We start from the raw sequence: 112,052 nt of genomic DNA, 5'->3' as shown, positions 1-112,052 counted from the left end.
TATGAATAAAGGAAGACTATGCGCAAAGAAATATCCCCTGAATTATTTAATTACAATAAATATCCTGGACCGGAATTTCGTCTGGTTGGCAATCAAGTGCTAGCAGAACAATTGACATTTGAGCTAGTTGAGAACCAAAATGATGCCTTTGATGCGACGGTCTTTGGTCAGCGTTTTTCAGAGATTTTAACCAAATTTGATTATATTGTCGGTGATTGGAGCAATGAACAGTTGCGTCTACGTGGCTTCTATAAAGAGGAACGTCCGGTCACAGATGCAGAGAAAATCAGCCGTCTGGAAGATTATTTACTAGAATACTGTAGCTATGGCTGTGCTTATTTTGTCCTAGAAAATACAGAACCCCGTCGAGCATCCTTTGACAAAAAATCTTCTCCAAAACAACAGGAAGAGGGCAACCGTTCTGCTAAGCGTGGCGGTCGTCAAAATCGCCGAAATCGTTCTAAAAATCAGCCACGAGAACGTGAACAAGAGCAAAAACAAAAGACTTCTCAACCAAAGAAAAAGAACCGTCAGCGGTCTAGAAAAAAAGATGCACAGGGTGAGCAAGAACGCCACTTTGTCATCCGTCAAAAGTAAAGAGAGAAAAGAGATAAGATGAAACCTTCAATTTATGGCTTGACTCGACAAGAACTGATCGAGTGGGCAGAAGAAAATGGTGAAAAGAAATTTCGAGCGACCCAAATCTGGGAATGGCTCTATCGGAAACGCGTCCAGTCATTTGAAGAAATGACCAACCTATCGAAGGACTTGATTGAAACCTTGAACGACCAGTTCGTGATTAATCCTTTGAAACAACGAATCGTTCAAGAGTCAGCAGATGGGACTGTCAAATACCTCTTTGAATTGCCAGATGGCATGTTGATCGAGACAGTTTTGATGCGTCAACACTATGGCTTGTCAGTTTGTGTCACCACTCAGGTAGGGTGCAACATCGGCTGTACCTTCTGTGCATCTGGTTTGATCAAGAAGCAACGTGACTTGAACAGCGGGGAAATTGTTGCCCAAATTATGTTGGTTCAAAAATACTTTGACGAACGTGGACAAGATGAACGTGTCAGCCACATCGTTGTGATGGGAATTGGTGAGCCGTTTGACAACTACAAGAACGTCTTGAGTTTTGTCCGTACGGTCAATGATGACAAGGGACTGGCTATCGGTGCCCGCCACATTACCGTTTCAACGTCTGGCTTGGCTCATAAGATTCGTGATTTTGCCAATGAAGGGGTTCAGGTCAACTTGGCAGTATCGCTACATGCTCCAAACAATGACTTACGTTCTAGCATCATGAAAATTAACCGCGCCTTCCCAATCGAGAAATTGTTTGCGGCCATTGAGTACTATATCGAAACGACCAACCGTCGGGTGACCTTCGAGTACATCATGCTCAACGAAGTCAATGATGGTGTCGAGCAAGCTTTGGAATTGGCAGAACTCCTCAAAAAGATCAAGAAGCTATCTTATGTCAACTTGATCCCATACAACCCAGTTAGTGAGCATGACCAATATAGTCGGAGTCCAAGAGAGCGCGTGATGGCCTTCTATGACACCTTGAAGAAAAACGGAGTCAACTGCGTGGTTCGTCAAGAGCATGGAACAGATATCGATGCTGCTTGTGGACAATTGCGTTCTAATACGATGAAGAGAGACCGGGAGAAAGCCATTGTTGAAGAAGCTCAACCGTAACAACAGGCTGATAGAAGAAGGGCAATTAACAAAAAAAGGAAGACAACTGCTACTAGGTGGCAGTTTCTTCTATTTTGTCCTGCTCTGTCTCCTGTGTTTTCTTCCCCAGCGGCCTGAACCAGGGATGGAAACACCTGGGATTCAGCATTTTGGTCGTGTAGTCGTATTACTGATTCCCTTTAATTCTCTCATCAACCTAGGTCAAGTGACCAGTCTGCTCCAGCTGATTAAGGTGTTTGTACAAAATATAGCCAATATCTTTCTCTTGTTCCCTTTGGTTTTTCAACTGCTGTGGCTTTGGCCTTGGCTAGGTACTAGGAAACGCGTCCTTTGCTTTAGTCTAGGGATGAGTGTGTGGATCGAGCTTAGTCAGATTGTGTTAGACCTCTTGTTTGATTTCAATCGGGTGTTTGAGATAGATGATCTGTGGACCAATACTCTGGGAGGCTACCTAGCCTATCTGTGTTTTAAATGGGTGCAAGCTTCTATGGGTAAGGATAATCTATCTTAGTTTGGACTAAAATCCGAACGATTGAATACGATTTCAAATTTTAGGTTGACAAAGTCAGAAGCGGGAGCTATAATAGCTTCAAGACATCAGAAAAGTAGAGGTTTTTCTCACTTCCAGGGAGCTTGTGGTGATTGCGAACAAGCAGTGGTGAATCTTGAAATGGGCTGATGCGTTTATGATGATGAATTTGAAACAATAAAAATTCGGTGAGCACACCTTATCGTGCACCCTGTTGTTAGACAGGTCAGAGATGTAGGAGAAGAATAGCTTCCTACAATTGAGGTGGCACCGCGGTATCGAATCGTCCTCACACAGATTTTTCTGTGTGAGGTTTTTTGTATCTCAAAGGGATCCAGTGAGACTGCAGCTCAAAGGACCATCGAGAGAAAAAATCATAAACAGGATTGAAAATATAGAAAAGAGGACACAATCATGACAGGAACTAAAGGCTATTTCGGACAATTTGGTGGATCTTTCGTACCAGAACCCATTCAAAACTTGCTGGATCAATTAGAGGCAACTTTTGAACAATACAAAAATGACCCAGAATTTATCGCAGAATACAAACATTATTTGAAAGATTATTCTGGTCGGGAAACACCACTCTACTTTGCGGAAAGTTTGACAGAACATTTAGGTGGGGCAAAAATTTATTTGAAGCGCGAAGATCTGAATCACCTAGGTTCGCACAAGTTAAATAATGTCTTGGGGCAAATCCTCTTGGCCAAACGCATGGGTAAAACGCGCGTGATTGCCGAAACAGGAGCTGGTCAACACGGTGTAGCTACAGCAGCTGCAGCAGCTAAGTTTGGCATGGCCTGTGATGTCTACATGGGAGCAGAAGATGTGGAACGCCAACGTCTCAATGTCTTCCGCATGGAAATGATGGGGGCAACCGTCCATGCGGTTGAAACAGGTACAAAGACCTTGAAAGACGCTGTTGATGCTGCTTTTGGAGCATGGATGGCGGATCTGGATGCTTTTTATGTCTTGGGTTCTGCCGTTGGACCTCACCCTTACCCAACCATTGTCCATGAATTCCAAAAGGTGATCAGTGAAGAATCTAAACGCCAAATCTTGGAAAAAGAAGGGCGTTTGCCGGATTATGTGATTGCCTGTGTCGGTGGGGGATCCAATGCCATTGGTGCCTTCTCCCAATATGTAGGTGATGAAGAGGTCAAATTGGTCGGAGTTGAAGCGGCAGGCCATGGATTGGATACAGACCAGCACGCAGCGACCATGACCAAGGGGACTGTTGGAGTTGTCGATGGCATGAAGACCTATGCTGTCTTTGGAGAAGATGGAAAAGTAGCACCAGTGTACTCAATCTCTGCTGGTTTGGACTATCCAGGGGTTGGTCCAGAGCATGCCTTCTTTAAAGACTCTGGTCGTGTCGAATATGTAGCTGCGACAGATGATGAAGCAGTTCAAGCGCTTCTTCTTCTCAGTAAGACAGAAGGGATCCTCCCAGCTATTGAAAGCTCACACGCGATTGCAGAAGCGGTTAAACGCGCTCCACAATTGGATAAAGACAAGATCATCATCATCAATGTTTCAGGACGTGGGGATAAGGACGTAGCTGCTATTGCCGATTATCTAGAAGCAAAAGCTACAAACTAAACAATCTTATCTGCTAAAAATTGTAAAAAAGAGTAAAGCATGATAACTCAGAAAAAGACAGGGAACGAAAGGAATCCGGTCTTTTTCTTTTTTAAAGAGAAAGACCAGGAGACCAATGAGGGAAGCCCCTTGCATGACTAGGAGGACTTGGACGGCTGAGAGGGTCAAAGAAAAAGTAGCCAGTAAGAGAAAGTCCCCTGCTCCAATGCCAATGGAGTAAAGACAAGATAGAATTCCTAAGAAGAGAAAGACTCCCATTAAGAGGGTAGGGCCGGTGAAAAGTAGGCAAAGAGCGTGGAGTATTAGCCAGAGAAGGAGAGGGTACTCCATGGAGCGCAAATCATAGATGGCCAAAACGCAACTGCCAAGCAGAAGCAGGAGATGAGGAATGGGAAGAAAGCCCTGATAGCATAGCAAAAAAAGGAGGCCACTCCAGCCTTCAAAAAGGGCATACCAATAAGGAAGAGGACTCTGGCAGTAGCGACAACGGAATCGAAAAAGGACTTGTGAGAGAATGGGAATCAGGTCCAGAGGTCTTAAGGTCTGTTGGCAACGATCGCAGTGGCTTCTCGGACAGATGATGGATCTTTCTGGAAAGCGGTCAATGACGAGCCCTAAAAAGGAGGCGATGCAGGCACCGACTGTAAAAAAATAAAAGTTAATCATACTTATATAATTCGTAAAAAAGATGACGAATAACGATTAGAACTGAAACAATTTTCTAACTTTTCTTATTTAAGCATTTTCTCTTGCATTTCTTAATTAGAAGGATTATAATATAACTAAATTAGAATAATTCTAAAAAAGGAGAATTTAGTTATGACAACAATCAAAAAAGAAGCAGCAAAAGACGTAGCAACATTTGCAACCATCAGCGAAGTAAGCAAGAGTTTAACCGATACAAAAGCGGTTTTGAATCAAGTGGTGGCAGACCTTTATGTCGCTCATATTGCCTTGCACCAAGTACATTGGTATATGCGTGGTCGTGGCTTCCTCGTATGGCATCCAAAAATGGATGAGTACATGGAAAGCTTGGATGCGACTCTTGATGAAGTGAGTGAACGCTTGATTACCTTGGGTGGTGCCCCATATGCTAGCATGGTTGAGTTCTTGGAACACAGCAATATCCAAGAAGAAAAAGGTTCATTTGAACGCTCTATGGAAGAAAATTTGGGACGTGTCCTTTCTATCTTCCGCTATTTGGTAAGTCTTTATCAAAAAGCCTTGGATATCACAGACGCTGAAGGAGATGATGTGACCAACGATATCTTTGTTGGTGCAAAAGCTGAATTGGAAAAACATATCTGGATGATTGCCGCTGAATTAGGCCAAGCACCAGGTTTGTAATCTGAAAAGAAACAAACGAGCCTTCCTTGATGGGGAGGCTCGTTTTTACTCGGAAGTGATTTTTCCTGTAAATAAAACAGGGACCATCTTGAAAATACTTGGAAGATTTGATAGAATAAGCACATGAAAACCCTGTACGATGTTCAACAATTTCTGAAAAAATTTGGAATCATCATTTATGTCGGAAAACGGCTTTACGACATCGAATTGATGAAGATTGAATTGAAAAGGATCTATGACGCTGGGCTGATGGAAAAATTGGATTATCTAGAAGCAGAAGCTGTCTTACGCAGAGAACATGCACAGGAATTACGTTATTTAGAAGAGGATAAAGAAAAGTGAGTTTAGTAAATATTTTAGTATGGTTGATTGTTTTAGCAATGTTCGGCTGGATGGGTTACAATTACTTCCGTATCCGTCGTGCTGCAAAAATTGTGGACAATGTAGAGTTTGAAGAATTGATCCGCAAAGGCCAATTAGTAGACTTGCGTGATCCGAATGAGTTCCACGCTAAGCATATTTTAGGGGCTCGGAACATTCCATCCAACCAATTGAAAGTGAGCTTGGCGGCTCTTCGAAAAGATAAACCAGTCTTGCTTTATGAGAACAGTCGTGGTTCCCGTGTGACCAATGCGGCCCTCTTCTTGAAAAAACAAGGCTATAAAGATATCTATATCTTGTCCTACGGTTTGGATTCATGGGATGGAAAGGTAAAGACTAGTTAAGATCAAGGAAAATGTTGCTAAAGATGCTTGATGTATCATAATAAAATGATATTAATTTTAAGGAGTTTCTAGAAATTGCAAGAAAAGAACAATGCCTCATTTGTTTTGGGTATCATATCTATCATAGTTGCCTTTATATTTCCATTGATCAGTATTATTTTTGGTGTTTTTGGTTTGGGCTCGGCTATTTTAAATCAAAAAGAGTCTGGACTAGACTATACGACAGAAATAATGCTCTCTATTGTAGGGATTGTGCTTTCTGTAATTTTCTGTCTCGTGTTTATCTCACAACTTTCGGGGATTAATTAAAAAAAAAAAGAGAGTGGGACAGAAATCGGTCATTCGTTAGAATTCGATTTCGTCGTCCCACCTCCGCACAGTTGAGTAGGACTGTAAAAGCTGATGAAATCAGCGTAGTAGAGCCCACTCAACCATTGCGTCTTGCTCGACAATCCAAAGACAATTGAGAGGCTAGGACTTTTGTCCCAGCCTCTTTTTTGTTTTAGCAACTGTTTTCTAAGTAGTTTTTAATAATCTGTAATTCATCTTGGTTCAAAGGGCGATATTGACCCTCTTCTAGCTCTGAATCTAATGTAAAATCCCCAAACTGAACTCGTTTTAGAGCAGTGACCTTGACACCGACTGAGAGGAACATTTTTTTTACCTGATGGAATTTCCCTTCAGACAGGGTGACTAGTGCTCGGCTTTCTTTGGGACTGGAGGTAAGGATTTTTAGTTTGGCAGGCTTACACCTGGTCCCATCTAAAAAAGTGATCCCTTCTTGAAAACGATCGATATGAGCGGGTTCGAGAGGGCCGTTAACTGTTACTGCGTATTCTTTTTCAATATGGTATCGAGGGTGAAGGAGTTGGAAACCTAGCGGTCCATTGTCTGTGAGTAAGAGCAGACCGGTGGTATCCCGATCTAGCCGGCCGATAGGATAGGTATTGGGTGTTCGATCTTCTGCTCGAAGGAGGTCCAGCACTGTAGGATGCTGGGCATCCTTGGTAGCCGTCACCAGCCCTTGGGGCTTGTGGAGAAGAAAATAATGATGGGAACAGTCGGTAAGGACCCGATTTTTCCAGCGAACCTCTTGGAGACCTGTATCGACATTTTGGGATAATTTTGTTGCAGCAAGCCCGTCGACTAGAATCTGCCTTTTAGCCAGGCTCTGTTTGATTTCCTTACGAGGAATTTGGTAGTGGGCCAGTAATTGATCTAATCTCATAAAAAACAGGATAGCATGAAATGAAGAGAATCACAAGTATTCGGAAAAAGGGTGAAGAAAAGAGATTGAAGACTTGAAAGATTTTCATGAATAGAGTGGTTAGGAGTGGGAATGAGAAAGAAGATTTTCAAAAGAAAGCATGAAAACATTTACACTTGTCTGAGTTATGCCATTTGCTTAAAATTGTGGTATAATTGCTCAGTTAGAAAATAAATTTTTGAATACTGTAGAGGAAATCATGACAAAATTAAGAGAAGATATCCGTAATATCGCGATTATCGCCCACGTCGACCACGGAAAAACAACCCTCGTTGACGAATTATTGAAACAATCTGAAACTCTTGACGCGCGTACAGAGTTGGCAGAGCGTGCTATGGACTCAAACGATATCGAAAAAGAGCGTGGAATCACCATCCTTGCGAAGAATACAGCAGTTGCCTACAACGGAACTCGTATTAATATCATGGACACGCCAGGACACGCGGACTTCGGTGGAGAAGTTGAGCGGATCATGAAAATGGTTGACGGTGTTGTTTTGGTCGTAGATGCTTACGAAGGGACTATGCCACAGACTCGTTTCGTATTGAAAAAAGCCTTGGAACAAGACCTTGTGCCGATCGTTGTCGTTAATAAAATCGACAAACCATCAGCTCGTCCAGCAGAAGTTGTAGATGAAGTCTTGGAACTCTTCATCGAGCTTGGTGCGGATGATGACCAGCTTGACTTCCCAGTCGTTTATGCGTCAGCTATCAACGGAACATCTTCATTATCTGATGATCCAGCAGATCAAGAAAAGACTATGGCGCCAATCTTTGACACCATTATTGACCACATCCCTGCTCCGGTTGATAACTCAGATGAGCCTCTTCAATTCCAAGTGTCACTCTTGGACTATAATGACTTCGTTGGTCGTATTGGTATTGGTCGCGTCTTCCGTGGGACAGTAAAAGTTGGTGACCAAGTTACCCTTTCTAAATTGGACGGTACAACCAAGAACTTCCGTGTGACCAAACTCTTCGGTTTCTTTGGTTTGGAACGTCGTGAAATCCAAGAAGCCAAAGCGGGTGACTTGATTGCCGTTTCAGGTATGGAAGATATCTTCGTTGGGGAAACGATTACTCCTACAGACGCAGTTGAGGCATTGCCAGTTCTTCACATCGACGAACCGACTCTTCAAATGACCTTCTTGGTTAACAATTCACCATTTGCCGGTCGTGAAGGGAAATGGGTCACTTCTCGTAAGGTTGAAGAGCGCCTTCAAGCTGAGTTGCAAACAGACGTTTCACTTCGTGTAGACCCAACGGATTCACCAGATAAATGGACAGTTTCAGGACGTGGTGAATTGCACTTGTCTATCTTGATTGAAACCATGCGCCGTGAAGGTTATGAACTTCAAGTATCTCGTCCAGAAGTGATCATCAAAGAAATTGATGGTGTCAAGTGTGAGCCGTTTGAACGCGTACAAATCGATACACCTGAAGAATACCAAGGATCTGTTATCCAAAGCCTTTCTGAGCGTAAGGGTGAAATGTTGGATATGGTGGCTACTGGAAACGGGCAAACTCGTTTGGTCTTCCTTGTTCCTGCGCGTGGTTTGATTGGATACTCAACTGAGTTCTTGTCAATGACACGTGGATATGGAATCATGAACCATACCTTTGACCAATACTTGCCAATGATTCCAGGTGAAATTGGTGGCCGTCACCGTGGGGCCCTCGTTTCTATCGATGCTGGTAAGGCAACAACCTACGCAATCATGTCTATCGAAGAACGTGGTACGATCTTTGTCAACCCAGGTACTGAGGTTTACGAAGGAATGATTATCGGTGAAAACTCTCGTGAAAATGACTTGACCGTTAACATCACCAAGGCTAAACAAATGACCAATGTCCGTTCAGCTACTAAGGACCAAACAGCGGTTATCAAGACTCCTCGTATCTTGACTCTTGAAGAATCACTTGAGTTCTTGAATGACGATGAGTACATGGAAGTAACGCCAGAATCTATTCGTTTGCGTAAGCAAATCCTCAACAAAGCAGAGCGCGAAAAAGCAAACAAAAAGAAAAAATCAGCTGCAGCTGAATAAGAAATAAGAAAGGAGTGACAAAATGGTTTATTTAATTATAGGTATTTTGATCCTCCTTTTTTATCTTTTTGCAGCTCCAAAGAGTATTAGAGGAACTCTGAATGTAGTAACCCTGGTCGTATTATTGGTCTCTTTGGTGATTCTGCTTTGCTTAGCAATTTTCCAAATCTTCCAATTACCTTCAGAATTTTTTGTTGGTGCCTTCCTTGCTTTTGTAGGCTACCTGGCCCTTGTTGATATCTCGCGGTTGCCAACCAAGTCTTCTAAACGCTTGGATAAATCAGAATAAACTGGAGATTTTTACTCCAGAAATAGAGTCGTTGTGATGTAAAATCATGGCGACTTTTTTATGAAAGAAGGGGAAGAGGTCATTTTTGTAAGGTGTTGCTTCTTTTGCTGTCTTAAGGCTTTTTAAATTGTCTAAAAAAGGGTAAAATAGAAGGTGAACAAATTGGAGTAAAAAAGCTATGAACATCATTGAAACATTTAAAAATAAAAAAGTCCTTGTTTTAGGATTGGCGAAATCCGGAGAATCTGCAGCACGTTTACTAGATCGCTTAGGAGCCATCGTAACGGTGAATGATGGAAAAGCCTTTGAAGAAAATCCTGCAGCCCAGAGTTTGCTGGAAGAAGGAATCAAAGTCGTGACAGGAGGACATCCTCTGGAACTCTTGGATGAAGACTTTGCGGTGATGGTGAAGAATCCTGGAATTCCATACACGAATCCCATGGTCCAACGGGCCCTTGAAAAAGGCATCCCTGTTTTGACTGAGGTTGAATTGGCTTACCTCATTTCAGAAGCGCCGATCATCGGCATCACTGGTTCAAATGGAAAGACAACCACCACTACCATGATTGGGGAAGTGTTAACTGCCGCTGGACAAAATGGTCTTTTGTCTGGGAATATTGGTTTTCCAGCTAGTCAAGTCGCTCAAACAGCGACAGCTAAAGACACATTGGTGATGGAATTATCTTCTTTCCAATTGATGGGAATTGAAGCCTTCCATCCAGAAATCGCAGTGATTACTAATCTCATGCCAACCCACTTGGATTATCATGGATCCTTCGAAGGTTATGTAGCTGCAAAATGGGCTATTCAAAAGAATATGACTGCCAAGGATTTTGTGGTACTGAACTTTAACCAAGATCTCGCTAAAGATTTGGCTAAGCAAACGCAGGCTACTGTGGTGCCATTTTCAACTCAAAAAAAGGTGGACGGAGCTTATTTAGAGGATGGTGTCCTTTACTTCCGAGGTGAAGCCGTTATGCGAGCAGATCAAATCGGAGTACCAGGTAGTCACAATGTAGAAAATGCTTTAGCTACCATTGCAGTGGCCAAACTTCGTGGCATTGACAATCAAACGATCCAAGAAACCTTATCAGCCTTTGGCGGGGTGAAGCACCGCTTGCAGTATGTGGCTGAAATTGAAGGGGTGAAATTCTACAATGATAGTAAGTCTACCAATATCTTAGCAACCCAAAAAGCCTTGTCTGGATTTGATAACGCTCATGTCATCTTAATCGCTGGTGGCTTGGACCGAGGCAATGAATTTGATGAATTGGTGCCAGATATTACCGGTCTTAAAAAAATGGTCATCCTTGGAGAGTCTGCTGAACGGGTGAAACGGGCAGCGGATCAAGCAGGTGTGGCCTATCTAGATGCGACGGATGTGGCAGACGCAACGCGCAAAGCCTTTGAATTCGCTGATGCAGGCGATATTGTCTTGCTTAGTCCAGCCAATGCCAGCTGGGACATGTATGCGAATTTTGAAGTGCGGGGCGATGAATTCCTTAAAACAGTAGAAGAGTTGAAAAAATAATATGAAAAAAATAGTATTCACAGGGGGAGGTACAGTTGGCCACGTCACCTTGAACCTTCTCCTTATCCCTCGCTTTATCGAGGACGGTTGGGAAGTTCATTATATTGGAGACAAGAAAGGGATTGAACACCAAGAGATTTTGAAATCTGGCTTGGACATTCAATTCCACTCGATTGCGACGGGTAAGCTGCGCCGTTATTTCTCTTGGCAAAACATGTTGGATATCTTCAAGGTCTTCTGGGGGATTCTCCAATCGATTTGGATCATGCTGTGTGTACGGCCACAGGTCTTGTTTTCTAAAGGAGGCTTCGTTTCGGTTCCTCCGGTAGTGGCTGCACGACTTTGTTTCGTTCCTGTATTGGTACACGAATCAGACCGTTCCATGGGCTTGGCCAATAAAATTGCTTATAAGTTTGCGACGAAAATGTTCACGACCTTTGAGCAACCGAAAAGCCTAGTCAAAGCCCAACATGTAGGAGCTGTGACCAAGGTTCATCAGGGGCAAGTTCCAACCCCAGTAGAATTAGAAGCAGTATTTGCTCAATTTGATCCACAGTTGCCAACCCTTCTCTTTGTGGGGGGCTCTGCTGGTGCACGAGTGTTCAATGAGTTTGTTACAAATAATCGAGAAGCCTTGTTGGCAAGCTACAATGTCATTAATTTGACAGGGGACTCCTCTTTAAATGAGCAAGCTCCTCATCTTTATCGCGTGGATTACGTGACGGATCACTATCTTCCATTGCTCCAAAAGGCAGACCTAGTGGTGACTCGTGGCGGTGCCAATACGATTTTTGAACTCTTAGCCATGAATAAGCTACATATCATCGTTCCTCTAGGAAAAGAAGCTAGTCGGGGAGATCAGATCGAAAACGCTCAATATTTCGTTGAGAAAGGTTATGCAGAAACCATCGCTGAACCAGAATTGAGCATGGATCGTTTGCAAAATACGATGGATAAAATGTTCCAAGGGGCAGAAAGCTATCATCAAGCGATGAAGTCTTCGAATGAGCTGCTTTCCTTGGATGAATTTTACAGTCTGGTCCATCAAGAAATTAATAAAAGGAAAAAATGACGGATAAGAAGAACCAAAAAACTCCTAAGGAAGTCACTAAGCTCTCTGAGTGGCAGAGACGAAACCAGGAGTATCAAAAGAAAAAACAATTAGAAGAGCAAGAAGAAAAAGAAAAGAAAGCACAAGAAGAGAAGGAAAGACAGGAACTTCTGAATCAAAAAACTCCCTCTGAAGATCTAGATGCCGTAGAGCAAGATGCCGAGACTATAGATGAAGAGGAAGATGAGAATGTGGCCAATGTAGCTGAGGAGGAATTGCAAGAAACTCTTCCTGAAGAAATAGAAGAAGAGTCTGAAGAAGAAAAAATCATCTACCTAACAGAAGCTTCAGAAGCTATGTTCGAAGAAGAGGTACTAGCGAAGGAGGCTAAAAAGGAAGGCCAAATTGCGAGACGTCACATCTACAGAGCTATTCCAGTTTTGGTTATCAGTACCCTGATTGCTCTCTTTTCTACCTATCTTTTAACGCCCCTAGCGAAGCAAAAAGTGATCGAATTTTCAGGGAATAAAAATACGGATCAGACCCTGTTGTTCGAAAAAAGTCGTATCCAAGATCGGGATTATACCTTGACAACTTTCTTAAATCGGGATCGTTATCTTGCTAATATGAAGGCGGCGAGTCCCTGGGTCAAGGATATATCAATGACCTATGCTTTCCCTACGACTTTTAAGGTTCAGGTTGAGGAATACCAGGTTTTTGGTTACTATGTGAATGAGGAAGACCACTATCCCATTTTAGAGAATGGAGAAGTCGTGGAGACACCGGTTGCTACGGATCAGCTTCCCAAGTCTTACCTAAGCGTTCGTTTTTCTGATCGAGAATTGGTCCGACAATTTGTCAAACAACTGGGGAAAATACCATCTACTGTACGAGATAAAATTGAGTCAGTGGACTTGACACCGAGCAAGGTGACTAAGGATTTGGTGACGCTAACCATGAAGGATGGCACCAAGGTTTTAGTGCCTGTATCTCAGATCAAGCGTAAATTGCCTTATTACGATAAGATTCGTAAACTGATTGAAGATGACAGTGTCATTGACATGGAAGCGGGTATATACAGTTATAATGCAGAAACAATGGCTACTTTAGCTCAGGAAAAGAAAGAAGAAGAGCAAGGAGAAGGGAACAAAACGGAGGAAGCGGACGCCAACTCGACAGATTCTGATGAGAGTGCAGTCGTAACCGAGCAACACGAAGAAGTTCCCGCTGAGTAAGCCCTCATAAATTATCTGAAATAAATGAAGAAAATATGCCCGCTATGGGCATATTTGTGTTATAATAAAATTTGGATAGTTCTAACTAAATGGAGCTATTAACTGACGTATAGGAAAACAAAAGAGAGAGGACTGGTGTAATGGCTAGAAACGGCTTTTTTACAGGTTTAGATATCGGTACTAGTTCAATAAAAGTATTGGTGGCAGAACATGTCAATGGAGAAATGAATGTAATTGGAGTCAGCAATGCGAAAAGTGCTGGCGTCAAAGATGGAATTATTGTTGATATTGAGGCTGCTTCGAATGCGATTAAAAATGCAGTAAGTCAGGCAGAAGAAAAAGCAGGAATTTCAATCAATCTTGTCAACGTTGGATTGCCAGCGAACCTTCTTCAAATTGAAGCAACTCAAGGAATGATTCCTGTAACCAGTGATTCAAAAGAAATTACGGATGCAGACGTGGAAAATGTTGTAAGGTCTGCTTTGACGAAGAGTATGACGCCTGACCGTGAAGTCATTACCTTTATTCCAGAAGAATTCACAGTCGATGGTTTCCAAGGAATTCGTGACCCACGTGGTATGATGGGGATTCGTTTGGAAATGCGTGGACTCTTGTATACTGGTCCAAGAACTGTCCTCCATAATTTACGGAAAACAGTTGAACGTGCTGGTTTACAAGTTGAAAACATCATTATTTCACCGCTTGCAATGATTAAGTCTGTATTAAACGAAGGAGAACGTGAGTTTGGTGCGACTGTCATTGATTTAGGTGGAGGACAAACGACAGTAGCTTCTGTTCGTAATCAAGAACTTCAATTTACAAATATCTATCAAGAAGGTGGCGACTACGTTACTAAGGATATTTCTAAAGTATTGAAAACTTCTCAAAAATTAGCAGAAAGTTTGAAGTTCAACTATGGAGCAGCTTATGTTCCTGCAGTTGGTGATGAAGTCTTCCATGTTGAAGTGATTGGTGAAGTAGAACCTGTTCAAGTATCTGAAAAATATTTGGCAGAAATTATTTCAGCTCGGATTAAACACATCTTCGACCAAATCAAACAAGATCTTGAAAGAAGACATTTGCTTGATTTGCCTGGAGGAATTGTCATCATCGGTGGTGGCGCTATTCTCCCTGGTATTGAAGAGTTGGCACAAGAAGTCTTTGGTGTAAATGTGAAATTGTACGTTCCAAATCAAATTGGTATCCGCAATCCAGCTTTTGCCCACGTGATTAGCTTGTCTGAATATGCAGGAAATCTAACAGATGTAGATATTCTTGCTCAGGCTGCTGTACATGGGGACCAACGTCTTCGTCAGCAACCAATTCAGTTCGAACGCCCAACACAGCAACCAGTAGTTCCAGCTTATGTACCGGACGAAATTGAACCTGTAGTAAACGTCGAGCAACAACATCCAGTTGAAGAACAAAAACAAGAAGAAAAAACTACCTTTACAGACCGAATGAAGAATTTAATCGGTAATATGTTTGATTAAGGAGTGTAAGTATTTATGACATTTTCATTTGACACAGCAGCGGCACAAGGTGCAGTTATTAAAGTAATCGGTGTCGGTGGCGGTGGCGGTAATGCCATCAACCGTATGATTGACGAAGGAGTTGCTGGTGTAGAATTCATCGCAGCAAACACAGACGTACAAGCACTTTCAAGTGCAAAAGCAGAAACAGTTATCCAATTGGGTCCTAAGTTGACTCGTGGTTTGGGTGCTGGAGGTCAACCTGAGGTTGGTCGTAAAGCCGCAGAAGAAAGTGAAGAAGTATTGACCGAGGCTTTGCAAGGTGCAGACATGGTCTTCATCACAGCAGGAATGGGTGGAGGATCTGGTACAGGTGCTGCACCAGTTATCGCTCGTATTGCTAAAGCCGTTGGTGCTTTGACAGTAGCCGTTGTGACTCGTCCTTTCGGATTTGAAGGAACCAAACGTAGCAACTATGCGATCGAAGGAATCAATGAGCTTCGCGAGCATGTGGATACTTTGTTGATTATTTCTAACAACAACTTGTTAGAAATTGTAGATAAGAAAACACCACTTCTTGAAGCATTGAGTGAAGCAGATAATGTCCTTCGCCAAGGGGTTCAAGGGATCACTGACTTGATTACAAGCCCAGGATTGATTAACCTTGACTTCGCTGACGTGAAGACTGTTATGGAAAACAAAGGAAATGCCTTGATGGGTATCGGTGTTGGTAATGGTGAAGAGCGTGTGATTGAAGCTGCTCGTAAAGCCATCTACTCACCACTCCTTGAAACAACCATTGACGGTGCGGAAGATGTGATCGTCAACGTTACTGGTGGTTTGGATATGACCTTGATTGAAGCAGAAGAAGCTTCTGAAATTGTTAACCAAGCAGCTGGTCATGGCGTAAACATTTGGCTCGGTACATCTATTGATGAATCAATGAAAGATGAGATTCGCGTAACGGTTGTCGCAACTGGTGTTCGTCAGGACAAAGTTGAAAGAGTTAGTGGAATTGCATCTCATGCACCAAGTTCAGCACGTTATTATCAAACTGGACCACGTGAACAACGTCCACAAACTCCACAATTTGATCGCGAATTCGATTTGAAGGAAGAAATCGACATGCCTACTCCTCAATCACGTGCTAAACAAGAAAAACCTCGTGGATCTGCGTTTGGAGATTGGGACATTCGTCGTGAAAACATTGTACGTCAGTCTGATACTAGCACTGGTCGTCAAGTTGAGCGCTATGTGGATTCTTCTTCAGAAGATGATGAGTTGGAAACACCACCATTTTTCCGTAATCGTTAAGAATGAATCTGATTGAAAATAAAGAGCGTATATTCTCGCAGGTTGCACAAGCAATGGAAACAGCAAACCGCACTGATCAGGTGAATGTAATTGCTGTTACTAAGTATGTCGGTATCGACCAAGCTAAGGTTCTGGTAGATACAGGAGTCCGTCATATCGGTGAAAACCGTGTTGATAAATTTCTAGAAAAATACCAAGCTCTAAAAGATGAGGGACTTACCTGGCATTTGATCGGTAGTCTCCAACGTCGTAAAGTAAAAGAAGTTATCAATTATGTAGATTACTTCCATGCTTTAGATTCTATGAAGCTTGCCCAAGAAATTCAAAAAAGGGCGAGTCACCCAATTAAATGTTTTATACAAGTTAATATCTCTGGAGAAGAAAGCAAGCATGGATTTGCTCCGGAAGAGCTCGATGCTCTTCTTCCAGAAATGGAAAACTTGGATAATTTACAAATTGTTGGCTTAATGACGATGGCTCCTTTTGAGGCAAGTCAGGACGAGTTGCAAGCCATATTTGCAGCAACTCACCAACTTCAAAAAGAATTACAAAAGAAACAGTTGAAAAATATGCCCTTTACAGAGTTAAGCATGGGAATGAGTCGTGATTATGATGTAGCAATTGCTAACGGTGCGACTTTTGTGCGAATTGGGACCTCATTTTTCAAATAGGAAAGAATTATGTCATTTAAAGATAGATTTGATCGATTGATTGATTATTTTACTGAAGATGGAGATGAGTACGATGTGCAAGAAGCGCCTGCTCAAGCAGTCGGTGCTAGCCAACCTGTATCATCCCCTAAACCAGTACAACCATCATCAAAACCACGTCCAAAAGCTGTGGTAGCTGCCAAGGAGCAGAAACCTACTCCTGTTGCAGCAAGTCGTCCACAAGTAGCTTCTACAGCAGTGGTTGAATCAGCTTCATCTCAAAAATCATCTTCTGAAAATATTACTCGACTTCATCAACGTCAACAAGAGTTGGCAAGAAATCGTTCTGCTGCAGATGAAAAGATTACAATTGATGTCCGCTATCCTCGTAAATACGAAGAAGCAACTGAAATTGTTGACTTGTTGTTGGCAAACGAAAGTATTCTCATTGACTTCCAATACATGACTGAAGTTCAGGCGAGAAGATGTTTGGATTATTTGGATGGTGCTCGCTATGTATTAGCCGGGAATCTACGTCGTGTTGCAAGTACTATGTACTTACTAACACCAATCAATGTCGTTGTGAATATTGAAGATATTCGCCTTCCAAATGATGTCGAAATTGCTGAATATGACTTTGATATGAAACGAAATCGTTAATATGTTTGTCCTACAATTAGTTAGAAATTTCTTTCAGGTTTTTGAGCTAGTATTAATCATCTATGCTTTGCTTAGTTGGTTTCCAAATGCATCAGAATCGGCTTTAGCTAAAATGGTTCAACGGATCGTCGAACCATTTTTGAGCCTATTTAGAAAGATTCCTTTGCAATTTGGTGGGTTAGACTTTACGGTCATGTTTGCCTTGCTCGCTCTGTCCGTAGTGGAACGATTTGTCCTTCAATTTTTGGTACAATTTATATGACCAAGGGATTTTATCAACACTATAGTCAAGAAGATCACGTATTTATCGATCGAGTCCTAGAATTAGTGGCTCGGGTAGAGCAACAGTATAGTTTTGAACTGACTTCTTTTTTAAATCCACATCAGGTTGATATTTTACGACAAATTGGTGCCCACCACGGTTTGCAGGTATTCTCAAGTTCAGAAATTTATCCCACAGAATATGCACGGGTGATTCTTGCTCCTAGCTACTATGTGTTGGATGCATCTGATTTTGAGATTTCCTTATTAGAAGTTCTCTATCCGGAAAAATTCTATCGATTAAGTCATTCTCAAGTTTTGGGCTCGCTTCTCCATCAGCTAGGCTTGGAAAGAAAGTCTTTTGGAGATATCGTGGTTGGGCAGGGGAAAATTCATATTTATGTGGATGCACGTTTCTCTTCCTACTTCAAAGAGAATCTTAGAAAAATTGCAAAAGCCTCTGTGAAGATTCGTGAGATCGACTGTCGAGACAGGATTTTTGTAGAAGAACCATCCAAGATCAAAGACCTATTGGTTACTAGTGTACGACTTGATAAGCTAGTAGCCTCGACTTTTAAGCTTGCTCGGTCTGTTGCTGTTCAATTGATTCAGTCTGGCCAAGTAAAGGTAAACTATGCGCCAATTGATAATCCTAGTCGGATGATTCAAGTAGCAGATTTAATTAGTGTTCGAAAATATGGCCGCTTTAAATTTCTATCAGAAAACGGCCAATCAAAAAGCGGGAAATACAAAATAACAGTTGAAGTATTTTCCAGTAGAAAATAAGGAGTAACTATGGCACTTACAGCTTTAGAAATCAAAGATAAACGCTTTTATGTAAAATTTAGAGGCTACGATGCTAAAGAAGTTGAAGAGTTTCAAGACATGGTCTACCGAGACTATGAAAAATTAGTTCGTGAAAAACATGAATTGGAAACAAAAATTAGTGCGTTGGAAGAACGCTTGAATTACTTTGATGAAATGAAAGACTCTTTGAGTCAATCAGTATTGATCGCTCAAGATACTGCGGAACGTGTGAAGCACGCGGCAAATGAGCGTTCAGAAACGATTATTCGTCAAGCTGAGCAAGATGCTCACCACTTAGTCGAAGAAGCAAAAGCGAAAGCGAATGAGATTCTCCGTCATGCTACAGACAATGCCAAGAAAGTTGCAGTAGAAACGGAAGAATTGAAGAATAAGACACGTGTCTTCCACCAACGTTTGAAATCAACTATTGAAAGTCAATTGAGCATCATTGATACACCAGAATGGGATGAAATTCTTCGCCCAACTGCTATGTATATTCAAACAAGTGATGAGGCTTTCCGTGAAGTAGTCGAAAAAGCTTTGGAAGAAACGGTTCATCATAACTACGATGATGAAGCAATTGATTTAACTCGTCAATTCTCACGTGCTGAAATTGAAGAATTGCAAAAACATATTGAAGCTGTAAACCGTGAATTGTCTGCGACTCAAGCTTTTGAAGGATTGAATGAAAAGGTTCAAGAAGCTTTGGAAGAAGCAGAAAAAAATCAAGTAGTTCAAGATTCTATTGAGGAAATTGTTGTAGAAACTCCTGAAGTTGATGATATCGACGCTCCAGAAGGGGAAGAACAACGGGAAACTGTTTCAATTTTATAATCTGTAAAAACAGTGACCTTATCAAATAGTTTTAGCGAGCAGGTGATGGTGGAAGACCTGTACTCCCTTTGTTAAGGTAGATCCTTTTACAAATCTTAGTGGTGAACTGAGTAACCACTAACGCTGGTCAGCGTTAGCGACAAAAGAGGAGAAAGAGACTAGTCTCTTTCTTGAATGAAGGTGGTACCACGACTTGTCGTCCTTTTTGGCGAGGTCGTGGTCTTTTATTTTGTATCATAATTTTTTATAGGAGACTCCATGAAACTCAAAGAGACACTAAATTTAGGTAAGACAGAGTTCCCGATGCGGGCAGGTCTTCCCACAAAAGAACCAGTATGGCAAAAAGAATGGGATGAGGCAAAGCTTTATCAACGCCGTCAAGAATTGAACCAAGGGAAACCTCATTTCACCTTGCATGATGGCCCTCCGTATGCTAACGGGAATATCCACGTAGGACATGCCATGAACAAGATTTCAAAAGATATCATTGTTCGTTCGAAATCTATGTCAGGATTCTACGCACCATACATCCCAGGTTGGGATACACATGGTTTGCCAATCGAGCAAGTTTTGGCCAAACAAGGTGTCAAACGCAAAGAGATGGACTTGGTTGAGTACTTGAAGCTTTGCCGTGAATACGCCCTCTCTCAAGTAGATAAACAACGCGAAGACTTCAAGCGTTTGGGTGTTTCAGGTGACTGGGAAAATCCATATGTCACCTTGACTCCTGACTATGAAGCAGCGCAAATCCGTGTCTTTGGTGAAATGGCTAACAAAGGCTATATCTACCGTGGGGCGAAGCCTGTTTACTGGTCATGGTCATCTGAGTCAGCACTTGCTGAAGCGGAAATTGAATACCATGACTTGGTTTCAACATCCCTTTACTATGCCAACAAGGTTAAAGATGGAAAAGGTGTCCTTGATACAGACACTTACATCGTTGTTTGGACAACAACACCATTCACCATTACAGCTTCTCGTGGATTGACAGTAGGTGCGGATATTGATTACGTCTTGGTGCAACCAGCTGGCGAAACTCGTAAGTTTGTGGTAGCTGCAGAATTGTTGAACAGTTTGTCTGAGAAGTTTGGCTGGGCTGATGTTCAAGTTTTGGCAACTTACCGTGGACAAGACCTCAACAACATCGTGACAGAACACCCATGGGATACAGCAGTAGATGAACTCGTTATCCTTGGTGATCACGTTACAACAGACTCAGGTACTGGTATCGTCCATACAGCCCCTGGTTTTGGTGAGGATGACTACAATGTCGGTGTTGCTAATGGTCTAGAAGTTGCCGTGACTGTTAACGAACGCGGGATCATGATGGCCAATGCTGGTCCTGAGTTTGAAGGTCAATTCTATGACAAGGTTGTGCCAACGGTTATTGAAAAACTTGGTGATTTGCTTCTTGCTCAAGAAGAAATCTCTCACTCCTACCCATTTGACTGGCGTACGAAGAAGCCAATCATCTGGCGTGCAGTTCCACAATGGTTTGCCTCAGTTTCAAAATTCCGTCAAGAAATCTTGGATGAAATTGAAAAAGTGAAATTCCATTCAGAGTGGGGTAAAGTCCGTCTTTACAATATGATTCGTGACCGTGGTGACTGGGTTATCTCTCGTCAACGTGCTTGGGGTGTCCCACTTCCAATCTTCTACGCTGAAGATGGCACACCAATCATGACAGCTGAAACCATCGAGCATGTGGCTCAACTCTTTGAAGAGCATGGTTCCATCATCTGGTGGGAACGTGATGCCAAAGACCTCTTGCCAGAAGGGTTTACCCATCCAGGTTCACCAAATGGAGAGTTCAAGAAAGAAACAGACATCATGGACGTTTGGTTTGACTCAGGTTCATCATGGAATGGTGTCGTGGTTAACCGTCCAGAACTCAAATATCCAGCTGACCTTTACCTTGAAGGTTCTGACCAATACCGTGGTTGGTTCAACTCATCACTGATCACATCTGTGGCTAACCACGGCGTAGCACCTTACAAGCAAATCTTGTCGCAAGGTTTCACATTAGATGGTAAAGGTGAGAAGATGTCTAAATCTCTTGGAAATACCATTGCCCCAAGCGATGTTGAAAAACAATTCGGTGCGGAAATCTTGCGTCTCTTGGTAACAAGTGTTGATTCAAGCAACGACGTACGTATCTCTATGGATATCTTGAGTCAAGTTTCTGAAACTTACCGTAAGATCCGTAACACCCTTCGTTTCTTGATTGCTAACACTTCTGATTTTAACCCAGCTGAGGATGCAGTAGCTTACGAAGAACTTCGTTCTGTTGATAAGTACATGACTATCCGCTTTAACCAACTTGTTAAGACTATTCGTGACGCTTATGCAAACTTCGAATTCTTGACAATCTATAAAGCACTAGTGAACTTTATCAACGTTGATTTGTCTGCTTTCTATCTTGACTTTGCCAAAGATGTTGTCTATATCGAAGGTGCAAAATCTCTCGAACGCCGTCAGATGCAAACAGTCTTCTATGACATCCTTGTGAAAATTACAAAACTCTTGACACCTATTCTTCCACATACTGCTGAAGAAATCTGGTCATATCTCGAGTTTGAAACAGAAGACTTCGTTCAATTGTCAGAATTACCAGAAGCTCAAACATTTGCTAACCAAGAAGAAATCTTGGATGCCTGGTCAGCCTTCATGGATTTCCGTGGCCAAGCTCAAAAAGCTTTAGAAGAAGCACGGAATGAAAAAGTGATCGGTAAATCTCTTGAAGCTCACTTGACGGTGTATCCAAACGAAGTAGTGAAGACTCTTCTTGGGGCAGTGGATAGCAATGTTGCTCAACTCTTGATTGTCTCAGAATTGACCATCGCAGAAGGTCCAGCTCCAGAAGGTGCGGTGGTCTTCGAAGATGTTGCCTTCACTGTTGAACGTGCAGCTGGTGAGGTTTGTGATCGTTGCCGTCGTATCGATCCAAGTACAGCAGAACGTGGCTACAACGCAACCATCTGTGACCACTGTGCAAGCATCGTAGAAGAAAACTTTGCAGACGCAGTAGCAGAAGGATTTGAAGCCAAATAATAAGAAGTGAAAAAATCGAGAGTGGGACAGAAATCGGTCATTCGTTAGAATTCGATTTCGTCGTCCCACCTCCGCACAGTTGAGTAGGGCTATAAAAGCTGATGTAATCAGCGTAGTAGAGCCCACTCAACCACTGCGTCTTGCTCGACAATCCAAAGACAAAAAAGAGACTAGGACTTTTGTCCCAGCCTCGACTTTTCAATAAAGAGGAACTGATGTGGTACCGGAAAGAATTTAAAGAACTAGAACTAAAAGAGTTTTACGAGATCGTTCAATTGCGTTTGGAAACCTTTGTCGTGGAACAGACAAGAATCTACAATGATCTTGATGCTATTGATCTTAGAGCTCTTCACCTTTTTCATCAAGACGAAAAGGGAAATGTAGATGCCTATGCACGGATCTTTGAGACGGGGACTACGATTCATTTTGGCCGAGTTGCTGTAGCCAAAGACAGTCGTGGCCAAGGACTGGGAAGGGCTATGGTGGAGCAGATTTTGGATCTGTGTGAACAGAGCTTTCCTGGGCGGGCCATTGAAATTGAGGCCCAAGAACAGGTGGTTGGCTTGTATGAAAAGCTAGGTTTTCAAAGGGTGAGCGAGCCTTTTATCTTGGCTTCTACCCCTCACGTAAAAATGATCTATCAGAAATAAAACATCCGTTCATCTCATTATCGAGGTGAACGGATGTTTTTTAAAAAAAAGATAGCAAAGAAAAAAGTAAGGTAGAAGAACCTTACTTAGCAATTGGGAAAGAAATTTCGATCAGTTTATCAGAGTAGAGGGTCTTTATAGCAGATTGGTCAATAATTTGAAGATCAATCTTGCGTTTTAAAAAGAACTCACGAATTTTTTCAACTTCTGTTTCACGAATGGCACGGTGTTTGTTACTAATCAGCAATTCGTAATGTGTAGGAGCTTTGGTAAAGATAACGTCGGTGTTACCAGCTGAATAGACCTCAACAAGGGTAGCATCGGTACTTTCTAATTGACTTTTGACCAGAGTAGCATGACTATTTGTTGTATTCATAAGCTTCATGTGAGATCCTCCTAAGCTCTTTCTCCATTTATTATAACACTTTTTTTTATTTTGTGAAAGAAGTCGCTTACAATTTTTGGGCAGATTTCCACATTTTGATGCCCCACTTATGACTTCCTCTTTTTAATCTGTCAATGGCTTCGTCGATTGGGAACCAAGCAATGTTATTGAAATCCTCTAGCGGTTTTTGAGCTTCTACAAAGTCAGTTACTTCATAGATATAGGCAGGATTATAGTAGTGGGTGTCGCGGTGACTAGAATAGAAGTACTCGTCTGCTTGGCCATAATACTCGCCGATGGTCGCAGTGAAGCCCAATTCTTCGATCAGTTCGCGCTCGAGTGCCAAGAAATGATCTTCTCCTTCCTCGATTTCACCACCTGGTAGGAACCAAGCTCCATTTGGTGCTTGGACTAGGATGATTTTATCCTTGGTTGGATTTGGAATTACCGCATAGACTCCATAACGATTGACATAGTCAACATTTTCTTCTTTTGTCCCAAAAGTTGCAACAGTCATATTAAAACTCGCTTCTTATTTTTTTATCATTATAACATAGATAGACATAAAAAGCAGTAGGAGATAAAAATAAGAGAGAGGGACAGAAATCGGTCATTCGTTAGAATTCGATTTCGTCGTCCCACCTCCGCACAGTTGAGTAGGGCTATAAAAGCTGACGAAATCAGCGTAGTAGAGCCCACTCAACCACTGCGTCTTGCTCGACAATCCAAAGACAATTGAGAGGCTAGGACTTTTGTCCTAGCCTCTTTTAAATGCAATTATTCAGTTACTTTTTCTGCCTCGTTTGCAGGTTTGGTCTTTCCTTTAATGCTAATATTTCCATTGCTGGTCATGACTGCCTTGAGTTGTTTTTCATTTGGATTTTCAAGGTAGTAATCGGTAATCGCATCTTCAATATAGTCTTGAATGGTACGACGGAGTGGGCGGGCCCCCATTTTTGGATCGTATCCCAGATCGACCAATTTTTCTTTCACCTTCTCTGTCACATCCAGATGAATCTCATTTTGTGCGAGACGTTGATTGACTTCATCCAGCATGAGAGTAACGATTTGAAGCAGGTTTTCTTTTGAGAGAGGTTGGAATTCAATGATGCCATCAAAACGGTTCATGAATTCAGGGCTAAAGAAGTTCCCGAGTTCTCCAAGTACAGAGTTGGTGCGACCTTCACGAGCTGCTCCAAAGCCAACATTGGCCTCCGCTTTGCCAGTTCCAGCATTAGAGGTCATGATGATAATCGTATCTTTAAAGCTAACGGTACGGCCTTGACCATCTGTCAAGCGACCATCATCTAAGACTTGAAGGAACATATGCATGACATCAGGATGGGCCTTTTCTACCTCATCTAGAAGAATAAGAGAGTAAGGGTTGCGACGTACTTTTTCAGTCAGCTGGCCAGCTTCTTCATAGCCGACATAACCTGGAGGAGCACCGACCAATTTGGCAACGGCATGTTTCTCCATGTATTCACTCATGTCAAAGCGAATCATACTATCAGCAGAACCGAAGAGTTCGATGGCCAATTGCTTGGACAACTCGGTCTTCCCGACACCAGTTGGTCCAACAAAGAGGAAGCTACCGATTGGACGGTTTGGCGTTCCAAGTCCTACCCGATTACGACGGATAGCCTTAGCAATTTTTTCAACAGCCTCATCTTGGCCGATGACATGAGCTTTTAAATCAGCAGCCAAATTAATCAATTGAGACTGTTCTTTTTCTTTCAAATCTCCAACTGGAATATTGGTCTTTTGCTCAACAATGTGTTCGATAGTCTTTTCGCTAATGACGGGCGTATCTTGGTCGGTGACCTGTTGCCCTTGCATTTCTTTGTACTTAGCGATTTGGTCACGGAAGTAGGCTGCTTTTTCAAAATCTTCATCCCGCGTCGCTTGGGCCTTGAGATTTTCGGCTTCAATTAAGCGCTGGTCAATGACTTTGGGATCGACAAAATTGAGGGTCAAATTCATCTTAGAGCCTGCTTCGTCCAAGAGGTCAATGGCTTTGTCGGGCAAGAAGCGGTCTTGGATATAGCGATTGGAGAGGAGAGCTGCAGCCTCAATAGCACCATCTGTGTAGTGGACGTGGTGGTAGTCTTCGTATTTCTTTTGAATGCCTTTAAGGATGGTAATGGTTTCTTCAACCGTTGGTTCATCCACCTTGACTGGTTGCATCCGGCGTTCAAGAGCAGCATCTTTTTCGATAATACGATACTCATTGAGTGTTGTGGCACCAACTAATTGCAATTCACCACGAGCGAGAGCCGGTTTGAGGATATTTCCTGCATCCATGTTGCCATCACCTGCAGATCCTGCTCCTACAATTTCATGGATTTCATCGATAAACAAAATGACATCTTCACGGCGACGGATTTCTTCCATTAGTTGTTGCATCCGTTCTTCAAATTGTCCACGAATCCCAGTCCCTTGAACCAGGCTAACAACGTCTAACCGAATAACTTCCTTGTCTTGTAATTTATAAGGGACATCGCCATCGACAATCTTCTGGGCCAGGCCCTCTACGACAGCTGTTTTTCCGACACCAGGTTCTCCAATCAGAACAGGGTTGTTTTTGGTTCGGCGGTTTAAAATTTCAATAACTCGGAGAATTTCGCCGTCACGGCCAATGACTGGATCAATGTCCCCACGGCGAGCGATTTCAGTAACATTAATTCCAAACTCTTCTAGGAGTCCTTTTGGTTGTTGTTTGGCTTGAGGTCTATTTGGTCCAGTAGCTCGACCGTTCCCATTTTGTCCGTAGCCATTTCCACCTCCATATCCTCCTCCTGATTGGGTCGGTGGCGTTTGAGGTTCTTGGGGAGCTTGGAAGTTGCCCAGTTGATTGAAGAAATCTTCAAAAGGATCCCGCCCTCCGCGATTTTGTTGGTTTAATCCTGCCAGGAGACTATTGTTAGGATCGGTTTTCATAATTTGATAGCAGTTCTGGCAAAGGTCTACTTGTTGTTGGTGACCATTCACATTCGTATAAAGATGAATGGTTGAATCGTTTATTTTACAGTTTTGACAAAGCATTCTCTTACCTCTTTCTCTAGGGTAAAAAGTGTAGAAACTATTGGTCAGAAATAGTCAAACTTTTATAGTTTCATTATATCAGTATTCTAAAAGTTTGCAAGAATTTAGTATGAAGTCCGGTTTTAGGCATGGAATAAAGAGGAAAAAAGCGGAAAAGTTGATTTTTATTGGAATTTCCTCCTTCTTTTATGATAGAATAGGAGAGTAGAAAGTAAATAGGAGAATCAAAATGGAATCACATTTGGTACGAATTATCAGCCGTTTGGAAGCAATGACAAAAGACGGTGGAAACTTAAAACGTAATTTTGAACGTGAAGGAGTTGTAGTCGCTGAAGTAGCCTACAACCATGATGAAGAAAATGGATCAGTATTTACTCTTCGTGATGTAGAAGCGCGTGAGACCTATACATTCGATAGCATTGACTTAATTGCAATGGAAATCTACGAATTGTTGTACTAAGAAGTATCAATCAAGAGTCTAGAGCATCTAGTCTCTTTTTTGTTGGAAGAAAACTGTTATAGTTTCTTCCTATAATCTTATCTAATCAAGAAGTGTTAGGAGCAGGTCCACAAATCTGATATAATAGAGAAGATATTGAATAGAAAAGAGATTGAGATGACACATGTGATTGATGGGAAGGCCTTGGCAGTAAAATTACAGGGAGAATTAGCTGAAAATACAGCACGTTTAAAAGAGGAAACAGGGGAGGTACCTGGTTTAGTGGTGATTTTAGTGGGAGAAAACCCAGCTAGTCAGGTCTACGTACGAAATAAAGAACGCTCGGCTCTTGCTGCGGGTTTTCGTAGCGAGGTGGTCCGCTTACCAGAGGCTACTACACAAGAGGAACTCTTGGCACTTATTGACCGCTACAATCAGGAACCGCTCTGGCATGGAATTTTGGTCCAGTTGCCTCTACCAGCACATATCGACGATGAGGCTGTCTTACTAGCCATTGATCCCAATAAGGATGTCGACGGCTTCCACCCCCTTAATATGGGCCATCTTTGGGCGGGTAATCCGGTCATGGTTCCCTCAACTCCTGCGGGGATCATGGAAATGTTCCGGGAATACGATATCGATGTTGAGGGGAAAAGTGCAGTCGTTATTGGTCGCTCCAATATCGTTGGAAAACCCATGGCCCAGCTTCTATTAGCTAAGAATGCGACGGTGACCTTGACCCATTCACGGACCCATCATTTAGCAAAAATTGCAAGAAAAGCGGATATCCTAGTGGTGGCTATCGGCCGTGCCAAATTTGTTACAGCTGACTTTGTCAAAGAGGGAGCAGTCGTCATTGATGTGGGGATGAACCGCGATGAAAATGGCAAACTATGCGGAGATGTCGACTACGATACCGTGGCACCACTTGCTAGCCATATTACGCCTGTTCCTGGTGGAGTGGGTCCTATGACCATTACTATGCTGATGACTCAGACCTATGAAGCGGCTGTTCGGGCTTTGAAAAAATAAACCAGCTTGGATGAAGTCGGGACAGTGTTTGGAGCGATAGACAGATTAGAAAAAATTTTGAAGGTTGGAACTTACTTTCCTGCCTTTTTTTAGTCTAAACGTGATAAAATAGAGGAAGAAAGAAGGAAAGCTTATGTTAAGAGTTGACCAAACATTGCTGCAACAAGTTATTGTTAGTCGTCAGTCAGACTCCTACAAGGGTGACTATGGTCGTCTTCTCTTGATTGGAGGAACCTACCCTTACGGGGGAGCGATTATGATGTCTGCTTTGGCAGCTGTGGAGAGTGGAGCGGGGCTTGTCACGGTTGCGACAGATCAGGAGAACATCCCTGCACTCCATAGTCAGCTACCCGAAGCCATGGCATTTGCTGTGACTGACCAAGAATTATTGGCTGATCAAATCGCAAAAGCAGGCGTTATTTTATTGGGGCCAGGCCTCAAGGACAATGATCTAGGGACACACCTTGTACAGTTAGTTTTTGACAGGGTTCAGTCTCACCAAGTGTTGATTCTAGATGGCGGAGCAATTAGTATCTATACTCGCTTAGCGTTGCCTCTTCCTCAAGCTCAGTTGGTTTTCACTCCTCATCAGAAAGAATGGGAGGCGATGTCAGGTCTAGCAATTGGGGAACAAGGAGAAGATAGGACACAAATGGCTGTGGGAAAACTTCCAGAAGGATCTATCTTAGTTCAAAAGGGACCTCAGACCAAGATTTGGCAACAAGGACAACCAGACTATTACCAACTAACAGTTGGGGGACCTTACCAGGCAACTGGAGGTATGGGCGATACCTTGGCAGGCATGATTGCAGGATTTGCAGGCCAATTTCCACAGGTTGGACTCTATGAGCGCGTGGTGGTGGCTACTCACCTTCATTCGGCTATTGCTGAAGACTTGAGCAAGGAAGTCTACGTGGTTTTGCCGACAGCGATTAGTAAAGAAATTCCCAAATGGATGAAAAAAAATAGCCAATAGGAAAAGTCGATAGAATAGGAGCTTCAGATCATGAAATCTGGGGCTTTTTCCGTAGGTAGAATCAGCTTTTTCCGCTTATTTTTGGTATAATTTATACTAGAATTTTCCGTATGAAAGGGGAACCATGTCAGAGTATTTATCGGTATCCAGTCTGACCAAATACCTCAAGTTAAAATTTGATAAGGACCCCTATTTGGAGCGGGTCTATTTGACGGGTCAGGTCTCGAATTTCCGGAAGCGTCCCAACCATCAGTATTTCTCTCTAAAGGATGAAAAAGCCGTGATTCAGGCGACTGTTTGGGCGGGGATCTATAAGAGTTTTGGCTTTGAGCTAGAAGAAGGCATGAAGATCAATGTCATCGGTCGGATCCAACTCTATGAGCCAAGTGGAAGTTATTCCATTGTCATCGAAAAGGCGGAGCCAGATGGCGTCGGTGCTTTAGCTATTCAGTTTGAGCAGTTGAAAAAGAAACTCCAGGAAGAAGGGCTCTTTCAAGAGAAGTTCAAACAGGCCATTCCCCAGTTTTCCAATAAAATCGGGGTTATTACCAGTCAGAGTGGGGCAGTTATTCGGGATATCATCACCACTGTCACTCGGCGTTTTCCTGGTGTGGAGATTCTCCTTTTTCCAACCAAGGTACAAGGAGAAGGAGCTGCCCAAGAAATTGTCGCCAATATCCAAAAGGCCAATGCTCGGACGGACTTAGATGTCTTGATTATCGGTCGTGGTGGTGGGTCTATCGAGGACCTGTGGGCTTTTAATGAAGAGCCGGTTGTGCGGGCTATTTTTGAGTCCAGAATTCCCATCATTTCCAGTGTGGGCCATGAGACAGACACCACTCTGGCAGACTTTGTAGCAGATCGCCGGGCAGCCACTCCTACAGCTGCGGCTGAGCTGGCAACGCCTGTGACCAAGTTGGACCTGCTTAATCATTTGCAGAAGCAGGAGGGGCGGATGGCAACCGCTATGCGCAACCGCCTAGTATATAATCGGGAGCGCCTGCAAAAACTGAGCCAATCGGTCATCTTCCGTCAACCAGAGCGGCTGTATGACTCTTATCTGCAAAAATTAGATCAGATTCAATTGCGACTGAAACAGGCCGTGTCAGAGTCAATTACCAGAAATAGCCGTCAGTTACAAGAACTCCGCCATCGGCTGGCTTCTCAAGCGCCCCAGCATCAGCTGGAGCGCTATCGAGACCAGATTCTCCAAATGGAGCGATTGATGATCTTGAAAATCAAGGAGCTCTACCAAACAAAAGCAGCAGATGCCAAGCGCCTATCAGAAGCTCTCTTGATGTTGGATACCAGTCGCATTGTGGCTAGAGGCTACGCCTTGGTACAGGCTGGAGATCAGGTTTTGGATAGTGTGGATACAATCAAAGAAAAGGATGCCTTGACGCTAGTCATGCGGGATGGGCAAGTAGAAGTAGAGGTAAAGCATGTCGAAAGAAAAGAAATTTGAAGAAAATTTAGCTGATTTGGAAGCTATTGTCCAAAAATTGGAAAGTGGGCAAGTGCCTCTCGAAGAGGCCATTTCAGAGTTTCAGAAAGGAATGAAGCTATCAAAAGACTTGCAAGAAACGCTGGATCAGGCTGAAAAGACCTTGGTCAAGGTTATGCAAGCAGATGGCTCAGAAACGGAACTGGTATGATCTTAGAAGAAAAACTGCAAGGGGTCGAAAAAGCGATTGAAGGCTTCTACGAGGCCAAACAAATCGCTCCCCGTTTGGTAGAATCCATCCTTTATTCAGTCCATGCAGGGGGCAAACGGATTCGGCCTTTGCTCTTATTGGAGTTGCTGGAGGCTTTTCATGCTCCAATCCTTGAGGCTCATTTTCAGGTGGCAGCCGCTCTTGAAATGATCCATACGGGAAGCTTGATCCATGATGATCTACCAGCGATGGATAATGATGATTACCGTCGTGGTCAATTGACCAACCACAAAAAATTTGGGGAAGACCTAGCCATCTTAGCAGGAGACTCTCTCTTCTTAGATGCCTTTGGCTGTGTGGCAGAAGCGGACCTTCCAGCTTCTATTCGGGTGCAACTGATTGCCTTATTATCGGATGCTTCAGGGACAGCTGGGATGGTGGCAGGCCAAGTCTTGGATATGGAAGGGGAAGGAGCGAGCCTGAACTTGGACCAGTTGCAAGTCATCCATGCCAATAAGACGGGACGACTGCTAGCATATCCTTTCCAAGCTGCGGGGATCCTCTTAGAGCTTGAGCCAGCTGTTGCGACTCTCTTAGAGGAAATTGGCCTCCATTTAGGCTTGGCCTTTCAGATTCGGGATGATATTTTGGATGTGATAGCCGATTTTGCCTCTTTAGGGAAAACCCCTCAGAAGGACCTGCAGGCAGAAAAGTCGACCTATCCTGCGCTACTTGGTCTAGATGGAGCTCAGGCTTATTTGGATCGAGAGTTGGATGCCTGTGAGGACTTGCTCGATCGCATTTCTAATCAAGTTTCCTTCGAAGGGACTGGAATCAAGAACATAATAGAAAGACTGAGAATTCATGGTCAAGGAAAGAGTTGACGTACTGGCCTACAAGCAGGGACTATTTGAAACCCGGGAGCAGGCCAAACGCGGTGTGATGGCTGGTTTGGTCGTTGCGGTCCATAATGGCGAGCGCTTCGATAAACCAGGTGAAAAAATTGATGAAGCGACTGAATTAAAACTCAAGGGTGAAAAACTCAAATATGTCAGTCGAGGTGGTCTCAAGTTAGAAAAGGCCTTGGCCCTTTTTGAGATTGACTTGCAGGACAAGATCACGCTAGATATTGGTGCCTCAACAGGGGGCTTTACGGATGTCATGCTCCAAAATGGAGCTGCCTTGGTCTATGCAGTGGATGTAGGGACCAATCAGTTGGCTTGGAAACTCCGTCAGGATCCTCGTGTCATCTCGATGGAGCAGTTCAACTTTCGCTATGCGACGTCTGAAGATTTTGAGCAAAGACCAAGTTTTGCTAGTATTGATGTTAGTTTTATTTCCCTCAACCTTATCTTGCCTGCTCTTCATGGGATTTTGCAAGAAGGAGGCCAGGTGGTCGCTCTAGTCAAACCCCAGTTTGAAGCTGGTCGGGAGCAGATTGGAAAAAATGGGATTATCAAGGATGCCAAGGTCCATCTGTCCGTCTTGGAACAGGTTCAAGGCTTTGCGATAGAACATGGCTTCTCCGTCTTGGGAGTGGATTATTCTCCGATTCAAGGGGGCCATGGCAATATTGAATTTTTACTTTATTTAGAAAAAAATACCGGGCAAAATCGTCTCGATCAGCAAGAGTTTGTAGCTGTCGTCGACAAAGCCCACACTGATTTTAAACATGAATAGTAAACAAAACCGATTAGAAAAAATACGACGCTTTATCCGAGAAAATAAAGTCGGCACTCAGGATGCAATTGTCGAACATCTGAGGGAAGCGGGAATTTCTGCGACACAAGCGACTGTTTCCCGTGATATTAAAGAGTTGGGCATTATTAAAACGCCATTAAAAGGTTCAGCCTATGTCTATGAATTGCCACGTGTCCAACATAGTGGAAAATTAGCAGAAAATAATCTTCAATCTTTTGAACGCATGGGGAGTTTTCTGACCCTCAAGCTTGTCCCAGGGACAGCCTATTTAGTCAAGCGCCATCTACAGGAAGATTTCGATGACATCATCTTTAGTATGATTTCAGACGACAATAGTATTTTTATTGTGGCCCGCTCGGAAGAAAAGGCTCAGTTTATCGAACAACGATTGATGGAATGGTAGGAGAGAGATGCTATTAGAAATTTCAATTAAGAACTTTGCCATCATTGAAGAAATCGCTCTGAATTTTGAAACGGGGATGACGGTTTTAACCGGTGAAACTGGTGCAGGAAAATCCATCATTATCGATGCCATGAATATGATGCTAGGCAGCCGGGCAACGACAGATGTGATCCGCCACGGGGCTCCTAAGGCTGAGATTGAAGGCCTCTTTGCGATTGACGAAAACCGTGCTCTTCAGCAGTTATTTGAGGAGCAGGGCTTAGAATGGGCAGAGGAGTTGATTATTCGCAGAGAAATTTTCCAGAATGGCCGGAGTGTCAGTCGGATCAATGGGCAGATGGTCAACCTCTCTGTCCTCAAGGCCGTTGGTCAGCATTTGGTAGATATTCATGGTCAGCACGATCAGGAAGAACTGATGCGGGCTCCATTGCATATCGCTATGCTGGATAGCTTTGGGGAGGATGCTTTTTTTGCGACCAAGAAGGCCTACAGAGAGACCTTTGAGAATTATAAGTCCTTGCGCAAGCAGGTCTTGCAGATCCAAAAAAATAACCAGGAAAACCAAGCTCGAATCGAGATGCTGGAATACCAAATTTCGGAAATCGAGGCAGTGGCCTTGTCCCTGGATGAAGATGTCCAGTTAGAGCAAGAACGGCAACGCCTGCTAAATCATAAGATGATAGCAGATACCCTAAGCAATGCCTACGCTATGCTGGATGCAGAAGACTTCTCCAGTCTTAGCAATGTTCGATCGGCCATGAATGATCTGCAAAGTATCGAAGAGTATGATCCGGACTACAAGACCTTGTCTGATCAAATGGCTGAGACCTACTATACTCTGGAAGATCTGACCAAACGCTTGGAGGATCTGGTAGATGGCTTGGACTTTGACGGCAACCGTTTGATGCAGGTAGAAGCTCGATTAGACCTGATCCACTCAATTACGCGTAAGTACGGCGGTCAGGTAAAAGATGTCCTTGATTATTTGGAGCAAATCAGTAAGGAATATAGCCTGTTAACAGGAGGTGGAACCTCTTCTGAAGACTTAGAGAAAGAACTCAAGTCTATGGAAGGCCAGCTGGTTGCCCTGGCCAAGGAACTGAGTCAAGGGCGCCATGCCTTAGCTCAAGAGCTGGAAGCAGAAATTCAGCAGGAATTGGCGGATCTCTACATGGAAAAAGCCCGTTTCCAAGTGCGTTTTACTCCATCTAAGTTTAATCGGGAAGGAAACGAAACGGTTGAATTTTATATTTCGACCAACCCTGGAGAGGACTTTAAGCCTTTGGTAAAAGTAGCCTCAGGTGGTGAATTGTCCCGTCTTATGTTGGCCATCAAGTCCGCCTTTTCTCGAAAAGAAGGCAAGACCAGTATCGTCTTTGACGAGGTGGATACAGGGGTATCTGGTCGGGTCGCTCAAGCCATTGCTTCTAAGATCTATAAAATTGGACGTTTTGGTCAGGTGCTAGCCATCTCTCATTTGCCTCAGGTAATTGCAGTAGCCGATTACCAATTCTTTATCGAAAAGGTGAGTGACGAATTTTCAACGGTTTCGACCGTTCGCTTGCTCAGTCATGAAGAACGGGTAGAAGAAGTAGCCAAGATGCTTGCTGGTGAAGATGTGACAGAAGCAGCCCGCCTGCAGGCGGAGCAATTGCTAAAACGGCCAAGCTAAGAAGAAAGGAACCGATATGGGAAGCTATTTCGTAGTGGGAGATATTCATGGAAAAGCAGGCATGTTGGAGGAACTGATGACCCATTGGGATGGTCAGTCTCGGCTGGTTTTTCTCGGAGATTTGATAGACCGTGGGGAAGATAGTCGTAGAGTTATCGAACTGGTCAAAGATTTTGTCGACCATCAAGGGGCAATCTGCCTCTCTGGTAACCACGAATACATGTTTTTAGCCTGGATCGATAACCCGATCGAACGCTATGACCATTACCGACGAAATGGTGGTGATACCACGATCAACTCTCTGCTTGGCCGTCCCCTAACGACTCCAGTCGATGGAGTAGAGGATGCTCGTCGCGTGCAAGAGACTTGTGGGGACCTCGTCGCTTTCATCCGTTCGCTTCCTTTTGTTTATGAAACAGAACACTATATTTTCGTGCATGCTGGGATTGACTTGACTCTAACGGACTGGCATGAAACGACGGATTACCAAAAAGTCTGGATTCGCCAGCCCTTCCATGAAGCAACCAATCAGACAGGAAAGACCATTGTTTTTGGCCATACCCCTGTCCACTATCTCTTGGATCAAAAGATTGGAACCAAAGAACTCTGGGTGACCGAAGATGGGAAGATTGGCATGGATGGTGGGGCTGTTTATGGTGGTGTCCTCCATGGTATTCTCTTTGATGAAAATGGAATGAGGTCCGATGTTGCTTTGGTTAATGATGGATTTGCAGCCATCGATGATTAAGCAAAAAGGACTTTGTCCCACAAAAGCCTAGAAAATTTGATATAATAGAATGGATATATCTAAGAAAAGATTGTAGGAATGTTATGTCACAAGTAAAAATTGTTACAGACTCATCCGTAACGATTGAGCCTGAAGTTGTTGAAAAATACGGAATTACCATCGTTCCCCTCTCTGTTATGGTGGACGGTGTTCTCTACTCAGATGCGGAATTAACCGAAGGTGAGTTCCTTCAGTTGATGAAATCCAGTAAAAACCTTCCAAAGACTAGCCAACCTCCAGTAGGTGTGTTTGCAGAAATCTTCGAAGACTTGGCTGAAGAAGGGGCGCAAATTATTGCAATCCATATGTCTCATGCCTTATCAGGTACAGTGGAAGCTGCACGTCAAGGAGCTACCTTAGCCAATGCAGATGTAACAGTTATCGATAGTAGCTTTACGGACCAAGCCATGAAATTCCAAGTGGTCGAAGCAGCAAAACTGGCTCAAGAAGGTGCTAGCGTAGAGGAAATTGTAGCTCGCATTGAAGAGGTCAAGCAAAATTCTAGACTCTATATTGGGGTTTCTACTCTGGAAAACCTGGTTAAAGGAGGCCGGATTGGACGTGTAACTGGTTTATTGAGTTCCCTTTTGAATATTCGGGTCGTCATGGAAATGAAGAACGATGAACTGCAACCGATTGTCAAAGGACGCGGACAGAAAACCTTTAAAAAATGGTTGGACGAGTTGATGCAAGACTTATCCGGTAAAGAAATCGCTGAGATAGGAATTTCCTATGCCGGTGGACCTGACTTTGCTAACGAAATGAAGGCGCAATTACAGCCTTTGGTTGCAACTCCAATCTCTGTTTTGGAAACAGGTTCGATCATTCAAACCCACACTGGTGAAGATGCTTGGGCAGTTCTTGTCCGATTTGCATAGAAGCCCGTCAATAAAGGAATTTATTCCTACATAAAAGTTTATAAAAACAGGTTTAGTACTTGACCTAAAAGCATTTTTTAGATATGATAGAGATGTTAAGGGTAAAACCTAAAAAAAATTGGAGGATTTGTTAAATGGCTAACAAACAAGATTTGATCGCAAAAGTGGCAGAAGCTACAGAATTGACTAAAAAAGACTCAGCAGCAGCAGTTGACGCTGTATTTGCAGCTGTTTCAGAATACCTTTCAAAAGGTGAAAAAGTTCAATTGATCGGTTTCGGTAACTTCGAAGTTCGTGAACGTGCAGCTCGTAAAGGTCGCAACCCACAAACTGGTAAAGAAATCAAAATCGCTGCTTCTAAAGTTCCAGCATTCAAAGCTGGTAAAGCTCTTAAAGACGCAGTTAAATAATTGTGATTACGAAAGTTCCTTCTAGCTTGCTAGAGGGAACTTTTTGTATTGGAGTCCTTTCTAGACAGGGCCTATAAATAGGAGTATAATAGAAAAAAGTGAGAAATGGAGGGTGGGCCATGAGATGGATTTTTGGAATCTTTGTTCTACTCATGATTAAACCAATTATTTATCTATTGAAAGGTCTCTGGTTTATTGTGGAACTCTTCTTTATGTTCCTCTTTGTTAAATTTTTACTAGGAACCATGAGATGGATCCTTAATTGGGGAAGTTAAGAATAGAATACAAAAGAGAGTGGGACAGAAATCGGTCATTCGTTAGAATTCGATTTCGTCGTCCCACCTCCGCACAGTTGAGTAGGGCTGTAAAAGCTGATGAAATCAGCGTAGTAGAGCCCGCTCAACCACTGCGTCTTGCTCGACAATCTAAAGATAATTGAGAGGCTAGGACTTTTGTCCCAGCCTCTTTTCTTATTTACAAACATTCTAATTAGGCAAAATTTGGCATTCGTGATATAATAGTTTTAAAGAAGAGACAGAAAGGGGGAAGACCATGCTAGCTTGTTTAACACTTGATTCCGTTCAACAACAAAAAGTAGAAGATGTATTGCAACACTTGCGTGAAAAATCTGTACGGATTACAGAGACGCGTCGAGCGGTCCTTTCCTATCTTGTCAAAAGCCAGGAACATCCAAGTGCGGATGCCATCTACCAAGATTTAAAACCAGCCTTTCCCAATATGAGCCTGGCAACCGTTTATAACAATCTCAAGGTCCTCATTGATGAAGGCTTTGTCTCTGAGATAAAAGTACGCAATGATACCACGACCTACTTTGATTTTATGGGACACGATCATTTGAATCTGATTTGCGAGTCTTGTGGGAAGATTGACGATGTTGACATCGAAGTTCCAGACGTGAGAGCAGAAGCGAGAGAAAAAAGTGGCTACATCATTACCAAGTGCCAAACCACCGTTTATGGAATCTGTCCAGAGTGTCAGAAGAAGCAATTATAAGCAAACCTCTTGTTAGAGGTTTTTTTGTTTGGTATGGTTTGCGGAAAAAGATAGAGAGGAAAGATTTAGAAGCTGATGAGTGAAAAATGTAAATGTCCATGAAAAAGAATTGATATAATTTCACTAAATCTCCGTTCAGACTTTTTTTGTGAGAAATTGCACTTTTCTATGGTCACCACTAGATTTTTTACTGAAAATCTAGTAGAATAAAATAGATAAACGGGGGAAACCTCGGAGAATATAAAGGAGATCCATCTAATGGTAAAATTGGTTTTTGCTCGCCACGGTGAGTCTGAATGGAACAAAGCTAACCTTTTCACTGGTTGGGCTGATGTTGATTTGTCTGAAAAAGGTACACAACAAGCGATCGACGCTGGTAAATTGATCAAAGAAGCTGGTATCGAATTTGACCAAGCTTACACTTCAGTATTGAAACGTGCGATCAAAACAACTAACTTGGCTCTTGAAGCATCTGACCAACTTTGGGTTCCGGTTGAAAAATCATGGCGCTTGAACGAACGTCACTATGGTGGATTGACTGGTAAAAACAAAGCTGAAGCTGCTGAACAATTTGGTGATGAGCAAGTTCACATTTGGCGTCGTTCATACGATGTATTGCCTCCTGCAATGGCTCGCGATGATGAGCACTCAGCACACACTGACCGTCGTTACGCTTCACTTGACGATTCAGTAATTCCAGATGCTGAAAATTTGAAAGTTACTTTGGAACGTGCCCTTCCATTCTGGGAAGATAAAATCGCTCCAGCTCTTAAAGATGGTAAGAATGTATTCGTAGGAGCACACGGTAACTCAATCCGTGCCCTTGTAAAACACATCAAAGGTTTGTCAGACGACGAAATCATGGATGTGGAAATCCCTAACTTCCCACCATTGGTATTTGAATTTGACGAAAAATTGAACGTAGTTTCTGAATACTATCTTGGTAAATAAAAATATCCAGTGGATATTTTTATCCCGAGCCTAGAAATGCCAAAGCGAGGTAGGTCCAGTGGATATTTTTATCCCGAGCCTAGAAATGCCAAAGCGAGGCAATTCTAGCGGGATTTGTTATCCATACAAAAAGCTGACTTCGGTCAGCTTTTTTGCTTGTCTTCCTTAGATTCTAGCTGGTTTTGGGTTTTCAGCGATCCTTAAAAGTGTTATAATAGAGTGTTACTAAATTGGGTTCCATTAGCCCTGAAAGGAAAAGAAACATGACAAAATCATTCTACATCACAACCCCTATCTATTACCCATCTGGTAAATTGCATATTGGTTCAGCTTATACAACCATCGCCTGTGACGTCTTGGCGCGTTACAAACGTATGATGAACTACGATGTGTTCTACCTGACTGGTCTCGATGAGCATGGGCAAAAGATCCAGCAAAAAGCAGAGGAAGCTGGCATTACGCCGCAAGCTTATGTAGATGGGATGGCGGTTGGAGTGAAAGAACTCTGGCAGTTACTCGATATCTCATACGATAAATTCATCCGTACGACAGACGATTACCATGAAAAAGTGGTGGCCCAAGTCTTCGAACGCTTACTGGCTCAAGATGACATCTACCTGGGTGAATACTCTGGTTGGTATTCAGTCTCTGATGAAGAGTTCTTTACAGAAAGCCAATTGGCTGAGGTTTATCGAGATGAGAATGGTAAAGTCATCGGTGGGATAGCGCCATCAGGTCACGAAGTAGAATGGGTTTCTGAAGAATCTTATTTCCTTCGCCTCAGCAAATACCAAGACCGCTTGGTTGAGTTTTTCAAATCCCAACCGGATTTCATCACGCCGGATGGCCGTCTCAATGAAATGTTGAAAAACTTCATCGAACCCGGTTTGGAAGACTTGGCGGTATCTCGGACCACCTTTACCTGGGGAGTCCCAGTCCCATCCGATCCAAAACACGTAGTTTATGTATGGATTGACGCCCTTCTCAACTACGTGACGGCACTTGGTTATGGCCAAGATGAGCATGGCAACTTTGACAAATTCTGGAACGGAACGGTCTTCCACATGGTTGGAAAAGATATTCTTCGTTTCCACTCTATCTACTGGCCAATCCTTCTCATGATGCTCGATATCAAATTGCCAGATCGCTTGATTGCCCATGGTTGGTTTGTCATGAAAGACGGCAAGATGTCTAAGTCTAAAGGAAATGTCATCTACCCAGAAATGTTGGTAGAACGCTTTGGCTTGGATCCGCTTCGCTACTACCTCATGCGCAGTCTGCCAGTTGGTTCAGATGGTACTTTCACACCAGAAGACTACGTGGCTCGTATCAACTATGAATTGGCCAATGACCTTGGAAACCTCCTCAACCGGACGGTGGCCATGATCAATAAATACTTTGGTGGTCAAGTCCCTGCTTATGTCGAAAATGCCACTGCATTTGATGCAGATTTGGCCAAGGTGGTCGAAGAAAGTATTGCAGAGTACCATAAACAAATGAATGCAGTTGATTACCCACGCGCTTTGGAAGCAGTATGGAACATCATCTCTCGTACCAACAAGTACATCGATGAGACAGCTCCATGGGTACTTGCTAAAGAAGATGGTGACAAGGAACAATTGGCAGCGGTCATGGCTCACTTGGCAGCAAGTCTCCGTGTCGTGGCTCACTTGATCCAACCATTCATGATGAACACCTCAAATGCTATCATGGAACAACTTGGCTTGGGCTTGGACTTCGATCTTGAAAACTTGACCCTAGCAGGCTTCCCTGAAAATGTCACAGTGGTTGCCAAAGGAACTCCAATCTTCCCACGTCTGGATATGGATGAAGAAATTGCCTACATCCAATCTCAAATGACTGCTGGTAAACCACAAGAAAAAGAATGGATTCCAGAAGAAGTGCAACTTAAGTCTGAAAAAGATGAGATTAAATTTGAAGACTTTGACAAGGTCGAAATCCGTGTGGCAGAGGTCAAAGAAGTTGAACGCGTCGAAGGATCTGACAAATTGCTTCGCTTCCGCCTAGATGCAGGAGATGGCGAAGACCGTCAAATCCTCTCTGGTATCGCAAAATTCTATCCAAATGAACAAGAATTGGTCGGCAAGAAACTCCAAATCGTGGCCAACCTCAAACCACGTAAGATGATGAAGAAATATGTCAGCCAAGGCATGATTCTTTCTGCAGAACATGGGGATCAATTAACAGTCTTAACCGTTGATCCATCTGTGCCAAATGGAAGCATCATTGGCTAAACGATTGATAAAGAATAAGCTCTCCTGAATGGGAGAGCTTTTGTTGTATCGCTATAGTTTTCATCATTGAGTATTACAAGGATGTTAGATGGGCCCTATTAGTCATGAATGTTAACGGAGACTTCCGCAGTGAGAAAAGAGTCTGAAACAGTTTCGTTTCAGACTCTCGGAAGTTTTGAGACAGTAGGCTCAAATTTTAGGTATGGAATCCCAGAGGGATTCGCTACCGTCCGTCCTCACCTAAGGAAAGTCTCCAATTACTTTTCTTAAGATATTTCCTATTCATCTGGCCGGTATTCCAGGATATCTCCGGGCTGGCAGTCCAGTTCTTTGCAGATAGCTTCAAGGGTGGTGAAGCGGATAGCTTTGGCCTTGCCTGTCTTAAGGATGGAGAGGTTGGCGGTAGTGATGCCGATTTTGTCAGCTAGCTCATTGGATTTCATCTTTCGCTTGGCCAGCATGACATCTAGATTGACGATAATCATGGTCCCCTCCTTAAATGGTCAGCTCATTTTCTTCAGCGATCGCAATTCCTCTCTCTAAAATCTTGCCAAGGACCCAGACAATTGGGACAGCGAGGAGGAGTCCCGTATTAAAGGTCAATTGGAAGGTAAAGGGAAGGAGATAAACGTCGCCACTGGTTTCAAGTGTACCAGACATAAAGGACAAGACCAATAAGATCTTCCAAGCTCGGTTGCAAAGATCAATGTTGGAGTGAGAAAAGATCTTTTCTTGGTAGAGATTTTGGAGGAAGCTACGAATGGTGATGAGAAGAAGAATATAAATAGCACTTGAGGCTAGTGGGAAGAGCAACTGCCATAGGGGTTGCAGATGTTTTGGGAAAAGCTGGATGCCATTCACCTCAAAGGACAAGCGCCCAGATTGAACGAGATCCTTAAACACACCCATCCGTGAAAGCAGGTGGATGACCAGTGCTGCCACAGTCATAAAGCCACAGAAGTAAATGAAAGCCGTTAAGACTTCAATAACATTTTTTAAGGTTTTTGAGTTTTTCATCGCAAGCCTCCTTAAAGTTTATTTATTATTTACTTATAGTATACTCTTTATAAAAAATAAGTCAATAAAAAAGTATCGAAAAACGATAAAAAATTTATGAAATTCGGTCAAAGTTTGCTTTAAATAGAATTTAAGGTATACTAATAGGTAACTACCATTTCAAGGAGGTATTGAAATGATCAAAAAGTTAGATAAGAAATATCTTTGGATGATCATCGCTTTTGTGAGTGCAGTGGTTCTAATTGGAGGAGTCTATCTCTACTCTAGCTCCAATATCCAACCGGATCATCAAAAAGAGTTCAACCAGACCTCGAAGACCTCGTCCTCATCTAAGGAAAAAGCCATCGATTTGTCTGGTGAATATGTCTCTAGCGCGCGTGATAAGGCCAAGATACAGAAAGATGGGAAATCTTGGAAAATTGATTATCAAACAGATGATGGTGCTGTTTCAGCAACTTTCTCAACTGATTTCAAAGTAGAAGGAGCCAATAAAGTTTCTACCAGTCAGATGAAAAAGTCAGATGGAAATACTGATTTTACCATCACTGTTCGTATCTTTAAATACCAATCAGATAAAGATCCTCTCATTACGGTCACCATGTCAGACAAAGATCCTGATCACGAAATGGTCTTTGCCAATCGGAAGGATTTCTTCAAGTCGACGAATCCAGATGACGCAGTACTGGATGGAGATTTGACAACCTTCTCAGGAAGTTATTCTAATGAATCTATTGAACAACAGATTGCAGATTCAGGCTTTAAGTTGTATGGCTATAGTCCAGAAGATTATTACAATCACCGGACTACTGTCTTTCCTTCTATCTACTCTGATAAGGACAATGGATGGAGCTTCTGGAGTGGAGCCACCAATGTCCAATTTGTCCTCAATAAAGATAAGAAACCTAAGAAAGCAGGCGCGACCTATCAGGTTTACTTTGTCCAAGCTGGGACAACCGGAGCAAGTCCTGGTCAAGAATTGATTGTCACCTTGATTCCTGAAAATGTTCAAGGTCCTGATGGCGTCGTTTCACCGTTGAGACGTATCTTCTACCATCAAGCCTCCTTCCATGCCTACCAGGACAAGTGGTGGGAAGCTTACCCAGAGCCGAAGAAGGAAGCAGACCTCGATATTGCGGCCATCAATAATGGAGATTTCTCAAGTCTGGCAGGGACATGGCGCAATGCCAAAGGACAAGAGATGGTCATCCAAGAAGATGGAACTGTAAAGGGCCAAGGAAGATTAAAAGCAGTGCCGAACTCGGATAAGACAAGTAAAGTCCCTTATGTAGATCTACGTGTGGGAGAAACAGGAGTGGCAGTTGGCCTCTTTAAGATTGGTTTTGAAAATCCTGATGGAGACCAGTCAGATAAGAGCAAACCTCGCTTAGTTGTTACCCAATCAGCTGGAAACTATCCAGCAGATCAATACTTCTATCGTCAATAAGAATCAAAAAACCCAGGAAATTCAATTTCCTGGGTTTTGTTTTGGTTCAATTGTTTATCACTAGGTGCTGAAGGAGTTGATTATTTCTTACTTCAACCTGTCTCTTTAAACTTACTCTTTATGCTCAAGGAGCAGTGGGGAGGTGGTTTCGACTGCTTGTTTTCGTTTGAAAAATGCAGCCATTTGAACCAGGATACGAGGAACTGTTTGCCATTTTTTCCATGCTTGGACACGGGTATCGATGAGTTGCTTAGCTAGACGTTCCAGCATTTCCCGCTCGGTGGGGTCTAGTTCCTGAGTGTTTTGAAAGATATCTTTGATCTTGGAGAAATTTTTCAAGTTCATCAAATCGTTTATTGAAGTAATTCCTGCATCCAAGAAGAGGCCAAAGAAGGTATCGAAAAATTTCTTGAGTTGGCTGTCAGGCACTTCTTGTACCCACTGTTTTAAGGTTTGGACCATCTGCTGGCTATCGGGACTAGTTTGATCCAGTGTCACAAATCCATCCTTTTCAACCATCCAAGTAAAGGCGTCATGCTGGGCAAAGCCACCAAAAGCTCGACTTTTGACGATCGTAGCAGGCTCAGGAACTTCCAGCATCATGCCGACGATGGATCCTTGTGGGACATAGCGATGAATGAGGTGTGCGATTCGTTGGTAGCCCTCTGTTTTGATAATGGACTTGTTGAGACCTGGAGCGTCGTAACAGTAGATGGCATCGACTTGTTTGAACAGCTGATCAGGAAGGTAGGAGCAGGCGTAGGCTGCGAGATTGCCCCCTTTGGAGTGTCCGGCTACCATGAAGTGTCCTTTTGGGAACTCCTTCATGACATGTTGTAGGTAGCTGGCTGCACGTCTCTGAGCTGGGATATGGTCCATGTAGGTCATGTGGAAGTCTTCCTTCCAACCAATCAAGGTATCATCCGTCCCTCTGAAGACAACCAAATAAACATCCATGGTGAGACGATAAGTCATGGCCGCAAACTGTTTCTGAACATCAAGGTCATATTCATCGACATAGTTGAGCAGTTTGATATTCTTAAAGCGTTTCGATGTAGCCAGCTTATCAACTAACTGCAAGTGCTGGTCCGTCACGATAAAATCGGTGGTCTGATCGACCAGCTCTGTCGCATCAGACAAGCGGACTTCAATATTGGTCGTATCTCCTTGGGGCACGATCCGATCAAAAGGAAGATAGGTCAGCTCCGTCAGAGCCAGAACATCGAGTTCCTTAAAGGGGCGATCGTAAATAGAATCATAGCTGACATGGTCTAGATAATCAAAAATCGTGGACATGGGATTCTCCTTTGTATCTGTATGTTCAGTATAGCATAAAATACCTGAAAAGCCCCTCAATAAAAATAGGAAATTGATGACCTCTATGCAATGCTGTCGAAAAATATGTATGCTTCTTGGATAATTTGATATAATGAAAGGGTAACATTCTAGTAAGAAAGAGCAGGAAAGAGCATGCATAAAATTCTTCTTGTCGAAGATGATGAAACCATTCGCCAACAAGTGAAGATCATCATGGAGCAGTGGGGCTTTGAAGTCATTGCAGTTGATGACTTTATGGATGTACTGGGTACCTTTGTCCAGACCAATCCTCATTTGATTCTGATGGATATCGGCCTTCCTCTTTATAATGGCTATCATTGGTGCCAGGAGATCCGCAAGGTGTCCAAAGTGCCGATCATGTTTTTATCCTCACGCGATCAAGCCATGGATATCGTTATGGCTATCAATATGGGAGGAGATGACTATGTGACCAAGCCATTTGATCCCAATGTCCTCCTGGCGAAAATTCAGGGACTCCTTCGCCGCTCTTATGAGTTTGGGACTGATCAAGATTTGTTAGAACACCGGGGTGCTATCCTCAATCTCAAATCCATGGATCTGGTCTACGAGGGAGAAGTGGTCAATCTAACCAAGAATGAATTTCAAATCCTTCGCATTCTGTTTGAGAAGGCTGGAAGTGTAGTGGCTCGAGATGACCTGATGAAGGAATTGTGGAACAGTGATTTCTTCATTGATGACAATACCCTTTCGGTCAATGTAGCTAGACTCCGGAAGAAACTAGAAGAAGCAGGACTGGAACATTTTATTGAAACGAAAAAAGGGATAGGATACGGGTTGAGCAATGGGTAATCGATTCTTTTTTGTTAAGCACTATCTGCTTGCTCATCGTCGTTATCTCTATTTGTTGGGATTACTCCTTTCTTCCCTCCTCTTGTTTGCCTATATTTTCGAAGGCTACCGCCATTTCCTCCTTTACCTGACGGGAATTTTGGCTTTCTTGACTCTTCTCCTTATTATTTGGGATACGGTTGCTAAGTATCAGGCTTATCAGAAGGAAGTGCTCTATGGAGAGGGGGTAGCTGAGACTCCTCTAGAAAAGGTCTTGAGTCAAAAGCTAGCAGCCAGTCAGCAAGCCCAGCGGGAGCAGACGACAGTGAGTATTGAGACCTACAATGATCTGATGGATTACTATACCCTCTGGGTCCACCAGATTAAGACCCCCATTGCGGCCAGCCAACTCTTGGTTCAAAATATAAAAGACAGCGACCTGAGAAAGCAAATGGAGCAGGAACTCTTTAAGATCGACTCTTATGCCAACGTGGTCCTCCAGTATCTGAGACTCGAAAGCTTTCACGATGATCTGGTCTTGAAGCGCGTGTCACTAGAGGACTTGGTCAAAGAAGTCGTGCGAAAGTATGCCATCTTCTTTATCCAGAAGGGCTTAACGGTGGATCTGCATGATTTAGATGCTAGGGTCATCACCGATCGCAAGTGGCTCTTGGTCATCATCGAGCAATTGCTGTCTAATAGCCTCAAGTATACCAGCACTGGCGGGATTGAGATCTATTTCAAAGACCAGACGCTTTATATGAAAGATAGTGGGATTGGAATCAAGGATAGCGACATACTCCGTGTCTTTGAGCGGGGATTCTCCGGCTACAATGGGCATTTGACCCAGCAATCTTCGGGACTAGGCCTCTATCTGTCTAAAAAGATTGCAGACCAGCTAGGGCATCAACTCCAAATGACCTCACAAGTTGGCCAAGGGACGACTGTTGCCATACGTTTTGAGGAGAAGAAATTGGTGATGGATTAGGGGAACTCGCCTATACTAATGATTCTCTCCCTAAGGTTCTCTTTTATTTGAAAATGACAAAAATGTAAGGTTAGATTTTAAAAATGAAAGGTTAGGTTATGGTGACCACCTTTTATTTTTTATACAATAGTCTCATCAAATAAAGGAGGTCAAGAAAATGAAACTCTTGAAATGGATGAAACAACCCAAAAAGATTAAGAAACCAAATAACCAAACTGATCTGGAAAAGGTAGAATTTGGTCGCAAAGTCTTGCAACAAACCCAAGAATTTTTCTTGATCTACTAGTTAAAGGAGAAAAACATGTCATTACTAGACGTTCAACATATCAAAAAAATCTACAAAACCCGCTTTCAAGGAACGCAAGTCGAAGCCTTAAAGGACATTCACTTCACCGTGGAAAAAGGGGAATACGTCGCCATCATGGGGGAATCAGGATCCGGGAAATCCACCCTTCTCAACATCCTAGCCATGCTGGATCAGCCAACCGAAGGGTGGGTCTACCTAAATAACATAGACACCTCAACCATCAAGAACAAGGATGCCTCCAGTTTCCGTCGGGAAAAACTAGGCTTTGTCTTTCAAGATTTCAATTTGTTGGATACCTTGTCTGTCAAGGACAATATCCTTCTGCCCTTGGTCCTCTCTCGTAGACCGGTCAAGGAAATGATGAGTAAGGTCGATAGCGTCAGTCGGGAATTGGGCATCCACCAACTGCTTGAAAAATATCCCTACGAAATCTCTGGTGGGCAAAAACAACGGGTAGCCGTAGCACGGGCTATCATCACCTCGCCAGAAATCCTCCTTGCGGATGAGCCAACAGGGGCGCTAGATTCCAAATCATCTGCTGCGTTGCTCGACGTCTTTGAAGACATCAATAGCATGGGGCAAACTATTCTCATGGTGACCCACTCAACCGCAGCAGCAGCTCGGGCCAAGCGCGTGCTCTTTATCAAGGACGGGATTCTTTACAATCAAATCTTCCGCGGGGAGAAAACCGAGCGTCAGATGTTCCAAGAAATCTCGGATACCTTGACGGTCATGGCAAGTGAGGTGGGGTAGATGTTTCGATTAACCACTAAATTAGCTTGCTCCAATCTGATTAAGAACCGCAGGCTCTATTATCCCTTTGCGATTGCGGTCATTCTCGCAGTGACCATCGCCTACCTCTTTGACTCCCTGACCTTTAATCCCCACATTTCAAAACTTCGAGGGGGATCTCCCATGCTCTTCACCCTTGGCTTGGGACTGTTTGTGGTCAACGCTGCGGGGGCCATCATTGTGCTCTATGCCAATAGCTTCGTCATGAAAAACCGCTCCAAGGAACTGGGGATCTACAGCATGCTGGGCCTTGAGAAGCGCCATCTCATCAGCATGATTTTCAAGGAACTCTTGATCTTTGGCTTTTTGACTATCTCAAGCGGAGTGTTGATCGGGGCTCTCTTTGACAAGCTGATCTTTGCCTTTCTCTTGAAACTCATGAAGATGAAGGTCCAGCTGGTATCCACCTTCCAACCTGGGATTGTCATCTTGGTCTTTGTCACCTTTGGTCTCATCTTTGGCCTCCTAGTTTTTCTCAATGCTTGGCGAATTCTCCGTTTGAATGCCCTGCAGTTGACGCGTGAGAAGGCTAGTGGTGAAAAGAAATCCCGCTTCTTGTGGCCCCAAACCATCCTGGGTTTAGTTTCTCTTAGTTTTGGCTACTACCTGGCTTTGTCAGTCAAAGACCCATTGTCTGCGATTGTGATTTTCTTTCTAGCGGTTGTCTTGGTCATGATCGGAACCTACCTGCTCTTTAATGCTGGGATCACCGTCTTCTTGCATCTGCTTAAGAAAAAGAAGGGCTATTATTACCAACCCAACAATATGATCTCGGTCTCTAACCTCATCTATCGCATGAAGAAAAATGCAGTGGGACTTGCGACTATTGCCATCCTCTCAACCATGGTGCTAGTGACCATCTCTGCTGCGACCAACATCTATGTTGGTGGCGAAATGGTCAAGAAAATTATGGCTCCTCATGATTTCTCTGTCCAAGGAAAAGGGGTAGACCTGGAGCAAATCAATCAGAAATTTGATGAATTTGCTTCTGAGCACCAGCTTGAAATCAAGAATCGTGACCTGATGACCTATGCCAACTTTGGAATCAAATCCCAAAAGGGCACAGACTTTACGGTCTATCCAGCTGACGAACGCAGCGTCACTCCTAAAACTGTCTTTATGGTCTTTGATGTAGCTAGTTATGAACATATGACAGGCGAACAAGTCGATCTGACTGGCAACCAAGTTATCCTCTTTGCTCATAACGAGGCTCTCAAAGGCCAAAAGCAGTTTACCATCAATGGCCAAGACTTCCAAGTCAAGAAAGAAGTGACCAAGGATTTTATCACCGATCATGTTCCAAATCAGTTCAATTTGCTTACAGAGGATTTCAATTATCTGATCGTGCCAGATCTCTCAGCCTTTATCGCCCAATTTCCAAATCTTGCCATCTATACCAATATCTATGGTGGATTCAATGTCAATGTCGGTGAAGATCAGCAACTCAAGCTAGCAGCTAGTTATGACAAGATGATCGATGAATTGAGTAGCCAACAGACCCAAGGAAAATTTGTCTATGGAGGCAACCGTGCCAATGATGTGGCAGAGATGAATAGTCTCTTTGGTGGCATCTTCTTTATCGGGATTTTCTTGTCACTAATCTTCATGGTCGGAACGGTCATCGTCATCTACTACAAGCAAATCTCAGAAGGCTATGAAGACCGTGATCGCTTCGTCATTCTCCAACAGGTGGGGCTTGATGAACACGAGGTCAAACGGACCATCAACCGTCAAGTACGGACTGTCTTTTTCCTCCCTCTCATCTTTGCCTTTATCCACCTGGCCTTTGCCTACCATATGATCCGACTCATTCTCAAAGTGCTCGGTGTCATCAATAGTAGCCAAGTCCTCGTCGTGACTCTCAGTGTCTGTGCTGTCTTTCTCATCACCTACCTGATCGTCTTTTGGATCACCTCTCGGAGCTACCGTAAGATTGTGCAGATATAAGAAAAAGAAGCTCGAATCAAATTAGAAACTTTCCTTAGGTGAGTACGGACGTCAGCGAACTTCGAAGAAGTTCCATGACTAATTATTGAGCCTAAGGTCTCAATAATTCCGAGTGCCTGAAACATGATTATTTCAGGCACTTTTCTCACAGCAGAAAGTTTCAATATACTCTAAATAATAATTAGAAATCATTTGGATATTTTTGCACAATAGTCCAGATTAGGTTATTCAAAGTAAAAATTGTCAACTTTTTAAGCTCGCTCATGGCGGGCTTTTGTGCGAAAATCGACAGCGATTGTTTTTGCTTTTCAAAGGGATATAAAAAAGACTGAACCAATCGAGTTCAGTCTTTGTTCGCTTTCTATTAAAGTGATGTAAGGAAAGTCAATCCTCCTAGGATGACACCTGCCGAATTCGGAATGATCAAAATCCAGTCTTTTTTAGGTTCCTTTGTCCAACCATAAATGACCCAGATCAAGCAAGAAATAGCAGCTGACAAGGGTTGGAAAGGTTGGGCCTTGTTTCCCTGTAAATTAGCAATAATTTGTGGGATGTAGGCAATGAAAACGATAATCCCAATAAAGGCACCGATCGAGCCAACGATTTGGTTGATTTTTTGTTTATTCATAAAATTTTACCTCTGTGTATCAAAATAGCATAAATAGGAAGATAATGCAATTAATTTGCATGCTATTCAAGATGAAAATGATTATATTTGCAAAAAAATTAGACAAAGTGTCTAAAATAATTACTAGAGAGAAGACTCTCTCGAAGAGAAATCCATCTTCCTGCAAAATCACAAGATTGTGACACTTTACAGTTCAGTAACATTTGAAAAAAGCACTTGAATTTTAAGAGGGCAAGCGTTAGAATAGTGCGTACTCAAAAAATGAAAGGTATTTTGAAAATGAATGAAAAACAAATGAAAATTCTTGGTTGGGTTGCGACCTTTATGTCTGTGATGATGTACGTGTCTTACTTCCCACAAATCATGGATAACCTTGCTGGTCACAAAGGAAACTTTGTTCAACCTTTAGTTGCCGCTATCAACTGTAGCCTTTGGGTCTATTACGGACTCTTTAAAAAAGAACGTGATATCCCACTTGCTGCAGCCAATGCACCAGGGATCATCTTTGGTTTGATCACAGCCATCACAGCTTTATAAGAAAGGACTAGCTCCCGCAAGGACGCTAGTTTTTTAATACCTTACAGAAATGTAAGAAATCAGGCTAAAAATGAAAGGTTAGCTTATTGTAGAACTCTCTCCAAATCGTTACAATAGAGGTGTAAAAAAGTTTTATGGATGTCAATCATATAACCAGATAGAAATGGAGAATGAAAATGGCCTTATTAGATGTACAACATGTGAAAAAAATTTACAAAACCCGCTTTCAAGGGACGCAAGTCGAAGCCCTAAAAGACATCCACTTCACCGTGGAGAAGGGGGAGTATGTCGCTATCATGGGGGAATCAGGATCCGGTAAATCGACCCTTCTCAATATCCTAGCCATGCTGGATCAGCCGACCGAAGGACGGGTCTACCTCAATGGCATGGACACCTCGACCATCAAGAACAAGGATGCGTCGAGCTTCCGTAGGGAAAAACTAGGCTTTGTCTTTCAAGATTTCAATTTGCTTGATACCTTGTCTGTCAAGGACAATATCCTTCTCCCTCTGGTCCTTTCTCGCAGACCGGTCAAGGAAATGATGAGTAAGGTCGATAGCGTCAGTCGAGAGTTGGGCATTCACCAACTGCTTGAAAAATACCCCTACGAAATCTCTGGTGGGCAAAAACAACGGGTAGCCGTAGCACGGGCTATCATCACCTCACCTGAAATTCTCCTGGCTGATGAGCCAACAGGGGCGCTGGATTCCAAGTCTTCGGCTGCACTGCTCGACGTCTTTGAAGACATCAATAGCATGGGGCAAACTATTCTCATGGTGACCCACTCAACCGCAGCGGCAGCTCGGGCCAAGCGCGTGCTCTTTATCAAGGATGGGATTCTTTACAACCAGATCTTCCGCGGAGAAAAGACAGAGCGTCAGATGTTCCAAGAAATCTCAGATACCTTGACGGTCATGGCGGGAAAGGAGGATCGTGATGTTCAAATTAACAAGTAAATTAGCTCTTTCCAACCTCAAACAAAATCGCAAGCTCTATTATCCCTTTGCCTTGGCTGTTATTTTAACGACCATGATCCTTTATAGTTTTATCGCCTTGTCATCGACCCCTCATTTAGAGGATTCTTACGGAGGGGGAGCGGCGAGAACTGTTCTTGGTTTTGGTAGTTTCGTTGTCCAATTAGTCGTCATCATTTTAGTGGCTTATGCCAATGGCTATGTCATGAAAAATCGTTCCAAAGAACTGGGCTTGTACAGTGTTTTGGGGATGGAGAAGAAGCACCTTCTCGTCATGACCTTATGGGAATTGCTCTCCTTCTATGTTCTCACAGTTGGAATAGGACTGGGCTTGGGACTCTTGTTTGATCGCTTGATTTTTGCCTTGCTCCTAAAATGTATGGGGCTACCAGTCGTCATTCAATCAACCTTCCAGATAGGGGCTGTTCTTAACACTTTACTTGGGTTAGCCTTAGCTTTTGGACTCATTCTTTTGTTGAATTCTTTCCGTCTCTTGCGCTACAGTTCCCTCCACCTCATGCAACAGAAAAAGGCAGGGGAGAAGAAGGGACGCTTCTTGCTGGTTCAAACTCTGTTAGGACTAGGGCTCTTAGGAATTGCTTTTTATATAGCGCTAACCGTTGAGCGTCCGGTTGCGGCTGTCCAAGGATTCTTTATTGCCGTCATCTTGGTCATTCTAGCGACTTATCTCTTATTCAACGCAGGATCCATTACCTTCTTAAGATTTCTCAAAGGTCGGAAATCCTACTATTACAAGCCAGAGAATTTTATATCTGTCTCTAACTTAATAGCTCGGATGCGAAAAAATGCAGCGGGCCTCGCGACCATTAGTATTCTTTCCACCATGGTCTTGGTCACCTTAACCGGGTCGCTCAATATCTTTATTGGAGGGCAGAATTACCTAGATACTGTTTACCCTTCTGATTACATGATTAGTGTGGGGCATATGCCTTCAGATGCTGAGACAGAATCGGTTATTGAGGATGTTCAAGCTCAAATTAAGAAAACAGCCGATGCGACAAATCTATCAGATTATCAGGTGGCACAGACAACATACTGGTCGGCTGAAATTCGAAAGATTGATGGAAGGAGCTTAGAGGTGTATGAGCAGTCCTATCAAGAAGCTGGTCAGGAGATGGAGATGAAGACAGAGGGGACCGTCTACTTTTTTGATCAGGCGACTTACGAGCAACTGACGGGTCAAAAAGTTGAGCTTGGGGAAAATGAAATCCTAGCCTATGGGTATCAGTATCCAGGAAAATTAGATTCGCAATTAGAAATCAATGGGAAGACCTTCACGATTAAACAAAAACTAGAATCCAATTTTATCCAAGGAAAACTCCCTCAATCCGACCTGTTTCAACATCAAATGGGTTTGTACCTTGTCCTCCCTGACTTGAACCAACTGGGACTAAAAGTTGATAAAAATTTGGAATTCGCTATTACTGCAAAAGATAAAGAGAATCAAGATTTCATCAGTGGCTTGATCAAAGACCTTTATTCGACAGACAAAATGAGTCAATATGGTGCGACTTTCTTTGGTGGATTTGAACGATACAGCATAGAGAAGGAGTGGCGTGAAACAGCAGGGACTCTCCTCTTTATTGGGATTTTCCTATCGGTCATCTTTCTATTAGCTACAGTACTCGTCATTTACTACAAACAGATTTCAGAGGGTCATGAGGATCGGGATAATTTTGTGATCTTGCAACAAGTAGGATTGGACCAAAAGCAAACCGGCACCACCATTCGCAAACAGATTCTCACCGTCTTTTTCCTTCCACTATTCTTCTCCTTCTTGTACCTAGGAGTGGCCTACAAGATGATTGCAAAAATCGTAGCCATCTTAGGAGCGACCAATGCGGGCTTGGTCCTTCAAACAACTCTTTCCATCTGCGCTGTCTTTTTCATCTCTTATGTCCTCGTCTTTCTTCTGACTTCTAGAAGTTATCGGAAGATTGTCGTGAGATAGCGTTTGATACGATGGAAACTTAAGAAAATAGGTGAAGATAAAGCTCCCCTTGAAACTTTCCTTAGGTGAGTACGGACATCAGCGAACTTCTAGGAAGTTCCATGACTTAGTTTTGAACCTAACGTTTCAAAACTCCCGAGTGCTAGAAACAAGAATGTTTCTAGCACTTTTCTCACAGCGGAAAGTTTCAGTGTATGCTTGAATGAGCTAATTGGATGTATTATCTTAATTATTTATGTGTTCCTAATTTGTTCTATATAAAGAAACAATTTGTCTACATTTTAAAACACCGAGGATTTTTCCTCGGTGTTTTTATCGTGATTATTTCACGTGTTTTGCAAGTTCTTCTTGCGCTTTTTTGTTTGATTCTTCTTTTTCTTTCAACCAATTCTTATAAGCTTTGTCGTAGTCAGCCGTTGTGACTGTATCACTTTGTAATTCCATGTACTTGTAGTAGCTAGCCCCGTCTTTGATACCAATCAAGGAGAAGGCTTTTGTAAATGGTTTAATCTTCGTGATAGAAGGAACAGCACCTTTAGAGTAGACAGGAAGTGCAAAGGCATTGTCTGTCAACCAAGCTTGAGCAACAGCATATTTTTCATAACGAGTTTTGGTATCCAATTGTTCTGCATTGGCATCATCCAATAGTTGTTTGTACTCGTTCAAACCTAGTTTTTCAATTAGGGCTTGGTCAGTTGCCGGATTGATTCCCATACCTGCTAAGGCTGAACCATCGACTGGATTGAAGATATCCAAGTAAGTTGATGGGTCTTGGAAGTCAGGCCCCCAACCAGCGATATCCATATCAAAGTCTTTTTGATCAGGACTTTGAGCGAAGTAGGTTGCATTGTCCGCATCTTCCGTAGACAATTTCTGAACATCCACGACAACATTTTCTTTTCCTAATGTTTTTTCGATGGAGTCTTTCATTGAATCAGCTTGTTGCACAATGCTAGCAGAAGACTGGTCAACCACATAGTCGATGTGGATTGGGAATTGAACACCTTGTGCTTGGAGCTCTTCTTTGGCTTTAGCAAATTGTGCTTTAGCCTTGTCCGCATTGAACATGCTATCTTGCGCATCAGCTAGGCTGACATCCTTCCAATCATCTCCTGTTGCAGCAAGTTTTTCTTCAACAACAGTACCGAAGTCTTTGTTGTCCACTTGCACAAATGTTGGAGGTACAAGAAGCGTACGAAGGGTTTTGCTAGCACCATCTTTCCCGTTTGATTGGGCACTTAGTGAAGTACGATCAAGGGCAAAGTTGATGGCTTGACGGAAGTTTTTGTTTTGAAGAGCTGTTTTGGTTTGGTTCTTCTGGTCGTCTGTTGTTTTCTCAGTATGACCGTAGTTTTGACGGTTTACGTTGAAGTAGACATAGTAGACAGTCGCATCTTGTGGTGAATAAACGATATTGTCCTTGAATTTTTTCTCAATGGTACTGAAGGTTGAGCTCGTTGGGAAGAGACGCGCAGTGGTCAAGTTTCCATCAGAGAAGTTACGAGCCAGGTAGTCTTGGTCAGAACCATCGAAGTAGGTCAATTTGATATCATCGATCTTCACATTGTCTTTGTCGTAGTAGTTCTCGTTCTTGGTGAACTCCATCAACGATTTGGAAGTGAAGGATTTCAAGTAGTAAGGACCGTTGTAGAGGATTCCAGAAGGTTTGACGCTACCAAAGTCTTTACCTGCAGACTTAAGGAATTTTTCATTGACGGGCATCATGGTCGAAGTTGTCAATTTAGAATTCCAGAAAGATTCAGGTTGAGCCAAAGTGTATTGGAGGGTATGGTCGTCAACAGCTTTGACTCCAACTTTAGAGAAGTCCGTATTTTTACCGGTGACATAGTCATCCAGGCCGGCTACTGAGTTTTGAACCAAGTAGAGGGCATCTGATTTGTTGTCCGCTACGTATTTCAGAGAAGTGACGAAGTCCTGTGCAGTGACATCTGCATATTCGTTCCCTTCTGAGTCATACCATTTTGCATCTTTACGAAGTTTGTAAGTATAAGTCAATCCATCCTTAGAAACAGACCAATCTTCTGCTAGGGCAGGGACCAAGTTACCGTATTGGTCGTTTTCAAAAAGTCCATCTACTAAATTAGTTGTGACATCACTTGTTGTTGAACGGTTTGAAAGGAGGTAGTTCAAAGAGTCTGGATCAGTGCTATACACGTATGAAAAAGTGTTCGTCTGAGAAGACTTTGCAGATGATCCACAAGAAGCAAGGAACAGGGCTGAAGCAGCCGTGACACCTGCAAGGAAAGCTAGTTTAGATTTTTTCATCACTTATCTCCTTTAATAAAGATTTTGTATTATTATACACCTTTTTTTATAAAAAGCAAATTTTTTTTGAAATTAATTGTATATTTAGTCATAATGTTCGTTTTTATAGAGTTTCATGCAGTATTTTTAACTATTATGCTTTACAAACTAGCTAAGGAGGAGTATACTAATAATGAAAGGACTAGTATGTAAAACAAACTAGCCAAAAAGAGGCGGTATAGAAGGGGGAGCAGGATGAAAGAGTCGCAATTGCTCAAGGGTGTCCTGGAAGGTTGTGTTTTAGAAATTATTTCAAAAAAATCTATTTATGGCTATGAATTGATCCAAAGTCTCAAGGAAACCGGCTTCGATAAGATAGTTGCGGGGACCGTTTATCCCTTGCTTCAGAAGCTAGAGAAGCAGGGAGTCATCGTAGGAGAGATGAGGCCCTCTCCGGGTGGACCTGATCGCAAATATTTCTCTCTAACCATGGAAGGAAGAGAGCGCCTAGAGGAATTTTGGTACCAGTGGCAGGATCTGGTCATTAAAGTAGAACGCGTGAAAAAGGAGGGGAAAGCAATATGACATCAGCTATTTATTATGAAGAAACGCAGGCTTTGGTTCAAACCTTTAGCCAGGAGGACCAAGCTTACTTCCAAGATCTCTGGGATTATTTCAATTTCGCTGGTTTCTTATATGAGGAGAGGGCTTTAAGAGAGCAGGTCTATAATTTGGCCCTAGATTTTTCGCAAGCGAGCGGAGATGGATTGACGGCTAAGGACTATTTTGGACAAGATCCCAAGGGAATGGCAGACCAAATCCTAGAGAATATGCCCAAAGAATCCACGCAATCCGTTTTGAAATATGGCGCGATCATCTCGGGAATTGTGATTTTTTATCGCCTCTTAAGTGATTTTGCTTCGCAAGCAGTCCTGGTGCTCAAGCCACTCGTCTATCTAACGGATAGTATTTTAGGTATTTTAGTCGTTGGGTTACTATTCTATCTCCTTCGTCGCCTTATTTTTGCAGAAGAGAAGTCAAAAAAAGCAATTTATGTAGCAGTCGTTTTCGTTCTAGGATTCTATTTCGCTAGTGAGATAGTGGGTGTCCGTTTCTTGCCAGCTATTGCTTGGTTAACAGTGCCAAATCCATGGGATACCTTCCTCATTACAGGGGCTTGTGCAGGACTTATCCTGTGGCAGTGGAAAGAAGAGTTTGCTCGTGCCTTCATCTTTCCTATTCTGTCCTTCTTAGTAGTGGGATTCTTGCATCGCTGGACCTTGGCGCAAGGAATTCAGAATTCTACCATGACTATCATTCTGCCTACGGTAATCATTGTTATAGGATTGATGATTTACTATTGGTTCACGATTCGCGCCTTGAAAAAGAACAAGACAGAAAATGGTGAATAGAGTGAAAAGGGGGAGGAAACTCCCCTTTTTCTGTTGAAAAACAACGAGCAAGCTTGATTTTTGTTATAATGAAAGGGACTATAAATCAAAGGAGAAGATGATGACATTTGAAGAAATCTTGCCGGGACTAAAGGCAAAAAAGAAATATGTCCGTACGGGTTGGGGTGGAGCAGAGAACTATGTTCAGCTTTTTGATACCATCGAGCAAAATGGAGTGGCTCTAGAAGTGACGCCTTATTTTCTCATTAATGTCTCTGGTGAAGGCGAAGGATTTTCCATGTGGAGTCCAACTCCTTGTGATGTCTTAGCGACAGATTGGGTGGAAGTCCATGACTAAACGGGTCTTGATTACGGGCGTGAGCTCCGGGATTGGTTTGGCTCAAGCTCGTCTCTTTCTAGAAAAGGGCTACCAGGTTTATGGGGTGGACCAGGGAGCTGATCCCCAGTTGCCAGGGGCTTTCCATTTTTTGCAGCGGGACTTGACCTTGGATTTGACGCCGATTTTTGACTGGTGTCCTGAGGTCGACGTCTTGTGCAATACGGCCGGCGTTTTGGATGACTACAAACCACTTCTTGAGCAAAGCGCTCAGGAGATTCAGGAGATCTTTGAGATCAACTATGTGACTCCGGTAGAGTTGACAAGGCATTATCTGACTCAAATGTTGGAGAAGAAGCAAGGGATCATCATCAATATGTGCTCCATTGCATCTAGCCTAGCGGGTGGAGGCGGTCACGCTTATACCTCCTCCAAGCATGCCCTAGCGGGCTTTACCAAGCAGTTGGCCCTAGATTATGCAGAAGCTGGTATTCAAGTCTTTGGCATTGCACCAGGTGCTGTCAAAACAGGCATGACCGCAGCGGACTTTGAACCAGGAGGCCTAGCAGACTGGGTGGCTAGTGAGACCCCTATTAAACGCTGGATAGAGCCAGAAGAAGTGGCAGAAGTCAGCCTCTTTTTGGCCAGTGGGAAGGCCTCTGCCATGCAGGGGCAAATCCTGACCATTGATGGTGGCTGGAGTTTGAAGTAAGGGCTGAGATAAGCATAAAAGATAAGAATGAAATGAGTCTAGTTGAACAGCTGGACTCATTTTCTATTTTAGCTTTATGGAAAGGAAATCTTATGGTATGATAGCCTAAAAGGGACCTGTAATATGGAGGTCAAATAAAAAAAGCCTTTGGGAAGAGAGACTCAAAAGGAGACGGGATGCGAAAACACCAAGAACTTTCACTAGAGCAGATAATTGAGCAGGTGCGCGTAGATCAATTAGTATCAGATGATTTTTGCCTCTATGGCAAGGAGGATGGAGAACTGGCACTAGCTAGGCTCTATTGGGTATCCGATTATCCGGATGTCGTGGAAGACCGTGATGTCTACCCGACAGAAGTGACGGAGCAAGATCTGCAGCTAGTCTACTATGGAGAGCAGTTGATTGATGTTCTTGCAGTCGCACTTGAGGAAAAACCAAATGCTAGTCACAATGACTTGGTCGAGGCTTTTAATTATTATCAGCAGCATGATAGCTTTATGCCATTTGAAGATTAGCTAGGCCGATTAGAGAAATGGTATTCAATGACTGATAGTGATAAGGAGAAAAATGACAGTCAATATCGATGAATTCGTGAAGGAGCACGGCTTTTCTGTGGTAACTTCAGAGGAGAAACCATTTCGTCTTGATGAGATTCGTTTCAACCTCTTTGCTTATTTAGAAGATTATTCCAAAATGGGTTTTTCTTTTGTTAAAGCAGGTGACGAACTAGTCGAACTAAGGAAAAATCAGGAGAGTTATAGGTTTGTTGGCCGGTGTTTTTTAGGATTTTTTGTCATTGGAGAAGAGGAGCAAATCTTTTTACTTTGCAATCAAGAAGGAAGGGAAGTTTTTCAAGAAGCGAGGATTTATGTCAATTCTTCCTTGCAAGCTTTTGTTTCCTCTTATTCGCTTTTTCTATCAGCACTCTTTCTTTTAAAAGCAAAATTTTATGAAATTGAGCAAGTTGAAGTCGAAGAGATTGCAGTAAACTTGAAGAATCAAGTACTTGCCTTGGAAGCTCACCCTGAACAAGAATTGCCCTTCTGGGAGCACATGGCCTATTTGATAGAAGACGATGGAATTGTACTAAGAGATGATCTCTTTCATATCTTAAATAAAGAGCAGTAGGAATAGAATTAAATTAATCATGGAGAAAAAATTGCCCCAGATAAAGATTCGTGAGTGGAATGAAAAGCCAAGAACAAAACTCCGATTTATTAAAATTGGTGATATTTTTTGCTATCAATTTTTGGAGAAAATTTTTGTATTTGGTCAAATTATTGGAAAAGTGAACGTTGGTCATGTCATCCAATTTTTCGATATCTTTCAAGCAAGTCCTACTATAACAGTTGAGGAGCTAAATCGTGCTCAATTTATAGGTAAGCCCATCATTGTAGATTCTTACACCTTGTTTGATCGAAGTCCAGTATGGTCTTGGCAGATAATTGGTCATCAAGTGGATTTTGATCCAAGCCCTTTTAAGGATTTAGCCTTTAAATGGGGAGATCCAAATGGTCCTCACTTTGGGAAGGTCTGGATAGATGGTAGGACAGAACCTAAGATTTTTTCTAGGGAAGAAGTTGAGGAGCTGGACTGGGAAGCCTGTGTCGGAAGTATAGTTTATAACAGAATATTGGAAGAAGAACTGGCAAGCAGATGAAATAAAGGAGTTTTAGATGGACTATGTAGATGAGTTAACTTCAGGACGTACGCCCTTGGTAAAAAAAGCAGCTAAGAAAATTTTAAAGGGCAAACTAAAAGGATATGGACCATTTTTGCATCAGGCCTTGGAAGGGGAGATGGAAAAACCTAAATCATGGGAATCACAAATGTACTTACTCTACGCCATAGCCGCAACGGATTGTACAGAAGAAGTCACCTATCTCAAGTCATTACTGCTGAGAGACATCCCAACACCTGTAACCTACCGCTCTCTAGCAGTAGCGATTGCTTATTTAGAAAATTTAGAAACAGAGAACTTGTCTTTTGTTTATGAGTCCTTGGAATCGAATAACTTCTCGCAAGTTGCAGGTGCTTGTGCTGCTATTTATATGAAAAAGATAGTACTTAAAGATGATGATTTTAACAAAATTATGTCTTATGTAACTCAGCCTAAATACCTTGAGCATATTGGCAAAGTCACAAATCCATTTTTATTTATTTTAGCAGCATCTTATTTATTTTCTGAGAAAAATCGAGAGAAAATTGTAGACTTTTCCCGTCAGTTCGATATATCTACCGTCAAGGACTTAATCAATGACGTTACAAAAGGAAAGGACGGCAGGAGGATTAGTCTCTTTTAAAGTCTATTTAAAGGAAAAAACTATTACTTATTTAAAAGAGTACAAACATTGGACCTTGACTTAAGGATGGACCTTTATACAAGAAAAACACTGCGAGATCACAAATATGAAGTTACAATATTTTGAACTAGATAGGCCCTATGTGGAAAATCGTCAGAGGATTGAGGAGCTAATGGACTCAGCTACACTAACATACGAGGAAGCTAGAGTTGAGGACTACCGACAGAATTGGAAAGACCTGCGAAGAGAGTTCGTATATAAATCCAAATGTATGACCTCTATGGTAGAGCGCCTCTTCAAACCAGTTGTGACCAAGGATTGTTGGAAAATCATCGTAGAGTGTGTAGATACGATTAGCAATCCAGCTATCATGAACCTACTTGGTGCCTATACTGTCCAGGTCTTATTTGATTTTTCTAGCTATGAAACCTTAAGCCCATTGGATCAGAAAAAGATGCTCTTGGAAGCCTTGCTAAAAGGGGTGAAGCGCGTGTTTCAGGAACTCTCTATTCCATGCTCCTTGATAGAGGATGTACGAAGTGAAATAGAGAAAAATGATTATGAAAATAGCTGGGAGTGGAAAAGGAAGAAGATCCACTCCACGACCTATTCTATTCAAGTGGAGCACCAGCTTGATAAGGTGGATTTGTTTTGGAAGATAGAACATAAGGACAAGACTATCCATCAGTTGATTCAATCCTGCCCTCCTCATGAGATGGATTATGGGGCTAAACTTGGTAAACTGGAAGCAAAAGGGAACTTCCTATATCTGTTGGATAAACAGAATGAGATTGTGAGCAAAATTTCTGTTTCAGAATGATGGAGCAAGAACAATGAGTGACGTAAAAAAGAAATTATCCTTATTAAAAGTGGAAAGACGAATCAAGAGTTTGAAGGGGATAAAGGATGTCCATTTTCTGACCACTAAACCGAAAGAAATTGCTTGGTATTCCGGTGAGTTGAATCCTATAGACTCTCCGATTGCTTGCCTTTATGAGTTTCCTGCCGACCTTATTACTAAAGATCTAAGTAGGTCGATTCAAAGTCTTGTTGGCAATAGCAGTCGGTTTATCCTAGTTTTTTGGGAGTTTTCACCAGTTTACGTCTTGTTTCAAATGGAGTCTTTGGATGAATTTTTGCCCTCTTATTCTACTGAATTTTCTACCAGAGACCTGACACTTTTCTTTCGAGACCAGGAAAAAGTACTGGATCTCCATTTAGCGGAGGATAAAGTAGAAGTGAGAGTCTTGGAGAATAAGGCTAAGAACCGGTAGATTCTATAAATTGAAAATGAACATAGAATTAGTCGATGAAAGAGGCAAAGAGGAAAGAATGCCATTCTTGTAGAGACAAATGGTAAAGGTGGTTCTAATGTGTGAAAAAGAATATTATTATTATGGCAATAGTGAGTTTATGTCAGGTCTAGGAGTTATTTATACAGAGTTTACTGGTCAGCGTGCAAGTCGACAAATTAACGTTTTGAATGGGCACTCTTATGCTTCTTCTTGCCTACAGGATTATGTTCCAGAAGTAGGGTTTCTACTCTATGATGGTCGAAAAGATGAGTTGGATCTATCAGACTCCATCAAGATTAGTCAAGAGGAATTTGAACGAATTTGGACTCAGGCTGTCGCTAGCGGTCAGAATGAAACGTAATCGTCAGTTGAAAATAGCCAAATAGAATCCCAAAAATGTGAGAGGAGTCCAATAATGATGCTTAATTTGTTGAAGGAATTTGTAGAAATCTATCACCTCAACAAGGGCTTGGGAGAGTTAGAATTTACCAGTGAAAGTCTCTATGTCGAAAAGCCAGATTTGTCTGGTCAATTGAAAGAGTTCTACCAGCATTTAGACTTTGATGAAGAAGCTTATTTTAGAGGAGCTCCCTATGATCTTGCTCTAATTCCTCTCCCTCTATGTGAAGCTGCATCAGAAGGATGGCAGGATCCTAGCTGGAAAGAGAGTTATGTGGTTTTTGCTCACATGATGGGGGATGAAGTTATCTTTTGTGACCTCGAGAATAATCTCAGTCCAGTCTATGGGAGAATCCCAGGAGATTCTAAGCTCTATGCTCTCAGTCCTTCTCTCTCTACTTTCTTAACTACTTATATGCTGATGAAAAAGCTAGAAATCACCCAGTTTGAGAACAATATTTATATTGATGAGGATTTATTGGACTATAAAGAGGGCTTCTTGGAGGAGATTATGGCTATTATTAACGAGCATATTCCTAAAGACTATCAAAAGGATTTTATAGACTTTATGATGGGCTGATGATAAAAACCGGAGAATGAGAAAAGTAGGAGGAAACATGACTCATACGAATCTAGCAAAAGAAACCTTACTCCAGTTTATGCAGGCTATGTATTCTTGGGAGAAAAAGGCCACTAGGAGCCTAAGAAACCAAGCCTATAAAGATATGTTGAAGGATGAATTAGCTACTATTTTTGATCAGTTTTGTATATCTAAAAAAACACTCAGAGAAAGGGAAGTATCTTTATCTGTCCGGTTTCCGTTTGACTATAAATTAGAAACACATCCCATCGTTGATGAAGAGCATGACGGGAATCAAGCTTATTTCTACATCAAGGAGAATCGTTCTGGTATAGAAACCCTCTATCGTATTCATATGGTGTTTCAAAAGGGGAAATGGTGGATTGATAAGAAAGAATGGCTTGATAATAGGAAGTGGGTTAATTCTTTTTTGTGATATACATGGATAATGTAGGAAGCCGGGGAGAGATGAACTTCAAAAACACCGGTAGTTGAGAGTAAGAAATGAAATTTTAGAGGTCAATATGAATAAAACACTTTCAAATCAAAAAAGAAAATTAACAAGCATTAGAAATCAAGTACTGAAGGCAAGAGATTTTGCTCTTGAAAAAGAACAGTTTTCTGTGACAGAGGCTGTTTTAAAAGCATTAGAAGCTGGTCAAAAAAGCCTTGAGATCAATTGGGAGGAAAAGGGAAAAACTGAAACCTACACCTATAAACATGTGCGAATGATTCATGTTATTCGATCATATACTTTGGTTGCTGAATTTATAGAAAACAAAACATCAGAAACCTATCAATCTTTGCTAAATGGCTGTTTTTGTTCTGTAATGGGTGATATGGCTTCTGCTAAATATTTAGCTAAAGGTGGCTCAAACTTTGATACAGATATTTGTTTGAATATCTTATTTGCCCTTGCCTATTTAGATGATGCTTATGTAGAGTTTTTAATTGATAAATTAGTCTATTTTAAAGAAGCTCAAGTTGAAAAAGGGAAGCAACCTATTTTCTTTTCATCCAGTAGTTTATTGCCTTTAGTCGTTTTTCTTTATGGAAATGGAGAGCATAATCGACTTGCTAGCCTACTGGAGAATGCTTATGATCCTAAATATAAACCATTGGACTCGAACCCTTATCATAATGTGAATGATGCCTATAAACAGGTTATGGAAACTATTTTTTCAGAGGATGTTGATGTTTTTAGAGAAACAATTTTATCCATGTGTGATTATCATTTAGCGAACACCAAAGATAGTCATTTAGTAGACTTCAATACCTTACTATGGCAGTATTTCCCAATTGAAATCTTAGTTTTACTAAAAGAACGTCAGAAAAGAGGCCTCCCAATCGACGGTCTTAGCCATCCCTTGCTTGATGACTTTTTACCCTATTTCATGGATGACTTTCAGATATCCGAGCAAAATAAGATGATACTTGGAACAATCTTAGAGTAGCAATGTAGAATACATGGAGAAGTCAATAGGAACAAAAGAATTTCAAATAAAAAAAGTAAACGAACAGCAATCAGCAAATACTAAAAGCCAGAGATTTTGCTCTTGATAATGAACAGCTTTCTGTAACAGAGGCTGCTTTAGATGCATTAAAAGCTGGTAAAAAGTATAGAAGTTACTGATAGGGGCAATGGTAAAACCAAAATCTAGAATTATTAATTGTAAAGGTAGATTAAGCTAGGAGAAAACGATGAATTATTATTTTATAATGGATGATAAATCCAATAAGACTTTTAATTTTGATGTTGAATATGGGCGAGTTGATTTTGAAATACAAAAAAAACCTTACGAAGAAGAATGGACTAAACCAATAGATTATATTTACGATCCAAATTGTCCTGATGTGATCTATTATAATTTTGTGAATAAAAAACAATACATAAATAAAATAAATTTTGATTATGATTATTATTGGTATTCCCATGGTTTTATCCTTTCTAAAAAGTTAGCAACCATTTTTAAACAATTCAAGATTCAAGGTCATGTTTGGAAAAAGCTTAAATTTACAGTGAATGGCGATGTCATGGAATCTCCTGACTTTTATCTATTAAAATTTAATACCTATACCAAAGATAATCCTGCTCCTGATTTTATTGATTATGAGAAAACAGAATCATTACCTTCTAAAACGATGTATACAGTTTCAAGAAAACTGGTCTTAAAAGAGGATGTTGACTATGATATTTTTAAGCCTGGAAGGGTTGAATTACTTGCAGCGGCTGGCTTTGTCGTTACGGAGGAAGTAAAAGAAGCCATCGAAACGAATCACTGTGGTCGAGGCATTCGTTTTTTACCGATTGAAACAGCTCAAGAAGAATATTGTAAGAATAGTTTTAAGGATTTTACTAGTTTATTAAAAAGAGCAAAGCCTAAATTACCCTAACATTAAGTATTCCTTTAAAAAATAAGACTCTAGTCTACATCATTCGAGATTTCAGGCAGAAAATATCAGAAGAAAATGCTTCTAAAAGGAGAGATAAGATATGAAGAAAACATACTTTGTTTATCAAGATAGTGGAGCGATAGAAAGGCAAAGTGACGGAGTTGAGTTCTGTAAAATACCGGAGTTTTGTGATGATCGGATCTATTTTTATTGCGATGAATATATGCTTTTTTGGACCTCCATTGAGGATGTAGGTAACATGAATAAAGCTAGGGATTTTAAATTAAAAGATAACATAGTACCAGCAACGCTAGAAGAGATTAGTGATGAAGGATTGATTGGCTACATAGATACAGTGAAACAATACAATATTGAGAATGGAAAAGTTGTAGGAATGATCTATATCCATTTAGACTCCTAGTAAACTGTAACGAACAACTCTTAACATCCTATGAAAGAGCAGGTAATGAAATGAAAGAGGCCAAAGAACTCTTCGTAAAAAATGGCTTTTCGCGACTAAAGCGAACCAATAACTATTATAAAATCAATCATGATTTTTACACGGTGATCTATTTTCAACGAAAATCAGATGGGACTGCCTATTTCGTTAATATTGGCATTCATCCCCTCTTTCTGGACTCGGGACTGTTAGAAGAAGTGGATTGTGCTCTAAGGACTCGATTAGGTTCTATCGATAATAGAAATGGCATGGATCAAGCTGAATTGGAAAATGCTGTCCAAGAGGCCATCGATTTTACTACTCAGTATTCATCGTATCCTACCGTATTTTCAAGCATAAATCCCGAGAAGGATCTTGAGAAGGATGGGTTGCTAAAAGAATTCTCTATCACCAAAGTGAACTTATGCAGATTGTATGTTGAGTATTATGATACCATCGATTCTGAGAAGGTAGCTTTAGATTTTGCAAACTATGGCTTATCCATTACACCTAAGATTGCCTCTGTACCTAAAAACTTCTTTAAAACCTATATTCGTTCGGGAGAAGTTTTAAAATAATATTACCAGTAATTTGAGATTAGGAAGGGATGATGGTCAAAGGGGAGAGTTTCTCAATAAAGTAAGTAATAGTCAAGAATGCTAGTCTAAACCTGTTCAGTAAAGGATGTGTCGCAAAAATTGGGGGAAAAGTTGAAAAGTAGAGATAATTTTCATAGACACTATTTAGTATTGTGGAACCTAATGATGTCCATAGAAAGTAATGTTGTAACCAGTGAAGAGGCTGAGTTTCTATATCCTTTTGATATGAGTAAAAAGGAAGATGTCCTTAAAGTATTTGATGCATTTGTGAAAGAGGATTTCTTGAGCCTAGAAGAAGAGAAGCAGAAGCAAGTGCTTGAGACCATTGAGGATGTTATACGGGCTGGAGATAAAGTGGTTGAGCATTTTTTTGAATATGAATTTGGTTTTGCTTCAAAAGAGCCAAGAAATAAAGTTGCCTTTCTAGAATTGGTTAAGGATATATTAGTCTCTTATTTGTCCATCTCAGACTAGTCATCTATTTTCCTTTGAATTTTAAGAATGAAATTTATGGACTTCGAGGTCGCGTATTTTAAGAGTAGTTGACAGCCTCAACCCAAGACTTAGCTGAGTGAGGATGATCTATTTAAGGTTTATAATCCTCACATGGGAAGAGTACTTACGCAAAATAGCGGATAGGCAAGAAAGAATGGTTTGATGATTCTAAAAGGAGAAATAAGAGATGAAAAACTATTTACTGGATGAAAGGATATTTCAGTATCCTGAATCGTTTAAAAAATTGATCGAACTCAATTTAGTTGATTTTGATATTTGGTATCTGTTAGATTCAGAATGGGCCCTGTCTTTGTATGAGGGATTGCAGGAAAGGTACCCAACCCGAAAGTTGATTCCATTTGCTAAAAGAGGAGATTGTGATGATACAGCTTGTTTTGAAATAGGAAAGGGCAATAAGGTCCAACTCATTCATGATTTTGCTACCGAAGGATGGGAGCAACGAAAAGAGTTTAACGATTTTTGGGAATGGGTGGAATATGCGGTAAAATGCATGATAGAGTATAACAAAGAGGATGGGATTGAATAATCGTAATCTCTTTTCTAGGGACGAAGGAACTCGTCTCTAATGATTTACAAGGCAAGGAGAACAAATGGAAATGATCCCCCAATTATTAAATGAGATTGAAAAATGTCTCCAACAGTTAGATCATCCTTGTTTAGACCATCTTAATTCGGGAATATCTTCTCAAAAAATTCAAGAATTGTTTGAGGAAATCCCATTGCAGCCAACTCAGGACTTGCGTGCTCTTTATACTTGGAGAAACGGGTCAAAAGATTGTGAGGGAATCGCACTCGGTGAGCTGGCATTTTTTCCTGGTTTCTATTTGATGTCTCTGGAAGAAAGTATCCAGACCTATCAGGAGTTGAGGAAGACTTCTACTTGGAATCAATGCTGGTTCCCAATTTTTTCCAGCGGAGGGGGAGATTTTTATGCCATGAACCTAGCTTCAGAAGCTCAGGGACAAATTCTTGGTTTTTATGTATTTGAAGAAGAGACCCAGGTCGAATACCGGTCATTGAAATCTATGCTTGCAACCCTTAAAGCATGTTATGAACAAGGCATTATTTTCCGGAATGAACAAGGCTACTTGGATATGGATTATAGGAAGCATGCTGAGATAGCGCATGACATAAATCCAGAGGTGAAGATATGGCTTGAATTCTTAAAGGAGACGTAAGAGGAATGACCAAGGAGAAAAAATGGCAGTAGTTACTGTATTAAAAAAGATCATTAGACTCTATGAGGAAACAACGTTTATCCCCCAATCGGTGAGTTTTTCAGATACAAAATTAAGTACCCAGTCTTTCAATTTGACAGGAGAATTACTTGATTACTATCAACATATAGTGTTCAAAGAGAATTTATCTTTTGCCAATCAAAATTTTAATATCATTTTGTTGCCATTAGATTCTCCTACCAGGACAGTCGAATGTTGGGCCTTACAAGATGTTCTTCAGTTTAGTGAAGGGCAATACCAGATATGCTACTACAGATACAGACGATATTCTTTTCTGTGATATGCAAGATGAAAGTTCTCCAGTTTACGCGGGCAGGCCTGGAGATCCTATTTTCTACAAACTCAGCGATAGTTTGACGGAGTTTTTGGAGTTCTATTTCGCTTTTTCAAATTTTTGGGGCCAAAGAGAAGATGTCCCTCTGGAGGAATTTATTGCTGGGACAGGTGACTTAATAGAGCACTACCTTTCCCCAGACGTCCAAGCGACAGCGAAAGAATTTCTATTAAGGTAAGAGTGAGCTGAGATAGATTTGCAATTAAAGCCCTTCTCTATAACAAAAAATGAACTGGATAGGAGAAAAGAAATGAATGTTAAAGAACTAATTGAAGAGGTTGAAAATGATGTTGATTTAGCATCCTATATCAGTCTTGTACCCAAAAAGAATAAGAAGACCCAAGCTGTCTATCTCGAATCACTGAATCATCTGGCCTATTTACTTTATCTGGATGGTCAAGAGGAAACGGCTAAGGAATTATTAGATAGGATCATACAGGTTCCATTTGAAGGGAATTTTAACACCTGGACCTTTATTGATAGCTCTCTGGTTTTATTGGCTTATCTGGAAAGAGAGGTAGAAAATCAGGTATTCGTCTATAAAAAACTCCTTTTGTCTCCGTTAGAACAAGGGGAGGAATTAACTCAAAAAATTAGAAGGAGAGTTCATCAGAGATTTTTGAATGGCGATAGCCTGGAGCAAAAGCTTGCAAAAATCGAAAAGGCTCCAAGCCCTGAATCAGAAATGGAACGTCGTCTGCTATACTTGGCAGATTTGTTGAAGATTCACCTCTTTATTACTGAGTCAACTTGTGAAGAGACAGATATTCAGACAAAAATCGAAGAGAATATGGAGATACTAAAGAAGTATATCAAGGAGCATGAAATTTATAGCCTCTTTCCTTTTAAAGGATAAGGTGAGCTAGCAATCTTGGATTTTTATACTCTTCGAAAATCAAATTCAAACCACGTCAGCTTCGCCTTGCCGTACTCAAGTACAGCCTGCGGCTAGCTTCCTGGTTTGCTCTTTGATTTTCATTGAGTATTAGAAAGAATGGAATATGGAAATCAAAAAACACTTTGGTGTATATGGAGTCTGTTTTCAAGACGGGAAACTTCTCTGCATTGAGAAAACGAGAGGACCTTATCAGTATCGTTTTGATTTACCGGGTGGTAGTCAGGAACTCGGTGAGGGGTTGACAGAAACTCTCAAGAGAGAAGTTCAGGAAGAGACAGGATATGCGATAAGCTCTTATTCAAAACCTAGGATTTATGATGTGCTGGTTCAGGAAGAAGGGCAAGATTTCGCAGTACACCATATCATGGCCTTTTATGATATCGTCCTCGATTTCGAACGCTCTCAACAATCCCTTCCTCAGGAGCTTCTTGATGGAAGCAATGATTCAGCAAATGCAATTTGGCTTCCTCTTGAGCAGATGACCGAAGAAAATGCCTCGCCTTTAGTATTGAAGGCCAAGGCGGAGTTACGAGGATTTCCAGAATTAGAACGGACAAGCTATAAGAATTGGAAGGTAAAATAGAGGGATAATGGAACTATTTAAAACATGGAAGAAATATATGGTTCTCTATGGTCTTAAATCTCAAATCGGGACTGTTTATCGAAACAGTGATAGGACAACGAGCTTTTATGATATTGGGAATTTTCTATACCTAGCAGGGGAGCTAAATTCTAGATTTTGGGAAGATTTTGTTAGGCAATATGGTCTAGATTATAGGATTATTATTTCAGAAAATACCAATTGGCAAGATTTTCTGCATCAGAAAGTGGAGCTAATTTCTTTTACTCGTTATTCTTTTAAAGATAAGGCAAATTTTCAAGTTGAATTTCTAAATAATCTAGTTAGTCAGTTAGAGGAAGATTACAATATTGTGCCTATTGATAATCATATTTATGACAGCTTTTCTGAGGAAGAATGGTCACAAGATTTACAAGGGGATTTTGAATCCTATCAGGATTTTGCTTTAAAAGGTGGATTTGGCTTTGTGATTCTTAAAAATAAAGAACTGATTGCTGGGATTTCCTCAGGGTTAGTTTACCAAGGTGCAGTTGAAGTGGAAGTTGCAACTAGACCAAACGAACAAGGAAATGGATTTGCTAAAAAGCTTGGTGCTGCAATGATTCTAGAGAGTTTAAACAGAGATATGTTTCCACTTTGGGATGCTCATAACGAGGCTTCCAAAAAAGTAGCAGAATTTTTAGGATATGAGTTAGTTGAACCTTATGAAGCTTTTGAACTAGAGGGAAGTGTCGTATAATGATATCTGATATTGTATCTTATAAGACGAGGTGAATGGACATGCAAAATCAACTGGCTCTTAGTGGAGAAAAAATTATTGAAAAAGTTTATCTTCAACTATTTCACCACATTGGTATGATTCGTGGGGAATACTTGCTAAGAGAGCTCAACCAAAACATCCTGTTACCAAATTGTCAGCAATTTGTGAAAGATTATCTAGACACTATTTGTCATTTGTACTCAGATGAAGAAGTCTGGTATCGCTTTTCAGAGTTAACAAATGCAGAAGCAAATAGTCTAGACGGGACTAAAGAGTATTTTGACGAACGCCACCCCTTATTTGGATACAGAGGTATCAGGCGTTTGTTGGCGTGTCCAGATGAATTTCAGGCTGAGACAAATGTTGTTACAGAAGTTTTTCAAACCAATCTCAATCTGTCTGTTATTTTTCCTTTTGTCAATGATGCCGAACAATTAAAACAAGCTATTACAGTATTGCGTCAGTATGGTTTTACCGGGAAAGTCGGCACGATGATTGAATTACCATCAGCTTATTTCGACTTGGACAGGATACTGGAAACTGGTATTTCAAAGATTGTAGTTGGAATGAATGATTTAACTTCTTTTATTTTTGCGACTGTGAGAAACAGTCAATGGCATGATATGGAAAATCCAATTATGTTAGATATGCTGAGACAGATGCAGGAAAAAGCAAAGACTAAAAAGATTGATTTCGCTGTAGCAGGTTATCTGAATCTTTCTTTCATACAAAAAATGAATCAGATGGGTATCGAATGTATTCTCCATTACAGCTCTATTCCAGAGATTTTTGATTTAGAAATTGACCATCCAGACCATCTCAAACGCATAAAAGAAGAGAGTAAAAAATTACAAAGGAGCCCCCATGACACCTCAAGAAATGTGGAAAGCCTACAAGCAAATCAACCCCTCGATTGGAGATGAGATAGATGCCTGGGCTTTTGGAGTGGAAGCTGATCTCTTGGCTGACTTAGTTTTAAAAGGTGAAAAGACGGCAACAGCCTCTGCTTACGACCTCTATACACTAGAGGACGAACCCCTTCCCCAAGAAGGGACCTTTGATGTCATTTTAGACAGTCAAGATCAGGCTGTCTGCATTGTCGAAATCACCAAGGTTTCCGTTCAGCCTTTTCATCAAGTGTCAGCTGACCATGCTTACAAGGAAGGTGAGGGAGACAAATCTCTAGCTTATTGGCGTCAGGTTCATGAAGATTTTTTCAAAGACTGCTTTGGAGAAGCAGGGTTGACTTTTACCCCTGATAGTAAGGTTGTTTTAGAAGAATTTCGTAAGGTTTATCCAATATAGGACAAGAGGCTGAGACAAAAGTCCCAGCCTCTCAATTGTCTTTGGATTGTCGAGCAAGACGCAGTGGTTGAGTGGGCTCTACTACGCTGATTTCATCAGCTTTTACAGCCCTGCTCAACTGTGCGGAGGTGGGACGACGAAATCGAATTCTAACGAATGACCGATTTCTTTCCCACTCCCTTTGGTTCGGATCTAATTTTCCAAAAGGGCTAAAAAATGGTATAATGTAAGCGATATTGTACAGAAAAGAGAATGTATATGCCAAATTATGCCATTATTTTAGCAGCGGGAAAAGGTACCCGTATGAAATCAGATTTGCCGAAGGTTCTACACAAGGTTGCTGGGATCTCTATGTTGGAACACGTTTTCCGTAGTGTTGGAGCCATCTCACCCGAAAAGACTGTAACGGTTGTGGGCCACAAGGCTGAATTGGTGGAGCAAGTCTTAGCGGGACAAACAGAATTTGTCAAGCAAACGGAGCAGTTAGGAACAGGTCACGCTGTGATGATGGCGGAGCCAGTTCTTGAAGCCTTGGAAGGTCACACCCTTGTCATTGCAGGGGATACACCTTTGATTACGGGTGAAAGCCTCAAACACTTGATCGATTTCCATATCAACCACAAGAATGTGGCAACGATTTTAACAGCAGAGGCAGCTAATCCATTTGGTTATGGCCGGATTGTCCGTAATGACAATGCGGAAGTGCTTCGCATCGTCGAGCAAAAAGATGCGACAGATTTTGAAAAGCAAATCAAAGAAATCAATACAGGAACTTATGTCTTTGACAATGCCCGCCTCTTTGAAGCGTTGAAGAATATCAACACCAACAATGCCCAAGGCGAATACTATATCACAGACGTGATTGGGATTTTCCGAGAAGCAGGAGAGAAAGTTGGAGCCTATACGCTCAAAGACTTTGATGAAAGCCTCGGCGTTAACGACCGCGTAGCCCTTGCGACAGCAGAAGGCATCATGCGTCGCCGCATTAACCAAGCTCATATGGTGAATGGAGTGAGCTTTGTTAATCCTGATGCGGCCTATATCGATATCGATGTTGAGATCGCACCAGAAGTACAAATCGAAGCCAATGTCACTCTAAAAGGGCACACAAAAATTGGGGCCGAGACAGTCTTAACCAATGGAACCTATATCGTGGACAGTGAAATCGGTTCAGGTGCCGTTATTACCAACTCTATGATTGAAGAGAGCACGGTAGCGGATGGTGTGACAGTAGGACCTTACGCCCATATTCGTCCTGGATCTAGCTTGGCAAAAGATGTCCATATTGGAAACTTTGTCGAAGTCAAAGGTTCGTCTATTGGCGAAAATACCAAAGCTGGTCATCTGACCTACATTGGCAACTGTGAAGTTGGCAGCAACGTCAACTTTGGTGCGGGAACCATTACCGTCAACTATGATGGGAAAAATAAATACAAGACAGTAATTGGCAACAATGTCTTTGTCGGTTCGAATTCGACCATCATTGCTCCAGTTGAGCTAGGAGATAATTCTCTAGTCGGTGCTGGATCTACCATTACCAAGGATGTGCCAGCAGATGCGATTGCGATTGGTCGTGGTCGCCAAGTCAATAAAGATGAGTACGCGACTCGCCTTCCCCACCATCCTAAAAATAAATAGGAGATTTTCATGCAATTTGAAGAAAAAACCATTGAGCGCAAGGAGATTTATCAAGGACCGATTTTCCAAGTAGTCACAGATCAAGTGGAACTACCTGACGGAAAAGGTCAAGCGCAGCGTGATTTAATCTTCCATAATGGAGCAGTAGCGGTTTTACCGATCACAGATGAGGGCAAGACCATTTTGGTCAAGCAGTACCGCAAGGCGATCGAGAGGACTTCTGTAGAAATCCCAGCAGGGAAGTTGGAAAAGGGTGAAAATGCGGATCCTCAAGCAGCTGCTTTGCGTGAATTGGAAGAAGAAATTGGTTACACAGCGGATCTAGAGTTGTTGTATGATTTTTATTCTGCCATTGGATTTTGCAATGAGCGGATCAAACTTTATGCTGCGACCAACTTGAAAAAAGTGGAAAATCCTCGCCCTCAAGATGAAGACGAGACCTTGGAACTCCTTGAGGTGACTTTAGCAGAAGCGGAGGACTTGATCCAAACGGGTGATATCTGCGATGCTAAAACCATCATGGCAGTTCAATATTGGAAACACCTACAAAACAAATAAAGAATAGAGGAGACACCCATGGGCAAACCTTTATTAACCGATGAAATGATTGAGCGGGCCAACCGGGGAGAAGCTATCTCTGGTCCCCCTCTCTTTGATGAGGAAGAAACAAAAATTCTCCCGACTGGAAACAGGGGATTTGGTTATGAACGGCCAGTGACCTCAGGGGAAGGAGATAGTGGACATGGAGCATCGTATCCTCAGGAGACTATTCCAATCAGAGTCCAACCTACAGTGACCAAGAGCCGTCGGATTGAGAACCAAAAAGATGAGGTGATTCAATCAAAATTGAATAAGATCTTATTTTGGGTCATCCTGCTCCTCATCTTGTTAATTCTTGCAATCTGGCGCTTATAAGCTGCGTCTACTAAAGGAGTGACGAATATGAAAATTGGAATCATTGCGGCCATGCCACAAGAATTAAAAATCTTAGTGGAAGCTTTGCAGAACGGAGAGAAACACCTTCGCCTAGGAAAGGTCTACTATACAGGGTCGATTGGTCGCCATGAAGTGGTCTTGGTTGAAAGTGGTATCGGAAAAGTCATGTCAGCCATGAGTGTGGCTGTGTTGGCCAACGATTTTAAGGTGGAAGCCATTATCAATACAGGTTCTGCAGGTGCCGTAGCACCAGGGATGGCTGTTGGAGATATCGTCCTAGCGGACAAATTGGCCTACCATGATGTCGATGTGACAGCTTTTGGTTATGACTATGGCCAGATGGCAGGGCAACCTCTTTACTTTGAATCCAGCCGCTATTTTGTTTCAGAGATGAAAAAAGTGCTAGCTGAGGAACAAACACCAACCCATGTTGGCCTGATTGCGACTGGGGATAGCTTTATCGCGAGTGAAGAAAAAGTCGCAGCGATTAGGGAACATTTCCCAGAAGTATTGGCCGTTGAAATGGAAGGGGCAGCTATTGCCCAAGCGGCTCATGCAGCTGGCCGTCCTTTCATGGTTATTCGGGCTATGAGTGACACGGCAGATCACGCAGCTAATATCTCTTTTGATGAATTTATCGTAGAGGCTGGCGAGCGTTCTGCTCAAACCTTGATGACTTTCTTGAAGAGATTAGTATAGAAAAAGATAGAGAGATTGAACATGTATCGGGAATCATATTTTGATGGAGGCCTACTTTCATATATTGGCCATGTTTTATTATCAACATTAATTACAGTATTTACTTTCGGTATATGTGCTCCTTGGGGCATGTGTATTATGTATAACTGGAAGGTCAAGCATACCGTGATTGATGGTCATCGTCAATACTTTGATGGAACAGCTATGCAATTGTTTGGTAATTGGATCAAATGGTGGTTCTTTACCATCATTACATTTGGAATCTATGTGTTCTGGTTAAATATCAAGGTTACTCAATGGGTTACCAAACATACTCATTTTATAGACTAATAGAAAAGGACTCGTCTACGGACCAGTCCTTTTCTGAAGCTGATTTTTTTAGAAATAGACTGACTTCATGCTATAATAAAGTCTAGTAATGCAAAGGAGAAGTTATGGTCTTATCAAAAAAACGGGCACGTCATGTGATTGAAGAAATTATTGCCCTCTTTCCGGATGCTCAGCCAAGTTTGGACTTTCGCAATCATTTTGAATTATTAGTAGCGGTGATGCTCTCTGCTCAAACAACGGATGCGGCGGTTAATAAGGCAACTCCTGCCTTGTTTGAGGCTTTCCCAACTCCTCAAGCCATGGCGGTCGCTAGTGAAGCCGACATTGCCAAGCATATTTCCAAATTAGGTCTCTATCGCAATAAGGCTAAGTTTCTCAAAAAATGTGCCCAACAATTGTTGGACAACTTTGATGGCCAAGTCCCTCAGACACGGGAGGAACTGGAGAGTTTAGCCGGAGTGGGACGCAAGACAGCCAATGTGGTCATGAGTGTCGGTTTCGGAATTCCTGCCTTTGCTGTTGATACCCATGTAGAGCGGATTTGCAAGCACCATGACATCGTCAAGAAATCAGCAACACCATTAGAAGTGGAAAAACGAGTCATGGACGTTCTTCCTCCTGAACGCTGGCTCCCAGCTCATCAGGCCATGATCTATTTTGGACGGGCTATCTGCCATCCTAAAAATCCTGAATGTGATCACTATCCGCAATTGTATAACTTTAAAGACAGTTAAAAAGCGAGGTCTAATGACTTCGCTTTTATTTGATAGGGAAGAACGTCAGTAAGAGCCAAGAAATCAGTAGAGTAATAGCGCCAATTCCAAGGCCAAATAGAATAGGAAGGAGGATTCTTTGGTAGGGAGCTTTACCCCTTTCTTCCGCTTCTTCAATCTCGCTCAGACTGCGTCCTTGTTCATAGGCGACAATCTGGCGATAAGTACGAAGATTATGCTTTTTCTTGAATTTCTCAATGCGTAGGGCGTAGAATATAGCGACAGCAAGAATCAAGCAACTAATAGCGATACCGTATCCATCCAAATAAAGAATGAGGGGAGTGCTGATGATAGGACTGCCAATTAGCAGTAAGCTAAAGACCACTTCATCTTTTTGATAGCGCATAAATTCTTGGTCGTGAATAATTTGTTTCATGGTTTCCAAATCTCCTTTGACTAGTTTGTCCAATGACACTTCAAAGACCTTGCTTAGTAAGAGCAGGTTTTGAATATCAGGATAGGTTGCGCCGCGTTCCCAGTTGGAAATGGATTGACGGCTGACAAAGATAATTTCAGCTAATTCGTCTTGAGATAAGTTATTCTCTTTACGATAGTGCTGGATTTGTTTTCCTACTTGCATAAGATTTCCTCGCTTCCTGATTTCATTCTACTCAATTTTATAAAAAAGGGCTATCAAAGTTCTTTGACATGTTGATTTCATAGGGTTTAGCAACTGTTTTTGACTATAGATTTACAAGCCTGTCAATGGATAGTTACCTACTGAAAAAGAGGCCAAGAGCCCCCTTTTTCTTATTCGCTAAATCTTAAGAAATAACCATCTGGATCCAAAATCGCAAATTCCTGAGGATAGATAAAGCTATCTCCGACTCGAAATTCTCTTTTTATCAGCGGACGATGGATGGGATATTCGGCTTCCAACAGTTTTTGGTGGAGCTGAGGGACATCCTTGATACCAAAGGAAATATTGACACCGCGCCCGAAAGGATAGGTCAGTTGGGCTAATTCTTCTTCCTTGCCTTCTTCTAGCATCAGCTGGCAGTCTTCAAGCGAGAGAAAGAGGAATTTTTCCTCAGGACGCTCGTATTGGATAGAGAATCCCAATAAGTCGCAGTAGAAGTGACGCGATTTCTCGATATCCGATACGACAAATTCAGGGATGACAGCTTGATAGTCCATTCGTTTTCTCCTTAGAGATCAATCTCCATGACAATTGGTGTATGGTCTTGACGGGCACCTGAGTCAATCATAGCTGACTTGGTCACCTTGTCCGCAATTCGGTTAGAAGTGAGCCAGTAGTCAATTCTCCAGCCTGTGTTGTTGATTTTAGATGTCTTGCTACGTTGTGCCCACCAAGTATATTGATCTGGAAGGTCCCCATGCAAGTGGCGGAAAGTATCAGTGAATCCTTTGGCTAGCAAGTTGGTGAAGCCAGCGCGCTCTTCGTCGGTAAAGCCTGGGGAACGACGGTTGCTGGCTGGATTGGCCAAGTCGATTTCCTTGTGGGCTACGTTGTAGTCTCCTGTTGCCAGGACAGGTTTTTGCTGGTCTAGTTCTGCCAAGTAGTCTGCATATTTGGCATCCCAGATTTGGCGTTCTTCTAAGCGTTTGAGCCCATCTCCAGCATTCGGAGTATAGACCTGGGTCACAAAGAAGTCATCAAATTCAAGAGTAATAATTCGACCTTCGACATCCATGGTAGAGGGAGCACCGATTTCTGGGAAGGTTACCGTTGGTGTCAATTCTTTTTTGTAGAGGAACATGGTTCCTGCATAGCCTTTGCGGGCTGGTTCTACAGAGGAGCGCCAGGTGTTTTCATAACCAGGGAAGAGTTCTGCTAAGACCTCTAAGTGTTTTTTCGTTGGTCCTTTGGCAGATAATTTTGTTTCCTGAATGGCAATGATATCCGCATCCTCTGCAACCAAGGTAAGGAGGACGTCTTGCGAGAGCTTCGCGCGCGCAGAGTCACTCGTCAAGGCGGCATTCAATGAGTCAATATTCCATGAGATTAGTTTCATATCGTTTCCTTTACTAACTTTGTCGATGCTTCTATTATACCAAAAAATATCCAGTCTCCTGTCTCTTGTGATTTGATGAAGGATCCGCTTTTGGTAGAAAATTGTTTATATTGTTCATATTGCTAAAAGAATAGTTGCCATGGAGTTCACAATGGCTATTTTTTTATCCGGTCTAGCGACTCGCGTCTGGATGAAATGTGCTATAATGGAGGTTGAGTTTAAAATAGAAATATTCCTCAGGTTCCCTTTAAAGTTATCCTATTTTTAGGTTGCCTTGATAGGGGCTGGGGCTGAGAATCCAGATGAAAGGAGAGGTATGGCTCGAAAATCGAAACGTTCAAAAAAAGCGAATGCGAAGGTGAGAAAATTTGATAATCGGTGGATTACTAGGCGACTTTATTTACTATTCAGCATTGTTTGTACCCTCTTTCTGATTTTAATTGCTCGACTAGGGTACATGCAGATTACTCATCAAGGCTTTTATACACAAAAATTAGCAAAAGCTACCAAAAAACATTTAACAAGAGGAAGTATCCGGGGACAGATTTATGATGCTTCTGGTCAGCCGCTGGTAGAGAATGTCGATAAGAAGGTCTTGTCCTTTACACGTAGCAATAAATTTACTGCGGAAGAGATGCGTCAAACAGCACAGCTTCTCCTAAATTACGTAAGCGTGTCAAATCCTCAAGTCACCAAGCGTCAAGAAATTGACTTTTATCTCGCAAACACAGAAGTCTACAAAGAAGTAGTGGACAAACTGCCGAAGGAGGAACGCATCGATACGGATGGTAACCCACTTCCAGAAGCGAAAATCTACCAGTATGCGGTGGACAGTATTGACCCAGCTAAATTAGGCTATACGGATGAAGAAAAAAAGGCCATCTATCTCTTTAGCCAAATGAATGCAGTCGAAAACTTCGCCAGTGCTACGATTGTGACGGATCCGATGTCCGATGAGCAGGTGACGACAGTCAAAGATCATTTAAAAGAATTTCCAGGATTTGAAGTGATCACGAGTTGGGATCGAAAAGTAGTCGATAGTCCTTTGGCTTCTATTGTCGGTAGTGTGTCGACAGAGCAAGCCGGTCTACCAGCTGAAGAAGCCGATGATTATTTGGAAAAAGGCTATGCCTTAAATGATCGCGTCGGAACTTCTTATTTAGAAAAACAATATGAGTCTGTCCTCCAAGGAGAACGGGTTGAAAAAGAAATCCATTTGGACAAGAATGGCAATGTCGAAAAGATCAAAACCCTCTCAAAAGGAAGCAAAGGGAATAATATCAAGCTTTCGATTGATTTGGATTTCCAAAGAGGAGTGGAAGATATCTTGAGAAAGTCCTTCCAAGCAGAATTAGCTGCTGGCAATGCGACTTACTCAGAAGGGGTCTATGCTGTTGCCTTGGATCCTAAAACCGGTAAAATCCTTGCTATGGCGGGGATGAAGCATGAAGCCGGTTCTCAAGATCTTACTCCTGATGCTTTAGGGACGGTGACCAATGTCTTTGTCCCAGGTTCGGTTGTTAAAGCGGCTACCTTGACAGCAGGATGGGAAAATGGGGTGATTTCTGGGAATCAAGTCTTATTGGATCAACCAATCTCATTTTCTGGTTCAGCTCCAATTACTTCTTGGTTCACCCAGTTTGGAAGCCAAGAAATCAACGCGGTGCAAGCGTTAGAATATTCTTCCAACACCTATATGGTGCAGATTGCTCTTGATTTGATGGGTCAACCCTATCAGCCTAATATGACCTTAAAGACGGATCAATTGGATCCTGCTATGGAGAAACTGCGTTCGACTTTCGCCTCCTATGGTCTGGGAACAGAAACAGGGATTGACCTTCCGAACGAATCGACGGGCTATGTTCCCAAAGAGTATACTATTGGCAATTACCTAACAGACGCTTTTGGTCAGTTTGATAACTATACGCCTATGCAGTTGGCTCAATATGTTGCAACCATTGCTAACGATGGGAAACGTGTAGCTCCACACCTGGTCCAAGGGATCTATGAAAATGACGCCAAGGGAGGCTTGGGCCCTCTGAAAGAAGAGATTGCAACAAAAGAACTCAATCAAGTGGCTCTAACCCCCGAAAATCTAGCCATCATCAAACAAGGTTTTTATCAGGTTGTATACGGAACCAGTGGCTTAACAACTGGTAAAACCATCGGAGAAGGTGCGTCAGTTCCAATCAGTGCGAAGACCGGGACTGCAGAAACATTTGTAAATGGTGGGACCCCTGCTGTAAATACCAATGTCATCGCCTATGCTCCATCTGAAAATCCTCAGATTGCAGTTGCAGTGGTCTTTCCTCACAACACCAATCTCCAAGCGACAGTTAGTCACAGTATTACCAGAGAGATTATCAATCTCTACCAGCAAAAACATCCTATGAATTAGAAAGGAAGCTATGCTCTATCCAACACCTATCGCAAAATTAATTGAAAGTTATTCGAAGCTCCCTGGTATTGGGATCAAGACGGCAACTCGTCTGGCCTTTTATACCATCGGAATGAGTGATGATGATGTCAATGAGTTTGCTAAAAATCTCTTGTCAGCAAAGCGGGAATTAAGCTATTGTTCCATCTGTGGGAACCTAACAGATGAAGAAGAGTGTGCCATTTGTCGAGACGAGACTCGCGATCCATCGACCATCTTAGTGGTGGAAGATAGTCGAGATGTGTCGGCCATGGAAAATATCCAGGAGTACCACGGACGCTACCATGTCCTTCATGGCTTGATTTCGCCCATGAATGGGGTCGGACCGGATGATATTAATCTCAAGTCCTTGATCACACGATTAATGGATCATGAGGTCCAAGAAGTGATTGTGGCGACCAATGCAACAGCAGATGGGGAAGCAACTTCTATGTATATCTCACGCGTCCTCAAACCAGCTGGTATCAAAGTGACCCGCCTGGCACGTGGATTAGCCGTCGGAGCCGATATCGAGTATGCGGATGAAGTGACCCTTCTTCGAGCGATTGAAAATCGAACCGAGTTATAAGCGGTTACAGAGAGGCTGGGACAAAAGTCCTAGCCTCTCAATTATTTTTTGATTGTCGAGCAAGACGCAGTGGTTGAGTGGGCTCTTTGTTCGCTTTTTAAGCTCCAAATATGACCTAATGAGGGAAACAAAGTTTCCTTTATCTGCAACCTTCAACAGTCTCCCAGACTGTTGAAGCTGTGCGGAGGTGGGACGACGAAATCGAATTCTAACGAATGACTGATTTCTGTCCCACTCTCTTTTTGTTTTTTAGGTGTTCTCCCTCGTTTTCTTTCTTTTTAAAGTGTGGTATACTAGAGGGACGAACTCGTATGTGAGGAGTGCTTCTGACAAGTCAATCAGGAAGCACAAAATTAAACAAAGGATTAGGACCAAACAATGGCAAAAGAAAAAATTGTACTTCTTTATGGTGGCCGTAGCGCAGAGCGCGAAGTGTCTGTACTTTCAGCTGAAAGCGTCATGCGGGCGATTAATTATGACAAGTATTCGGTCGAGACCTATTTCATTACTCAGGCTGGGGACTTCATCAAGACCCAAACCTTTGAAGAGAAGCCTGCTGAAACCGAACGCTTAATGACCAATGAGACCATTGATTGGGACGCAAAAGTATCTTCGAGCAGCATCTACCAAGAAGGAGCGGTTGTCTTTCCAGTCCTTCATGGACCGATGGGCGAAGATGGATCGGTTCAAGGTTTCCTAGAAGTCTTGAAACTCCCTTATGTGGGCTGTGATATCCTTTCTTCTAGTGTGGCGATGGACAAGATTACCACGAAACGGGTCCTAGAATCTGCAGGGATTCCACAAGTTCCTTATGTGGCTGTCCTTGAAGGAGACGACCTAGAGGCTAAGATTGCCTTGATCGAAAAAGAATTAACTTATCCGGTCTTTACCAAGCCTTCTAATATGGGCTCTAGTGTTGGGATTTCAAAAGCAGAGAACCAGGCAGAACTCCGTCAGTCTTTGGAATTGGCCTTTAAATACGATAGCCGTGTTCTGGTTGAGCAAGGTGTCGTAGCGCGCGAAATCGAAGTGGGACTATTAGGCAACTACGATGTGAAAAGTACCCTCCCTGGTGAAGTGGTCAAAGATGTAGCCTTTTATGACTACGAAGCCAAATACATCGATAATAAGATTACGATGGCAATTCCGGCTGAAATCCCAGCAGAAGTTGCTGCGACCATGCGTCAGAATGCAGAACTAGCCTTCCGTGCCATTGGTGGCAAAGGTCTCTCCCGTTGTGATTTCTTCTACACAGAGGACGGGGGCATCTACTTGAATGAGCTCAATACCATGCCTGGCTTTACCCAATGGTCTATGTATCCTTTACTTTGGGATAACATGGGCTTGGCCTATCCTGATTTAATCGAGCGCTTGGTAGAATTAGCCAAAGAAACCTTTGAAACGCGTGAAGCGCACTTACTTTAAGAAACTGTTCCTAGCGGGAGTGGGAGATGAAGTCAACTCATAGAGGAGTCGCTTTTCTTCCTGCTCCCACTTTTTAGAGGAGAATACCATGAATGTAACCTTGCACGAAGTGGCTCGTGTCCTGGCTGCTAGCAATGATATCAGTCAATTTGAAGATTTTGTTTTACAGAAACCAGAATTTGATAGTCGTCTCATTGGCCCGGGGGATCTCTTTGTCCCTCTCAAGGGGGCGCGTGATGGGCATGATTTTATTGAAACCGCCTTTGAAAATGGGGCTGTAGCGACCTTGTCTGAAAAAGAAGTAGAAGGCCACCCTTATTTATTGGTAGATGATGTTCTAGCGGCCTTTCAAAAATTAGCCCAATATGTTTTGGAGAAGAGTCAAGTAGATGTCTTGGCAGTCACTGGTTCAAACGGTAAGACAACGACCAAAGATATGTTGGCTCAACTGCTGTCTACTACTTATAAAACCTATAAAACACAAGGGAACTACAATAATGAGATTGGTCTCCCTTACACGGTTCTCCATATGCCAGAAGGGACAGAGAAGCTTGTCCTTGAAATGGGACAGGACCATCTGGGAGATATCCACCTCCTCTCAGAAATTGCCCATCCAAAAGCAGCCATCGTGACCCTCATTGGGGAAGCTCACCTGGAGTTTTTCAAAGATCGCAAAGAAATCGCTAAAGGGAAATTGCAAATTGCGGACGGCATGCCAGCTGGAGGCTTGCTCCTAGTACCAGCCGATCCCATTGTAGAGGATTTTTTACCCAACCAACAAGAACTTGTGCGATTTGGGGAAGGAGCAGATATCCGCATTACCAAGTTGGACGAACGCAAGGACAGCTTGACCTTTGAAGCGAATTTCTTAGAAGAAGCCATTGATCTTCCTGTAACAGGTAAATACAATGCGACCAATGCCATGATTGCTACCTATGTTGCCCTAAAAGAAGGAGTCAGCGAAGAGGCCATTCGTGCAAGCTTTAAAGGCCTAGAGCTTACGAAGAACCGCACAGAATGGAAGAAGGCAAGTAACGGAGCGGATATCCTATCCGATGTCTACAATGCCAATCCGACGGCCATGCGCCTGATTTTAGAAACCTTCTCGACCATTCCTGCCAATCCAAATGGCCGCAAGCTAGCGGTCTTAGCGGATATGAAAGAACTAGGGGAGCAATCTATTGATCTGCACAACCAAATGATTCTCAGCCTGTCACCGGATGTCTTGGATACCGTTATTTTCTACGGTCAAGATATTGCGGGACTGGCTCAATTAGCGAGTCAGATGTTCCCACTCGGACATGTCTATTATTTCAAAAAGACCGCTGAGAAAGACCAGTTTGAGGACCTGGTCAAACAAGTCAAGGAAAGCTTAAAAGAGCAGGACCAAATCCTCATCAAGGGAAGCAATTCTATGAATTTAGCCAAATTGGTAGAGGAGTTGGAGAATGGCGAGTAATAATGTGCTAAAGAACATTCAGCGCTTGATTTCAATCACTAATACAGGCTTAGCGTTCTCAAAAGATCCATTTGATCAAGAGCGCTATCAGGATATTCGTGCCATTTTACAGGATCTTGTGAGAGAAGCGACTGATTTGAATCCACAAGAATTATCGGATTTGTTTCGCCCGACAGACCATTACGACACTCCCTTGATTGATGTTAGGGCATGGATTGTCAAAGATGGAAAACTTTGTCTGGTGAAAGGTCAGGGAGAAGAGACCTGGGCCTTGCCGGGTGGCTTTGGTGAGGTTGGCTATTCTCCGACGGAAAACATTTTAAAGGAAATCCAAGAAGAAACGGGCTATTCTGCGCGTGTAATCAGATTGTTGGCAGTATTTGATACCAATCGCTACCAATTGCAAAGTCGCCAATATGTGAAATTGGTATTTGAATGTGAATTATTAGATGGAAATTTTGAAAAGAACCAGGAAATTTCCGACCTTGCCTTTTTTGAGAGAGAAAAAATACCTGCTCTTTCTACCAAGCGCAATACAGAAGAACAATTGAACTTCCTTTGGGAGGTCTATGATGGAAAACGAGATTTGTATTGTGATTAAAAATGATCTATAAATTAAAGGAATGTGAAAATGACACTTTGGGATTTATTGTTTACAAACCAAAAATCAGCCCCACCTGAATTTGGGCTCTGGTATTTCATTCTGCCAGCTTCTTTGTTGGTGGTTGGCTACTTCTCCATTAGACATGCACGGTCCAAAAGTTACCAACGCTTTTGGTATTGGGCACAGTTGATCCAAGTCTTGACCATTAATGCTTGGTATATTCTAGCCCACATGCCTTTGACGGATAATTTGCCTTTCTATCATTGCCGCTTGGCCATGCTGGTGATTCTCTTTGCACCTAGAGGGACCTATATCAAGCAATATTTTGCTCTCTTGGGAGTTCTAGGGTCGATTGCGGCCTTGGTTTACCCAGCCTTTGATCCCTTCCCTTTCCCTCATATCACCGTTCTGAATCTAATTTTTAGCCACTGGGCCTTGCTTGCCAATAGTTTGATTTACCTGCAAGATTATTACCAATCTGAAAAACAAGATACCTTGAGAATCTTTAAGATCACCTTTGGCATGAATGCCTTGATTTTCTTGGTGAACCTATTGACGAAAGGGGATTATGGCTTCTTACGGCGTCCACCAATCATTGGGGATCATGGAGCTCTCTTGAACTACCTTTTGGTTAGCTTGGTGATGGTGGCTGGAATTTGCTTGGTCAACCAGCGTTATAAGTACAAATACAAGATGGTTGAAGAGACGGTCGTTTCACGTTCAGAATAGAAAATTGATGAGCTGAGGTTAGGAAATCATGCCACTTTGGGATTTATTTTTCACCAGTCAACCAACGGCCCCTCCTCAATTGGGAGCTTGGTACTTTTTGTTGCCGGCCTCATTGATGGTGGTAGGCTATCTGTCTATTCGATTTGCTTCTTCCAAAGGCTATCAAAACTTTTGGTATTATGGGCAGTTGATCCAGTTGCTCATCATCAACTCTTGGTACCTAGCTGCTCGCTTGCCTCTTTCAGAGAGTCTTCCCTTCTATCATAGTCGGATGGCCATGTGGATTATTCTCTTAGTTCCTAAGAGCAGCTTCAAACAATATTTTGCCCTCGTGGGAGTCTTTGGCTCCATTATGGCCTTGGTTCATCCTGTTTTTTATCCCTATCCTTTTCCTCACGTTTCCTCGATCAACAATGTCTTTGGTCACTGGGCCCTCTTGGCCAATTGCTTGATCTATCTGGTCCAATTCTACCAAGTAGAAGAAGGAGATGCTTGGAAAATCTGTCAGATGACCTTTGGTGTCAACGCTATTATTCAGCTTGCTAATCTCGTAACGGGTGGAAATTACGGCTTTATGCGTCGTCCTCCTGTAATTGGCGATCATGGGCTCGTGCTCAATTACTTGATCGTGACTATCCTGATGACAGGGACCCTCATCCTGATCAATCATCTTATTAAGTCCAGTAAGAAAAGAAAAAGAACATCTGAATCCGTTTAATAAGGAGACCTTATGCATCATTTTTTTACAACTGAATCCACTGTACCACCTGTTATACCGCTCCTTTGGTATGGGGTCATGGTTCTTTTAATCGTAATGGCAGTATGGGCTTCATTACGTTACTACCAAAATGAACAATTTCGGAAGATCTTTCGAAACCTACAAATATTTCAATTGATCTGTCTCTATATCTGGTATTTTGCTTTTCAGCTTCCCTGGTCCAATAGTTTACCCTTGTACCATTGTCGTTTGGCTATGTTTGCTGTCTTGCTGTTGCCAGACCGATGGAAGAGCAAGCAGTTCTTTGCCTTGATGGGAGTGAGTGGAGCGATCTTTGCCTTGGGCTATCCAGTCTTTGATCCCTACACCTTCCCTCATATTACGAGCTTTTCTTTCCTCCTCGGGCATTACTGTCTTTTGGTTAATTCTTTGATTTATCTCTTGAGATGCTATGATTCGAGCCTCTTAAAAAATCGAGAGATTGTTCTCTATACTTTCGTTTTGGATCTATTTCTAGTCGGCGTCAACCAAGTCACTGGAGGGAATTATGGACTCATGGCCCGGCCACCGATTATCAAAGGGGACAGCCTCTTGGTGAATTACGTCGTGGTCTCTAGCATCTTAGCAGCAGCCTTGCTTCTCTTTAATGTATTTTTCAGTCGTAAGCCTGCAAGAGAAAGAGTTATTCGATAAAAAGAAAAAGGAGGGTGGGACCATCAGTCTCAGCCTTCTTTTAGTTAATAGGAGTTTGAAATGAAGAGGTTTTTACTAGTCATTGGTATATTGTGTGCCTTTTTTTGTACGGTTAGTCCGGCTCAGGCAGATGATGAAGTTCGCTATTCGATAGAATCCTATGTGGGACACCTCCACTTGCAGGAAGATAGCCAGGCGACATTTACGCAAGAGATTACCTACATTTTTTCAACAGGCTATAATGGGCAGTATGTAACTTTAGGGAGTGTAGATCCCCTTCCCAAAGGATTTAAAATCCATGAAAATCCTCAAGTGGAAGCCTATGTGGATGGGGAAAAACGAGAGATCCGTGTAGAAGAATCGGATCTCGGAAATGGACGTTTATTAAAAATCTACAATTCGAGGATTGTTGGTGGCAAAGTTACCATCAAGGTTGTATGGAAGATTGATCATATTCTAGAACTGTATTCCGATATCGCCGAGCTCAATTGGTTCCCTATTTCAGATGGGGATGAGGACGTAGAAAAATTAGATTTTTATGTGGATGGCTTGGATGCCAAGCAGGGAGACTTGTATGCTCATACCGGTTATTTTAATCCACCAGCCCAGATTGAACGGACTGAGACTGGCTATCACATTCAGTTATGGAACTTCCCAAAGAATGGAAAATTGGAGCTCCACGCATACTGGCCCATGACAGAAGCTCTACGTCGAGGCCAATCTAATGAGATTAAAAAGGAAAAGGGAAAGGATAAATTTCTTAAAAAAGAAAAATCCATTCAACAAAAAACAGTCATCTACAAGACACTGTTTCTCAGAGTCATTCCAATTGTAGCAATTCTTTTATTTGTTCTAGCTTTCATTCCATGGATCCGCTATATGATCAGTACCAGAACTCGTCGGATTGCAAAGGGAGTACGATTATACGAACCTCCACAGAATTTGCCACCCTTTGTCCTAGCCAAGGCCTTGTATCAACTTGATTTTGAACAGATGGTCATGTCTAGAGAGAAAGGTCAACTAAAATTTAATCATCTCATCCAAGCAAGTATTTTGGATCTCATTGATCGAGGAAATCTTCGTTTGACGAGAGATGACAATGGGGGAACCTTGACCTGTCTACACCATGAAGGCTTGGCTGATTTTGAATTGAAGTTTATTGAAATGATCTTTGATCAAGAAACTGAAATCAGGATCAGCGAAGTATTTTCAAAGTATAAAATTAATCAAGCAGCCCTAAAAAAGGATTTTCGAGCTGCTAAAACAGACACACAAAGAGACCGTATTCGAAAGGTCGGAAGTGACGTTCGATCGCTTTTACAAAAGGATGCCCAGCAATTGTCAAAAGGTGTCGATAAGGAAATTGCGAAATTAGGTTTGCCCTCTTATTTTAGAGACTTATCTGAGACGGAGGCAGCTTTTTCAAAAACAGGCTGTGCCTTACACTTTTGGCTCTTACTGATCTTGTTTGTGAGCATGTGTTTCTTATCTTTTGGATTTGGTTCATACCTATCTTCATTCTATTTTTGGACTATTTTATGTTTGATTTTGTTATTCATTCCATTTTATATTGTTATGAAACTTCGTGAAGATCATCTACAATCCTTAGAGAACTTGGATTCACAATTTGAATGGATGGCCTTTCGAAATATGATTGAAAGTATTCCAAATTTCAATCAAGCAGAACTTGAGAGTGTTGTCCTATGGAATCGTATCTTAGTCTATGCGACCTTGTATGGCCAAGCTATAAAAGTGAGTCAGGTACTCCAAAATCATCAGATTTCCGTGCCATATGAAGACTGGGACACTGTTCTTTGGCTGACATCCTCTCCAAATACCTTCCTAGACGGTTCTACCTTGATGAACTATGCAGATGATTCCTATAGTGTTTCAAGCTTCTCTATTAACTCCTCAGATGGCAGTGGTGGCTTTGACGGCGGTGGCTTTTCTGATGGCGGTGGTGGTGGAGGATTTGGAGCCTTCTAATAGCCCTTGTGATTGAATGAAGTCTGGGATGTAGAACCATTGTAGTTCTCCCTCAGGCTTTTAATTTATAAATACACTGATGATTGAAAAAAGGCTCTATTTCCGCTATAATAAGTTAGTTAAGGTAAAAGGAGAGAACCAATGTAGAAGGATCCTACTTACTAAAAAATATGCTTTTAAAAAATAACTGAGGATGAAAGAATGACAATCACTGACGAAATTAAAAAACGCCGTACCTTTGCCATTATCTCTCACCCGGACGCGGGGAAGACAACCATTACTGAGCAGTTGCTCTACTTTGGAGGAGAGATTCGGGAAGCAGGTACCGTAAAAGGAAAGAAAACAGGGACTTTTGCAAAATCTGACTGGATGGATATCGAGAAACAACGTGGGATTTCGGTAACTTCATCTGTGATGCAGTTTGACTACGACGGCAAACGAGTAAATATCCTAGACACTCCAGGGCACGAAGACTTCTCAGAAGATACTTATCGGACCCTGATGGCGGTGGATGCTGCGGTCATGGTAGTGGACTCTGCCAAGGGTATTGAGGCCCAAACTAAGAAATTGTTTGAGGTTGTCAAACACCGTGGGATTCCAGTCTTCACTTTTATGAATAAACTGGACCGTGACGGTCGTGAACCACTAGATCTCTTACAAGAATTGGAAGAAGTATTGGGCATCGCTAGTTACCCAATGAACTGGCCAATCGGGATGGGGAAAGCCTTTGAGGGACTCTATGACCTCTATAACCAACGCTTGGAACTCTATAAAGGTGATGAACGTTTTGCCAGCCTAGAGGATGGCGATAAACTTTTTGCTAGCAATCCATTCTATGAACAAGTAAAAGATGATATTGAGCTTTTGAATGAAGCAGGAAATGAATTTTCAGAAGAAGCTATCCTTGCAGGTGAATTAACTCCAGTCTTCTTTGGTTCGGCTCTTACCAACTTTGGTGTGCAGACTTTCTTGGAAACCTTCCTCAAGTTTGCCCCAGAGCCACACGGCCACAAGAAGACAGATGGAGAAATTGTCGATCCTTTTGACAAGGATTTCTCAGGATTTGTCTTTAAAATCCAAGCCAATATGGACCCTCGTCACCGCGACCGGATTGCTTTTGTTCGGATCGTGTCTGGTGAATTTGAGCGGGGGATGAGTGTCAATCTGCCTCGTACTGGTAAGAGTGCTAAGTTATCTAATGTCACCCAGTTTATGGCAGAAAGCCGTGAGAATGTCACCAATGCCGTAGCAGGAGACATCATTGGGGTCTACGATACCGGTACGTATCAGGTCGGGGATACGCTAACAGTTGGGAAGAATAAGTTTGAATTTGAACCACTGCCAACCTTTACTCCTGAAATCTTCATGAAGGTATCTGCCAAGAATGTCATGAAGCAAAAGTCCTTCCATAAGGGAATCGAGCAATTGGTACAAGAAGGAGCCATCCAGCTCTATACCAACTACCAAACGGGTGAATACATGTTGGGTGCTGTCGGGCAACTCCAGTTTGAAGTCTTTAAGCACCGGATGGAAAATGAATACAATGCCGAAGTGGTGATGAGCCCAATGGGTAAAAAGACGGTTCGCTGGATCAAACCAGAAGATCTAGATGAACGCATGTCTTCAAGCCGAAACATCCTGGCCAAAGACCGCTTTGACCAACCTGTTTTCCTCTTTGAAAACGACTTTGCCCTCCGTTGGTTTGCGGACAAGTATCCAGATGTTGAACTAGAGGAAAAGATGTGATTCAGTAAGTCTACTTGATTGCAAAACAATCTAAGTAGACTACGAGGCTGGGACAAAAGTCCTAGCCTCTCAATTGTCTTTGGATTATCGAGCAAGACGCAGTGGTTGAGTGGGCTCTACTACGCTGATTTTATCAGCTTTTACAGTCCTACTCAACTGTGCGGAGGTGGGACGACGAAATTGAATTCTAACGAATTACCGATTTCTGTCCCACTCTCTAACTGTCTCACTAACTCATCGACGAAAAATAATCGTTTTCGCCTCTTCGTGTCGTAGCAATTAGATAGTAGTCTAGCTAACTAGTCTCTTGGTTCACTTTGCTGAATAGAATATATAAATCGAAAAAACCAGCTCAAGCGAGCTGGCTTTTTATTGTTCTGTAATAAGGAGTCTTCCCAAAAATTCTTGTAGAATAAAGAAGACAATGAGGCTGGCAATTGTCTCGCCTAAGAAGGAAGAGCTATTCACAATCAGAGAGTAGAGATAGGCACTTTGGCCTGCTGGTGCATAGCTTCCCCAGAAGATGACCCCTGCAATGTAGTGAATTGTGTAACGTGCGAACCCTCCTAAGACGACTCCGGCAGTAATATATGTGAGTGTCTGAACTCGTTTTTTATCTCTGATAGCCTTATCAAGCGCAGGTTTGACAGTTCCACTCAGTCCAATTAGACTAAAGGCTACAAAATACTCTAAGAAACCTTGGATTGGAGTCAACCAACCACCAGCTGCTTCCCCCGTTACGACTTGCAGCAAACCCCAGATGAATCCACCCATGGCACCAGCCTTAACGCCCCAGCGGAAACTGAGGAGAAAGATGGGAACCATCTTAAAAGATAGAGAAATCCAAGGACCTAAGGACATGGGTTGAGTAACCAGATCCAAAATATAAGCAATGGTCGCTAAAAGAGCAACCTCAATCATTGGTCGAATCGTAGTTTTCGACATAAAAAAACCTCCTATACCAATCGTTTTGATTGGCTCATTTGTTGCCACATCAAAACGTTGTCATAGAAGTTCTCTATTTCATTCTGTTTTGAGACACATCCCTACGCAGGTCCTAACCTGATCAGGTGGTAAGAGTTTAGGCCAGCAACGAACACCTCTGGTATCCAAGCTAACCAATCTCAGCAATTGCTCCTCTTGTGACTCTCTCATTATACTATCAAAAAAACGTTCACGCAACTTTTTAACTCGTAAAAAATATGGTATAGTTATTAAGATAGAAAATGCACAAGTTGTGGAGGAAAAAATCATGGGTATTTTTGCAGGTTTGATGGGCAATGCTTCTCAAAAAGACGTCGATAAGGTTGAAAAAGATTTAGGGGATATCCTGGTTCCAGGTGAGCAAGTAACTCTGGCTTTTAGTTTGATTCGTGACTTGATTGTCTTTACGGAGTACCGTCTGATTTTGGTGGACAAGCAAGGAATGACAGGGAAGAAAACATCTTATAAATCTCTTCCATATCGTTCTATTTCGCGTTTTTCAGTAGAAACATCTGGTCATTTTGATTTGGATGCTGAATTAAAAATTTGGGTCTCATCAGCTGTAGAACCATCAGAAACACTCCAATTTAAGAGTGATAATAGTGTCATCGAAATCCAGCAGGCCTTGGCAGCAGCTGTATTGCGTTGATAAGTGATTGAGGACAGGACTCATCTAGCGATTTCGGGTGATCGGTAGGAGTACTGGTAGATAAGGTAAAGAGGAAACGAAATGTTCGTTGAAAAAAAGTTAGGAGATGGTCGGAGTTGGATTAATATTGATTCTGACTTGATTGCAGAAACATCCCAGTTGTACCAAAAGTATGGTATTGATCAAGAAACCATTGAATATGCATTGGATAAAAATGAACGTGCCCACATGGATTACAACCGTGAAAATGGAACTGTGACTTTTATTTATAATGTCTTGGACATGGAAAAGGAAAAGGAATATTATGAAACGATTCCAATGACTTTCATTGTCCAGGGGCCACGTCTTGTAACTATTAGTAACCGAGACAACGCCTATATTATTGCACAAATGGAACGCTATGTTGATGCTCATGAAAGTTTATCCACCTTTAAACTCTTGTTTGCAGGCCTTGAGATGATTAGTAATGCTTATTATCCGATTATTGAGCGTCTAGATAAGCACAAGGATGAGATTACTCGTCTCTTACGAAAAACGACAACTAGTAAGAACCTTTATGCTCTTTCTGACGTGGAAACAGGTATGGTCTATCTAGCATCCGCTGCCAAGCAAAATCGCATGCTTCTGGAACATATCAGGGCTCACCTAATCTACCGACAATTTGATGATGTGGAAAAAGAACAATTTGATGATGCCATGATTGAGGCCAGACAGTTGGTGTATATGACGGAGTTGAACTCTCAGGTCTTGCAGCAATTGTCTAGCTCTTACAATAACATCCTAAATAACAATTTGAATGATAATTTGACCACCTTGACCATCTTAGAAGCTCTGTTAGCGGTCTTAGCAGTTGTCACTGGTTTCTTTGGAATGAATGTTCCATTGCCGTTTACAAATGATCCCAATGCCTGGATTTATATTTCGGTCGCTAGCTTCGTCTTGTGGTTGATGTTATCACGAATCTTGCGCTGGATTGCCCATAAACGATAAAAAAAGAGAGGTAGGGAAGAAATTCCTTACCTCTTTCGTATCTTGGCTATTTCAGAAAATCCTTCATTTTTAACTCTGCCTCCCCTAAGAAGAAGAGGCAGTTTTGATACAAGTGATCGACTGTACAAAATCTTCTTGGAAATAGTAGGAGTAGATTTAAAAGTACTGAGTGGATTATAAACAATTTATAATTGGATTGAATCGTTGAATCAGTTAAATGAATGAAGCATTTTAATGATACTGAAATAACCTAGATACTAGAATCATTATACATATTTTCATATTAAAAATCAAGGAAACAATCCCAAAATAAAAGGGGATTTATTGTGAGTGAAAATTTTTAGAAAGCCTATTGTAACGCTGTTTTTATGAGGTGATTCAAAGTAAAGAAGAGACTTCACAGTCTTTTATATTATCGCAAATTTAAAAAATAAATTATACTAATTATCCAAAGGTAGAAAGAACTTTTTTGAAAGGGGTTACGCAATAAAAACCTTTTAACCTGTTTCGTTTTACTATCTTTTAACCCTAGTCTATGGTATACTAGATAAGTTGCAAAGAAAGCAGTACTTTTCTTTAGTGGAAAAGAAGCAACACGGTCTTTCATAAAAGCTATGAAAGTACGTCATGACAAGAAAAGTATAAACTAAGCGCTATAGGATGGCTTCGCACCATCTTTAGAAAGAAGAATAACGTGAAATTTAATGAATTTAATCTTTCTGCTGATTTGTTAGCAGAAATTGAAAAAGCAGGATTTGTAGAAGCAAGTCCTATCCAAGAGCAAACCATTCCTTTGGCTCTTGAGGGAAAAGATGTTATCGGTCAAGCACAGACTGGTACAGGGAAAACTGCAGCCTTTGGCTTGCCAACTCTTGAAAAAATTCGTACAGAAGAAGCAACTATCCAAGCTTTAGTAATTGCCCCAACTCGTGAACTAGCTGTTCAAAGTCAGGAAGAACTCTTCCGCTTTGGCCGTAGTAAAGGTGTGAAAGTCCGTTCAGTATACGGTGGTTCAAGTATTGAAAAACAAATCAAGGCTCTTAAATCAGGTGCCCACATCGTTGTAGGAACACCGGGACGTTTACTTGACTTGATTAAACGCAAGGCTCTGAAATTACATGATATTGAAACCTTGATTTTAGATGAAGCAGATGAAATGCTGAACATGGGATTCCTTGAAGATATTGAAGATATCATCTCTCGTGTACCGGAAAATCGTCAAACCTTGCTCTTTTCAGCGACTATGCCAGATGCTATCAAACGTATTGGTGTTCAGTTCATGAAAGAACCTGAGCATGTGAAGATTGCTGCTAAAGAATTAACAACAGAACTGGTAGACCAGTACTATATCCGCGTTAAGGAACAAGAAAAATTCGACACCATGACTCGTCTTATGGATGTTGATCAACCTGAGTTGTCAATCGTTTTTGGTCGTACCAAACGTCGTGTAGATGAGTTGACTCGTGGGCTGAAAATCCGTGGTTTCCGTGCAGAAGGGATTCATGGAGATTTGGACCAAAACAAACGTCTTCGTGTCCTTCGTGATTTTAAAAATGGCAATCTTGATGTCCTCGTTGCAACAGACGTAGCTGCCCGTGGTTTGGATATTTCAGGTGTGACTCATGTCTACAACTACGATATCCCACAAGACCCTGAGAGTTATGTTCACCGTATTGGTCGTACAGGACGTGCAGGTAAGTCAGGTCAGTCTATTACCTTCGTTTCACCTAATGAAATGGGTTATCTCCAAATCATTGAGAACTTAACTAAGAAACGTATGAAAGGTCTCAAGCCGGCAAGTGCAGAAGAAGCCTTCCAAGCTAAGAAGCAGGTTGCACTGAAGAAAATTGAACGTGATTTTGCGAATGAGGAGATCCGTAGCAACTTTGAAAAGTTTGGCAAGGATGCTCGTCAATTAGCATCAGAATTCAGTCCTGAAGAATTGGCTATGTATATCCTCAGCTTAACTGTTCAAGACCCAGATAGTCTTCCTGAGGTTGAGATTGCACGTGAAAAACCGTTACCATTTAAACCATCTGGTGGTGGCTTCGATGGCAAAGGCAAGGGTGGTCGAGGAGGCCGTCGTGGGGATGACCGTCGAGACCGTGATCGCCGTGGCAATGGTCGTCGTGATGACTATCGTAAAGGTGGACGTTCAAAGGATCGCTTTGATAAAGAGAAACGTTACCGTAAGGATCATAAAAAACCTCGCAATACTTCAAGCGAGAAGAAAACAGGCTTTGTGATTCGTAACAAAGGAGATAAATAAAAAATACAAGGGTAAACACATGTTTACCCTTGTATATTTATAAGGAGACCGAAATTCGTAAACAAAACGTTTGCTATCACTCTGTGATAGCGTTATCAATTCTGTTAACATATTAAGAATACAACTTTTTATAAGTCCTGTCAACAGATTTGCTAAAAAAAATCTACTTTTTTTAAAAAGATGAACAAAAAATAAATTTTTTCTACAAAAATGACCAACAAAATAAGTGATTAATATAGAAAAAAATCGATAAAATGTTTGTTTCTTATTGAAAATGTTCACTATTATAGTATAATGAAAGCAGAAATAGGAAAGTAGGACATCATATGAAAGAGAGTAGACACGTAGCAATCTTACAAGAGTTGGATAAAAATGAAGTGGTCTCTGTTAAGGATCTAAGTGATCTCTTGGGTGTAACGGATATGACAATTCGACGGGATTTGATGGACTTAGAGGAGCAAGACCTATTGGTTCGTGTTCATGGAGGGGCCCATCGAAAAATCAAGGATAGTCTGACAGAAGTCTCTCATACAGAAAAGAACATGTTGAACGTGGAAGAGAAAAGGGAGATTGCTCAAAAATGTGCGGCTTTAATCGATGAAGGCGATACAATTTTTATTGGGGCTGGAACCACTACGGATTTTATTGGCGATTATCTTGAAGGGAAACATGTCAGTATTGTCACCAATTCCCTACCTATTTTTGAAAAATTAAAAGATCAACCCAATTATGACATTATCCTAGTGGGAGGTCGATATAGGGTCAAGACACAGACCTTTGTAGGGCAGTTTGCTAATAAGCTCTTAAAGGAAATTAAGGTTTCGAAAGCCTTTATCGGGGTAAATGGAATCGACGGTCATACAGCAATGACTGCAAACGAAGAAGAAGGAAATGGTAATAAAATTATTCTTAACAATGCCATTGAAAAGTATGTAGTAGCAGATAACAGTAAGTTTGACAGCTATTCTTTCTATGCTTTTTACCGTCTAGATGATTTAGATGCGGTGATTACCGATCATTCTATCTCTAATAAGGTGCGAGAAAAATACAATTCTTATACAAAAATTTTGTAAAAATTAGAAAAGAAACAGCTAAACGGCCAGGATTCAAGCAGATTCTGGTCTTTTTTATATCCTTTAATAGGGGAGGGGTTATAAATAAATCTATAAAAAATAAACAAAAAAGAACAAAAAATTACATATTGTAATTGACAGCGCATTCATATAGTGATATACTTATCATGTAATTAAAAGATATTTTAAAAGTGGAAGGGGTGAAAAGATGGGATTAAATCAACTGTTTAATCGGGAATTAGTCTTTTGCCTAGATGTTGCGAATCAAGAAGAATTGTTTGACCAGGTTGCAACTTTATTGGAAGAACGTCAGATTGTGACAGATTCTTATCGAGCTGCATTAAAAGAGAGAGAGAAATCGTTCCCTACTGGCTTGGATATGGAATTTCTAGGAAAGGATCTTCCGAATGTAGCGATTCCTCATACGGATATCATCCATAACCTAACAGAGAATATTGTAGTTGTTCGATTGAAAAATCCGGTAACCTTCCACAATATGATCGCACCTGATAAAGAAGTAGAAGTTTCTCTTTTATTCTTCATCATTAACAATTCTAGTTCCAGCCAAACAAACATTTTGGCGCATTTGATGGATTTCTTTACGACAAATGGAAATCTTGAAAACATGTCGAAATTGGAAACTGAAGAAGACTTATATCGCTATATCACAGAAGCGATTGCTTAATAGTAAAAATTAAAAATATTTATAATGGAGGTCATTCAAATGATTAAAATTTTAGCTGCCTGTGGTGCAGGGGTTAACTCAAGCCACCAAATCAAAAGCGCTCTAGAAGAAGAGCTTTCAAACCGTGGATATGATGTACAATGTGATGCGGTAATGGTAAAAGATGTGAATGAAGATTTGATTAAAGGTTATGATATCTTTACACCAATCGCTGCAACAGATTTAGGCTTTGATCCTGGTATTCCAGTAGTTGAAGCTGGTCCAATCTTATTCCGTATTCCAGCTATGAGCGCTCCGGTATATGACAATATCGAAGCAGCCATCAAAGAACACGGTTTAAGCTAATTCGTTTATCTGTATTTTGTAAGCGGTTCCTATGCCTGGAATTGCTGACATTCTTAATTTTGTAAAATATAAAAATATAAATCGGGAGGATTTATTATGAATGGCATTATCGATTTTGCCAATAAGTTTTTCAAACCCATTCTAGATATGGGTGCACCGATCATCATGTTGATCGTCCTAACTCTATTGGCACTTTTGTTTGGAGTGAAATTCTCCAAAGCGCTTGAAGGTGGTATTAAACTTGCCATCGCCCTTACAGGTATCGGTGCAATCATCGGTATGTTGAATGGCGCTTTCTCAGCGTCTCTTGCAAAATTCGTTGAGAACACTGGTATTCAATTGAATATCACAGACGTTGGTTGGGCACCACTTGCGACCATCACTTGGGGGTCTGCCTGGACACTTTACTTCTTGCTAGTTATGTTGGTTGTCAACATTGTCATGCTTGCAATGAAGAAAACAGATACACTTGATGTCGATATCTTTGATATCTGGCACTTGTCTATCACAGGTCTTTTGATTAAATGGTATGCGGATAAAAATGGAGTTAGCGCAGGAGTTTCCCTCTTAGTTGCCACTCTTGCAGTTGTTCTTGTAGGGATTATGAAAATCATCAACTCAGACTTGATGAAACCAACATTTGACGATTTGTTGAATGCACCAAGTTCATCACCTATGACTTCAACTCACATGAACTACATGATGAACCCAATCATCATGGTTTTGGATAAAATCTTTGACAAATTCTTCCCAGGTCTTGACAAATACGACTTTGACGCAGCTAAATTGAACAAGAAAATTGGTTTCTGGGGATCTAAATTCTTCATCGGTTTCCTTCTTGGTATCGTCATCGGTATCATGGGTACTCCACATCCAGTTGCTGATGTAGCTGATGCTAAAACTTGGGAATTGGTTATTAAAGGTTGGTTGAGCCTTGGTTTGACTGCCGGTGTCTGCTTGGAATTGTTCTCATTGATCGGTTCTTGGTTCATCGCAGCGGTAGAACCATTGTCACAAGGTATTACAAACGTTGCTACTAAACGTCTTCAAGGACGTAAATTCAATATCGGTTTGGACTGGCCATTTATCGCTGGTCGTGCAGAAATCTGGGCTTGTGCAAACGTACTTGCACCAATCATGTTGATCGAAGCAGTGCTTCTTTCTAAAGTCGGAAATGGTATCTTGCCACTTGCAGGGATCATCGCTATGGGTGTGACTCCAGCTTTGTTGGTTGTAACACGTGGTAAATTGATCCGTATGATCGTGTTTGGAACACTCTTGTTGCCACTCTTCCTTCTTTCAGGTACTCTTATCGCACCATTCGCTACTGAATTGGCGAAAAGTGTAAAAGCCTTTCCAGAAGGAGTTGACAAAGCTCAATTGATCACTCACTCAACTCTTGAAGGACCTGTTGAAAAATTGCTTGGTTGGACAATCGGTAATGCAACAACTGGTGATATTAAATTGATTATTGGTGTTGTTGCCTTCTTAGCATTCTACGTTGGAATCTTTGCATGGTACAGAAAACAAATGATCAAACGTAACGAAGAATACGCAGCAAATGCAAAATAATCCGCTCCTAAATATGTAACTTGATAAAACTAGGGTATCAATTTTCCAGACATGGAGGGGTAGCCTAGTTTTTTCTCTAAAATAACATGCTAAGGAGTGAAATATGAGGATAGCTTTAAAAAATAATGATCTGGAAGTTTGTTTCAAGGAGTTAGGTGGTGAGCTGACCTCTATCAAGGATCAGGAAGGTATCGAATATCTTTGGCAGGGTGATGCTCAGTATTGGAGTGGCCAAGCCCCAGTTCTCTTTCCTATCTGTGGTTCGGTTCGAAATGATACAACCATGTATCGCCCTCAAGGTGTTGGGAAGATCCCTCGCCACGGGCTGGTTCGCAAGAAAAACTTTGAGCTGGTAGAGCAAACAGAAGATCGGGTGACTTTTGGGATAGAAGATACGGAAGAAATGTATCAGCAATATCCCTATCATTTCAGATTAGAAATTTCTTATCAATTACTTGGTAAGAAGATTCAAGTAACCTATCGGGTTCACCATCTTGGTGAGGAAGGAGTCATGCCCTTTTTCGTTGGTGGCCATCCAGGATTTAATTGTCCGTTACTGGCGGATGAAGGATTTGAAGATTACTACCTGGAATTCGAACAAGAAGAGACCTGTAGTATTCCTAAATCCTATCCAGAGACAGGCTTGCTAAACGTCTTTGATCGGACACCTTTCTTACAGCAAGAGAAAATCCTAAATCTCGATTACGATCTCTTCCAAAAGGATGCCATCACCTTAGATTGCTTACAATCAAGAAGGGTGATCCTCCGCTCTAAAAAGCACGAAAAAGGAGTAAGCCTTCATTTTCCAGATTTTTCAAACTTGATTATCTGGACAACGCCAAATAAAGGGCCTTTTATCGCTTTAGAGCCTTGGTCTGGTTTATCCACTTCCCTTGAAGAGAGTGATTATTTGGAATATAAAAAGCAAGTTCGACTTTTGCCAGCAGGTCAAGAAGCAGAACTTAGTTTTGAAATCGAAATTTTATAGAAAATAATGTTGTTGAATATAGAAGTTTCTGTATTTGATTGAAAAATGAATTAAAAGAAGGAGCATAATATGTCAGTTATTATTGGTGCGGATGCAGCAGGTATCCGCTTAAAAGAAGTAGTCAAAGAATATTTGGAAGCAGAAGGTTTCCAAGTGGTGGATGTGACAGAAGAAGGGCAAGACTTTGTCGATGTGACTTTGGCTGTCGCTAAGGAAGTCAAACAAGCAGAAGACAATCTTGGTATCGTCATTGATGCCTATGGTGCTGGTCCATTCATGGTCGCTACTAAAATTAAAGGAATGGTTGCGGCAGAAGTTTCAGATGAGCGTTCTGCCTACATGACTCGTGGCCACAACAATTCTCGCATGATCACCATGGGTGCTCAAATCGTGGGTGACCAATTGGCCAAAAATATCGCCAAAGGTTTTGTAAACGGTAAGTATGACGGCGGTCGCCACCAAATCCGTGTCGATATGCTCAACAAGATGTGCTAAGGGGAGGAGTAAACGAATGAAAATTGCAATTGGATGTGACCATATTGTCACAAATGAAAAAATGGCTGTTTCTGAATTTTTGAAATCAAAAGGTTATGAAGTCCTTGACTTCGGAACCTATGACCATGCACGTACCCACTACCCAATTTTTGGGAAAAAAGTCGGAGAAGCAGTCGCTAGTGGTCAAGCAGATCTTGGAGTATGTATCTGTGGTACTGGTGTTGGAATTAACAACGCTGTTAACAAGGTTCCTGGAATCCGTTCAGCCTTGGTTCGCGACATGACAACTGCTCTTTATGCGAAAGAAGAGTTGAATGCCAACGTGATTGGTTTTGGTGGGAAAGTAACCGGTGAGTTGCTCATGTGTGATATCATTGAAGCTTTCATTCATGCAGAATACAAACCAAGTGAAGAAAACAAGAAATTGATTGCCAAGATTCAACATTTGGAAACCCATAATGATCACCAAGAGGATGCAGACTTCTTTACAGAATTCCTTGAAAAATGGGATCGTGGTGAATACCACGACTAAGAGGTGAGCTTATGATCTTAACTGTCACCTTGAATCCTTCCATTGATATTTCTTATCCCTTGGAAGAATTAAAGTTGGATACTGTGAATCGTGTGTCGGAAGTTTCTAAGACGGCTGGTGGTAAAGGGTTAAATGTCACCCGTGTCCTAGCTGAGAGCGGTGAAACAGTTGGAGCAACAGGTTTTGTTGGGGGGACCAATGGTCAATTCATCAAGACCCATCTTCCACGAGATGTCCAATCCTTCTTCTATGATATCTTGGGAGATACGCGGAACTGTATCGCCATCTTGCATGAAGGAAATCAAACAGAAATCTTAGAAGCGGGTCCAGAAATTATCCGGACGGAAGCTTTAGGATTCCTTCATCATTTCAAACTCCTCATGCCGACAGCGGATGTGATTGCTATTTCGGGGAGTCTTCCTACAGGGCTACCAGTGGACTATTATGCGAGCCTAATTGAGATTGCAAAAGAAGCAGGACGCAAGGTTGTACTTGATTCATCAGGCAAATCTTTAGAAGCGGTCCTTCACTCACCATTCAAACCAACGGTGATTAAACCCAATCGCGAAGAATTATCTCAACTCTTAGGACGAGATGTTTCGGCGGATTTTGAGGACTTAAAAGTAGTTTTGAAAGACCCACTGTTTGAAGGAATCGAATGGATTATCGTCTCCTTAGGTGGAGATGGTGCCTTTGCCAAACATGGAGACAGCTTCTATAAGGTCGATATTCCAAAAATTGAAGTGGTCAATCCAGTGGGATCTGGAGATTCAACTGTGGCTGGGATTTCTGCTGCCCTCAGTAGCGGAAAAGATGACGTGGCTCTCTTGACCCATGCTATGGTCCTAGGGATGCTAAATGCCCAAGAAAAGATGACAGGGCATGTCAATATGGCCCACTACGATGATTTGTATCAGAATATAATTGTAAAAGAGGTATAAGATGGTATTAACAGAACAAAAACGCAACTATTTAGAAAAATTGAGCACCAAAGAGGGTGTGATCTCAGCCTTGGCCTTTGACCAACGTGGTGCCTTGAAACGCCTTATGGCTCAGTACCAAGACACAGAACCAACCGTGGCGCAAATGGAAGAATTGAAGGTCCTAGTAGCTGAAGAATTGACACCATTCGCATCTTCTATGCTCTTGGATCCTGAGTATGGACTTCCAGCAACTAAGGTCTTGGATGCAGAAGCAGGTCTCTTGTTGGCTTATGAAAAAACAGGCTACGACACTTCTAGCACTAAACGTCTGCCAGACTGCCTCAACCTTTGGTCAGCTAAACGCATCAAAGAACAGGGTGCAGATGCAGTGAAATTCTTGCTCTATTATGATGTGGATAGTGCAGATGAACTTAACCAAGAAAAACAGGCCTACATTGAACGCATCGGTTCAGAATGTGCAGCAGAAGAAATTCCATTCTTCCTTGAAATCTTGGCCTATGATGAAAAAATCGCGGATGCAGGTTCTGTAGAATATGCGAAAGTAAAACCTCGTAAGGTCATCGAAGCTATGAAAGTCTTCTCAGACCCACGCTTCAACATTGATGTCTTGAAGGTAGAAGTGCCAGTTAATGTCAAATACGTTGAAGGCTTTGGCGATGGAGAAATTGTTCATAGCCGTGAAGAAGCTGCTGCCTTCTTTAAAGAACAAGAAGAAGCAACCAAGCTTCCATACATCTACTTGAGTGCCGGTGTATCTGCCAAACTCTTCCAAGAAACCTTAGTCTTTGCGCATGAAGCAGGAGCGAACTTCAATGGAGTTCTCTGTGGCCGTGCAACTTGGGCTGGATCTGTAGAAGCCTACATCAAGAATGGCGAAGAAGCAGCTCGTGAATGGTTGCGTACCGAAGGTCGTCGCAACATTGAAGAACTCAACCAAGTCTTGGACCAAGTCGCAACTTCTTGGAAAGAGCGTATTTAATTCCTTAGTTCCTAACGTATCAAATAGTCTTTCTAGAAAAATCTAGAAGGACTATTTTTTGTTTCTATGCAGGAGTAGTTCCGTCATTCATCAAAAATTGGTTCCCAATGTTCATAAATCTGATTAAGCTTTCAATCACTATTCAAATGACTTCTGATTTGTAAGGATTTATGTGATAATTTCACATTACAATCGAAAAAAAGAGTGTTTTACAGTATAATAGTTTTATTAGAATGAAGGAGTTGGCGTATGGAAAGGATCGTATATAGAGAAGCAAGGCTAGATGAGTACAAGCTAATTGGAAAAGTCTGCGCTGATGCTTTTATGAATTATCCATTTTTAACCGTCATTAAAGAAGATTTAAAAAAGCCTGAATACTTTCCGGCCTTTATTGAGCTATTGCATACCTTGTTAGTCAAGCTCTACATCAAAGGGGAAACTTGCCTAGTTGCTGAACGAGATGGAGAAATTATAGCTGTAGGACTCTTGCAACAAAAAGATTTCTCAATGGTCTCTTACCTACTAAATGGAATTTTTAAGTTATTCCGTTACATTAGCCCTTGGAAATTAATGAAATATCTGGACCTGGTGGAGCGTTCGGAGCAACATTTGAAAAAATCCGGAAACTTCGACTGGTATTTAATGATGTTTGCTGTGAGCCCAACTATTCAGGGCCAAGGTGTTGGTAGTCATTTTCTCCAAAACGGGATTGAGCCTTACGTCAAGGCCAAAGGTTGTAAGCGTCTAGGCTTGATTACCAGTACCCAGCAAAATGTCTTTTTCTATGAAAAAAATGAATTCGTTCTATTAGATTCTATGGTGCTTGACTATGGAAAACAAAGTGTTGGAAATTGGGCATTTTTGAAGACCCTTGATGACGAATCCTAGATGATTAAAAAAAGGAGCTCTTGTGGCTCCTTTTAGCATGCAAACAGATGATTGTTAGATCATTTAGGTTACCTCTATTCTGGATCTAGTTTAGATTGTTGATGCTTGATATAGGTCAGTTTTTCCTCTCGGCTCTTCCGTTTAAAGAGTGCTTCGGCTGACATAGCAGCTCTTTTGTCGGGGAAAGACTCTTGGTAGATCAAGGTCACAGGAAGTCTGGGACGTGTATATTTGGCGCCTTTGCCAGCATTGTGGGTTTTGATACGGCGTTCGATATCGGTGGTGTAGCCAGTATAAAGGGTCCCATCTGCACACTGGACTACATACATATAAGCTTTAGTTTCCATAATAAATCTCATGAATCTCCGGCGTATAGCTTCCATCTTCCTCATGGATGAACAGTGGAGGCAGAATTTTTAGACCATCTCGCGATCCATCTTTAATGGCCTCAATGAGAAGCATGTTGGCATCTTTATGGACCTTGGGATAGACAAATTGAATCCGTTTAGGAGCCAGATTGTAGTGTTTCATGGTTTCAATGATATCTAAGAAGCGATCCGGACGATGCACCATGACGAGTCGGCCATTGGACTTGAGAGTCCGTTGGGCCACTTGACAAATTTGGTCCAAATTGGTGGTGATCTCGTGACGGGCTAGCAAATAATGAGGGCTCTCATTTAAATTGGAATGCTCGTCCACTTTAAAGTAGGGAGGATTACAGAGAATAAGGTCGATTTTACTACCAGGGAAATGGTGGGGCAAATTTTTTAAATCATCGGTAATCATGGACATGCGGTCGGAGAGGCCATTCAAATGGATGGAACGCTCTGCCATGTCTGCTAGTCTTTCTTGTATCTCCACTCCAACGATGGTGGCTTTGGTGCGCGTGCTAGCAAAGAGTCCGACAGCACCATTGCCGGCACAAAGATCGACAATCAGACCACGGTTGGGCAACTTGGGAAAGCGTGACAAAAGGACACTATCAATGGAATAGCTAAAAACTTCTCTATTTTGAATGATTTTCACATCGCTTGAAAATAGTTGGTTGACGCGTTCGCCGTCTTTTAATTCGATATCGTTCATGGCTCTATTATAGCATGAAAAGAGGGCGGGGAAAAGCATAGAAAGGGATAAGAAAAAATAAGGACAGAACTTTCGTTCCATCCTTATCCAAGAGTTGTTTAATCAAATTCATATTTTTGATAAATGGTCGCCAAGATGAAGATTCCCGTAAAGAGAGCCATCAAGGCAAGGTAGACTGGGAAGGTCACAGCTGTCAATGTTCCGATTTCAATCAGACCTTTCAAGTAAAAGGCAGCAAGGTAGAAACCGCAGACAGAGAAGATGATTAAGAGACCTCGCCAGATATTGAGTGGCAAGCAAGCCCGAATAACGGACAAGAAGCCAATAGATCCTAACAAGTAGTAGGAAAGTGTAGACATATCCAGGCTAGACCAGCCATGATGAGCTCCCCATAAACGAACAAATAAGACGCTAAAGACAACCATCAAGGCATTTGGTAAGGCCAGATGCAAGGAGCGTTTGAGGAAGTGTTTTTCCACTGGCTTAATGTTTCGTTCAAAGGTCAAGACAAATGGAGGGAATCCTTCGACAAACTGATCAATCAGCGTAATCTGAATCGGAATAAATGGGAAAATCAACAAGTAGTTGATGTCAAAGAAAAGGGCACTTGCGATACAGATAATGGCCAGAATGAAGGAGTAGATCGTCTTAATAAAGAAGATAGGAGCGATTCGTCCAATGTTGTTGACGACCCGACGACCTTCAAAGAGAATTTCTGGAACATCATTGAAGTCTGAGTTTAACAAGACGAGATTGGCAATTTGACGAGTTGCAGGATCGCCTTCGGCCATCACGATGGAACAGTCAGCTTCTCGTAAGGCTAGGATATCATTGACCCCGTCCCCTGTCATGGCAGTGGTTCGACCAGCAGCCTTGAGGGTCTGAATCAAAAGTTTCTTTTGATGAGGAGAAACCCGTCCAAAAATGGCTGTACTTTCAGCTAGGTCCACCAACTCATCGTCCTCAATCTTAGAACAGTCAATATAACTTTCGTAGCTTTCAAAACCAGCTTCCTTAGCAATGTAAGAAACAGTGACAGGATTATCACCAGAGATGATTTTGAGATCTACATCTTGGGAGCGAAGATAATCCAAGGTTTCGGCAGCTCCTTCGCGGATTGGATCGAGGATTTCAATGACGGCGATTGCTTCTACATCACTTGGCAAAGTCAAATCATGCATATCGATGGCTTCCACACTGCGAGCTAAGATCAAGACCCGTGATCCATGGGCTTGGGCTTCCAATACCGCTGGAGGATTTTCTTTGAGGAGCATTTCTGGGGCCCCTAAATAAATGGTCCCCAAGTTGGTCAGAGTCATGGCACCCCATTTTCGATCACTTGAAAATGGAATGATTGATTCGGCTGTATAAGCGTGTTCTAGCTCACCATATGCTTTGCGGATAGCTTGGGCAGTTGGGTTGTTATCCTCAGAATTTTGCATATAGGCAGCGAGAATAACTTCGATAGTTTCTTCAGAAAAGTGTTCAGACAGGGAGTGAATGCCTTTGACGGTCATTTTTCCTTGGGTGATGGTTCCTGTCTTATCCAAACAAAGAGTATCAACACGAGCCAAGGTTTCCACAGAGTACATCTCTTGGACCAAGACCTTGCGCATCCCTAACTTGATCACGGCTGTCAAGAGAGAGGTCACTGTCAGAAGGGCAATCCCTTTTGGCAACATGCCTAAGAGAGCAGTGGAAGAGGTAATCACAGAATCTTTCATTGGAAGCAGTTTAATTAAAAAGGCTTCACAGAAGAGAGCAATTCCAAATGGGATAATAATCTTTCCAGTAAAACTAGAGATTTTTGCGAGATTATAGAGAATGCGGGAATTGATGGGTTTGAGAGTTTTTGCCTCTACCATTAATTTATTAGCATAGTTATTGGCCCCCACACGACTGACACGAGCGTAGACCTGACCACTCGCTAAGAAGCTTCCGGATAGAAGTTCATCTCCCTCTTCCTTGAGAACCAAGTCACTTTCTCCTGTGAGCATGGCTTCATTGGCTTCAGCAACTCCCTTTTGAACGATGGCATCACTCGGAATTTGGTCTCCAGCTGATAGCTTAATCAGGTCGCCAAGGACGATTTTCTCTGGATCAATGGTTTCTTCTTCCCCGGCTCGGATGACAATGACGAGCTCCTTACTCATCAAATTCAATTTATCAATCATCCGTTTAGCGCGGAGCTCTGTGGCAATTCCGGATAAGGCATTAAAGCAGATGACTGCAAAAAAGACCAGGTTGCTCCAGGCTTGTACCGCAACCAAAGCGAGGGCGATCACAAAGTTCAAAGCATTAAACAAGGTGAAGACATTGCGCTTGATGATTTGCCAGGTACTGGTACTGGTATTCGCTTTAAATTCGTTGGTTTGGCCACGCTGTATTTTTTTGCGGACCTCTTCATGGGTTAATCCCTTTAATTCATTCATTTCCATAAAAACATCATATCATTTTTTTAAGAAAAAGACTAGGTGCAGTCGGTTTGTTGACTCATCCAGTTTTTGAAAAGATTTGCGGGGAAGAGAAGGATAAGGTATAATGGATAAACAAGAGAATTATCAAAGGAGAAAGCATGTTTTATACCTATTTACGTGGCTTAGTGACCTTTATTTTATGGGTTCTGAATGGAAATGCTCATTACCATCATAAGGAACTGATTCCGAGCCAAGAGGAAAATTACATTCTCGTAGCTCCTCATCGAACTTGGTGGGATCCTGTCTACATGGCCTTTGCGACCAAACCCAAGCAATTTATCTTTATGGCTAAGAAGGAACTCTTTACCAATCGGATTTTTGGATGGTGGATTCGCATGTGCGGGGCTTTCCCAATTGACCGTGAAAATCCAGGTGCAGCAGCGATAAAATACCCAGTGAATATGCTCAAAAAAAGCAAGCGTTCCTTAATTATGTTTCCAAGTGGAAGTCGTCATTCTCAGGATGTTAAGGGTGGAGTTGCTGTGATTGCCAAGATGGCCAAGGTACGTATTATGCCTGTCACTTATACGGGTCCAATGGCTTTGAAAGGACTAGCGACCTGTGAACGGGTTGACATGAACTTTGGGCACCCTATTGATATCTCTGATATTGCAAAAATGAATGATGAGGGAGTGGAAGAAGTTGCAAGACGTATCCAGGCTGAGTTTGATCGCTTAGATGCGGAATCTCAGGCACTCCGCAACGACCGGAAACCTTTTATCCTCATCCGTTTATTGAAGTTTTTACTGCTGCCATTTGTCTTGGTTGTCGCTTTACTGACCCTCTTGTTTAGTTATATCGCAAGTTTTGTATGGGATCCGGACAAGCATCGGAAAGACTAATGAGTTTTCGTGAGAACAAGAATGTCAAAAATCATGTGATTTTTGACATTCTTTTTTTATTTCTTCGATTTTTTACGAATAATAAAAATAAAAGGGGTATTTATGGAGACGTGGATTGAGAAGATCAAGGAATATAAACTTTTTTTAGGTTTGGCTGCTGTGGGGCTAGTGATGGGAGGAGTATTTCTCTTTTGGCCCAAGCAAGCTCCACAAGGACCAGAAACTGTCATTTCCCAGTTAGAAATGGTGGATCAGGAGGCTTCTCCTAAGGAAGACACAAGCCTCCCTTCTAGCTCTCAACAGAGGAGTGAGGAAAAGACGGACTCCTCTCAAGAGAAAATCATGGTGGATGTGAAGGGTGCTGTTAGACAAGCAGGGGTCTACGAACTTCCAGTGGGGAGCCGGGTCTATGATGCTGTCCAAAAAGCAGGAGGGATGACAGACGAAGCCAATAGCCAATCCGTCAACTTAGCGCAAAAATTGGAGGATGAGTCCATCGTCTATGTTGCTAAGAATGGAGAGGAGGTAGCGCCTGTTGCGTCCGCATCTGCATCTGCTGGGACGACCGGTGGTGAAAAGCAGTCAAAAGATGGAAAGGTCAATCTCAATACGGCAACAGAAGCAGAACTACAGACGATTTCTGGTATAGGTCAAAAGCGAGCCCAAGATATCATTGCTTATCGAGAGGAAAAAGGAAAATTTCAGTCTGTTGATGAATTGAAAAATGTTTCTGGGATTGGCCAAAAGACGCTAGAAAAGTTAAAAGAGCATGTTACAGTGGATTAGAAGTCTCAACATTCATCCCTTTCATCTCACCCTGCCGGTCTTAGCTCTCTATTATTGGATCTACACGGGACACTGGCTCGCTTCGTTCTTCCTTCTGGCCTTCTTCATCTTGTTTAGGAGACGCTACGATGGCAAACGATTTCTGTGCCTCATAGGGTTTCTTTCCCTCTTTACCCTTTGTTTTGCTTTCCGAATCGAACAGGGAAAACAAGAGTCAAGCGATCATAGGGTCCCAAGGGTCATTCAGCTTTTACCGGATACCATCAAGGTGAATGGAGATGCTTTATCCTTTCGAGCCAAGTCAGGTAGCCGTACTTTTCAGGTTTTCTACCAGCTTCAGTCAGAGGAAGAACAAGCCTATTTTAAACACCTGGATCATGGGATAGAATTACGGATCAAAGGGGAATTGGAAACACCAACAAAACAACGTAATTTTATGGGTTTTGATTACCAGGCTTATCTGAAAACACAAGGGATTTATCACCTTTTGAAAATCAGTCACATTCTTGAAAAGAGACCTGTTGAGCCTAGAGATTTCATAGGGCTGCTGTCTAGTTGGAGGCGAAAGGCCCTTGTATGGGTTCACCAGCATTTCCCCCAGCCCATGAGTCACTACATGACGGGCTTGCTTTTTGGTTTTTTAGATGTAGAGTTTGAAGAAATGAGCCAGTTGTATTCGAATTTGGGGATTATCCATTTGTTCGCCTTGTCGGGCATGCAGGTTGCCTTCTTCCTAGATGCCTTTCGGCGCTTCTTTCTCCGATTGGGACTGGAGCAGGAAAAGGTTGCCTACCTCCTCTATCCATTTTCGCTTCTTTATGCTGGAATGACAGGCTTTTCGGTTTCGGTCGTTCGAAGCCTCTTACAGAAACTCCTGGCCCAGGCTGGGCTCAAAGGAATGGAGAATATGGGGGTCACTCTCCTCTTGTTAGTCCTTCTTTTACCATCCTCCTTGTTGACTGCTGGAGGTCTCTTATCCTGCGCCTACGCCTTTGTATTGACGCTAACCTCTTCTGAAGAGGAGAAGGAGGGAATCCGAAAAGTCATCAAGGAGAGTCTAGTGTTAACACTAGGGGTTCTTCCTTTTCTCCTTTTTTTCTTTGGAGAATACCAACCCTGGTCCCTTCCTCTAACCTTCATTTTTTCTCTCTTATTTGACCTTCTGTTGTTGCCAGGACTGAGTGTCGTTTTTCTCCTCTCTTTTCTGTATCCCTTGACCTTCTGGAATCCTTTCTTCGTCTGGATGGAAAAAAGTATGGAGTATCTAGCGGGCTTCACTAGTCAATCCTTGGTTTTCGGGCAACCAAGCATTTACTATTTCATCTTGCTCTTGTGCTTGCTAGCTTGTCTCTATGAGATGCGAAAGGTTAAGAAATGGAGATACCTGTTCCTACTCTTAGTATGCTCTGTATTTGCCCTTGTGAAGCATCCTTTAGAAAATGAGATTACTATCATTGATATTGGTCAAGGTGATAGTATTTTACTACGTGATTGGCGTGGGAAAACCATCCTAATTGATACAGGAGGAAAAGTGGACTTTGGCCAAAAGGAGGCATGGAAGAAGCGAAGGTCTACTAGCAATGCAGAACGGACCCTGCTTCCCTATCTCAAGAGCAGGGGGATTGACCAGATTGATCATATGATTCTCACGCATACTGACACAGATCACATGGGAGATTTGGAAGTGCTCGCGACTAAGGTTAGGATAAAGGAAATCAACATTTCCAAGGGGAGCTTAAAAAAAGACTCTTTTGTCCGTTTGCTCAAACGGTTGAACTTACCGGTAAAAACGTTGGAGGCTGGTGATCAATTGTCGATCTTTGATGGGAGTGCAGAAGTCCTCTATCCGGTAGAAATAGGAGATGGGAGTAATAACGATTCCATTGTTCTTTATGGTCGCTTTTATGGGTTGTCCTTCCTTTTTACAGGAGATTTAGAAGAAGAAGGGGAAAAGACCTTGTTAGCCCGTTATCCTCAACTGCGCGTAGATGTCCTCAAAGCAGGCCACCATGGTTCTAAGGGTTCTTCTCACCCTGCCTTCTTAGAGAAAATACAAGCAAAAATTGCCCTGATATCTGCAGGCGAAAAAAATCGTTATCAGCACCCTCATCAGGAAACCTTGGAGCGTTTCAAAGAGTTACAAATGACTGTTTTTCGTACAGACCAGCAAGGAGCGATTCGTTTTAGAGGGTGGAATCAGTGGACGATTGAAACCGTTCGATAGGAGCTGTTTGATTTCTAGCTTGAAAATTGCTATGATAAAGTCAAGGAAATGAGGTTACAAGTATGAAATCATTACAGTTGTTTTGGACGCAATATGCTGATTTTTCAAGAAGATCAGATAGAAAAGAATTTTGGATCAGCCAAGCCTGGCATTTACTATTTACAAGTCCATTTTGGATTTACCAATTGGTCTTACTCTTTTCAAATTCGAAATCAGAGGAAGAGGTGATTCCCTTGACCGGGATGGACGTTTCAGCTTGGTTCAGCATTTTTTTTCTCCTTTATCTCTATCTTATTTTTGTTCCCCAGCAAGCAGTAGTCGTTCGGCGTTTGAGAGATGCAGGTCTTCATTGGTCTTTGATTTTCCTATTTCTAGGCCCTATCTTGCTCTACCTTTTATCTCCTATTTCCATTTTTCTAGTCTTAGCTCTTGCGGGTTTGCTCTGCTTGGCTTGTCTCCTGGTCCTTCCAAGTGCTAGACTTGCACAACCGGACCAGAATGCTTCTCAAGGATTTGCTTCGACGAGTCCCGAGGTCTCTTCGCCAAGTATGCCATCCCATTTGATGGATCCCAACAGTTTTTCAGCTATTCCCCAGATTGTTTCGGCTCCACCAACTCCACTAGAGAAAGCTCCGCTTGAAAAGAAAATGGAATCGGAACAGCCCCAGCATCAGTTTAGAGAGTGGAATGAGGTACCTTCAGAACATGCAGGCTTTACAAACAATTAAAAAAATCAGTGCCGAGAACCTTCCTCCTATCCTGGTTTTATCAGGGGATGACATCGGTCAGTTTGAGTGGATGAAAGAGCAACTTTTAAAGAAAG

124 protein-coding genes, 1 riboswitch and 2 other annotated features (1 of these 127 running past the window's edge) are annotated in these 112,052 nt (G+C 42.0%); of the genes, 107 read left to right on the top strand and 17 right to left on the bottom strand.

Translation table 11 applies throughout. From position 1 onward, the window contains the following. Window positions 1-18 precede the first annotated feature (18 nt). The 4 genes from ACOXXR_RS07100 (at window position 19) to trpB (ending at window position 3,835) form a co-directional block, all read left to right on the top strand. A complete protein-coding gene (locus ACOXXR_RS07100; RefSeq protein WP_445278337.1) occupies window positions 19-597 on the top strand; it encodes a YutD family protein in 579 nt (192 codons plus the stop codon). An 18-nt stretch (window positions 598-615) separates the two neighbouring features. Then, window positions 616-1,704, top strand: coding sequence for a 23S rRNA (adenine(2503)-C(2))-methyltransferase RlmN (gene rlmN, locus ACOXXR_RS07095; protein ID WP_006596799.1), 1,089 nt, complete (start codon window positions 616-618; stop codon window positions 1,702-1,704). Next, window positions 1,682-2,215: a VanZ family protein gene (locus ACOXXR_RS07090; RefSeq protein WP_445278336.1), complete on the top strand. Its 534-nt coding sequence runs from the start codon at window positions 1,682-1,684 to the stop codon at window positions 2,213-2,215. The genes rlmN and ACOXXR_RS07090 overlap by 23 nt, the downstream gene beginning before the upstream one ends. A 77-nt stretch (window positions 2,216-2,292) precedes the next feature. Further along, window positions 2,293-2,527: a binding site (T-box leader), on the top strand. 120 nt (window positions 2,528-2,647) lie between these two features. Continuing rightward, window positions 2,648-3,835 (top strand): tryptophan synthase subunit beta, encoded by a 1,188-nt coding sequence (gene trpB / locus ACOXXR_RS07085; RefSeq protein ID WP_445278335.1) that lies wholly within the window; start codon window positions 2,648-2,650, stop codon window positions 3,833-3,835. A 6-nt stretch (window positions 3,836-3,841) separates the two neighbouring features. Here the strand turns inward: trpB and ACOXXR_RS07080 are convergent, their stop codons facing one another. Further along, window positions 3,842-4,501, bottom strand: a complete 660-nt coding sequence (locus ACOXXR_RS07080; RefSeq protein ID WP_445278334.1) for a prepilin peptidase — start codon at window positions 4,499-4,501, stop codon at window positions 3,842-3,844. Between the two features lie 153 nt (window positions 4,502-4,654). On the opposite strand from ACOXXR_RS07080, the gene ACOXXR_RS07075 reads away from it, so the two are divergent. The 4 genes from ACOXXR_RS07075 to ACOXXR_RS07060 all read left to right on the top strand — a co-directional run bounded on the left by ACOXXR_RS07075 (window position 4,655) and on the right by ACOXXR_RS07060 (window position 6,216). Continuing rightward, a complete protein-coding gene (locus ACOXXR_RS07075) occupies window positions 4,655-5,182 on the top strand; it encodes a Dps family protein (protein ID WP_006596795.1) in 528 nt (175 codons plus the stop codon). Window positions 5,183-5,305: 123 nt separating this feature from the next. After that, complete coding sequence (locus ACOXXR_RS07070; protein WP_023022447.1) at window positions 5,306-5,524, top strand: YqgQ family protein; 219 nt, start codon at window positions 5,306-5,308, stop codon at window positions 5,522-5,524. A gap of 38 nt (window positions 5,525-5,562) precedes the next feature. Beyond that, window positions 5,563-5,907, top strand: coding sequence for a rhodanese-like domain-containing protein (locus ACOXXR_RS07065; protein WP_042507500.1), 345 nt, complete (start codon window positions 5,563-5,565; stop codon window positions 5,905-5,907). A 75-nt stretch (window positions 5,908-5,982) separates the two neighbouring features. After that, complete coding sequence (locus ACOXXR_RS07060; protein WP_023022451.1) at window positions 5,983-6,216, top strand: hypothetical protein; 234 nt, start codon at window positions 5,983-5,985, stop codon at window positions 6,214-6,216. Window positions 6,217-6,409: 193 nt separating this feature from the next. Here ACOXXR_RS07060 and ACOXXR_RS07055 read toward each other — a convergent pair whose 3' ends face one another. Beyond that, entirely contained in the window at window positions 6,410-7,135 is a 726-nt protein-coding gene (locus ACOXXR_RS07055; protein WP_023022453.1) for a 16S rRNA pseudouridine(516) synthase, read from the bottom strand. 238 nt (window positions 7,136-7,373) lie between these two features. Here ACOXXR_RS07055 and typA point away from each other — a divergent pair, with 238 nt between their 5' ends. The 14 genes from typA (at window position 7,374) to ACOXXR_RS06985 (ending at window position 23,026) form a co-directional block, all read left to right on the top strand. Next, window positions 7,374-9,221, top strand: a complete 1,848-nt coding sequence (gene typA, locus ACOXXR_RS07050; protein ID WP_023022455.1) for a translational GTPase TypA — start codon at window positions 7,374-7,376, stop codon at window positions 9,219-9,221. Window positions 9,222-9,243: 22 nt separating this feature from the next. Then, a complete protein-coding gene (locus ACOXXR_RS07045; protein ID WP_023026447.1) occupies window positions 9,244-9,510 on the top strand; it encodes a DUF3165 family protein in 267 nt (88 codons plus the stop codon). Window positions 9,511-9,688: 178 nt separating this feature from the next. Continuing rightward, window positions 9,689-11,041 carry a UDP-N-acetylmuramoyl-L-alanine--D-glutamate ligase gene (gene murD, locus ACOXXR_RS07040; protein WP_023022461.1) on the top strand — a complete coding sequence of 451 codons (1,353 nt, stop codon included), beginning with the start codon at window positions 9,689-9,691 and terminating at the stop codon, window positions 11,039-11,041. Window position 11,042: 1 nt separating this feature from the next. After that, a complete protein-coding gene (locus ACOXXR_RS07035; RefSeq protein WP_023022463.1) occupies window positions 11,043-12,113 on the top strand; it encodes a UDP-N-acetylglucosamine--N-acetylmuramyl-(pentapeptide) pyrophosphoryl-undecaprenol N-acetylglucosamine transferase in 1,071 nt (356 codons plus the stop codon). Beyond that, a complete protein-coding gene (locus tag ACOXXR_RS07030) occupies window positions 12,110-13,327 on the top strand; it encodes a cell division protein FtsQ/DivIB (protein ID WP_023026448.1) in 1,218 nt (405 codons plus the stop codon). Before ACOXXR_RS07035 ends, ACOXXR_RS07030 begins: the two co-directional genes overlap by 4 nt. 140 nt (window positions 13,328-13,467) lie before the next feature. Next, the gene (ftsA, locus tag ACOXXR_RS07025) at window positions 13,468-14,820 is read left to right on the top strand and encodes a cell division protein FtsA (RefSeq protein ID WP_023026449.1); all 1,353 of its coding nucleotides are present in this window, start codon (window positions 13,468-13,470) and stop codon (window positions 14,818-14,820) included. A gap of 15 nt (window positions 14,821-14,835) precedes the next feature. Next, window positions 14,836-16,113, top strand: a complete 1,278-nt coding sequence (ftsZ, locus tag ACOXXR_RS07020) for a cell division protein FtsZ (RefSeq protein WP_023022471.1) — start codon at window positions 14,836-14,838, stop codon at window positions 16,111-16,113. 2 nt (window positions 16,114-16,115) lie between these two features. Then, entirely contained in the window at window positions 16,116-16,784 is a 669-nt protein-coding gene (locus ACOXXR_RS07015; RefSeq protein WP_023026450.1) for a YggS family pyridoxal phosphate-dependent enzyme, read from the top strand. Window positions 16,785-16,793: 9 nt separating this feature from the next. Beyond that, window positions 16,794-17,423, top strand: coding sequence for a cell division protein SepF (gene sepF / locus ACOXXR_RS07010; RefSeq protein WP_023026451.1), 630 nt, complete (start codon window positions 16,794-16,796; stop codon window positions 17,421-17,423). 1 nt (window position 17,424) lies between these two features. Then, window positions 17,425-17,685 carry a YggT family protein gene (locus ACOXXR_RS07005; RefSeq protein WP_006596781.1) on the top strand — a complete coding sequence of 87 codons (261 nt, stop codon included), beginning with the start codon at window positions 17,425-17,427 and terminating at the stop codon, window positions 17,683-17,685. Continuing rightward, a complete protein-coding gene (locus tag ACOXXR_RS07000; RefSeq protein ID WP_023026452.1) occupies window positions 17,682-18,470 on the top strand; it encodes a YlmH family RNA-binding protein in 789 nt (262 codons plus the stop codon). Before ACOXXR_RS07005 ends, ACOXXR_RS07000 begins: the two co-directional genes overlap by 4 nt. A 9-nt stretch (window positions 18,471-18,479) precedes the next feature. After that, window positions 18,480-19,325: a DivIVA domain-containing protein gene (locus ACOXXR_RS06995; RefSeq protein ID WP_023026453.1), complete on the top strand. Its 846-nt coding sequence runs from the start codon at window positions 18,480-18,482 to the stop codon at window positions 19,323-19,325. Further along, window positions 19,316-19,532 (top strand) — a binding site (T-box leader). It overlaps the preceding gene by 10 nt. 51 nt (window positions 19,533-19,583) lie before the next feature. Beyond that, window positions 19,584-22,376 (top strand): isoleucine--tRNA ligase, encoded by a 2,793-nt coding sequence (gene ileS, locus ACOXXR_RS06990; protein WP_445278333.1) that lies wholly within the window; start codon window positions 19,584-19,586, stop codon window positions 22,374-22,376. 215 nt (window positions 22,377-22,591) lie between these two features. Further along, window positions 22,592-23,026, top strand: coding sequence for a GNAT family N-acetyltransferase (locus ACOXXR_RS06985; protein WP_023022484.1), 435 nt, complete (start codon window positions 22,592-22,594; stop codon window positions 23,024-23,026). Window positions 23,027-23,108: 82 nt separating this feature from the next. On the opposite strand, the gene ACOXXR_RS06980 is transcribed toward ACOXXR_RS06985, so the two are convergent. The 3 genes from ACOXXR_RS06980 to ACOXXR_RS06970 form a co-directional block, all read right to left on the bottom strand. Continuing rightward, entirely contained in the window at window positions 23,109-23,411 is a 303-nt protein-coding gene (locus ACOXXR_RS06980) for a DUF1827 family protein (protein ID WP_006596776.1), read from the bottom strand. Window positions 23,412-23,478: 67 nt separating this feature from the next. Continuing rightward, a complete protein-coding gene (locus ACOXXR_RS06975) occupies window positions 23,479-23,928 on the bottom strand; it encodes an NUDIX hydrolase (protein WP_023022485.1) in 450 nt (149 codons plus the stop codon). 260 nt (window positions 23,929-24,188) lie between these two features. Continuing rightward, entirely contained in the window at window positions 24,189-26,456 is a 2,268-nt protein-coding gene (locus ACOXXR_RS06970) for an ATP-dependent Clp protease ATP-binding subunit (protein WP_120701159.1), read from the bottom strand. Between the two features lie 229 nt (window positions 26,457-26,685). Here ACOXXR_RS06970 and ACOXXR_RS06965 point away from each other — a divergent pair, with 229 nt between their 5' ends. From ACOXXR_RS06965 to metG, 16 genes are all read left to right on the top strand, one after another. Further along, window positions 26,686-26,916, top strand: coding sequence for a DUF1797 family protein (locus ACOXXR_RS06965; protein ID WP_048687767.1), 231 nt, complete (start codon window positions 26,686-26,688; stop codon window positions 26,914-26,916). A gap of 156 nt (window positions 26,917-27,072) precedes the next feature. Further along, a complete protein-coding gene (locus ACOXXR_RS06960) occupies window positions 27,073-27,927 on the top strand; it encodes a bifunctional methylenetetrahydrofolate dehydrogenase/methenyltetrahydrofolate cyclohydrolase (RefSeq protein ID WP_414278999.1) in 855 nt (284 codons plus the stop codon). Window positions 27,928-28,060: 133 nt separating this feature from the next. After that, a complete protein-coding gene (locus tag ACOXXR_RS06955; protein ID WP_414278998.1) occupies window positions 28,061-28,903 on the top strand; it encodes an NAD(P)H-hydrate dehydratase in 843 nt (280 codons plus the stop codon). 124 nt (window positions 28,904-29,027) lie between these two features. After that, window positions 29,028-30,368 (top strand): exodeoxyribonuclease VII large subunit, encoded by a 1,341-nt coding sequence (gene xseA / locus ACOXXR_RS06950; RefSeq protein ID WP_414278997.1) that lies wholly within the window; start codon window positions 29,028-29,030, stop codon window positions 30,366-30,368. Next, window positions 30,346-30,558: an exodeoxyribonuclease VII small subunit gene (locus tag ACOXXR_RS06945; protein WP_006596769.1), complete on the top strand. Its 213-nt coding sequence runs from the start codon at window positions 30,346-30,348 to the stop codon at window positions 30,556-30,558. Before xseA ends, ACOXXR_RS06945 begins: the two co-directional genes overlap by 23 nt. Continuing rightward, entirely contained in the window at window positions 30,555-31,442 is an 888-nt protein-coding gene (locus ACOXXR_RS06940; protein ID WP_270288849.1) for a polyprenyl synthetase family protein, read from the top strand. Before ACOXXR_RS06945 ends, ACOXXR_RS06940 begins: the two co-directional genes overlap by 4 nt. After that, window positions 31,423-32,238, top strand: coding sequence for a TlyA family RNA methyltransferase (locus ACOXXR_RS06935; protein ID WP_023022499.1), 816 nt, complete (start codon window positions 31,423-31,425; stop codon window positions 32,236-32,238). The genes ACOXXR_RS06940 and ACOXXR_RS06935 overlap by 20 nt, the downstream gene beginning before the upstream one ends. Continuing rightward, window positions 32,231-32,662 (top strand): arginine repressor, encoded by a 432-nt coding sequence (locus ACOXXR_RS06930; RefSeq protein ID WP_023022501.1) that lies wholly within the window; start codon window positions 32,231-32,233, stop codon window positions 32,660-32,662. The genes ACOXXR_RS06935 and ACOXXR_RS06930 overlap by 8 nt, the downstream gene beginning before the upstream one ends. Before the next feature lie 7 nt (window positions 32,663-32,669). Next, on the top strand, window positions 32,670-34,334 hold the full coding sequence (recN, locus tag ACOXXR_RS06925) for a DNA repair protein RecN (protein ID WP_425931832.1): 1,665 nt from the start codon (window positions 32,670-32,672) through the stop codon (window positions 34,332-34,334). Between the two features lie 16 nt (window positions 34,335-34,350). Continuing rightward, the gene (locus ACOXXR_RS06920) at window positions 34,351-35,082 is read left to right on the top strand and encodes a metallophosphoesterase (RefSeq protein ID WP_270307799.1); all 732 of its coding nucleotides are present in this window, start codon (window positions 34,351-34,353) and stop codon (window positions 35,080-35,082) included. 83 nt (window positions 35,083-35,165) lie between these two features. After that, window positions 35,166-35,999: a DegV family protein gene (locus ACOXXR_RS06915; protein ID WP_425931834.1), complete on the top strand. Its 834-nt coding sequence runs from the start codon at window positions 35,166-35,168 to the stop codon at window positions 35,997-35,999. A 134-nt stretch (window positions 36,000-36,133) separates the two neighbouring features. Beyond that, window positions 36,134-36,409 carry an HU family DNA-binding protein gene (locus ACOXXR_RS06910; protein ID WP_006596762.1) on the top strand — a complete coding sequence of 92 codons (276 nt, stop codon included), beginning with the start codon at window positions 36,134-36,136 and terminating at the stop codon, window positions 36,407-36,409. A gap of 119 nt (window positions 36,410-36,528) precedes the next feature. Further along, window positions 36,529-36,684, top strand: a complete 156-nt coding sequence (locus ACOXXR_RS06905) for a hypothetical protein (protein WP_023022508.1) — start codon at window positions 36,529-36,531, stop codon at window positions 36,682-36,684. Between the two features lie 277 nt (window positions 36,685-36,961). After that, a complete protein-coding gene (locus ACOXXR_RS06900; RefSeq protein WP_023022509.1) occupies window positions 36,962-37,423 on the top strand; it encodes a Fur family transcriptional regulator in 462 nt (153 codons plus the stop codon). Between the two features lie 258 nt (window positions 37,424-37,681). Then, window positions 37,682-38,374: a phosphoglycerate mutase gene (locus ACOXXR_RS06895; protein ID WP_445278332.1), complete on the top strand. Its 693-nt coding sequence runs from the start codon at window positions 37,682-37,684 to the stop codon at window positions 38,372-38,374. A 263-nt stretch (window positions 38,375-38,637) separates the two neighbouring features. Beyond that, window positions 38,638-40,629 (top strand): methionine--tRNA ligase, encoded by a 1,992-nt coding sequence (metG, locus tag ACOXXR_RS06890; protein WP_445278331.1) that lies wholly within the window; start codon window positions 38,638-38,640, stop codon window positions 40,627-40,629. A 278-nt stretch (window positions 40,630-40,907) separates the two neighbouring features. On the opposite strand, the gene ACOXXR_RS06885 is transcribed toward metG, so the two are convergent. Together ACOXXR_RS06885 and ACOXXR_RS06880 are read right to left on the bottom strand one after the other, a co-directional pair. Then, complete coding sequence (locus ACOXXR_RS06885; protein ID WP_003006064.1) at window positions 40,908-41,114, bottom strand: helix-turn-helix domain-containing protein; 207 nt, start codon at window positions 41,112-41,114, stop codon at window positions 40,908-40,910. A 10-nt stretch (window positions 41,115-41,124) separates the two neighbouring features. Next, window positions 41,125-41,646, bottom strand: coding sequence for a DUF2975 domain-containing protein (locus ACOXXR_RS06880; protein WP_023022517.1), 522 nt, complete (start codon window positions 41,644-41,646; stop codon window positions 41,125-41,127). Between the two features lie 175 nt (window positions 41,647-41,821). Between ACOXXR_RS06880 and ACOXXR_RS06875 the strand changes: the two genes are divergently transcribed. Beyond that, window positions 41,822-43,090, top strand: a complete 1,269-nt coding sequence (locus ACOXXR_RS06875; protein ID WP_445278330.1) for a DUF6287 domain-containing protein — start codon at window positions 41,822-41,824, stop codon at window positions 43,088-43,090. Window positions 43,091-43,201: 111 nt separating this feature from the next. On the opposite strand, the gene ACOXXR_RS06870 is transcribed toward ACOXXR_RS06875, so the two are convergent. Further along, entirely contained in the window at window positions 43,202-44,386 is a 1,185-nt protein-coding gene (locus tag ACOXXR_RS06870) for a DUF2974 domain-containing protein (RefSeq protein ID WP_445278329.1), read from the bottom strand. A gap of 174 nt (window positions 44,387-44,560) precedes the next feature. Between ACOXXR_RS06870 and ACOXXR_RS06865 the strand changes: the two genes are divergently transcribed. From ACOXXR_RS06865 to ACOXXR_RS06845, 5 genes are all read left to right on the top strand, one after another. Next, on the top strand, window positions 44,561-45,238 hold the full coding sequence (locus ACOXXR_RS06865) for a response regulator transcription factor (RefSeq protein WP_048789741.1): 678 nt from the start codon (window positions 44,561-44,563) through the stop codon (window positions 45,236-45,238). Continuing rightward, the gene (locus ACOXXR_RS06860) at window positions 45,231-46,205 is read left to right on the top strand and encodes a sensor histidine kinase (RefSeq protein WP_048789740.1); all 975 of its coding nucleotides are present in this window, start codon (window positions 45,231-45,233) and stop codon (window positions 46,203-46,205) included. The genes ACOXXR_RS06865 and ACOXXR_RS06860 overlap by 8 nt, the downstream gene beginning before the upstream one ends. Window positions 46,206-46,362: 157 nt before the next feature. Next, complete coding sequence (locus ACOXXR_RS06855) at window positions 46,363-46,491, top strand: hypothetical protein (protein ID WP_267913801.1); 129 nt, start codon at window positions 46,363-46,365, stop codon at window positions 46,489-46,491. A gap of 15 nt (window positions 46,492-46,506) precedes the next feature. Further along, on the top strand, window positions 46,507-47,265 hold the full coding sequence (locus ACOXXR_RS06850) for an ABC transporter ATP-binding protein (protein ID WP_445278328.1): 759 nt from the start codon (window positions 46,507-46,509) through the stop codon (window positions 47,263-47,265). After that, a complete protein-coding gene (locus ACOXXR_RS06845; RefSeq protein WP_445278327.1) occupies window positions 47,266-49,251 on the top strand; it encodes an FtsX-like permease family protein in 1,986 nt (661 codons plus the stop codon). 364 nt (window positions 49,252-49,615) lie between these two features. On the opposite strand, the gene ACOXXR_RS06840 is transcribed toward ACOXXR_RS06845, so the two are convergent. Beyond that, window positions 49,616-49,879, bottom strand: a complete 264-nt coding sequence (locus ACOXXR_RS06840; protein WP_003012241.1) for a SemiSWEET family transporter — start codon at window positions 49,877-49,879, stop codon at window positions 49,616-49,618. Between the two features lie 279 nt (window positions 49,880-50,158). Here ACOXXR_RS06840 and ACOXXR_RS06835 point away from each other — a divergent pair, with 279 nt between their 5' ends. The 3 genes from ACOXXR_RS06835 to ACOXXR_RS06825 all read left to right on the top strand — a co-directional run bounded on the left by ACOXXR_RS06835 (window position 50,159) and on the right by ACOXXR_RS06825 (window position 53,362). Continuing rightward, on the top strand, window positions 50,159-50,416 hold the full coding sequence (locus ACOXXR_RS06835) for a SemiSWEET family transporter (protein ID WP_003006102.1): 258 nt from the start codon (window positions 50,159-50,161) through the stop codon (window positions 50,414-50,416). A gap of 176 nt (window positions 50,417-50,592) precedes the next feature. Next, window positions 50,593-51,372: an ABC transporter ATP-binding protein gene (locus ACOXXR_RS06830; protein WP_445278326.1), complete on the top strand. Its 780-nt coding sequence runs from the start codon at window positions 50,593-50,595 to the stop codon at window positions 51,370-51,372. Next, window positions 51,353-53,362, top strand: a complete 2,010-nt coding sequence (locus tag ACOXXR_RS06825) for an FtsX-like permease family protein (protein ID WP_445278325.1) — start codon at window positions 51,353-51,355, stop codon at window positions 53,360-53,362. The genes ACOXXR_RS06830 and ACOXXR_RS06825 overlap by 20 nt, the downstream gene beginning before the upstream one ends. Before the next feature lie 321 nt (window positions 53,363-53,683). On the opposite strand, the gene ACOXXR_RS06820 is transcribed toward ACOXXR_RS06825, so the two are convergent. Next, window positions 53,684-55,648 carry a peptide ABC transporter substrate-binding protein gene (locus tag ACOXXR_RS06820; protein ID WP_445278324.1) on the bottom strand — a complete coding sequence of 655 codons (1,965 nt, stop codon included), beginning with the start codon at window positions 55,646-55,648 and terminating at the stop codon, window positions 53,684-53,686. A gap of 234 nt (window positions 55,649-55,882) precedes the next feature. Here ACOXXR_RS06820 and ACOXXR_RS06815 point away from each other — a divergent pair, with 234 nt between their 5' ends. The 32 genes from ACOXXR_RS06815 (at window position 55,883) to nth (ending at window position 76,044) form a co-directional block, all read left to right on the top strand. Further along, complete coding sequence (locus ACOXXR_RS06815) at window positions 55,883-56,212, top strand: PadR family transcriptional regulator (RefSeq protein WP_117745049.1); 330 nt, start codon at window positions 55,883-55,885, stop codon at window positions 56,210-56,212. Then, window positions 56,209-57,039 carry a hypothetical protein gene (locus ACOXXR_RS06810; RefSeq protein ID WP_117745048.1) on the top strand — a complete coding sequence of 277 codons (831 nt, stop codon included), beginning with the start codon at window positions 56,209-56,211 and terminating at the stop codon, window positions 57,037-57,039. Before ACOXXR_RS06815 ends, ACOXXR_RS06810 begins: the two co-directional genes overlap by 4 nt. Window positions 57,040-57,139: 100 nt before the next feature. Beyond that, entirely contained in the window at window positions 57,140-57,376 is a 237-nt protein-coding gene (locus ACOXXR_RS06805; protein ID WP_000141913.1) for a DUF2829 domain-containing protein, read from the top strand. Next, window positions 57,369-58,067: a 3-oxoacyl-ACP reductase gene (locus ACOXXR_RS06800; RefSeq protein ID WP_023026505.1), complete on the top strand. Its 699-nt coding sequence runs from the start codon at window positions 57,369-57,371 to the stop codon at window positions 58,065-58,067. The genes ACOXXR_RS06805 and ACOXXR_RS06800 overlap by 8 nt, the downstream gene beginning before the upstream one ends. A gap of 176 nt (window positions 58,068-58,243) precedes the next feature. Continuing rightward, complete coding sequence (locus tag ACOXXR_RS06795) at window positions 58,244-58,582, top strand: DUF7716 domain-containing protein (RefSeq protein WP_023026507.1); 339 nt, start codon at window positions 58,244-58,246, stop codon at window positions 58,580-58,582. A gap of 52 nt (window positions 58,583-58,634) precedes the next feature. Then, window positions 58,635-59,195, top strand: coding sequence for an SUKH-4 immunity protein (locus tag ACOXXR_RS06790; RefSeq protein ID WP_023026509.1), 561 nt, complete (start codon window positions 58,635-58,637; stop codon window positions 59,193-59,195). 19 nt (window positions 59,196-59,214) lie between these two features. After that, on the top strand, window positions 59,215-59,727 hold the full coding sequence (locus tag ACOXXR_RS06785) for an Imm26 family immunity protein (protein ID WP_042361005.1): 513 nt from the start codon (window positions 59,215-59,217) through the stop codon (window positions 59,725-59,727). Window positions 59,728-59,743: 16 nt separating this feature from the next. Next, a complete protein-coding gene (locus tag ACOXXR_RS06780) occupies window positions 59,744-60,370 on the top strand; it encodes a hypothetical protein (RefSeq protein WP_023026511.1) in 627 nt (208 codons plus the stop codon). A gap of 172 nt (window positions 60,371-60,542) precedes the next feature. Further along, window positions 60,543-61,190 (top strand): hypothetical protein, encoded by a 648-nt coding sequence (locus ACOXXR_RS06775; RefSeq protein ID WP_258025870.1) that lies wholly within the window; start codon window positions 60,543-60,545, stop codon window positions 61,188-61,190. A 13-nt stretch (window positions 61,191-61,203) separates the two neighbouring features. Further along, entirely contained in the window at window positions 61,204-61,644 is a 441-nt protein-coding gene (locus tag ACOXXR_RS06770) for a hypothetical protein (RefSeq protein ID WP_023026515.1), read from the top strand. A gap of 97 nt (window positions 61,645-61,741) precedes the next feature. Then, window positions 61,742-62,026: a hypothetical protein gene (locus ACOXXR_RS06765; protein WP_023026516.1), complete on the top strand. Its 285-nt coding sequence runs from the start codon at window positions 61,742-61,744 to the stop codon at window positions 62,024-62,026. Between the two features lie 54 nt (window positions 62,027-62,080). After that, on the top strand, window positions 62,081-62,644 hold the full coding sequence (locus ACOXXR_RS06760; RefSeq protein WP_445278323.1) for a hypothetical protein: 564 nt from the start codon (window positions 62,081-62,083) through the stop codon (window positions 62,642-62,644). Between the two features lie 37 nt (window positions 62,645-62,681). Then, window positions 62,682-63,080 carry an NTF2 fold immunity protein gene (locus ACOXXR_RS06755; protein ID WP_023026520.1) on the top strand — a complete coding sequence of 133 codons (399 nt, stop codon included), beginning with the start codon at window positions 62,682-62,684 and terminating at the stop codon, window positions 63,078-63,080. An 88-nt stretch (window positions 63,081-63,168) separates the two neighbouring features. Then, the gene (locus ACOXXR_RS06750; protein WP_023026522.1) at window positions 63,169-64,098 is read left to right on the top strand and encodes a hypothetical protein; all 930 of its coding nucleotides are present in this window, start codon (window positions 63,169-63,171) and stop codon (window positions 64,096-64,098) included. A 247-nt stretch (window positions 64,099-64,345) separates the two neighbouring features. Next, a complete protein-coding gene (locus ACOXXR_RS06745; RefSeq protein ID WP_120702239.1) occupies window positions 64,346-65,038 on the top strand; it encodes an Imm43 family immunity protein in 693 nt (230 codons plus the stop codon). Between the two features lie 100 nt (window positions 65,039-65,138). Further along, window positions 65,139-65,459, top strand: coding sequence for a hypothetical protein (locus ACOXXR_RS06740; RefSeq protein ID WP_445278322.1), 321 nt, complete (start codon window positions 65,139-65,141; stop codon window positions 65,457-65,459). A 50-nt stretch (window positions 65,460-65,509) separates the two neighbouring features. Beyond that, the gene (locus ACOXXR_RS06735) at window positions 65,510-66,055 is read left to right on the top strand and encodes a DUF4304 domain-containing protein (protein ID WP_023022580.1); all 546 of its coding nucleotides are present in this window, start codon (window positions 65,510-65,512) and stop codon (window positions 66,053-66,055) included. A gap of 132 nt (window positions 66,056-66,187) precedes the next feature. Next, on the top strand, window positions 66,188-66,550 hold the full coding sequence (locus tag ACOXXR_RS06730) for a hypothetical protein (RefSeq protein ID WP_224781601.1): 363 nt from the start codon (window positions 66,188-66,190) through the stop codon (window positions 66,548-66,550). Between the two features lie 208 nt (window positions 66,551-66,758). Further along, complete coding sequence (locus ACOXXR_RS06725) at window positions 66,759-67,118, top strand: hypothetical protein (RefSeq protein ID WP_023022583.1); 360 nt, start codon at window positions 66,759-66,761, stop codon at window positions 67,116-67,118. A gap of 64 nt (window positions 67,119-67,182) precedes the next feature. Next, complete coding sequence (locus ACOXXR_RS06720; protein ID WP_445278321.1) at window positions 67,183-67,770, top strand: SMI1/KNR4 family protein; 588 nt, start codon at window positions 67,183-67,185, stop codon at window positions 67,768-67,770. 22 nt (window positions 67,771-67,792) lie between these two features. Then, on the top strand, window positions 67,793-68,110 hold the full coding sequence (locus tag ACOXXR_RS06715; protein ID WP_270288821.1) for a hypothetical protein: 318 nt from the start codon (window positions 67,793-67,795) through the stop codon (window positions 68,108-68,110). Between the two features lie 304 nt (window positions 68,111-68,414). Next, window positions 68,415-69,020, top strand: a complete 606-nt coding sequence (locus tag ACOXXR_RS06710) for a DUF6707 family protein (RefSeq protein WP_195348141.1) — start codon at window positions 68,415-68,417, stop codon at window positions 69,018-69,020. A gap of 145 nt (window positions 69,021-69,165) precedes the next feature. Next, entirely contained in the window at window positions 69,166-69,645 is a 480-nt protein-coding gene (locus ACOXXR_RS06705; protein WP_445278320.1) for an NUDIX hydrolase, read from the top strand. Window positions 69,646-69,652: 7 nt separating this feature from the next. Beyond that, window positions 69,653-70,381 (top strand): GNAT family N-acetyltransferase, encoded by a 729-nt coding sequence (locus ACOXXR_RS06700; protein ID WP_023026532.1) that lies wholly within the window; start codon window positions 69,653-69,655, stop codon window positions 70,379-70,381. A 41-nt stretch (window positions 70,382-70,422) separates the two neighbouring features. Further along, a complete protein-coding gene (locus tag ACOXXR_RS06695) occupies window positions 70,423-71,325 on the top strand; it encodes a putative PEP-binding protein (RefSeq protein ID WP_042361007.1) in 903 nt (300 codons plus the stop codon). Then, complete coding sequence (locus ACOXXR_RS06690) at window positions 71,267-71,707, top strand: ASCH domain-containing protein (protein WP_023026536.1); 441 nt, start codon at window positions 71,267-71,269, stop codon at window positions 71,705-71,707. The genes ACOXXR_RS06695 and ACOXXR_RS06690 overlap by 59 nt, the downstream gene beginning before the upstream one ends. Window positions 71,708-71,965: 258 nt before the next feature. Beyond that, window positions 71,966-73,345, top strand: coding sequence for a bifunctional UDP-N-acetylglucosamine diphosphorylase/glucosamine-1-phosphate N-acetyltransferase GlmU (glmU, locus tag ACOXXR_RS06685; RefSeq protein ID WP_042361008.1), 1,380 nt, complete (start codon window positions 71,966-71,968; stop codon window positions 73,343-73,345). Window positions 73,346-73,354: 9 nt separating this feature from the next. Beyond that, a complete protein-coding gene (locus tag ACOXXR_RS06680; RefSeq protein ID WP_023026540.1) occupies window positions 73,355-73,903 on the top strand; it encodes an NUDIX hydrolase in 549 nt (182 codons plus the stop codon). An 18-nt stretch (window positions 73,904-73,921) separates the two neighbouring features. After that, on the top strand, window positions 73,922-74,260 hold the full coding sequence (gene macP / locus ACOXXR_RS06675; protein WP_023026541.1) for a cell wall synthase accessory phosphoprotein MacP: 339 nt from the start codon (window positions 73,922-73,924) through the stop codon (window positions 74,258-74,260). Window positions 74,261-74,287: 27 nt separating this feature from the next. Further along, complete coding sequence (locus ACOXXR_RS06670) at window positions 74,288-74,980, top strand: 5'-methylthioadenosine/adenosylhomocysteine nucleosidase (RefSeq protein WP_023026543.1); 693 nt, start codon at window positions 74,288-74,290, stop codon at window positions 74,978-74,980. A gap of 21 nt (window positions 74,981-75,001) precedes the next feature. Continuing rightward, entirely contained in the window at window positions 75,002-75,310 is a 309-nt protein-coding gene (locus ACOXXR_RS06665; protein ID WP_023026545.1) for a hypothetical protein, read from the top strand. Between the two features lie 104 nt (window positions 75,311-75,414). After that, a complete protein-coding gene (gene nth, locus ACOXXR_RS06660) occupies window positions 75,415-76,044 on the top strand; it encodes an endonuclease III (protein WP_120702221.1) in 630 nt (209 codons plus the stop codon). Between the two features lie 25 nt (window positions 76,045-76,069). Here the strand turns inward: nth and ACOXXR_RS06655 are convergent, their stop codons facing one another. From ACOXXR_RS06655 to ACOXXR_RS06645, 3 genes are all read right to left on the bottom strand, one after another. Beyond that, window positions 76,070-76,663: a helix-turn-helix domain-containing protein gene (locus tag ACOXXR_RS06655; protein WP_445278319.1), complete on the bottom strand. Its 594-nt coding sequence runs from the start codon at window positions 76,661-76,663 to the stop codon at window positions 76,070-76,072. A gap of 170 nt (window positions 76,664-76,833) precedes the next feature. Next, the gene (locus ACOXXR_RS06650) at window positions 76,834-77,220 is read right to left on the bottom strand and encodes a bleomycin resistance protein (protein WP_125335322.1); all 387 of its coding nucleotides are present in this window, start codon (window positions 77,218-77,220) and stop codon (window positions 76,834-76,836) included. 11 nt (window positions 77,221-77,231) lie between these two features. Then, a complete protein-coding gene (locus ACOXXR_RS06645; protein WP_445278318.1) occupies window positions 77,232-78,059 on the bottom strand; it encodes an exodeoxyribonuclease III in 828 nt (275 codons plus the stop codon). A 316-nt stretch (window positions 78,060-78,375) separates the two neighbouring features. On the opposite strand from ACOXXR_RS06645, the gene pbp2b reads away from it, so the two are divergent. From pbp2b to ACOXXR_RS06595, 10 genes are all read left to right on the top strand, one after another. After that, window positions 78,376-80,457: a penicillin-binding protein PBP2B gene (gene pbp2b / locus ACOXXR_RS06640; protein ID WP_445278317.1), complete on the top strand. Its 2,082-nt coding sequence runs from the start codon at window positions 78,376-78,378 to the stop codon at window positions 80,455-80,457. 10 nt (window positions 80,458-80,467) lie between these two features. After that, the gene (gene recR, locus ACOXXR_RS06635) at window positions 80,468-81,064 is read left to right on the top strand and encodes a recombination mediator RecR (RefSeq protein WP_006596694.1); all 597 of its coding nucleotides are present in this window, start codon (window positions 80,468-80,470) and stop codon (window positions 81,062-81,064) included. 378 nt (window positions 81,065-81,442) lie between these two features. Then, complete coding sequence (locus tag ACOXXR_RS06630) at window positions 81,443-82,489, top strand: D-alanine--D-alanine ligase (protein WP_445278316.1); 1,047 nt, start codon at window positions 81,443-81,445, stop codon at window positions 82,487-82,489. Window positions 82,490-82,577: 88 nt separating this feature from the next. After that, window positions 82,578-83,948 (top strand): UDP-N-acetylmuramoyl-tripeptide--D-alanyl-D-alanine ligase, encoded by a 1,371-nt coding sequence (locus ACOXXR_RS06625; protein ID WP_445278315.1) that lies wholly within the window; start codon window positions 82,578-82,580, stop codon window positions 83,946-83,948. After that, entirely contained in the window at window positions 83,938-84,549 is a 612-nt protein-coding gene (locus ACOXXR_RS06620) for an NUDIX hydrolase (protein ID WP_023022628.1), read from the top strand. The genes ACOXXR_RS06625 and ACOXXR_RS06620 overlap by 11 nt, the downstream gene beginning before the upstream one ends. 30 nt (window positions 84,550-84,579) lie before the next feature. After that, window positions 84,580-85,281, top strand: a complete 702-nt coding sequence (locus ACOXXR_RS06615; RefSeq protein ID WP_123160061.1) for a YwaF family protein — start codon at window positions 84,580-84,582, stop codon at window positions 85,279-85,281. Window positions 85,282-85,309: 28 nt separating this feature from the next. Continuing rightward, on the top strand, window positions 85,310-85,999 hold the full coding sequence (locus ACOXXR_RS06610) for a YwaF family protein (protein WP_445278314.1): 690 nt from the start codon (window positions 85,310-85,312) through the stop codon (window positions 85,997-85,999). Window positions 86,000-86,011: 12 nt separating this feature from the next. Next, complete coding sequence (locus ACOXXR_RS06605) at window positions 86,012-86,692, top strand: YwaF family protein (protein WP_023022633.1); 681 nt, start codon at window positions 86,012-86,014, stop codon at window positions 86,690-86,692. Between the two features lie 60 nt (window positions 86,693-86,752). Beyond that, entirely contained in the window at window positions 86,753-88,678 is a 1,926-nt protein-coding gene (locus tag ACOXXR_RS06600) for a DUF2207 family protein (RefSeq protein WP_445278313.1), read from the top strand. A 201-nt stretch (window positions 88,679-88,879) separates the two neighbouring features. Further along, on the top strand, window positions 88,880-90,424 hold the full coding sequence (locus tag ACOXXR_RS06595; RefSeq protein WP_445278312.1) for a peptide chain release factor 3: 1,545 nt from the start codon (window positions 88,880-88,882) through the stop codon (window positions 90,422-90,424). A 369-nt stretch (window positions 90,425-90,793) separates the two neighbouring features. Here ACOXXR_RS06595 and thiT read toward each other — a convergent pair whose 3' ends face one another. Further along, entirely contained in the window at window positions 90,794-91,369 is a 576-nt protein-coding gene (gene thiT / locus ACOXXR_RS06590) for an energy-coupled thiamine transporter ThiT (protein WP_445278311.1), read from the bottom strand. A gap of 81 nt (window positions 91,370-91,450) precedes the next feature. Then, window positions 91,451-91,575, bottom strand: a riboswitch (TPP riboswitch). A 101-nt stretch (window positions 91,576-91,676) separates the two neighbouring features. On the opposite strand from thiT, the gene ACOXXR_RS06585 reads away from it, so the two are divergent. From ACOXXR_RS06585 to ACOXXR_RS06525, 13 genes are all read left to right on the top strand, one after another. Continuing rightward, window positions 91,677-92,057 carry a PH domain-containing protein gene (locus ACOXXR_RS06585; RefSeq protein ID WP_006596927.1) on the top strand — a complete coding sequence of 127 codons (381 nt, stop codon included), beginning with the start codon at window positions 91,677-91,679 and terminating at the stop codon, window positions 92,055-92,057. Between the two features lie 81 nt (window positions 92,058-92,138). Continuing rightward, entirely contained in the window at window positions 92,139-93,047 is a 909-nt protein-coding gene (locus ACOXXR_RS06580) for a magnesium transporter CorA family protein (protein WP_048715581.1), read from the top strand. A gap of 694 nt (window positions 93,048-93,741) precedes the next feature. Then, on the top strand, window positions 93,742-95,316 hold the full coding sequence (locus tag ACOXXR_RS06575; RefSeq protein WP_445278310.1) for a DEAD/DEAH box helicase: 1,575 nt from the start codon (window positions 93,742-93,744) through the stop codon (window positions 95,314-95,316). Window positions 95,317-95,642: 326 nt separating this feature from the next. Next, on the top strand, window positions 95,643-96,389 hold the full coding sequence (locus tag ACOXXR_RS06570; RefSeq protein ID WP_129268758.1) for a DeoR/GlpR family DNA-binding transcription regulator: 747 nt from the start codon (window positions 95,643-95,645) through the stop codon (window positions 96,387-96,389). A gap of 208 nt (window positions 96,390-96,597) precedes the next feature. Beyond that, window positions 96,598-97,074, top strand: coding sequence for a PTS sugar transporter subunit IIA (locus tag ACOXXR_RS06565; protein WP_048689142.1), 477 nt, complete (start codon window positions 96,598-96,600; stop codon window positions 97,072-97,074). Between the two features lie 39 nt (window positions 97,075-97,113). Continuing rightward, window positions 97,114-97,419 carry a PTS sugar transporter subunit IIB gene (locus tag ACOXXR_RS06560; protein WP_006148587.1) on the top strand — a complete coding sequence of 102 codons (306 nt, stop codon included), beginning with the start codon at window positions 97,114-97,116 and terminating at the stop codon, window positions 97,417-97,419. A gap of 96 nt (window positions 97,420-97,515) precedes the next feature. Further along, window positions 97,516-98,991, top strand: a complete 1,476-nt coding sequence (locus tag ACOXXR_RS06555; RefSeq protein WP_023026582.1) for a PTS galactitol transporter subunit IIC — start codon at window positions 97,516-97,518, stop codon at window positions 98,989-98,991. 103 nt (window positions 98,992-99,094) lie between these two features. Continuing rightward, complete coding sequence (locus tag ACOXXR_RS06550; protein WP_048715588.1) at window positions 99,095-99,979, top strand: aldose 1-epimerase family protein; 885 nt, start codon at window positions 99,095-99,097, stop codon at window positions 99,977-99,979. Window positions 99,980-100,048: 69 nt separating this feature from the next. Further along, a complete protein-coding gene (lacA, locus tag ACOXXR_RS06545) occupies window positions 100,049-100,474 on the top strand; it encodes a galactose-6-phosphate isomerase subunit LacA (protein ID WP_023026584.1) in 426 nt (141 codons plus the stop codon). 16 nt (window positions 100,475-100,490) lie between these two features. Next, the gene (gene lacB, locus ACOXXR_RS06540) at window positions 100,491-101,006 is read left to right on the top strand and encodes a galactose-6-phosphate isomerase subunit LacB (RefSeq protein WP_023026585.1); all 516 of its coding nucleotides are present in this window, start codon (window positions 100,491-100,493) and stop codon (window positions 101,004-101,006) included. An 11-nt stretch (window positions 101,007-101,017) separates the two neighbouring features. Further along, window positions 101,018-101,947: a tagatose-6-phosphate kinase gene (locus tag ACOXXR_RS06535; RefSeq protein ID WP_445278309.1), complete on the top strand. Its 930-nt coding sequence runs from the start codon at window positions 101,018-101,020 to the stop codon at window positions 101,945-101,947. Window position 101,948: 1 nt separating this feature from the next. After that, on the top strand, window positions 101,949-102,929 hold the full coding sequence (gene lacD / locus ACOXXR_RS06530; protein ID WP_445278308.1) for a tagatose-bisphosphate aldolase: 981 nt from the start codon (window positions 101,949-101,951) through the stop codon (window positions 102,927-102,929). Between the two features lie 249 nt (window positions 102,930-103,178). After that, the gene (locus ACOXXR_RS06525; RefSeq protein ID WP_129268762.1) at window positions 103,179-103,817 is read left to right on the top strand and encodes a GNAT family N-acetyltransferase; all 639 of its coding nucleotides are present in this window, start codon (window positions 103,179-103,181) and stop codon (window positions 103,815-103,817) included. 74 nt (window positions 103,818-103,891) lie between these two features. On the opposite strand, the gene ACOXXR_RS06520 is transcribed toward ACOXXR_RS06525, so the two are convergent. The 3 genes from ACOXXR_RS06520 to ACOXXR_RS06510 all read right to left on the bottom strand — a co-directional run bounded on the left by ACOXXR_RS06520 (window position 103,892) and on the right by ACOXXR_RS06510 (window position 107,338). Then, a complete protein-coding gene (locus tag ACOXXR_RS06520) occupies window positions 103,892-104,164 on the bottom strand; it encodes a GIY-YIG nuclease family protein (RefSeq protein ID WP_048689170.1) in 273 nt (90 codons plus the stop codon). Continuing rightward, the gene (locus tag ACOXXR_RS06515) at window positions 104,154-104,900 is read right to left on the bottom strand and encodes a tRNA1(Val) (adenine(37)-N6)-methyltransferase (protein ID WP_233331691.1); all 747 of its coding nucleotides are present in this window, start codon (window positions 104,898-104,900) and stop codon (window positions 104,154-104,156) included. Before ACOXXR_RS06515 ends, ACOXXR_RS06520 begins: the two co-directional genes overlap by 11 nt. Window positions 104,901-104,998: 98 nt before the next feature. Beyond that, a complete protein-coding gene (locus ACOXXR_RS06510; protein WP_445278307.1) occupies window positions 104,999-107,338 on the bottom strand; it encodes a cation-translocating P-type ATPase in 2,340 nt (779 codons plus the stop codon). A gap of 137 nt (window positions 107,339-107,475) precedes the next feature. Between ACOXXR_RS06510 and ACOXXR_RS06505 the strand changes: the two genes are divergently transcribed. From ACOXXR_RS06505 to holA, 5 genes are all read left to right on the top strand, one after another. Then, window positions 107,476-108,219, top strand: a complete 744-nt coding sequence (locus ACOXXR_RS06505; RefSeq protein WP_445278306.1) for a lysophospholipid acyltransferase family protein — start codon at window positions 107,476-107,478, stop codon at window positions 108,217-108,219. Window positions 108,220-108,321: 102 nt separating this feature from the next. Continuing rightward, on the top strand, window positions 108,322-109,005 hold the full coding sequence (locus tag ACOXXR_RS06500) for a helix-hairpin-helix domain-containing protein (RefSeq protein WP_445278305.1): 684 nt from the start codon (window positions 108,322-108,324) through the stop codon (window positions 109,003-109,005). Further along, window positions 108,989-111,229, top strand: coding sequence for a DNA internalization-related competence protein ComEC/Rec2 (locus ACOXXR_RS06495; protein ID WP_445278304.1), 2,241 nt, complete (start codon window positions 108,989-108,991; stop codon window positions 111,227-111,229). Before ACOXXR_RS06500 ends, ACOXXR_RS06495 begins: the two co-directional genes overlap by 17 nt. Before the next feature lie 62 nt (window positions 111,230-111,291). Further along, entirely contained in the window at window positions 111,292-111,957 is a 666-nt protein-coding gene (locus tag ACOXXR_RS06490) for a DUF805 domain-containing protein (protein ID WP_048789620.1), read from the top strand. Continuing rightward, a protein-coding gene (gene holA, locus ACOXXR_RS06485; protein WP_445278873.1) for a DNA polymerase III subunit delta crosses the window boundary here: on the top strand, window positions 111,935-112,052 show its beginning. It continues 920 nt past the right edge of the window; the window shows 118 of its 1,038 coding nt (coding positions 1-118); its start codon is at window positions 111,935-111,937; its stop codon lies off the right edge, out of view. Before ACOXXR_RS06490 ends, holA begins: the two co-directional genes overlap by 23 nt.

This window comes from Streptococcus sp. KHUD_013, assembly GCF_052588545.1.
This window is presented reverse-complemented; position numbering and strand designations above follow the sequence as displayed.

Excerpts from the sequence above, each read along its gene's own strand:
- ACOXXR_RS07100 (WP_445278337.1), top strand. The coding sequence starts at position 19 with ATGCGCAAAGAAATATCCCCTGAATTATTTAATTACAATAAATATCCT.
- rlmN (WP_006596799.1), top strand. The coding sequence starts at position 616 with ATGAAACCTTCAATTTATGGCTTGACTCGACAAGAACTGATCGAGTGG.
- trpB (WP_445278335.1), top strand. The coding sequence starts at position 2,648 with ATGACAGGAACTAAAGGCTATTTCGGACAATTTGGTGGATCTTTCGTA.
- ACOXXR_RS07080 (WP_445278334.1), bottom strand. The coding sequence starts at position 4,501 with ATGATTAACTTTTATTTTTTTACAGTCGGTGCCTGCATCGCCTCCTTT.
- ACOXXR_RS07075 (WP_006596795.1), top strand. The coding sequence starts at position 4,655 with ATGACAACAATCAAAAAAGAAGCAGCAAAAGACGTAGCAACATTTGCA.
- ACOXXR_RS07070 (WP_023022447.1), top strand. The coding sequence starts at position 5,306 with ATGAAAACCCTGTACGATGTTCAACAATTTCTGAAAAAATTTGGAATC.
- ACOXXR_RS07065 (WP_042507500.1), top strand. The coding sequence starts at position 5,563 with ATGTTCGGCTGGATGGGTTACAATTACTTCCGTATCCGTCGTGCTGCA.
- ACOXXR_RS07055 (WP_023022453.1), bottom strand. The coding sequence starts at position 7,135 with ATGAGATTAGATCAATTACTGGCCCACTACCAAATTCCTCGTAAGGAA.
- typA (WP_023022455.1), top strand. The coding sequence starts at position 7,374 with ATGACAAAATTAAGAGAAGATATCCGTAATATCGCGATTATCGCCCAC.
- ACOXXR_RS07045 (WP_023026447.1), top strand. The coding sequence starts at position 9,244 with ATGGTTTATTTAATTATAGGTATTTTGATCCTCCTTTTTTATCTTTTT.
- murD (WP_023022461.1), top strand. The coding sequence starts at position 9,689 with ATGAACATCATTGAAACATTTAAAAATAAAAAAGTCCTTGTTTTAGGA.
- ACOXXR_RS07035 (WP_023022463.1), top strand. The coding sequence starts at position 11,043 with ATGAAAAAAATAGTATTCACAGGGGGAGGTACAGTTGGCCACGTCACC.
- ACOXXR_RS07030 (WP_023026448.1), top strand. The coding sequence starts at position 12,110 with ATGACGGATAAGAAGAACCAAAAAACTCCTAAGGAAGTCACTAAGCTC.
- ftsA (WP_023026449.1), top strand. The coding sequence starts at position 13,468 with ATGGCTAGAAACGGCTTTTTTACAGGTTTAGATATCGGTACTAGTTCA.
- ftsZ (WP_023022471.1), top strand. The coding sequence starts at position 14,836 with ATGACATTTTCATTTGACACAGCAGCGGCACAAGGTGCAGTTATTAAA.
- ACOXXR_RS07015 (WP_023026450.1), top strand. The coding sequence starts at position 16,116 with ATGAATCTGATTGAAAATAAAGAGCGTATATTCTCGCAGGTTGCACAA.
- sepF (WP_023026451.1), top strand. The coding sequence starts at position 16,794 with ATGTCATTTAAAGATAGATTTGATCGATTGATTGATTATTTTACTGAA.
- ACOXXR_RS07005 (WP_006596781.1), top strand. The coding sequence starts at position 17,425 with ATGTTTGTCCTACAATTAGTTAGAAATTTCTTTCAGGTTTTTGAGCTA.
- ACOXXR_RS07000 (WP_023026452.1), top strand. The coding sequence starts at position 17,682 with ATGACCAAGGGATTTTATCAACACTATAGTCAAGAAGATCACGTATTT.
- ACOXXR_RS06995 (WP_023026453.1), top strand. The coding sequence starts at position 18,480 with ATGGCACTTACAGCTTTAGAAATCAAAGATAAACGCTTTTATGTAAAA.
- ileS (WP_445278333.1), top strand. The coding sequence starts at position 19,584 with ATGAAACTCAAAGAGACACTAAATTTAGGTAAGACAGAGTTCCCGATG.
- ACOXXR_RS06985 (WP_023022484.1), top strand. The coding sequence starts at position 22,592 with ATGTGGTACCGGAAAGAATTTAAAGAACTAGAACTAAAAGAGTTTTAC.
- ACOXXR_RS06980 (WP_006596776.1), bottom strand. The coding sequence starts at position 23,411 with ATGAAGCTTATGAATACAACAAATAGTCATGCTACTCTGGTCAAAAGT.
- ACOXXR_RS06975 (WP_023022485.1), bottom strand. The coding sequence starts at position 23,928 with ATGACTGTTGCAACTTTTGGGACAAAAGAAGAAAATGTTGACTATGTC.
- ACOXXR_RS06970 (WP_120701159.1), bottom strand. The coding sequence starts at position 26,456 with ATGCTTTGTCAAAACTGTAAAATAAACGATTCAACCATTCATCTTTAT.
- ACOXXR_RS06965 (WP_048687767.1), top strand. The coding sequence starts at position 26,686 with ATGGAATCACATTTGGTACGAATTATCAGCCGTTTGGAAGCAATGACA.
- ACOXXR_RS06960 (WP_414278999.1), top strand. The coding sequence starts at position 27,073 with ATGACACATGTGATTGATGGGAAGGCCTTGGCAGTAAAATTACAGGGA.
- ACOXXR_RS06955 (WP_414278998.1), top strand. The coding sequence starts at position 28,061 with ATGTTAAGAGTTGACCAAACATTGCTGCAACAAGTTATTGTTAGTCGT.
- xseA (WP_414278997.1), top strand. The coding sequence starts at position 29,028 with ATGTCAGAGTATTTATCGGTATCCAGTCTGACCAAATACCTCAAGTTA.
- ACOXXR_RS06945 (WP_006596769.1), top strand. The coding sequence starts at position 30,346 with ATGTCGAAAGAAAAGAAATTTGAAGAAAATTTAGCTGATTTGGAAGCT.
- ACOXXR_RS06940 (WP_270288849.1), top strand. The coding sequence starts at position 30,555 with ATGATCTTAGAAGAAAAACTGCAAGGGGTCGAAAAAGCGATTGAAGGC.
- ACOXXR_RS06935 (WP_023022499.1), top strand. The coding sequence starts at position 31,423 with ATGGTCAAGGAAAGAGTTGACGTACTGGCCTACAAGCAGGGACTATTT.
- ACOXXR_RS06930 (WP_023022501.1), top strand. The coding sequence starts at position 32,231 with ATGAATAGTAAACAAAACCGATTAGAAAAAATACGACGCTTTATCCGA.
- recN (WP_425931832.1), top strand. The coding sequence starts at position 32,670 with ATGCTATTAGAAATTTCAATTAAGAACTTTGCCATCATTGAAGAAATC.
- ACOXXR_RS06920 (WP_270307799.1), top strand. The coding sequence starts at position 34,351 with ATGGGAAGCTATTTCGTAGTGGGAGATATTCATGGAAAAGCAGGCATG.
- ACOXXR_RS06915 (WP_425931834.1), top strand. The coding sequence starts at position 35,166 with ATGTCACAAGTAAAAATTGTTACAGACTCATCCGTAACGATTGAGCCT.
- ACOXXR_RS06910 (WP_006596762.1), top strand. The coding sequence starts at position 36,134 with ATGGCTAACAAACAAGATTTGATCGCAAAAGTGGCAGAAGCTACAGAA.
- ACOXXR_RS06905 (WP_023022508.1), top strand. The coding sequence starts at position 36,529 with ATGAGATGGATTTTTGGAATCTTTGTTCTACTCATGATTAAACCAATT.
- ACOXXR_RS06900 (WP_023022509.1), top strand. The coding sequence starts at position 36,962 with ATGCTAGCTTGTTTAACACTTGATTCCGTTCAACAACAAAAAGTAGAA.
- ACOXXR_RS06895 (WP_445278332.1), top strand. The coding sequence starts at position 37,682 with ATGGTAAAATTGGTTTTTGCTCGCCACGGTGAGTCTGAATGGAACAAA.
- metG (WP_445278331.1), top strand. The coding sequence starts at position 38,638 with ATGACAAAATCATTCTACATCACAACCCCTATCTATTACCCATCTGGT.
- ACOXXR_RS06885 (WP_003006064.1), bottom strand. The coding sequence starts at position 41,114 with ATGATTATCGTCAATCTAGATGTCATGCTGGCCAAGCGAAAGATGAAA.
- ACOXXR_RS06880 (WP_023022517.1), bottom strand. The coding sequence starts at position 41,646 with ATGAAAAACTCAAAAACCTTAAAAAATGTTATTGAAGTCTTAACGGCT.
- ACOXXR_RS06875 (WP_445278330.1), top strand. The coding sequence starts at position 41,822 with ATGATCAAAAAGTTAGATAAGAAATATCTTTGGATGATCATCGCTTTT.
- ACOXXR_RS06870 (WP_445278329.1), bottom strand. The coding sequence starts at position 44,386 with ATGTCCACGATTTTTGATTATCTAGACCATGTCAGCTATGATTCTATT.
- ACOXXR_RS06865 (WP_048789741.1), top strand. The coding sequence starts at position 44,561 with ATGCATAAAATTCTTCTTGTCGAAGATGATGAAACCATTCGCCAACAA.
- ACOXXR_RS06860 (WP_048789740.1), top strand. The coding sequence starts at position 45,231 with ATGGGTAATCGATTCTTTTTTGTTAAGCACTATCTGCTTGCTCATCGT.
- ACOXXR_RS06855 (WP_267913801.1), top strand. The coding sequence starts at position 46,363 with ATGAAACTCTTGAAATGGATGAAACAACCCAAAAAGATTAAGAAACCA.
- ACOXXR_RS06850 (WP_445278328.1), top strand. The coding sequence starts at position 46,507 with ATGTCATTACTAGACGTTCAACATATCAAAAAAATCTACAAAACCCGC.
- ACOXXR_RS06845 (WP_445278327.1), top strand. The coding sequence starts at position 47,266 with ATGTTTCGATTAACCACTAAATTAGCTTGCTCCAATCTGATTAAGAAC.
- ACOXXR_RS06840 (WP_003012241.1), bottom strand. The coding sequence starts at position 49,879 with ATGAATAAACAAAAAATCAACCAAATCGTTGGCTCGATCGGTGCCTTT.
- ACOXXR_RS06835 (WP_003006102.1), top strand. The coding sequence starts at position 50,159 with ATGAATGAAAAACAAATGAAAATTCTTGGTTGGGTTGCGACCTTTATG.
- ACOXXR_RS06830 (WP_445278326.1), top strand. The coding sequence starts at position 50,593 with ATGGCCTTATTAGATGTACAACATGTGAAAAAAATTTACAAAACCCGC.
- ACOXXR_RS06825 (WP_445278325.1), top strand. The coding sequence starts at position 51,353 with ATGTTCAAATTAACAAGTAAATTAGCTCTTTCCAACCTCAAACAAAAT.
- ACOXXR_RS06820 (WP_445278324.1), bottom strand. The coding sequence starts at position 55,648 with ATGAAAAAATCTAAACTAGCTTTCCTTGCAGGTGTCACGGCTGCTTCA.
- ACOXXR_RS06815 (WP_117745049.1), top strand. The coding sequence starts at position 55,883 with ATGAAAGAGTCGCAATTGCTCAAGGGTGTCCTGGAAGGTTGTGTTTTA.
- ACOXXR_RS06810 (WP_117745048.1), top strand. The coding sequence starts at position 56,209 with ATGACATCAGCTATTTATTATGAAGAAACGCAGGCTTTGGTTCAAACC.
- ACOXXR_RS06805 (WP_000141913.1), top strand. The coding sequence starts at position 57,140 with ATGACATTTGAAGAAATCTTGCCGGGACTAAAGGCAAAAAAGAAATAT.
- ACOXXR_RS06800 (WP_023026505.1), top strand. The coding sequence starts at position 57,369 with ATGACTAAACGGGTCTTGATTACGGGCGTGAGCTCCGGGATTGGTTTG.
- ACOXXR_RS06795 (WP_023026507.1), top strand. The coding sequence starts at position 58,244 with ATGCGAAAACACCAAGAACTTTCACTAGAGCAGATAATTGAGCAGGTG.
- ACOXXR_RS06790 (WP_023026509.1), top strand. The coding sequence starts at position 58,635 with ATGACAGTCAATATCGATGAATTCGTGAAGGAGCACGGCTTTTCTGTG.
- ACOXXR_RS06785 (WP_042361005.1), top strand. The coding sequence starts at position 59,215 with ATGGAGAAAAAATTGCCCCAGATAAAGATTCGTGAGTGGAATGAAAAG.
- ACOXXR_RS06780 (WP_023026511.1), top strand. The coding sequence starts at position 59,744 with ATGGACTATGTAGATGAGTTAACTTCAGGACGTACGCCCTTGGTAAAA.
- ACOXXR_RS06775 (WP_258025870.1), top strand. The coding sequence starts at position 60,543 with ATGGACTCAGCTACACTAACATACGAGGAAGCTAGAGTTGAGGACTAC.
- ACOXXR_RS06770 (WP_023026515.1), top strand. The coding sequence starts at position 61,204 with ATGAGTGACGTAAAAAAGAAATTATCCTTATTAAAAGTGGAAAGACGA.
- ACOXXR_RS06765 (WP_023026516.1), top strand. The coding sequence starts at position 61,742 with ATGTGTGAAAAAGAATATTATTATTATGGCAATAGTGAGTTTATGTCA.
- ACOXXR_RS06760 (WP_445278323.1), top strand. The coding sequence starts at position 62,081 with ATGATGCTTAATTTGTTGAAGGAATTTGTAGAAATCTATCACCTCAAC.
- ACOXXR_RS06755 (WP_023026520.1), top strand. The coding sequence starts at position 62,682 with ATGACTCATACGAATCTAGCAAAAGAAACCTTACTCCAGTTTATGCAG.
- ACOXXR_RS06750 (WP_023026522.1), top strand. The coding sequence starts at position 63,169 with ATGAATAAAACACTTTCAAATCAAAAAAGAAAATTAACAAGCATTAGA.
- ACOXXR_RS06745 (WP_120702239.1), top strand. The coding sequence starts at position 64,346 with ATGAATTATTATTTTATAATGGATGATAAATCCAATAAGACTTTTAAT.
- ACOXXR_RS06740 (WP_445278322.1), top strand. The coding sequence starts at position 65,139 with ATGAAGAAAACATACTTTGTTTATCAAGATAGTGGAGCGATAGAAAGG.
- ACOXXR_RS06735 (WP_023022580.1), top strand. The coding sequence starts at position 65,510 with ATGAAAGAGGCCAAAGAACTCTTCGTAAAAAATGGCTTTTCGCGACTA.
- ACOXXR_RS06725 (WP_023022583.1), top strand. The coding sequence starts at position 66,759 with ATGAAAAACTATTTACTGGATGAAAGGATATTTCAGTATCCTGAATCG.
- ACOXXR_RS06720 (WP_445278321.1), top strand. The coding sequence starts at position 67,183 with ATGGAAATGATCCCCCAATTATTAAATGAGATTGAAAAATGTCTCCAA.
- ACOXXR_RS06715 (WP_270288821.1), top strand. The coding sequence starts at position 67,793 with ATGGCAGTAGTTACTGTATTAAAAAAGATCATTAGACTCTATGAGGAA.
- ACOXXR_RS06710 (WP_195348141.1), top strand. The coding sequence starts at position 68,415 with ATGAATGTTAAAGAACTAATTGAAGAGGTTGAAAATGATGTTGATTTA.
- ACOXXR_RS06705 (WP_445278320.1), top strand. The coding sequence starts at position 69,166 with ATGGAAATCAAAAAACACTTTGGTGTATATGGAGTCTGTTTTCAAGAC.
- ACOXXR_RS06700 (WP_023026532.1), top strand. The coding sequence starts at position 69,653 with ATGGAACTATTTAAAACATGGAAGAAATATATGGTTCTCTATGGTCTT.
- ACOXXR_RS06695 (WP_042361007.1), top strand. The coding sequence starts at position 70,423 with ATGCAAAATCAACTGGCTCTTAGTGGAGAAAAAATTATTGAAAAAGTT.
- ACOXXR_RS06690 (WP_023026536.1), top strand. The coding sequence starts at position 71,267 with ATGACACCTCAAGAAATGTGGAAAGCCTACAAGCAAATCAACCCCTCG.
- glmU (WP_042361008.1), top strand. The coding sequence starts at position 71,966 with ATGCCAAATTATGCCATTATTTTAGCAGCGGGAAAAGGTACCCGTATG.
- ACOXXR_RS06680 (WP_023026540.1), top strand. The coding sequence starts at position 73,355 with ATGCAATTTGAAGAAAAAACCATTGAGCGCAAGGAGATTTATCAAGGA.
- macP (WP_023026541.1), top strand. The coding sequence starts at position 73,922 with ATGGGCAAACCTTTATTAACCGATGAAATGATTGAGCGGGCCAACCGG.
- ACOXXR_RS06670 (WP_023026543.1), top strand. The coding sequence starts at position 74,288 with ATGAAAATTGGAATCATTGCGGCCATGCCACAAGAATTAAAAATCTTA.
- ACOXXR_RS06665 (WP_023026545.1), top strand. The coding sequence starts at position 75,002 with ATGTATCGGGAATCATATTTTGATGGAGGCCTACTTTCATATATTGGC.
- nth (WP_120702221.1), top strand. The coding sequence starts at position 75,415 with ATGGTCTTATCAAAAAAACGGGCACGTCATGTGATTGAAGAAATTATT.
- ACOXXR_RS06655 (WP_445278319.1), bottom strand. The coding sequence starts at position 76,663 with ATGCAAGTAGGAAAACAAATCCAGCACTATCGTAAAGAGAATAACTTA.
- ACOXXR_RS06650 (WP_125335322.1), bottom strand. The coding sequence starts at position 77,220 with ATGGACTATCAAGCTGTCATCCCTGAATTTGTCGTATCGGATATCGAG.
- ACOXXR_RS06645 (WP_445278318.1), bottom strand. The coding sequence starts at position 78,059 with ATGAAACTAATCTCATGGAATATTGACTCATTGAATGCCGCCTTGACG.
- pbp2b (WP_445278317.1), top strand. The coding sequence starts at position 78,376 with ATGGCTCGAAAATCGAAACGTTCAAAAAAAGCGAATGCGAAGGTGAGA.
- recR (WP_006596694.1), top strand. The coding sequence starts at position 80,468 with ATGCTCTATCCAACACCTATCGCAAAATTAATTGAAAGTTATTCGAAG.
- ACOXXR_RS06630 (WP_445278316.1), top strand. The coding sequence starts at position 81,443 with ATGGCAAAAGAAAAAATTGTACTTCTTTATGGTGGCCGTAGCGCAGAG.
- ACOXXR_RS06625 (WP_445278315.1), top strand. The coding sequence starts at position 82,578 with ATGAATGTAACCTTGCACGAAGTGGCTCGTGTCCTGGCTGCTAGCAAT.
- ACOXXR_RS06620 (WP_023022628.1), top strand. The coding sequence starts at position 83,938 with ATGGCGAGTAATAATGTGCTAAAGAACATTCAGCGCTTGATTTCAATC.
- ACOXXR_RS06615 (WP_123160061.1), top strand. The coding sequence starts at position 84,580 with ATGACACTTTGGGATTTATTGTTTACAAACCAAAAATCAGCCCCACCT.
- ACOXXR_RS06610 (WP_445278314.1), top strand. The coding sequence starts at position 85,310 with ATGCCACTTTGGGATTTATTTTTCACCAGTCAACCAACGGCCCCTCCT.
- ACOXXR_RS06605 (WP_023022633.1), top strand. The coding sequence starts at position 86,012 with ATGCATCATTTTTTTACAACTGAATCCACTGTACCACCTGTTATACCG.
- ACOXXR_RS06600 (WP_445278313.1), top strand. The coding sequence starts at position 86,753 with ATGAAGAGGTTTTTACTAGTCATTGGTATATTGTGTGCCTTTTTTTGT.
- ACOXXR_RS06595 (WP_445278312.1), top strand. The coding sequence starts at position 88,880 with ATGACAATCACTGACGAAATTAAAAAACGCCGTACCTTTGCCATTATC.
- thiT (WP_445278311.1), bottom strand. The coding sequence starts at position 91,369 with ATGTCGAAAACTACGATTCGACCAATGATTGAGGTTGCTCTTTTAGCG.
- ACOXXR_RS06585 (WP_006596927.1), top strand. The coding sequence starts at position 91,677 with ATGGGTATTTTTGCAGGTTTGATGGGCAATGCTTCTCAAAAAGACGTC.
- ACOXXR_RS06580 (WP_048715581.1), top strand. The coding sequence starts at position 92,139 with ATGTTCGTTGAAAAAAAGTTAGGAGATGGTCGGAGTTGGATTAATATT.
- ACOXXR_RS06570 (WP_129268758.1), top strand. The coding sequence starts at position 95,643 with ATGAAAGAGAGTAGACACGTAGCAATCTTACAAGAGTTGGATAAAAAT.
- ACOXXR_RS06565 (WP_048689142.1), top strand. The coding sequence starts at position 96,598 with ATGGGATTAAATCAACTGTTTAATCGGGAATTAGTCTTTTGCCTAGAT.
- ACOXXR_RS06560 (WP_006148587.1), top strand. The coding sequence starts at position 97,114 with ATGATTAAAATTTTAGCTGCCTGTGGTGCAGGGGTTAACTCAAGCCAC.
- ACOXXR_RS06555 (WP_023026582.1), top strand. The coding sequence starts at position 97,516 with ATGAATGGCATTATCGATTTTGCCAATAAGTTTTTCAAACCCATTCTA.
- ACOXXR_RS06550 (WP_048715588.1), top strand. The coding sequence starts at position 99,095 with ATGAGGATAGCTTTAAAAAATAATGATCTGGAAGTTTGTTTCAAGGAG.
- lacA (WP_023026584.1), top strand. The coding sequence starts at position 100,049 with ATGTCAGTTATTATTGGTGCGGATGCAGCAGGTATCCGCTTAAAAGAA.
- lacB (WP_023026585.1), top strand. The coding sequence starts at position 100,491 with ATGAAAATTGCAATTGGATGTGACCATATTGTCACAAATGAAAAAATG.
- ACOXXR_RS06535 (WP_445278309.1), top strand. The coding sequence starts at position 101,018 with ATGATCTTAACTGTCACCTTGAATCCTTCCATTGATATTTCTTATCCC.
- lacD (WP_445278308.1), top strand. The coding sequence starts at position 101,949 with ATGGTATTAACAGAACAAAAACGCAACTATTTAGAAAAATTGAGCACC.
- ACOXXR_RS06525 (WP_129268762.1), top strand. The coding sequence starts at position 103,179 with ATGGAAAGGATCGTATATAGAGAAGCAAGGCTAGATGAGTACAAGCTA.
- ACOXXR_RS06520 (WP_048689170.1), bottom strand. The coding sequence starts at position 104,164 with ATGGAAACTAAAGCTTATATGTATGTAGTCCAGTGTGCAGATGGGACC.
- ACOXXR_RS06515 (WP_233331691.1), bottom strand. The coding sequence starts at position 104,900 with ATGAACGATATCGAATTAAAAGACGGCGAACGCGTCAACCAACTATTT.
- ACOXXR_RS06510 (WP_445278307.1), bottom strand. The coding sequence starts at position 107,338 with ATGGAAATGAATGAATTAAAGGGATTAACCCATGAAGAGGTCCGCAAA.
- ACOXXR_RS06505 (WP_445278306.1), top strand. The coding sequence starts at position 107,476 with ATGTTTTATACCTATTTACGTGGCTTAGTGACCTTTATTTTATGGGTT.
- ACOXXR_RS06500 (WP_445278305.1), top strand. The coding sequence starts at position 108,322 with ATGGAGACGTGGATTGAGAAGATCAAGGAATATAAACTTTTTTTAGGT.
- ACOXXR_RS06495 (WP_445278304.1), top strand. The coding sequence starts at position 108,989 with ATGTTACAGTGGATTAGAAGTCTCAACATTCATCCCTTTCATCTCACC.
- ACOXXR_RS06490 (WP_048789620.1), top strand. The coding sequence starts at position 111,292 with ATGAAATCATTACAGTTGTTTTGGACGCAATATGCTGATTTTTCAAGA.